Raw genomic sequence first — 104,368 nt, forward strand, 5'->3', positions numbered from 1 at the left:
TCGGACTCGGCAAGACGATCAATATGGGCAGCCATCGCCGGATAATCAATCGCACCCGAATCATCGATCAACGTGACCGACGGGCAATACACACCAGAAAACATTCCAACCCCTTTCAGGTCTAGGCAATAACAGCTACCCATTTTCCATGTTTCACGCACCATTGCGACTTACTTCGAACGATAACAGGAGGAATGTGATTCCATACCAACGCAAAACACTAGAAGACAATAAGTTTCCGTAGGAAACATAGCTGACCGGCGCGCTGATTTTTTGAACACGCCGGCCAGCGATAGCCCCGATACGTTAGGACTAATTTAGATCTTCAACTGTATGTTACAACAGGAAGAGTCCAAGACCCCAAACCAGAACTAGCCCAACGATGGAGATCAGACATGTCATTACCGTCCAGGTCTTGAACATCTCAGGAAGAGTAAATCCGAAGTACTCCTTTACCAACCAAAGGCCCGCATCGTTTACGAAGGAGAAAATAAACGACCCCGCACCAATTGCAAGAACGAGAAGACCTGTTTGGATTGGATCATAGGCGAGTGCTGTGGCAGTCGGCTCCAGAATGCCTGCCGTAGTAATCGCCGAAACCGTTGAAGACCCTGTGGCCACACGCACAAACACCGCAATAACCCAAGCAATCAAGATGATCGAGATATTTGTGTTCTCCACAAACTTAGTGATCATGTCTCCGATGCCGGTATCAATCAGAAGGTTCTTGAAACCGCCACCAGCACCGAGAATAAACACAATTCCAGCGATGGGCCGCAACGATTTTCCAGCTTCATCGTTGAGCTTTTCCCAAGGGTATCTTGTCGTAACGAAAAGCGTGAGAGATGCAAATACTAGAGAAATCAGCAGGGCAATCTCTGGGTTGCCGATGAACTGCAAAATCTGGGCGCCCATTTCCTTGGAATCGTGAAGGTCAGGGCGGACCATCATGATAATTGAAGTGATCAAGAGAAGAATGGCCGGCATAGTGACGCAAAGCAAAGACAGCCCGAAGGAAGGCTTACGACGCCCTTCGTCACCATCCGCTTTATCCCCCATCGCAAAAGTATCCGGTGCGCCGCGCGGCACGATACGCGTTGAGTACTTCGCAAACAGCGGTCCACAGATAATAACGAGAGGAATAGCAAGGACAATGCCCATACCCATCGTGATGCCCATGGAACCATTCTCAAAGGTTTGGAGAGCAGCGGTGGGCCCGGGGTGTGGAGGAACGAGTGCCTGCATTGCGCAAAGACCTGCCAAAGCGGGCATCGCAATCATCATGAGTGGCATCTTAGATTTCCGCGTAACCATGATGATTACCGGAGCCATAATAATTAGTCCAACATCGAAGAATAGAGGCAACCCAATAAGAGACCCAATGAGAGCCATAGTCCAAGGGAGCATCTTACGAGAAGACTTCGAAATCAGAACATCAACCAAAACGCCGGTCGCTCCCGTTACCATCAAAACCGCACCCAGCATTGCACCGATACCAACTAAGATACCGACACTTTTAGTCGTGTCCCCAAAGCCGTCAAGGAAAGCGTGGACCGTGTTCATTAGTCCGAACCCAGAACCAATTCCGGTAATCAGGGCCGCGAGCATAATTGCCAGGAAGGGGTGAACTTTCGCCCAGCTAACCAAAATAATGAGGATGGCAACACCAGTTACAATACTGATGAGAAGCGCCGCCGGGTTAAGGCTTACTTCCGGGATATCTCGAGCGAAAGGTAGTAATCCGTCGGGTATTGAGCTTTGTAACTGACTCACACCTACAAATAAAGCATTCATCTATATTTCCTTTTTCTGACGAGTGCGGCATTCACACTGCCGCACGCGGGTAATCCAAATGGATTAACCAATAGCAAGTAGCGACAGCTATTTATTTAGTCCGCGTGCGGCAGTGGAACTTGTTTTCCCGGGAAAACTAACCTCGGTAGAGGTACTTTTCAGCGGTTTCCTGAGTCATCTCAGCACCGTTGCCGGGAGCCGTTTGCGGCATGTAGTTACCATTCTTAATGACCGTCGGGTGAACAAAGTGCTCATGTTGGTTATCGACATACTCAATCAATCGGTTCTCCATAGTTCCCGAAACAGCAACATAATCAAACATTGCAAAATGCGCCACAGCTTCACATAAGCCGACACCGCCAGCGTGCGGGCAAACAGGCTTATTAAATTTCTTGGCAAGCAGGTATTCAATGACCAGTTCCTGCGGACCAGCGACACGGGTCGCGTCAACCTGCATGATTCCAAACGCGTTCATTTGGAGATACTGCTTGAACATAATCCTGTTCTGCATATGTTCACCAGTCGCTACAGGAATCGGATTAATAGCGCGTGCGATAGTGGCGTGTCCGACCACATCATCCGGCGAAGTCGGCTCTTCCACCCAAGCCAAATCGAAATCATGGAATTCATTAATCCAAGAAATCGCGTCAGGAACGTCCCACACCTGGTTAGCATCAACAGCCAACTTCACGTCAGGACCAATAGCTTCACGAGCCAACCCAAGACGCCGAATATCATCCTCGACGCGGCGCCCCACCTTCAGCTTAATAAGCTTGAAGCCCTTTTCTTGGGTCTCTTCCTTACACAGCGAGACCATCTTTTCATCGGAGTATCCTAGCCAACCCGCGGCAGTGGAATACCCGGGATAGCCATTTTCAAGAAGATTGGCAATTCTTTCTTGCTTACCACGCTGACCATCTTTCAGGAATTCGATAGCCTCTTCAGGGCGAAGCGCATCAGAGAGATAACGGAAGTCGAGGGTTGCAACCAATTCCTCGGGTTCCATCTCGCCCAGCAGGCGCCACAAAGGCTTTCCAGCACGCTTAGCTTTAATATCCCAAAGCGCTGAGAGCAATGCGCCAATGGCCATATGCTCCACACCCTTTTCCGGACCAAGCCACCGCAGCTGGGAGTCGCCTACGAGCAGATCCCACGCGAGCCGCATATTGTCGAGCAGCTCCTCAACATTGCGCCCAACAAGTGTGTGAGACATTGAGTTCATTGCCGCGCAAACAACATCATTTCCACGACCGATGGTGAACACAAACCCGACACCAAAAATTCCATCATCAGCGTCAGTAGAAATTTCTACATACGCTGACGAGTAGTCAGGATCGGGATTCATCGCGTCCGAGCCGGAGAGCGTGTTAGATGTGGGGAATCGAAAATCGTACGTTTTTACGCCGGTAATCTTACTCACGAGTAAACTCCTTTGTTTTAGTTACCCACCGTGGAAGTTCCACGTCATGAACCCTAGTCCCATTTGGGGAACTATCCTAGGACCTTTCGCAGCCTATATTCGCGTCCAGTACGTAAAACTGTGCAAATACGCGGGTTAAGCATTTAGATATGACACACTTCACATTTACGAATTGCAACTTCACCTTAACTGACAGAGAATAATACTTTGACGTTAAAATAGAAAAGGGCTGACTCACTCCGCCCTCAAAGTTTTTGAATCGTAGTTTCGTTCCTCTAGGAACCGTAAGAAAACGCGCACAATCAACAGCCAACCATCTACAATTAAGTTCCATAAAATGGAACTGGTGGTCCGTATTAATCTAGAAGAAGGTTCTTCTCTTGAGTACCAAACAGAGCCCGAGCGCAGCCGATAAAACTCTTATTGTTCTTCAAGCTGCACTGCAACATCCACGTTTTACCGACATCGTTAACGCTACTGGCTTGGCAAAATCTAGTGTGCATCGGCTTCTCCAAACCTTGGTGAAGTACGAGTTCATTGCGGTAAGTGCTGACGGAAACTACTACGCCGGACCGGCCGCTTTGTCGCTCGCCGCCACAGCATTCGAAAGAATCGACATCTCTCAACAGACAAAACCCTATATTCGACAACTTGCACGCGAAGTCGGGTGCCAAGTACACATTGGGGCGAGGAACGGTAAAGACGCCGTTTATGTTGCAATACAAGAAACTGATACCCCGTACCGCATACCATCACGAATCGGGGATCGACTTCCATTCCATTCGACTTCAATCGGTAAGTGTTTCCTCGCCGAGGAAGAGGATGAGGCAATCATTCGTTACGTGGCCGATATGCAACTCCCTAAACATACGCCCCGAACTATTTCGACAACTGCCGAACTGATAAAAGAAATAGACAAAGTTCGCGAGCGCGGATTCGCAATAGACGACGAGGAGAACGTGCCTGGGATTCGGTGCGTTGCCGTCCCCATTAGGAACCATCTTGGACGCGTTAACCACGCATTATCAATCACTACCTTAACGTTGGAGAAAAGTATGGACGAAGTCATTGCCTTGGTTCCCCAAGTCAAGCAAACCGCAGCAAAGATCTCGCGTTCTCTAGGAGCCAAAGAATTCTGAGAACACTCAGCCGGGTAGCTAGGGTTAGCTACCCCAGCTCCATCCGTTCCTCACAGGTGCGGCGCTGCGCCTCGAGTTCCATGAGACGAGCGAAATGCTGCTGATAGGCGGTATCCTCCGGGTTGGTGCGCTGGAGGGCGGAACGCACGTCCTCAATTTGGCGCAGCACGCCCAGCCGAATAAGCGCCAGAGCAATCCCCCACACATAGTGCGGGAGGCGCTGCACATCGGTCTCGGGAAGCGGTTCAGCCGCGAGCTGGGATATCACCCCGGCCAGTTCCGGCCCCCCGGCCGCGATCACCGCCTCCACGTAGGCGGCACTCGCCTGTGGTTCAGCGTGTTCCGCATCCATACCCGCGCCGGTCAACTGCGCGAAACGCTCCGCAAATACCCGGGTTCCCCCCGCCGCGCGAATCGCCGTGTGGATGGCGTGGTGCACCGGATGGGTAAAGGTATGCGGGGGCAGATTATCCATCTCCGCCCGCGCCGCAAAAGCCGGAAGCTGAAGATAAATCTCCAGCGCGGCCCGCTCCACTTTTTCGGTAGGATCACGCAGCTCAGGCACCGGCGGCAAGGTCGCCGCCCGGTGCGCACCGCCATCGGGTGCGCTCCCCTGCTGCGGCGCTCCCTGGTACGACGCCGCCGCATTCCCCGGCTGCACCGCACCGCCAGCATAGTCTGATAATCCGCCGTAGCGGTTTTCCACGCTGTGCAGGCTATCTGCACCGTAGCGGCTATCTGCACCGCGAGCGCTATCGGTGTGTTCACTAGCAGCCTCGAGCACCGCGCGCGCCTGGGCCCGGCCCTGGCGCCCCGCCTCCGCCACCGCTTGCCGCACCACATGCTCATCCATACCGAGCCAGCCGGCCAGATTTCGGGTGTATTCCCCGCGCAGCACCCGATCCCGAATCCCGGCCACAATCGGGGCGCTCACCCGTAGCCCGGCACTGCGCCCTTCCGCGGTGGTGAGCGGAAGATCCTCGATCAGGGAGCGAATCGCAAACTCAAAGAGGGGCCGCCGCCCGGCGATGACATCCCGCAGTGCCTCATCGCCGCGCTGGAGCCGCACATCGCAGGGATCCAGGTTATCCGGCGCTATCGCCACGTAGGTTTGGGTGGCGAACGCCTGATCCTCCCCGAAGGCACGCAGAGCCGCTTTTTGGCCGGCGCTATCGCCGTCGAACGTAAAAATAACTTCCCCGCCGTAGGCCTTCCCGGAGGAAAGCACCACGCCGGCGGCCGGGTTGGCGCCGTCGCCAAGCAAGCGCCGCACAATTTTCACGTGCTCGGCCCCGAAAGCCGTACCGCACGTCGCCACCGCCGTCGTGACCCCTGCCAGGTGCGCGGCCATGACGTCCGTATAGCCCTCCACGATCACCACGGAACGCGAGGCCGCGATCTCTTTCTTCGCGAGGTTGAGGCCGTAAAGCACCTGCGATTTTTTGTAGATGGGTGTTTCGGGGGTATTGAGGTATTTTGGCCCCCGGTCGTCCGCCCCGAGGCGGCGCGCCCCGAAGCCGATGGGTTCACCAGTAATGGAGAAGATTGGCCACATAAGGCGCCCGCGGAAACGGTCGTAAAGCCCGCGGTTGCCGCGCGTGGCCAGGCCCGCCGTTTCGATTTCCCGGTCGGAAAAACCGTGGCTGCGCAGGTGCGTATAGAGAGCGTCCCAGGAGTCGGGAGCGTAACCGCAGTCAAAATGGTCGATGGCCGCCCGCTCAAAGCCGCGTTCAGCTAGCAACGTGCGGGCCGGGGCAGCCTCCGGGCTGTCGAATTGAGCGCGATAGAACTGCACAGCAACCCGGTGGGCATCGATCAGCCGCCGCTTGGAAGGCTCCCCCGGCTTGCGCTCACGCGCGCCCTCATAATGCAGCTCAATCCCGGCGCGGCGCGCCAGCAGCTCCACCGCCTCGACAAAGTCAATACTCTCAGCGCGCTGCACGAAAGCGAAAACGTCTCCGCCTTCCCCGCAGCCAAAGCAGTGCCAGCGCCCCAGATTCGGGCGCACGTGGAACGATGGAGTTTTCTCATCATGGAAGGGACACAGGCCTTTGAGCGAGTCCACTCCACCGGGGCGCAGGGCCACGTACTGAGAGGCGACGTCGTCGATCCGCACCGCGGCGCGCACCCGATCGATGTCTTCCCTTTTGATGAGCCCGGCCATGCCGCCTAGTCTAAGCGAGGCCGCGGCGCCGTGCACGTACGGACCGCGCGCTTCCACAATTCACCTCGCGCGTGACTGCCACCGCACGCCTAGTGGCGCAGCATTCCGCACAGGTGCGCGTGCCACTGCCGTGCGGAAAGATCGGTGAGCGAAGCGACCTGGTCGATCACCAAACGCAGCCGCGCGTCCTTATCGCTACTCGCCCACAGTTCCGCCAGGTGCGGCTCCAATTCGGCCGGATTATCCAGAAGTGCCTCGACGAGGTCAAAAATAATGGCGCGCTGTTCCACGTAATGCGGTTCGTGCTCGCGCGGGGCCATGACATAAGCCACCGCGATCCCTTTCAGGACCGTGATTTCGGCAAAAGTTTCTGGCGGCACGACGACGTTACCGTTGTAGCGCACCAATTTGCCGTGCCCGGACTGCGCCCAGGTGGCCTGGCACACGGCAGAAACAAAACGCCCGATGAGGTCGGAGGTAAGGTCTTTCATGCGGGCAAAGTCACGGTAATTACCCCCGAAGTGCACCGGCCAAGCTTCCTCGCGCAGCAGGCGGTCAAGGGCATCGGAAAGCTCGCCCGCGCTCGGTTCGCCGTACCAGGCGAGGGTATCGGTCACGACTTTCTGGCGTTCGCCCGGATCGGTCAGGCAGGAAGGATCGAAGAACCCGCGGGCGATCGCATCCTCAACATCGTGGACGCTATAGGCGATATCATCAGCCAGATCCATGATTTGAGCTTCGACGCAGCGGTTGTGCCCGTGCGCGCCGTGGATCCACTCGAAAACATCGGCGTCATCACGATAGTAATTGAATTTCGGGGTGCCGCCCGGACCTTCGTTATTACCCCAGGGGTATTTGATCACGGCATCCAGGGTGGCGCGGGTGAGGTTAAGGCCCGCCGGGCGCCCGGTGCGGGTGGTGCGTTTGGGCTCGAGGCGAGTAAGGATACGCAGAGTCTGGGCATTGCCTTCAAAACCGCCGATATCCGCGCCGACTTCCGCGAGGGCCCGCTCCCCGTTATGCCCGAAAGGCGGGTGGCCGAGGTCGTGGCACAGGCACGCAGTTTCCACTATATCCGGATCACACCCGAAATTTTTCGCCAAAGAACGCCCAATTTGAGCAACTTCGAGGGAGTGGGTGAGGCGAGTGCGCACAAAATCATCCGATTCGGGCCCGAGCACCTGGGTTTTCGCGCCGAGGCGGCGCAGCGCCGAGGAATGTAGCACCCGCGCACGGTCACGTTCAAAATCGGTACGCGAACGCGATTTGGGTGGTTCGTGCACCCACCGTTCGCGGTCATCAGGCCCGTAGACTTCGGCCGCCCCAAATAAATCCGTCACAGCTAGAGAGTACCAAGCCTGCGAGCAGTGCGGTGCTGGCGGGTAGAGCGGGCGATTGCGCCGCCGTACCGCGGCTGGCACAGTCACCGCACTGTAGTACGCGCAGTCACCGCACCGCGGCCGGTTTAGCCGCCGGAAATATCGAGTTCGGCTTCGTGGATTCGGGCGGCTTGTTCCGGGGTTAATTCGCGCGAATCAAGCCAGCCTTCGGGCAGATGCGGGCGCTTCTCCCCTCCGGCGCGCCCGCGTTTTCCTTCCGCGGCGGCCGGATAGGGCTGGTCGAGGTCCAGCCCCTGGAGGCGCTCGTGCAGTTCCTCCAGGGTGGAGACCAGGCCGAGCGCATGGCGCGTTTCCCCGCCCACCGCGAAACCCTTGAGGTACCAGGTGATGTGCTTGCGCAGTTCTCGCATCGCCTTATTTTCGCTCCCAAAATGCTCCACCGAGAGGCGGGCGTGGCGCTCAATAATCGCTGCAACTTCCCGCAGGGAGGGGCGGCGCTGCACCGTGGCCCCGTGCATGAGTGCGGCCAAATCGTAGAAAATCCAGGGGCGCCCCTGGCAGCCGCGTCCGACTGCCACCCCGGCGCATCCGGTATGGGCGCGCAGCGCGGCGGCATCTGCGGCGTCGAAAACATCACCGTTACCGAACACGGGCAGATCCGTGGACTCCACCAGCTCGGCAATATAATCCCAATTCGCGTGGCCTGCGTAGTGCTGGGCGGTGGTGCGGGCGTGCAAGGTGAGCCCAGCGACCCCGTAGTCTTCAGAGATACGGGCCACATCCCGGAACGTTTCATGGGCGGCGTCAATCCCCACCCGGAATTTCACCGTGATAGGCACGGCGTGATCGCGCCCGCGGTTCGCGAGGTTAGCTGCTTCGGTGGCCTGGCGCACCAGGTCCTCATACAAATCCAGTTTCCACGGAAGTGCCGAACCCCCACCCTTACGGGTGACTTTCGGGGCCGGACAGCCGAAGTTAATATCGATATGGTCCGCGCGGTTTTCATCAATGAGGAGCCGCACCGCCGCGGCTACCACCTTGGGTTCCACCCCGTAGAGCTGGATGGAACGCACCGGATCGCTCGGATCGGGCTGGATCATGGTCATGGTTTCCGGGGTGCGTTCCAGCAGCGCGCGGGAAGTGATCATTTCGCATACCCACAGTCCGGCCGGGGCGTAGCAGCCGGACGCATGAGATTCCGAGGCCTGCCCCTCCCCCGTGGTCTCGGCCTGGTTCGTATCCGGGCGCACGGCGTGGTTGGTATCCACCCCCGCAGCGTGGCTGGTATCTGGACGCGCGACTTCGGGAACATTTCCCGCGCCCGTTGCGCACCGGATTCCCGCCTCGGCTTCTTCACGGCACAGCTGGCGGAAAGGAGGGTTGGTCACCCCGGCCATTGGCGCGAGCATCACCGGCGTGGCCAAAGTCAGATCACCCAGCCGGATCGCCGGCCATGCGGCGTTATCCCCCATGTGTTTCCCTTCTTCCCGTCCTGCATCATGGATGAGGGTACCGCACAGCCAGGAGCCAGAGTTATTCCGTGAGCTAAACACCCAGCTATATGACCTGCATCACGGTAACCTGAAAGTGTGTCACCACTACCCGTGCACGGCTAGCTTCGGCAAACTCACGTAGCTTCTACATTTTCTACCAGAAAGGCACAGCGCATATGGCTGATAACAGCACCGTCCAAGACGTCCTGGATGCCACCGCTTATGACCGCTCCGAGGCGGAAATCGGGCCGGTGCGTGAAGTGTTCCTCGATGACGCCAGCGGGCAACCCACCTTCGCCCTCATTGGGCGGGGATTATTCAATCTTCGCTCCGCCCTGGTTCCGCTGCGCGGTTCGCGCCTGGTGGAGGGCAAGCTCATCCTCGCGGTTTCTGCAGAAGCGGTGGCCAGCGCTCCGGCCTGGTCAGTGGAGGACGGCCTCACCGAAGACCAACAGCAACGCATTTACGAACATTTCACCCTCACCGATATTGCCGACGGCAACGAGCACGCTATCGATGCTTAGCCACCGGATCTCCAAGGGGAATCCGCTCCTCAACGTTTCTCCCGCTGCTTGGTTGCACCGTGGAGCCACAAACTAGGCGTTCACCCGATCCCGCCCGGGGGCCACGGGGGCGAGAAGCGCGGCTACCGCCGTCGTCAAAGGAATCGCCAGCACCAAGCCAACGGAAGCGGCCAAGGTGCGGGTGATCTCCTCCGCGATCTGCTCCACCTGCATGAGGTCAAGGAAAGACCGCTGGTAAATCGAGGCGAGAATCAGAAGGGGCAGCGAAGCTCCCACGTAGGCGAAAGCCAGCGTATAAACGGTTGAGGCGATATGGTCGCGCCCGATGGCCATCCCGCGGCGTATGAGGCGGCGGCGCGGTGTGCTCGGCGATTCGGCGTGCAGCTCCCAAATGGTAGAAACCTGGGTAATGGTGACGTCATTGAGGGCACCCAGCCCGGCCAGAATAATCCCCGCCAGCAGCAGAGTACGCATATTAATACCGCCCAGGCTCCAGGAGAGCATTGCGGTTTGTTCCCCGCCCGTGCCACTGAGATTCTGGGCGCCCACCGCCCACACCGCGACCGCCGTGGTAATAAGAAGCCCGAGGAAAGTTCCGATAATCGCGGTGGTCGTACGGATCGAAATGCCATGGGCCAGATAAATCGATGCGAACATCATCGCTGACGCCCCGGTCAGCACCACCGCGAAAGCATGACCGCCACCGGCCAGCGCCGGGATAATAAAGAACCCGACCACCAGGAGGGATACCCCTAAGCCCGCGAGCGCCGCCAGGCCCTTCCAGCGTGCCACCGCCACAATGACTAGCACGTAGAGTCCGGCCAGGAGCGCCAGGGGCACCCCGCGCTCAAAATCAACGAAAATATGGGCGGTACCGGAGGTGACCATGGCAGGATTGAAACGGGCCTCAATAACATCCCCCACGGCCAGCCCGGAAGCCACCACCTCCGCCGGAACATGCACGGGAACGGATACGCCCTCCACTTCCATCTCCACCGGCGTTTGGCCTTGCGCATCCGTTTCCCCCACCGAGGTGATCGGCCCGCTCACCATGCTCACACCCGGCGAATTAAGCGGGATAGAGCCCACCGGGGACTCCCCGCGCGGCCACAGCACGACCAGCGCAATCACGGTAAGAAGGGCGAGTGGCACAACAATAGCGGCGAGCAGGCGCCCAACTTTACGGCGCACCCGCGCCGGTACCTCGATATCTGAATGATGATGCACGCCTTCAGGCTACCGGCCCACCGCCGCGCGTGGAAACCGGTGTTTCTTCCCGGGCTTGTTCGCCCGTCATCATTAGACTATCTACATGCATTTCACCACGTTGACTGCCGAAGAGTACGCCTCCGCCACCCGCCACAGCTCGCGACTCTTCCTCGCTCAGCTTCCCGAATACGGCCAGTGGCGCACGGAGCAGGGAGATACCGTTGATTATGTGGGGGTACGCGAGGGCTCCGAGCTGCGCGGCGTCGCCCTTATAACCTACCAGCCGTGGAAAAAGCTTTTCACTCGCGCCATTATTACCAACGGCCCCACCCTGGATTGGGAAGATGCCGAGCTGGTGGATTTCTTTTTCACGGAGCTCAAGGGCTACCTCGCCGCGAAGAAACGGGTGATCGCCTTGCGTATCACGCCTAATGTTCCCGCGGCTTTCTACACGGACACTGACAAAATGGCGGATTCTGCCCTGGGTACGCGGGTAACTGCGCAGCTGAGCGCGGCCGGCTTCCAGCGCGTCGCGGTGGATCCCAATGACCCGGCCGATATTCATTTTATTTATACGAAGGATATTGCTGGAAAGAGCTTCGAGGAAATCGCTGATTCCCTCACAAAAACGATGCGTCGCCAGGTTAAGCACGTGGGGCGCTACGGCGTGGAGGTGCGTACCGGAGGCGTGGAGTTGTGGGAGACTTTCCACCAGCTTTACGAATCCTCGCGCGAGCGCACCGAGATGGCCGAAATCTCGGATTATTCCGCGCACCTGTATACCGCGATGATGGAGAAACTGGGCCCGGAGCGGGCTTTCCTCGCGATTGCCTACGCGCATCCGGCCACCTACCTGGAGGAGATCACCGCGAATATTGCCCGCCTCGATGAGCAGATCGCACAGAATTCCACCGAGCCGCATACTCGCAAAAAGGCGGGAGCGCTCAAGGAGCTCGGTAACCAGCGCGCCTCCCTGGTCAAGCAGGAAACCGAGGCCCGCGATTTAGCGCAGCGTTACGGCACTAGTGTGCCTTTCGCCGGGGTGCTGGCTTTCCGCTGGGGTGACGAACTGGTGCAGCTGCTCCGCGGCTTCAATAAGGATTTCACCACCTATAATCGCGATTACCCGGTGGAATCCACCCTGCTGCGCTGGGCGGCCGCCCACGATATTTCCACCTATAACACTCTCGGGATTTCCGGTATTTTTGACGAGTCCGCACCTGATTACCCGGTGCTTGAGTACAAACGCAAACTCAACGGGAACGTGGAGGAATTTATCGGCACTTTCGCCCTGCCGCTGCGCCCGGAAGCCAGGCTCACGGGAGCGCTGCTCTAGCTTTTCCGGCACGGTGCCGCGGCAGCGGTACGACGACGGGGCTGCGCCACCGGCGCAGCCCGGCTAGTTCCCCGCGCGGACTCATGAACGCCGGCGCAACCGAGCCAGGATCTTCGCCACGGGGCGGAAAAGCACGTCGATTTCTTCCATTTTTGCGAGCTTCATACCGCCCACGTAGATCAGCACCATGACGCTTCCTCCCACGATGAGGGCCAGGAGTGCCTGCGCCGGGGTCATGGGGCTAAAGACGGGGCCCACCAGGCGGGCCGCCCCGTAGCCGGCCGCGGCCGCCAGCCCGGAAATCGCCACGAGTTTGAGATGGAAGGATGTCAGGGTGGCGCCATCGACCCCACCCATGCGCGGGGACAGGTGCCACAACATCACAATGACCGCAAAAATATTGGCGAGGGAGCCCACAATGCCCACCGCCCACACCACGTGCTGGGGCGGCAGCAGCGCGCAGAATACCGTGAGCACGCAGGAGGCGCCCTGGAACGGCAAGCTAATGAGGAAGGCACCGCGGGTGTCCTCAAAAGCGTAGTAAACGCGGTCGAGTACGCTCACCGCACCGATCCCAAAGAGCCCGAGGGCCATAGAAGCCACCACTTTCCCCAGGGTGACCGCCTGCTCCGCGCTCGACGTAATAGCGAAAAGCCGCGAGACGGGAACCGCGAAAACCATGAGGCCGATGGCCGCCAGGAACATGATGGTGGAGACGATGCGCAGGGTGCGGGAAACATCGCGGCGCATGCGATCCCTATCTCCATCCGCGGCCGCCCGCGAGATCCGGGTAAAGACCGCGGTGGCAATAGAAACGACGAAAAGCGAGGTGGGTAGGGAGTAGATAGTGTAGGCGGTGTCGTAGGCGAAATTACCCGCGACGTACTCCGAATTCATGCCCATGCGAATGGCCCGGTCAGAGGCCCCGGCGGCGGCATTGGAAATGAGCGCCGTCGGGATGATCGAGGTGACCATCATGAGGAGCATCCACCAGGAAGCCCGGCCAGCCGCCCCCAACCCGGAATTACGCCACCGGAAATCGAAACGGAAATGGATACCCAGGCGGCGCAGCGGCCAGATAAGGATAAGCGCTTGGGCCACGATCCCCAGGGTGGAAATACCACCGAGCCAGCCCACCCGCGAGGCGGTCCACCGCCCGGCTTCCAGAGCATCCTCCGGGGTGGCCGAACCAAAAATAGCAAGAATGGCGAGCATCCCGAGAACCGCCACCACGTTATTGAGAGCCGGCGCCCACATATAGGGCCCGAAGTTTTCGCGGGCGTTGAGGATCTGCCCGATAACGGTGTACATGCCGTAGAAGAAAATCTGAGGCAGGCACCAGTAGGCCCAGGCCACCGTGAGACGATACCAATCCTCGGACATGGTGGCCGCCATAACTTTCACCACGGCGGGCGCAGCCAGGGTAATAAGCACCGTCACCGCCCCCAGGCCCACAATCGCCACGGTGAGGAGCTTGTTAATAAAAGCGGCGCCTTCTTTCTCCCCCCGTTTGGTGGCCCGCACGATCGCCGGCACCAGCACCGCGTTGACCAGACCGCCCACAATAATCATGTAGATGAGGTTCGGGAGCTTATTGGCAATCCCGAAAGCATTTCCAGCCGGCGAGGTTAGGCCCACCACCGCACCGAGGAGAATCGGGGAACGCACCAGGCCGAGGATGCGCGAGACGAGCGTACCGAAGAACATGATGATGGAGGCCCGCGCGGCACTCGCGCTTTTTGCACCGGAACTAGCGGAGGTATCGGGCTCCGCTAGCTCCGGGCGGGCATCGGCACAATCATCGGCCACAAAATGCCGCCCGGTCGGGCGGCGCGGGGGGAAGAAACGCATGCCTTGAGCTTAGCCTTAGAATCCAGATTCGGTGGGATGCGGGTAGAAGCGCCGCATTTTCTGCACCGCACGAATATCGGAAAGCATCCGGAAAATAGCGCGTTTCAGGTGGCGGTCCTTGCTATAGGCAATCGGATTGACCACCGGGCCACGCCGGCGCACTCGCCGCACCTGCGCAGCCAGCTGCGGATCGCGCACGTAGTTCCGGCCCGCCAGCCACGCGGGAATAATCGCGAAAATACCGGCGCGGTTAACCCGTTGGAGGGGCGCGGTTTCCCCGGCGATATCCGCCACCAGGGCGCGCGCCAGATTCACCCCGCCCACCTTAAGGTAGTAGTGCCCGCGCCCGGCCCGCGGGTTGAGATCCAGCCAGTAGGCCCGGCCGGTGCGCGGATCTATTTTCACGTCCATGGAGAAGAAGCCCCGCAGGCCAACCTCCCGCACGATCCGTTCGGCCCGGTCGGTGAGGAAACCATCCGGATCCGTGAGGATAATCCCAGCATTGCCGATAAGAGAAGGCTCATGCAGTCCCAGTAATACCCGCCCCGAGCCAATCGCGCTGAGGTGCCCGCGTGAATCAATATAGCCATTGACAACCCACTGGGTGGTGTCATCCCCCGGAATAAGCTCTTGGGCGATGAGGTCAATACCAACCTGGCGGCCGGCAAGCATGGCAAATTTCGCGCGGGCTGCGGCGGCGTCGTCGAATACCTCCACCTTTTTCAGACCCGTGGCGTACAGCGAGGTGGGGTTATCCGCGCGCGCGGGTTTCACCACAATGGGGAACGGCAGCGCGGCGAGGGCCGCGTCCCAGGTTTCGGGTCGGGATAAATGGACGACGGCGCGCCGCGGGGCCGCCTCCCCCACCTTTTCGTATACCTGCGCCATCGCCTCTTTCGAATTTGCCAGGTCCACGACCTCCGGGGCGGCGAAAGGGAAGAACCAATTCGACGCCAAACGGTGCCGGTTACGCACAATAACGTCCACACCCTCGTCAACGTTAACGAGGCAGATGAGGGTACGATCCGCGAACTCCGCGGCCAGGGAGTTAAGCAAGGCCACGAATTTTTCTTCGTCCTCCATAATGCGGCGTTCGCAGTACCGCACCGAGAGAATCGAGGAGTTATTAATATGCCCGCGCGGGTATTCGGCAACGACGAGCGAATTCACCCCGTAGGTTTCGTGGAAAAGCCGCGCAAAACTATAGGCTTCCACCTCATTACCGAAGATCACCGGCAGTGCATCCATACGTGTTCTCCCTCCGCGCCCCGCCGCGGGCACGATCATTATGCTAGCAGCGCCGCGCTAAAGTAGAAGCCAGCACTCCGCCCACGTGAAAGGACCGTCATGACCGACACCCCTATCCCCAGCATCGAGGTTCGTTTGCCGATTAAACTCGGCCAGTTCGTGAAATTAGCATCGTTGGCGGCTTCGGGCGCCGAGGCCCGCGAGCTTATCGAAGCGGGCGATATTAGCGTGAACGGTCGGGTAGAAACCCGCCGCGGCAGCGCGCTGGCGGAGGGCGATGTGATTGCCCTCGCCCAGCCGCGCGGCGCGCTGCGCGTACGAGTGACAAGCCTCTAGCAGCCCACCAGTTTCTGGGCCAGGAAGCCCTCCACCTTCTCTAGCGGGATACGGACCTGCTCCATGGTGTCGCGGTCGCGTACCGTGACCGCCTGATCTTCGAGAGTATCGAAGTCCACGGTCACGCAGTACGGGGTGCCAATTTCATCCTGGCGGCGGTAGCGGCGCCCGACCGCTCCTGCGTCGTCGAAATCAACATTCCACGAGGCCCGCAAGCGCGCGGCAAGATCCGCCGCCAAGGGGGTGAGCTTCTCATTGCGCGAGAGCGGGAGCACCGCGGCCTTGACGGGTGCCAGGCGCGGATCCAAGCGCAGCACGGTGCGCTTATCCACCCCGCCCTTGGTATTAGGCGCCTCATCTTCCACGTAAGCATCCACGAGGAAAGCCATAAGCGAACGGGTCAGCCCGGCGGAGGGCTCAATCACGTAAGGAACATAGCGTTCCCCGCTGGCCTGGTCGAAGTAGGACAAATCCTTACCCGAATGCTTCATATGGGTGGTGAGGTCAAAATCGGTACGGTTGGCGATGCCTTCCAGCTCGCCCCAATCCGATCCCTGGAACCCGAATTTGTATTCGATATCCACGGTGCGCTTGGAGTAATGGGAGAGCTTTTCCTGGGGGTGTTCGTACAGGCGCAGGTGCTCCGGGTTAATCCCCAGGTCCTTGTACCAATCTAGGCGCTGGTCAATCCAGTACTGGTGCCATTCTTCATCCTCCCCGGGCTTGACGAAGAACTCCAGTTCCATCTGCTCAAATTCACGGGTGCGGAAAATGAAGTTTCCGGGGGTGATTTCATTGCGGAAAGACTTGCCGATCTGGCCGATGCCGAACGGTGGCTTCTTGCGCGAGGTAGTTTGTACATTCGCGAAATTGACGAAAATACCCTGGGCGGTTTCCGGGCGCAGGTAGTGCAGGCCGGATTCGTCTTCCACCGGGCCGAGGGTGGTTTTCAGCATCATGTTAAAATCGCGCGGCTCGGTCCATTGGCCCTTCACCCCGCAATGCGGGCAGCCCAGCTCCGCGGTGGTAATGGAATCCGGGTCGTCAATATGCTTCTTCGCAGCCTGGGCTTCCTGGAGCTGGTCCATGCGCAGGCGCTTGTGACAGTTGAGGCATTCGATGAGCGGATCGTTGAACACCCCGACGTGCCCGGATGCCACCCACACTTCCCGCGGCAAAATAATGGAGGAGTCAATGCCGACAACGTTATCGCGACTTTGCACCATGTAACGCCACCACTGGCGCTTAATATTTTCTTTCAGCTCGGTTCCCAGCGGGCCGTAATCCCAGGCCGAGCGGGTGCCGCCGTAAATTTCCCCGGCGGGGAACACGAAACCGCGGCGCTTGGCCAAAGAAATAACGTTATCGAGACGGGAGGGAGCAGGCTTAGCCAACGTTGTTCCTTTCTATTGCGCGCATCCGGATGATGCGTGGCCCGTCTAGTCTACCGCCGCGCCCGTTTCCGCGCGGTCCCGGCCGGTGCGGAAAACGAAAAGGAAATATGCGACGACGACGCCCAGCACCACCACTGCGGCTATCCCCCACGGGTTACCGAAAATAGCTGCCCATACCGCTCGCAAGGCGAGCATACCCACCGTGGAGTAGATCGCCGCCCACCCCAGCCAGCCGGGAAGCGCAGCCAAGGTGAAACGCCAGCCGCTCATACGGGTGAGCCCGGCGCCGATGAGGATGACGGTTTGCACGCCGATGGTGAAGAAGCAGAGAGTGACGAGGGGCCAGCCGCGGCGCGCCACCCGTGCCGAGGCCGCGATAACGCGTTCGTCATGCGCCCAGGCCCAGGCGCGGTGGGCGAGGCGATTGCGCGGTTCACGCTGGCGCGCCACCAGGTAAGCGGCATAGCGGCCCAACCAGAAGGTGGCGCTGGAGCGCAAGGAAACCACGAGGAAAAGGAAAAGATAGACGAAGGCAAAGGAACGCCCGGCCAGGAACGCAAAAGAATCCATGCTCAGCGACCCGCGCTTTCTCCGGTGCGGCTCGTTCCCTGCCCACCCCGCCCGGTTGTTTGCCCGGCGCAATCGGAGCAGACCCCAATGAGTTCAAGGGTGTGGTCCACATCCGAGAAACCGTTGGCGGTGGCAATGGAACGCACCCAATCTTCGGCACCTTCGAGTGCGATTTCCACGGTTTTGCCGCAGCGCCGGCACATGAGATGGTGGTGGTGTTCTTCGGTTTCACAATAGCGGTAGAGAGTTTCGGTCCCCTCCTGCATGGTATCGAGAATCCCCTCCTCCGCCATGGCCTGCAAGGTGCGATACACGGTGGCGAGCCCGATGCGCCGGCCCTCCCGAGAAAGCTTTTCGTGGAGCTCCTGGGCAGAAACAAATTCCGGGATCGTTTCCACCATCTTCGAAATGGCGATCCGCTGGGCAGTTACCCGCGGTTTAGACGCGTTCATGAACCCTCCTGTGATTGCGCCGTACCAGCGTAGATACCATTGCCACGGCCGCGTACCCGGCAATGAGAATCACCGCGATCATAGCCCCCGGAGAGGCAGAAACATAGCGGGTAATGACCAATCCGACAAGTGCGGCTCCGCATCCGAGCCCCATGGCCAGGCGCTGGGTATGCGCCAGGGAGGAGCACACCAGCTGGGCGGTGGCCACCGGGACGATCATCATGGCCGACACCAGCAGAATGCCCACCACCCGCATGGACACCGCGACCGTGAGCGCTGCCGTGACCGCGATGAGGATATTAAAGGCCCGCACCGGCAGTCCCGAGGCACGCGCGAAGTCTTCGTCGTTCGTCACGGAGAAAAGCGGGCCGCGCAGCCCGATACCCACCGCGAGGATAACCACGGTGAGGGCCACGGTGTACCACACGTCCTGCCCCGTGACCGTGGTAACTGAGCCGAAGAGGTAGTAGTTGAGGTTCGCCGTCGTGCCACCCGCAAGGGAAATGAGCAGCACCCCGCAGGCAATACCCCCGTAGAACATAATCGCGAGCGCGGTATCCCCCGAGGTGATTCCCGCGGACCGCACCCATTCGATAATGAGGGCGCCGAGCACCGCGATAACGAGGGCACCGGGCACCGCGAAACGTTCGGGTTGGCCGTGCAACCACGTGCCGGTGAGCCAGCCGAGGGCCACCCCGGTGAGAGCCACGTGCCCGATACCGTCGCCCATGAGGGCCATGCCGCGTTGGACGAGGTAGCTGCCCACCACCGGCGCCGCCAACCCCACGAGTACCGCTACCAGCAGGGAACGCATCATGAGGGGCGAGGAAAGAATATCTGCGATCATTGCACCACTCCCCCGTGAACGTAGCCATCTGATACCTGGATATCGCGGTGCACCAGGTGAGCGAGTTCCCCGCGTTCGTGGAGCACCATCACGAGGGTGAGCCCCGCGCCGTGCAGGCGGGTGAGGATATCGGCCAGATCGGCGCGGGCGCGGGCATCGATCCCGGCCAGCGGTTCGTCAAGCACCAGTAGATCGGGGCGGCGCACCAGCGCGCGGGCGATCATGACGCGGTGCTGCTGGCCGCCGGAAAAGACCCGTACCGGATCCTGGGCGCGATCTTCCAGTCCCACCGCCGCGAGGGCGTCATAGGCTGCGGCGCGGGCCGCTTTCCCCTTATCCGCGAAAAGGTGACGCCCGGATAGTAAGCCGGAGCGCACAACTTCCAGCGCGGTGGCGGGCAGGTTCCCGGCGTGCACCATCGACTGGGGCACGTAGCCCACCCGGTGCCAGGGCACCTGGCGCGGGCGCGCGGTATCCGCCCCGAAAATTTGCGCGGTTCCGGTGTGGGCAACGACGCCGAGAAGCCCCTTGACGAGGGTGGATTTACCCGAGCCATTGGGCCCGAAGATCCCCACCGATTCCCCGGCCGCGATCTCCAGGTGGGCCGAATGCACGATCTCGCGCCCGCCCAGGGTAATACACAGGTCGCGGGCAAGGAGGGCCGGGGGAAGCGTAGGCTGCGCCGGGGCCTGGCCCGCAACGGATATCGCGCCCGTGCCGGGTGCCGGGGACGGACTTACTGGCACTGCAATCCCTCACGCAGGTGGGCGAGGTTGGTATCCATAATGCTCAGGTAACCTGCGCCATCCGGATCGGATTCCGCGGTGCTCAGCGAGGAGAGTTGCGCGCCGGTTTCCGCGGCGATGGCCTCGGCGGTTTTCGCGGGGCTATTTACTTCCGCGAAGATGGTGCGGGTCCCGGTTTCCGCCATAATGCGTTTCACTTCGGAAATATCGAGCGGGGAGGGATCCTGATCCGGGTCAATCCCCGAGATTCCCACCTGGACGAGGTTATAACGGTCCGTGAGGTAACCGAAAGCCGCGTGGGAGGACACCACGGTAGTAGTAGCGCACTGGGCGAGACCCGTGGAATAGCGCGAATTGAGATCGGATAGCTCGTTCTTGAGGCGCGCGAAATTTGCCTCGAAATCAGCGCGATGCTCCGGGTCCATGGAGGAAAGCGACGCCGTGATGGCTTCGCCTACGTCCCGCATCCGCACCGGATCAAGCCAAAAATGCGGATCCAGAACGCGCCCGGCTTCGGTAGCTTCATCCCCGTGATTATCGGCTAGACCGCGGTGGTGAACCAGCTTGGCGGCATCGGCCAGATTGACAGCGTTACCACCCCCAATGGTGGAAATCGCCGCATCGAGGGAGGGCTGGAATCCGGCGACGTAGAAGATGACGTCCGTGGCTTCCAGTTCCGCGACCTGCTTCGGGGAGAACTCGTAGTCATGGGGTTCCACATTGGTGGGGGTGGCGGAGGTGACCTCCACGTAATCCCCGCCGATCTGTTCAGCGAGCCACCGGATCGGGGTGAACGATGCCGTCACACCAATGCGCGCGGTATCCGCGCTCGGTGCAGCTGCGGAGCTTGCGGCGCTATCCGCGGGCGAGGTGGAGGATGGCTGGCAGCCGGCCAGCAGCGCGGTGGATCCCAGCAGCGCTGTGCATCCGAGCAGCGCCACCATACGAGTCAAAGTTTTCTTCACCCGGCCAGTCTACCCAACGCGAACTAGACCAAGCAGTTACGCCCGAGGAGCACCTTGAGATCGGAGAAGAAACGCGCTTCGGGTTTAACATAAAATTCTTGGCCCACCTGCACCACCGAGGTGCGGCCGGGGCGCTGGATATGGAGCCGCACCGGGGCACTCCCCGGGTAGAGCTGCAGCAACTCGCTGAGCTGCCCGAGCAGATCGCGGGTGCACATGCGCTCCGCCAGCTGAACGTCCACGGGCGAATCCGGGAGCAGGTCACCGCTGGGAATTTTCATATCCTGTGCGGAGAGCTGAATATTGCCATCACGATCCGAGACGCGCGCGGTAATAATGGCTACCTGATCCGGGGCGAGCAGCCCGGCCACGGTCTGGTAGGTGGCCGGGAAGAAGTTGATCTCCGTACTGCCCGTCATATCCTCCAGAACAATCGTCGCCCACATCTTCCCGTTTTTCTTGGAGATGCGCGGCTGGACAGCTGTCACGAGTCCGGCCAAGGTCACAGTCCGCCCGTCCGTTGCGGCGTCGTCGTCCAAAAGACGCACCACCGTGGTATCGGCCGCGCGATCCAAAATATGTTCCATGCCGGAGAGCGGGTGGTCGGAAACATACAGGCCGAGCATATCGCGCTCGAGGTTGAGCTTTTCGCGTTTATCCCATTCGGGCAGCTCGGGGATATCGACCTCCACCCCGCCGGCGATTTCCGAACCGCCGAACAAATCGAACTGCCCCACCGCTTCATTCTTCTTCAGGGCGACGACGGCATCCACCGCTTCCGCGACTTTGGAGAGCAAGGCGCGGCGGGTATAGCCCATGGAATCGAAAGCCCCGGCGCGCACGAGGCATTCCACGCTGCGCTTATTGAGGACCTCGAGAGGAACCTTATCGAGGAAGTCCTGGAAAGAAGTGAAGGCACCCTTTTCTTCGCGGGCGCTAATAATGCCGTCCACGACTTTCGCGCCCACGTTGCGCACCGCGGACAGCCCAAAGCGGATCTCCTCCCCCACGGCGGAGAAATTCGCCAGGGATTCGTTCACATCGGGGACGAGCACCCGGATGCCCATGCGACGGGCTTCCCCGAGGTAGACCGCCATTTTGTCTTTATTGTCTTTGCGGGAGGTGAGGAGGGCCGCCATGTATTCCACCGGGTAGTGGGCTTTCAGGTAGGCCGTCCAGTAGGAGATCACGCCGTAGCAGGCCGAATGGGACTTATTGAACGCGTAGGACGCGAAGGGCTCCATGGTGCCCCACAGGGTTTTCACCGCGTCCTTGCTAAAGCCCTGGGCCACCATCCCGGCTTCGAAATCGACGTACATCTTATCCATGACGTCTTTTTTCTTCTTACCCATGGCTTTACGCAGTGAATCTGCCTGGCCCATGGTGAAACCGGCCACCGTCCGGGCGATCTGCATGATCTGTTCCTGGTAGACGATCAGGCCGTAGGTGGGGGCCAGAATCGGCTCGAGGATCTCCTCCAGTTCGGGATGGATTGCCTCGATTTTCTGCAGGCCGTTCTTGCGCAGCGCGTAATTGGTATGGGAGTTCATCCCCATGGGGCCGGGGCGGTAGAGCGCGGACACCGCGGAAATGTCCTCGAAGTTGGTGGGTTTCATCTGCTTGAGCAGCGTGCGCATCCCCGAACCATCCAGCTGGAAAATACCGAGGGTATCTGCATGCTGGAGCAGCTCGAAGGTGCGCTCATCATCGAGGGGAACATTATCGATATCGAGCGGCTCTTTATTATTCGCCACGATATTTTCCAGGGCGTCCTCAATCGTGGTGAGATTGGACAGCCCTAGGAAGTCCATTTTGAGGATGCCAAGGTCCTCGCATTCGGGGTATTCGAATTGGGTGATGACCGCACCGTCAGCCGGACGTTTCATCACCGGGATAACATCGGTGAGCGGGACCGAGGACATAAGGATGGCGCAGGCGTGCACACCCCACTGGCGGGTGAGCCCTTCGATGCCTTGGGCCAGGTCGAAAACACGTTTGGCATCCACATCGGTGGAGACCATATCGCGGAATTCCCCGGCTTCCATATAGCGGGAATTCTTTTCATCAAAAACGCCGGAGAGCGGGATGTCTTTGCCCATGACCGAGGGCGGGAGGGCCTTGGTGAGGCGTTCGCCCATCTCGAAGGGGTAACCGAGCACCCGGGAGGCGTCCTTGAGGGCCTGCTTCGTTTTAATGGTGCCGAAGGTGACCACCTGGGAGACTTTGTCATGCCCGTATTTATCTTCAACGTACGCGATGACTTCCCCGCGGCGCCGTTCATCGAAATCCACGTCAATATCAGGCATAGATACGCGTTCCGGGTTGAGGAAACGTTCGAAGAGGAGGCCGTGTTCGATGGGATCCAATTCGGTGATATGCAGCGCGTAGGCCACCATGGAACCGGCCCCGGAGCCACGCCCCGGGCCCACCCGGATGCCATTGCGTTTGGCCCACAGAATGTAATCGGACACCACGAGGAAGTAGCCGGGGAAGCCCATCTGGACGATGACCTCCACCTCGTAATTGGCGCGCTGGCGCACATGATCGGGAATATGCTCCCCATAGCGCGAATGCAAGCCGCGTTCCACTTCTTTAATGAACCAGGAGGTGATGTCCTCCCCTGCGGGAACCGGGAATACCGGCATGTAATTAGCGCCTTCGGCGGCGGTGGTGAAGGAGATATTGCAGCGTTCGGCCACCAGCAGGGTGTTTTCCATGGCTCCGGGTAGGTCCCCGAAGAGACGGTACATTTCTTCGGTGGAACGCAGGTGGTAGCCGTGGCCATCGAATTTGAAACGGTTGGGATCCTGGAGGGTGGAACCGGAGTTAATGCAGAGCATGGCATCCTGGACGGAATGATCCTCCGCGCGCACATAATGCGAATCATTGGTGGCCAGCAGCGGCGCATTGATTTTCTTAGCGAGATCCAGCAGATCATTGCGGGTGCGCCGCTCGATTTCATTATCGTGGTCCATGATTTCCACGAAATAGTTTTCTTTACCGAAGATCTCCTGCATCCGCCCGGCGGCTTCCAGAGCTTCGGCGTGCTGCCCCAGCCGCAGCCGGGTTTGCACCTCCCCGGAGGGGCAACCGGCGGTGCCGATGAGACCTTCGTGCAGCTCCTCGAGAAGCTCGATATCCATGCGGGGCCATTTGCCCATCTGGCCTTCCAGCGAGGCGCGCGAATCAAGCCGGAAAAGGTTATGCATCCCGGTGTTATTGATGGCCAGCAGCGTCATATGGGTATAGGCTCCGCGCGCGGACACATCGTCGCTGCGCTGCGATTCATCCCCCCACAGCACCCGGTTGCTGGAGTAGCGCGAGGTACCCGGAGTCATATATGCTTCCACCCCGATAATCGGCTTGATACCCGCGTCCTTACAGGCCCGGTAAAACTCATAGGCGCCGAAGCAGTAGCCGTGATCGGTAATGGCCAGCGCACTTTGATGTTGGGCAACGGCCTGCGCTACCAACGGCTTGATTTTCGCGGCCCCGTCCAGCAGGGAGTATTCGGTATGGGTGTGGAGGTGAACGAAATCTGAGGGAGCGGTCATGGGGCCTAGTCTATCCAGCGCTCACTATCCGCGCCATTTCCCGGTGCCAGATGCGCGCGTCCAGGAAGGGTTCGCGGGCGGTGAGTTCGTAGCCGAGGGCCCGGTAGAAGCCGATTTTGTCCTCTTGAGCATCGAGGACAATGCGCACCTGCCCGGCGTGTCCGAATTCGCGCAGCGCGATCTGGGCCGCGGCCTCACAGGCGACACGGCCCACGCCCAGCCCGCGGGCGCAGTGGCGTACGCACACCCGCCCCAGGTGTACAACGCCCTCATCGGTTGCGTATACCCGCGCGGTTCCGAGTGCTTCACCCGCTGTGTTTTCGACGACGACGTGGTGGGCGCGTTCGTCTATATCGTCAAGTTCTTCTTCCAGCAGCACGCCCTGCTCCCCGCAAAAGACTTCGATGCGGAGGGCGCGCGCCCGCTCCAGATCTCCCTCGCGGCAACGTAGCTGCGCCGTCGTCATGAAAAAACTCCCGCTCGCATACGTTCGAGCGCGGTGGCGAGATCCGCCGGGTAGGGAGCCTCGAATTCGCGCCAGCTGCCGTCCGGGTGTTCGAAGCCGAGATGGGTGGCGTGCAGCCACTGGCGGGTCAGACCGAGCGTTTCGCTCAGCCCCGGATCGGCCCCGTAGGTGGCATCGCCCACGCAGGGGTGGCCGAGGGCCGACATATGCACCCGAATCTGGTGGGTGCGTCCCGTTTCCAGGTGAACCTGGAGGAGGCTACCTCCGGCCATTGCTTCGAGGGTGTCATAGTGCGTGACGGAATGGCGCCCATCCGCGCGCACCCCCATTTTCCACTGGTGGCGCGGATCGCGCCCGATAGGGGCATCTACGGTACCGGAAAGCGGGTCGGGATGCCCTTGGACGAGGGCATGATAGATTTTTTCGGGAACGCGCTGACGGAACTCATCCTTGAGCAGCACGTAGGCGCGTTCGGATTTGGCCACCACCATACACCCGGAGGTTCCCACATCTAAGCGATGCACAATCCCCTTGCGTTCGGCCGGGCCGTAGGCGGAGAGTTGCACCCCGGCGTTCATAAGAGCGCCCAGGACGTCCGGGCCGGTGAAGTTGAGGGAAGGGTGGGCGGCCAGACCTGCCGGTTTATCCACCACCACGAGATCCCCATCCTCGTAGAGGATAGGGATGGTGACATCTCCCCCGCGCGGGGCAACGGTGCGCGGGGTTGGGATATTGATTTCTAGAATGCTCTGCGCGCGCAGCCGAACTGATTTCGCCACCGGGTTACCGTCCAGGAGCACGTCCCCGGTATCGATCAGGCGCTGTACTTCGGCGCGCGAAAGGCCGGTGAGACGCGCGATAGCGGCATCGATGCGTACGTCGTTGAATTCTTCCGTGACCGGATAGGTCCGCCACATGCTAGTCGCCTCGCTCGGGGCTGCCCGGTGCGGGCACAGAATCTGATGGACGCACCGCATCTGCCGACCGGGAAACTGGAAGTGCTCCGGTATCCGCAGTGGCGCCAGAATCCGCTGATTCCGAAGCTGCGCCGTCGTTCATCAAGAATGCTACAGCGATCATAATCACGGCCCCGGCCACCAGCGCAATATCGGCCACGTTCCCTACGAACCAGTCGAAGTAGGCGATGAAATCGACCACGTGCCCGGCGAAACCGCCCGGTTCGAAGAAGATACGGTCGATGAGGTTACCGGCCGCGCCACCCCACATGAGGGCAAGACCGACACCAATCCACCGGTGACGTACCCGCGCCGCGAGGGCGGGGAAAACCGCAAGCACCACAACCAGCGCGATGACGGTGATAACGCGGGTGGAATTTGCCCCCAGAGAGAATGCTGCACCCGGGTTAAAGACCAGGTTCAGCCCGAGGGCATCCCCCACAATGGCGATACGCTCCGTTTGGCTGAGGTTAGCGATGGCCCACTGCTTCGTGAGTTGGTCGATGGCCACAACGGCCAGCGCCCCCACGAGGATGAGGAACCACGAGGTGCTTCGCCTCACCATACGCACTAGTTACGAGCTTCGGGTTCCTGCGCGCCAGAATCGACGTTGGCGAGCAGCGTCTCGAGGTAGCTGTGCAGGCGCGTGCGGTAATCGCGCTCGAAGTCACGCAGCTCGGAGATCTTACGCTCCACCAAACCGCGTTCCTGCTCCAGCTGGGCCAGGGTGCGGTTGGACTGAGCTTCGGCATCCTCGATGATCTTGGCGCTGCGGGTTTCCGCATCCTGGATCTTCTGAGCTTTCTCAGTTTCACCGCGGGCCACGAGTTCTTCGTAGGTCTGCTGTGCCATCTGGAGCACGGCAGCCGCCTGTTCCCCAACGGTACCGGTGGGCTGAGCGAAGGACGCGGTGGTTGTGGCCTGGTCCGGCGCTGCGGGTTCTTCACCCGAACCGTTCTGGAGTTCGGTCACGCGCGCTTCGGCGACGGTGGCGCGATTCTCCGCTTCCTGGAGCTGCTTCGACAGATCGACGATGGTTTCGTAGATCGCGTCAAGGAATTCGTCGACCTGTACCTCGTCGTAACCGGTCTCCGCGGTTTCCGGGCGCTTAAAGCGGACATCCATGACATCCTGTGCCGTGAGCATTGCCATTTCTCACCTCAAGTAGTGTAACGAAACTGTGTTAAGAGCACGTGACTGTGTTATGAGCACACGGCTCTCGGATAAAGCCTACCTCATCTGGGCGAACTACGAGACAAAGATACGTAAAATTATCCCGTTGAGGATTTGAAGCACGATAAAAACAACGATGAAACCGATGTCAATCGCAATACCTCCGAGCCGCAAGGGCGGGATAATTTTGCGCACCAGATTAAGAATCGGGTCCGTCAGCGCGTAGACAATATTAACGATAACGAGAAGGGCGCCACTGGGGCGCCAATCACGCGCCGCAATGGTTACTAGATCAATAATCACCCGCGCGAGCAGCACCAAAAGATAGATGCTGATGAGGGTGGAAAGGATAATTCCAACTACTGCCATTAGAACGAATCGCGCGACTCCGGGCGCTGGTTTTCCATGCGAACGGTACGCGGGGTCATGAGCAGGACATCTGCGGAAATCTTATTGAGATCCCCGTGCAGCCCGAAGCAGATCCCGGTGGCGAAGTCAACAATGCGATTACGCGCAATATCGTCGGCTTCGGCCAGGTTGATAATGACGGGCAGGCCGTCACGGAACTGTTCCGCGAAGCCCCGCACCTCCGTGAAGGAACGCGGTTTCGCGGTGATGATCCGGGCGATATCCACGGGCTGCTCCACAGCGTGAATTTCGCTGACGGGGCTTTCCGATTCCGCCTCGTAATCATCTTCGTAGTAATCGGCGTCGTCCTGGTAATCCAGGTACTCGTCGTCGTTAAGCGTTGCCTTAGAGACAAAACGCTGGAACATTCCCATAGCAGCCAACCCTTCTCACTGTTCTCGTTTTACGTTAGGCGACACGCCCGGCCTTGTCAGCACGGCGCGCCGCGGGCGCGTTACAGTCCACCGCGAGCACTCCAGCAAAACGGCCGGTGCGCGATGCACGGCGGTAGGAATAAAAATCGGTATCTTCACGGGTGCACTGAGAACTGACGTGGATCTCACGTACCCCGACGGCGCGTAGCTGAGCGCTGAGCCCGGCCGCGATATCAAGGGAGGGAGTGCCCCAGGCGGTGCGCCCGGCAGCTTCGGGAACGCTCGCGGCAACGCTGGCCCGAAGTTCCTCGGGCACTTCATAGCAGCGCCCACAAATGGACGGGCCAAGGTAGGCGATGAGGTGCTCCGGCCCGAGGGCGCGCGCGGCGGCCGGCCCGATACCGGCCTCCAGTCCACGCCGCCCCACGTGCACGGCAGCCCCGGCAGGGCGATCACGCGCCACTAGGAGCAAGGGGAGGCAATCGGCCACCATGACTACCGCAGCAGCACCTCTCGGCACCGGTGCGGTGCCCGAGCTACGCGGAATGTCAATGAGGAGGCCGTCGGTGCCGGGGGCCACGAAGGTACCGGCGGAAGTCAGAACGCCGGCATCTTCAAGGTGGTCCCCGTGCACCTGGTCCATATAGACGGGGCGCTGCCCGATGTGCTCTGCCAGAAGAGCCCGGTTACGCTCCACGTCCGCGGGGTCATCCCCCACGTGGTGGGCCACATTGAGGCCCGCAAAAGGAGCGTGGGATACCCCGCCGGCGCGGGATGTGAATCCCGCCCGGATGCGACCACCGGGCACGGAGATATCCGCTACCCACTCCACCAGAGCGTTACGAGTCATTACTGCCTGAGTTTTCCTATGCCCTATGTTTCCCTAGTTCTCGAGCTTTTCCACGGTTTTTCCTAGTTTCCCGCGGTTTCCCTTAGTTTTCCTCGAAGAGGAAGGAGGGAATATCCAGATCGGAACGTTGAGGTTCCTCCACCCGCGGCGGAATGGCGCGGTGGGTTCCCGGGCGTTGTGCAGCCGGCTGCGCTTCGGGCTGGGCCGCCGGATAAGCCGGGCTGGCCACCGGATGGGCCGGGCTCGCCACGGCTTCGACTTCCGGTCCGGGTTCCACCGGGGCCAGATCTTCGATGGGTTCTACGGCCTCGTGCCCGGCGGGCACGCCATCCATCTGCAAAAGGTGGTCACGTGCCTCGTCGAAGCCCGCGGCAATCACCGTCACGCGCACCTCGTCACCAAGGGACTCATCGATAATCTGGCCAACGATAATATTCGCGTTCGGATCCACCGCTTCCTTGACCATCTTGGAAGCGGAGGCGAGCTCCTTCATACCGAAGTCCGCGCCGGCCAGGAAGGAAATAAGTACGCCGTGCGCCCCGTCAATTGAGGCTTCCAGCAACGGGGACGAGATGGCGCTTTCGGTGGCGCGCACCGCTCTATCTTCCCCGGAGGCCGAACCGATACCCATGAGCGCGGTACCCGCGTCCTTCATAATGGCCTTGACGTCCGCGAAGTCGAGATTAACCAGGCCCGGAATGGTAATAAGATCCGAAATTCCCTTAACGCCCGAGCGCAGCACCTCATCGGCGAGGTGGTAGGCCTCAATAATGGTGAGGTCTTCTTCGGCGATCTCCAGGAGGCGATCATTGGGGATAACAATGAGGGTATCCACCGCTTGGCGCAGTTCCGCGATACCCATGGAGGCATTATTAGCGCGCTGGGCACCTTCAAATTCAAAGGGACGGGTAACGACGCCGACGGTCAGCGCCCCCAGATCCCGAGCCACCTTGGCAACCACGGGGGCGGCACCGGTGCCGGTTCCCCCGCCTTCACCCGCGGTGACAAACACCATATCCGCACCTTCGAGGGCGCTTTGGATAACTTCCACGTTTTCTTCCGCGGCGCGCTTACCCACCGAGGGATCCGCGCCCGCACCCAGGCCCTTGGAAACCTCACGGCCAATATCGAGTTTTGTTTCCGCTTCGGATTTCACCAGGGACTGCCCGTCGGTGTTAACGGCAATAAATTCCACACCGGCAAGTCCGTCTTGAATCATGCGGTCAACAGCGTTGACACCGCCCCCGCCGACCCCGATGACTTTGATATTGGCGGCGTTATTGACTACGGCCATGAGTTTTCCTCCCGAACCTCAAGTAAAACTTGAGGTTTTTCGTTCCTGACTTCGCGGAAAAGATAGTAGGTGAATGACAACGGTGCAATTCCCCGCGCTGGTGTGTTGCGAAGTGATCTGCGCTACGGTGTGGAAATCCGGTCGAACGGTCCGGTAATCGCTCAGAACGGTGCGGAGATTACGTCGAGCGGTGCGGCGGTGGTCTGCATCGGTGCGATAACCGGTTCAGGATTAATGAACGACGACGGCGGTGGGCTCTGACACGTCGTATACCTGGCCAGGAACGCTAATCACGGTGGCCAGTGCTGCCGCTTTCAGATCGGAGCGTTGAGCATCGCCCCAGATCACCTTCTGCCCGGAGTTGAGATCGAGTCCGACCCGCCCGCTATCGCTTACCGATACCCCGGCTACCTGGGCGCGCACATCCTCCTTCAGGCTTGCGAGTACATCGAGGGCGATGCGAATACCCGGACCGTCGTTCCCGTCCTCGGAGCGGGTGGCAGGCCCAGGTGTGAGGCTTACTCGCGGGAGATTTGCTTCCACCTCGGGGAGAACCGGGAAACTCACGCCGTCCCGGTCCATGGCGGAGCATGTTCCTTTGTTCACCAGGCAGGCTACCGGCTCGCGCACGGTGAGGGTGACCTCCAGTCCGTGGAGGTAGCTGCGGCGTAGCTGCGCTTCCTTGATAGGTGGAAATTGCTCGCTTAGATCGGTGGCAAGAGCTTCGGTATCCAGGCGTGGGAGCGGGATTCCCGAGCGTTCGGCGAGGGCGGCGGTGACGTCTTCCGCGGTCACCGCCGCGTTCGCGGGGATACCCGAGACGGTAATATCGCTGACCCGCAAGGCCAGGAGCGGGCTAAAGAAAATCACCCAAGCCAGGGCGGCAAGCGCGGCGAGTACCGCACCAACCACCCCGAGGCGCCGCCAGCGCACCCGGCGTTTCTCAGAAGCTTTTTCTTCGAGGCGCTCGTCCAGGGATACCGTTGTGGTGCTCGCTAGGTCGGCTAGCGGGGCGTCGCCGTCGTCGTATACCACCGGGGCGGTGGCTGCGGTGGGAACGTAGGTGATCTCCGCCCGCGGATTAATATCGCGTGCGGAGCGACGCCGGGATGGTTCTTTCACCGCGCTGTCCCCTCCCCCAGCGCCGCCAGTATTTCGGGCCCCAGAGCGGTCACGTCGCCGGCCCCCATGGTGAGCAGCAGATCCCCCGGCTTCGCGCTTTTCGCGAGCGCCCGGGCAGCCTCGTGTTTATCGGCAATAAAATGCCCAGCTCTTCCCATGCGGGAAGTGATCATATCGCCCTCGATGCCGTCGAAAGGCGTTTCGCGGGCCCCGTATACGGCGGTAACAATGGCGGTATCCGCCAGTTCAAGAGCGGTGGCGAAACGATCCGCGAAATTGCGGGTGCGCGAATACAGGTGCGGTTGGAAGAGGACTCGCACGCTACCCTCACCGGCCTCGGCGCGGGCGGCGCGCAAGGTAGCTTCCACTTCGGTGGGATGGTGGGCGTAATCGTCGAAGAGTCGCACTCCCCCGACCTCGCCGCGCAGCTCAAAACGCCGCCCCGTCCCCGTAAAAGTCTCCAGACCGCGGGCCATATCGGCCAGGCTCACGCCCAGTTCTAGACCTGCGGCGGCCGCTCCGGCCGCGTTGAGTTCGTTATGGGATCCGGGGACCTGGAGGGAAAGCGGCGCGCGGCTTTCCCCGCACCGTAGTGCCCCGTCCTCGAGAGCCACGTGGGCTTCCGCGCCAGGGAGCGGTGCGCCCCGCCCGTAGCTCACCACCCGAATACCTTCGTTTACCGCTTGAGCGCCCAGGCGGGCCGCACCGGCGTCGTCGCCGCAAACAATGAGGAGCCCGCCGGGGACGATGCAGCGCGCGAATTCCGCGAAGGCCTCTTCAAAAGCTTCCCGGCTACCGTAATGGTCGAGATGATCGGGTTCGACGTTGGTGACCAAGGCGATACGGGGCCGGTAGTTGAGGAAGGAAGCATCTGATTCATCAGCTTCGGCAACGAGGACCTTCCCGGTGCCCAGATGCCCTCCGGAGCCGTGCCCGCGTACGCTCCCGCCAATCGCCCAGGACGGTGCCTGGCCAGCTTCCTCCAGTGCCACCGCCAGCATCGCCGACGTGGTGGTTTTTCCGTGCGCGCCGGCCACCGCCACAAAATCGCGATCCCCGCTCGCGAGGGAGAGAGCTTGGGAGCGGTGGATGACGCGGGCACCGAGCTGGCAGGCCCGCGCGAGCTCGGGGTTATCTTCCCGGATGGCGGAGGATACCGCCACGAGGGTGTCGGCGCTCAGGCGCTCCGGTTTCGTTCCGATCCACAGGGTGATGCCGGAATCCGCTAGGCGCTCCGTGGTGGCCGAGGCGCGGGCGTCGGAGCCGGTCACGGTCCAGCCTTCGGCATGCAGCAGATCGGCGATCACACTCATGCCTGCCCCGCCGATGCCGATGAGATGGATATGTGTCACCTGAGAACCTCCTCAATAAGATCAGCGAGCCGGGCTGCGCCGTCGGCCGGGCAGATGGCGCGCGAGGCCTGGGCCATGCGGGTGCGGGTGGATGCGTCGGTGACGATGTCCAGCACGGCACCCACCGAGTCCGCAGTGAACTGGGCATTGGGGATGAGTAGCGCCCCGCCGGCAGCCACAACGTCCGCGGCGTTGCGCGCCTGTTCCCCGTTGCCGATAGGGAGCGGAACGAAAACGGCGGGGATACCCAAAGCGGAAACTTCCGCCACGGTGCCGGCTCCGGCGCGGCACACCACGGTATCGGCCACCGCGTAGGCAAGTTCCATTTCTTCCAGATATTCGAGCACGCGGTAGCTGGGGATGGTAGCGGCGGTGCGCTGGGCCGCGGCGGCTTTGCCCCGCCCGGTGAGGTGAAGTACCTGCACGCCGGCGGCGGCGCAGCGGGAGGCGGCGGCGGTCATCACGTCATTGAGGTGAGCAGCACCCAGGGAGCCCCCGGTAACCACGAGGGTGGGTAACAGCGGGTCTAATCCGAGGCGCGCCGCTGCGGCGGTGCGTGCTGCTGCCCTATCAGCGCTGGCCAGGGCCGCGATGGCGGGGCGTAGCGGCAGCCCGACGGTGCGGGTGATGCCGCACGCGGCGCGCAGCGGTGTGGAGGGGAAGGTGAGGGCGACTGCGGCCGCGCCCCGTGCCCCAAGTTTATTGGCGAGGCCCGGCAGTGCATTCTGTTCGTGCACCACCACCGGGATGCCGGCGCGGCGCGCAGCCGCGTAGACGGGGGTGGAGGCGAAACCTCCAAAACCAACTGCCAGCTCGGCTCCGGCCGCGGTGAGAATACGGCGTGCTTGACGTATCGCCCGCGGGAAAGCCACGGGAAAACGTAGCGCGTCCTTATCGGGACGGCGCGGGAACGGTGCGCGTTCCACGGTGGCGAAATCGAAGCCGCTGGAGGGAACGAGGTCTTTTTCCATGCCGGTGGCGGTGCCGACCACGAGGATACGGTGCCCGCGCCCGGCGAGTTCGTGGGCGGTGGCCAGTAGCGGATTGACGTGCCCGGCGGTTCCCCCGCCGGCGAGCACTAGTGTCACGAAGTCCTCCTGATAACTGCGCGCACCCGGCCCGCGAGTGAGCTGGAGCGCCGGAACGATTCTTTCACGCCCGGGACCGCCAGGGCTGCCGCCACGCAAACTCCCACCGCCATGAGGCAGGAGATCACGGAGGAGCCGCCCTGACTCATGAAGGGAAGCGGCACTCCGAAAACGGGCAGCAGGCCGGTAACAACGAACATATTTGCCACGGCCTGTCCGCATAGCCATAGGGTGGCTCCCCCGGCCACGAAACGGCCGAAACGGTGCGGGTGGTACATGCAAATGGTGAGAAGGGCGTAGCCGATGGTGCCGAGCAGCACGATGACGACGGCACACCCGAAGAAGCCGAGTTCTTCTCCCACCACCGCGAAGATGAAGTCGGTATGTGCTTCGGCGAGGTTCCCGGGCCATTTTTCAATTCCGGTGCCCAGGCCGGATCCGCCCGGCCCCCCGGAGCCGAAAGCCCAGAGCGCGTAATCAGCCTGGGAAGGCGTTTGCCCGGTGGGAAGCGTGAAGAGATTTTGGAAGAAGTCTTGGATGCGGGTGATGCGCGACCGGCTGGAAAAAATAAGCACGACGACGAGGAAGAAACCCAGCGCCCCGCTAATAAGGAAATAACGGCCCGGGAAGCCGGCCATCCAGAACATTCCCACGCCGATGAGAAGGAAAATGAGGGCGGTTCCCATATCGCCACCCACGAGCACCGCGCCGATGGACGCGCCGGTGATGGCAATGGGGCCGCTCCAATCGGAGAGCTGGAAGTGGGCGCCTTGCACCATGCGCCCGAGCACCGCGGCCAGGGCCACCACCATGGCGAGTTTGAGGAATTCGGAGGGCTGGAGCCGGATGGGGCCGAAGGCAATCCAGTTGCGGTTACCGGCAACGGAGGCACCCAACGGGGTGAGCACGAGCCCCTGCAAAAGGATCCCGAAGCCGAGGGCCAGGCCCCACAGGCGCTGGAAAACAGCGAGGGGAATACGCGCGCAGATCACCGCCAGGACGGTGCCGATGGCGGCGTAGGCCATCTGGAGGTAGGCGGAGCGGAACAGGTTGGGGCCGTCTTCGTATTCGGCCCGCACCGCCCCGGGGGTGATGGCGGAAAACACCATGAGGAGCCCGAGGAGAGTGAGAATCGAGGTGGCCACCACGAGGAGGAGGATGGAACGGTGCATGACGTTGCGCACGCGTTCCTCCGGGATACTCGGTGCCTGCGGCTTCTCAGTTCGCTCACGCATGAGGCGCCTCCGTGGAGCTATCCGGCGTACCGTTATCCTGCACCGTCTCCGCTGCCGGGGCACCGTCCCCCGTTACAGCGCTACCTTCCAACGGGGCGGGCAGGGCGCGCACGGCCGCGGCGAAGCGATCACCGCGATCCGCGTAGGAGGTGAATTGGTCCATGGAGGCACTGGCGGGAGCCAGCATGACGGTATCCCCCGCCTGTGCGTAGCGCGAGGCAGCCAGCACCGCGCGCGCCATGGGTTCGGAGGCCGCAGGATCGATATAGGTGACGGGGAGGTTCGATCCGTCCAGGGCCGCGTGCCAGGGTTCTTGGTTCACGCCAATAACGACGACGGCGCGCAGCCTGTCCCGCACCTGTGCCACGAGGGACTCAAAGCGGGCGCCCTTGGGTTGCCCGCCCACGATCCACACGCAGGTGCCTTCGGCCAGCGCGGAGACGGACGCGAGAGCAGCATGGGCATTGGTGGCTTTGGAATCGTCCACGTAGCGCACCCCGGCGCGTTCGCTCACGGTCTCGATGCGGTGGTGGCCCGGGCGCATGTGCTGGAGGCCAGCGCGCACCACCTCCGCGGGAATATCAATGGCCCGAGTGAGGGCCACGGCGGCCAGGGCGTCCCAGATGAGGTGGCGCGGCAGCGCCGCGGTGCTGGGAGCCAGATGGGCGACGTCGTTCAACGAAGCGATCTCCACGGCGCTAGTCCACCGTTGCTTCCCGTAAGCACGGTCCACGATAAGGCCGTCCACGATGCCGATCTGGCCGACAGCGGGAATTCCGGTGGTGATGCCAATGGCACGCGCGCCTTCGCGCACGTCCGCGCTATCGACCATGCTTTGGACGGTGTTATCGCCCACCGGGTAGACCGCGGCGGTGTGCACATGTTCGTAAATGCGGGCTTTCGCGGCGGCGTAGGCGGCGCGACTGCCGTGCCATTCGAGGTGGTCGTCGGCAATATTGAGGCAGATGCTGGCAGCCGGTTCCATGGTGTGGGTGGTGCGCAACTGGAAGGATGAGAGCTCCAGGGCGAAGGCACGCGGGGCATCCGGGCCGGTGGCGCTCACGGCGGTGACTGCGGGATTGCCGACGTTCCCGATGGGTTCGGCCCCTAGGTGTGCGGCACGCAAAATATGCGCCGCCATGGTCACCGTGGTGGTTTTGCCATTGGTGCCGGTGACGGCGAGCCACGGGGCGGCCTGCCCCGCACCGTCATGGGCGCGCAGGCGCCAGGCCAGTTCAATTTCGGACCACAATTCGATACAGTGGTCGGCGGCCGTAGTAAAAAGCGGGCCGATTTCGGGTATGGCGGGTGCGGGGATAATGACGTCGGGCCGCCACGCCAGCACTTTGCGCGCCAGTTCGGCCGGGGTCGGGTCGCTGCCGCCGGTGTCCACTGGGAGCGCGGTGACCGCCCCGAGTTTAGTAATATCGGCGTCCCAGACGCTCACACGCGCCTCGGTGAGCTCGGTCAGCGCCCGCGCGCAGGCCCGCCCTGATTTCCCTAAACCGACGACGGCGATACGGCGCCCTGCCAGTTCCGCCGCACCCGGATGTTGCCACTCACTCATCTTTGCATCAACCACTCAGCGTAAAAAATACCCAGGGCGATAAAACCGCACAGGGCTTGGATTACCCAGAAGCGCACCACAACCGTGACTTCGTTCCACCCTTTGAGTTCGAAATGGTGGTGGATAGGTGCCATGCGGAATACCCGTTTTCGTGTCATTTTGAAAACGCCCACCTGGACTACGTCGGAGATGACTTCCAGGAGGTAAAGCCCGCCGATGAGCACGGCGAGGAATTCGGTGTGGGTGTAGATGGACATTCCCGCGAAAACGCCGCCCAGGGCAAGAGAGCCGGTATCCCCCATGAAGATCTGGGCCGGCGAAGTGTTCCACCAGAGGAATCCGATAAGCGCTCCGACGAGAGCCACCGCAATGATATTGAGATCACGCGGGTCGCGGATGGGGTAGCAACCGGGGGCGGCGTCCACGAGCCCGTAGCAGGGGTGGTTGCTTTGCCACATGGTGATGAGGGTGTAGACGCCGAAAGCGATGATGGAGGCACCGGTGGATAGGCCGTCGAGGCCGTCGGTGAGGTTGACGGCATTGGACCAGGCGGTGATGAGGAAATTCGCCCAGATAATGAAGAGGATAATGCCGACGGCGGTGCCGGCGAAGGCGAGACTCAGGCCGGTATCGCGCACGTGGGAAATGCGCATGGATGCCGGGGTTCGGTTGTTTTCATCCGCGAACATGAGGGAAAGCACCGCGAAGGCGACACCAACAATCCCCAGGCCGGCGATTTTCGCCCAGGGGGTGAGCCCCAGGCTTTGTTTGCGGGAAATCTTGGTGAAATCATCGGCGAAGCCCACGCCCGCCATGCCGATCATGAGTCCGAGGAGGAGGATTCCGGACATTCCCGGGCTGCGCCCAGCCCCGATATTTCCCACCAGGTAACCGATAACAACCGCCGCCACGATAGCCAGGCCTCCCATGGTGGGGGTGCCACGCTTGACGAGGTGCGAGGTGGGGCCGTCCTGGCGGATAAATTGGCCGAATTGCTTGCGCACGAGGAAGCGGATGAGAAGAGGGGTCCCGAATAGGGTGACGAGAAGCGAGACCGCAAAAGCGATAATGAGCGCGAGCACTATTCCCCCTTGAGGCGGGTGGCGATGTGCCACACACCCGAGCCGTGCGAACCTTTGATGAGGAGTGCCCCATCCGCATTGAGCATATCGGAGAGCACCGCCTCGGCTTCTTCCCACGCGCCGACGGCGCGGGCGGTGATACCGGCGTCACGGGCTACCTCCGCGAGCGCCGCCATCTGGGGACCCACCGCGATGAGGAGACTCACTCCGGCGGCTTCGAGGGCCGGGAGGAGGGCGAGGTGTTCTTCCCGAGATGTCGCGCCGAGTTCAAGCATATCGCCGAGAATCGCGGCTTTGCGCCCGTTCCCGAGCTGTCCGAGCGCGGCGATGCCGGCGCGCATAGAATCCGGGTTGGCATTGTAGGAGTCGTCGATGATGAGGGTGGAGCCGCGGCGGAATACATCCATACGGTGGGCGCTGGCAGGCCCGCTGGATAGCCCCGCCACGATGGCGGGCAGGCCGACCCCTGCGGCGGACGCGGCAGCTGCCGCCGCGAGTGCATTCATGACTTGGTGTTCCCCCACGAGCCCGAGGCTGACCCTTGGAGCGGACGGCGCCGACGGTGCCGACGGTGCATACGAGGCGGACGGCGCGGGGCTGGCTGCGCCGTCGTTCATATGAAGAGTGAAGCTTGCCCGACCGTCACTTCCGAGGGTGATGTCGGTTGCCGTCACGTCCGCTGGATGCACGCGCCCGAAAGTGTGTACCCTGCCGCTCGCGACCTTCCCGGCCATGGCAGCAACTCGCGGATCATCGGCGTTGAGGATGGCAATGCCGTCCTCCCGCAGACCTTCCACAAGTTCCGCTTTAGCGCGCGCCACGTTCTCGATGCCCCCAAATTCACCCAGGTGCGCGCGGGCCACCACCAGCACCACGGCAATATCCGGGGGTGCGATAGAGGTGAGGTAGGCGAGGTTGCCGATATGGTCGGCACCCATTTCCGCAACTAGAGTGGCAGTGCTAGCGTCAACACGAAGCACCGTAAGGGGCAAGCCGATTTCGTTATTGAGTGATCCCGGTGGGGCAACCACGTTCCCGCGTTCCCGGCATATCGCGGCAAGAAGATCCTTCGTGGTTGTTTTCCCTACGCTCCCGGTCACCGCGATAACCCGCAAGTCGGGGTTGAGTTGGCGGGCCAGTTCAAGATTGTGCCGGGCCAGGCGTCCGAGCGCCGCGGGGATATCATCGACCACGATAATACGCTCGGCTTCGGCGCCACCGGCCAGGGCCGCTGGGCCGTCCTCGGTGAGGATGAGGCTGGCTCCTGCCGCGCGCGCCTGGCCGCTCAGGGTATTCGCGTCCACGCGCGCGCCTTTCACGGCGGCGAATAGCACACCGGGGGTGATGGCGCGAGTGTCGATAACCGCCCCGGTGACCTCACTATCGCACAGCGGTGCAAGCGCGGTCCCGGCGACAGCGGCGACAACCTCCGCGGAGGACATGGGAATCATTGCGTGTCTTTCTGTTCTTGCGTGTCTTTGTCGAGTACGCCGCGGTGAGCCCGGGCAGCTAGCGCCGCCCGCGCTACCTCGCGGTCGTCCAGCGGAATGTTACGCCCCCCGGCCACCGGTTGATAAGTTTCGTGCCCGCGCCCGGCCAGCAGCACGGTATCCTCCGCTGCCGCATCACGGATGGCGGTGCGCATGGCGGTGGCGCGATCAGCGATCTCCACGATGCGGGCGGGGCTGTGCGCACTGCGGGCCCCGTCCAGGAGCGCGGCGCGAATCGGTGCGGGATCTTCTTCGTGCGGATCGTCGTCCGTGATGTAAACGACGTCGGCCAGTTCGGCCACCGCCCGCCCCATCTCGGGGCGTTTGTCCACATCACGCTCCCCGGCGCTTCCGGTCACCACGATGAGCTGACCGCTGGTGGTGGGGCGCAGAGCATTGATCGCCAGGCGCAGCGCCGCGGTATTATGCGCAAAATCAACGACGACGCGCGGCACCTTGCCCACCACTTCCATGCGGCCGGGAACTTGCGGGGTGAGCCCGGCACCCACCACCGCGCCAACGGCGCCTCGGTCCGCTCCACTTTCCAGCACCATGGCCACGGCGAGCGCGGTATTGGCGATATTGAAATCTCCGGGCAGGCCGGTGCGCACCGTCATCTCCCAGCCCTCGCTGTGGGCCAGCGTGAAAGATGTAACGGGGCCGCGCTCGATATCGCGCACCTGGTATCCGTTCCGGCCATCAAGCTCGGAGAACACCGCGAGGGCCACGGTGGGAACCTCGGTTTCCCCGGCCAGGCGCTTGCCCCAGTCATCATCGACGGTGATAACTGCCCTACGTGAACAGCTCGGCGTAAAGAGGCTGCGTTTGGCTTGATAATAGTTTTCCATGGTGCGGTGGTAGTCGAGATGGTCCCGAGTGAGATTGGTAAATCCTGCCACGCTGAAGACCACGGGGCTGGTACGGTGCTGGGCCAGAGCGTGGGAGGAAACCTCCATGGATACGTCCGTCCCGCCCCGTTCCACCAGGAGGGCGAGCAATGCTTGCAAATCCGCGGGCATGGGTGTGGTCAGATGCGCCGGGGCGCAGAGGTCCGCAATTTTTGTTTCCACGGTTCCTACCAGCCCGGTGGTGCGGTCCAGCGCGGTAAGCAAGCCGTCCAGGAGATACGTCGTCGTCGTTTTACCATTGGTGCCGGTCACGGCGAAACTGCGCAAGCGTTCGGCTGGCTCCCCGTAGATGCGGGCCGCAATGGCACCCAGGTGTGCTGCCGGGTCCTCCACCACGAGGAGAGGAAGCTCCACCCCGGCCTGCGCAATGAGAGCTGCCCCGGTGGTGTCGGTGAGGATGGCGCGTGCGCCCCGTTGCGCCGCCTGGGGGGCAAAGCGTGCCCCGTGGGCGTGAGCACCGGGCAGCGCGGCGAAAAGCGCCCCCTCATGCACCGCGCGCGAATCGGCAGTCACGGAAGTGACTGCGGTGCCGCTAGCGCTGCTCGAGGCTGTATCGTCAGCGTGCACTTCCCCCGAGGGGACGCGCGCTTCCACGCCCGGAATTTCACTGAGCGCCACCGGACGCACCTGCGGAAGGGGGAATTCGTCACTCACTAGTTGCCTACCTCGGATGAAAACCACGGATATTTGAAAAGCGGAACGGTGCTGGGTGGCACGCCCAGGTGCCGCATCGCGAAAGGTGCGAAGTTCGCGAAAACAGGCACCGCGGTGTCACCACCGTATCCGGCCCCGGCCCCGCCGTAGACCGCTATCGCTACCGCGATCTGCGGGTCTTCGGCAGGGATGGCCGCAATAAAGGTACCCACACGGCGGGTGAGGTTTCCGTTGGCGTCCGGAACCTGGGCGGTGCCGGTTTTACCGGCCACGTTGTAGCCTGGAACTTTGCCGCGCCACCCGGTGGATTGGTTATTGGTAACCGCCTGCATCATATTCATCATGGTGCGCGAGGATTCCTCGCTCATGACGCGGTGGCTTTCCCCGGGAACGGTGGGGGTGGTGCGCCCATTGGCATCGGTGGTGGAGTCCACCACGTGGAGCGGGATATAGACTCCCCCGTTGGCGATAGTGGCCCCGATTTGCGCGAGTTGCACGGTGGTAGCCGCCCATCCCTGCCCGAACATGGTGGTGTAGCGATCACGCTGGCCCCACTGCTCCGGCGGGCGCACAATGCCGCCAGATTCGGCTGGCAATTCGATCCCGGTGGGGCTTCCCAACCCGTAGCTGCGCATATAGTCATAGCGCACGTTATCGTCCACCGTGTCGCCAATCTGGACGAGTCCGGTGTTATAGGACTGCGCGAGAATCCCAGCCACCGTCATCCCCTGGGTGGGATGCGGGTCATTATCGGAGATATTTTCACCATTAGGCATGGTGATGGTGTCCGGCACCGTGAACTGGGTGAGCGGAGTGACGGTGCCGGTATCAATGGCCGCGGTGAAGGTGGGGAGCTTACCGGAGGAGCCCGGCTCGACCGGCGCCTGCACGGCACGCGAGCCCCAAGAATCCGGACTCGCTTCCTGGAGACGCGAAGGATCGGGGGCGTGGGAATCGGCGAGGGCGAGCACCCGCCCCGTCCCCACTTCAATAACAACGGCGGCGCCCCAATCCGCGGCATTGGCGTCCACCGAAGCGTCGAGGGATTCCATGAGGGCGTTTTGCAGATCGCGGTCGATGGTGAGTTTCACGCTCGCACCGTTGACCGGATCCACGCGTTCGGTTTTCCCATTCGGTACGACGGCGCCGCCTCCGGCGGTTTGCACCGTCAAGCGCCCATCGGTGCCAGAAAGCGCATCATTGAAGGTGCGCTCAATCCCAGCTTGCCCGGTAGGAACCGGGTTATCTGCGGTTTCCCCGACGTAACCGAGCACGTTTCCGGCCACCGAACCGTTGGGGTATTCGCGTTTCATGAACTGTTCGGGTTCGATTCCCGGAATTCCCAGCGCGTTGATTTCCCGCCATTTTTCGGGGGAAATATCCCGGGCGATATATACAAAGGTGGATTTTTTCTCACCGCCCAGGAGGGTGCCTCCCAGTTCCGCCCGATCTACGCCGAGCAGCGGTGCGAGTACTTTCGCAGCTTCTGCCGCCCCGGTGCCTTCCACGATGAGCTGGTCATTGACATCCAGAACGTAGTCCCCGTTGGCATCGGTTTGGTAGTGCCGATAGGAGCCGATGAGATTCTGGTTGACGCCCACGTTATAGCGTTCCACTGAGGTGGCGAGAACCGCCCCGTTGGCGTCCACAATATCGCCCCGTTTGGCCTGCAGGGTATAGGTACGGGTGCGGAAAGCATCCGCCGAGGCAGCCAGGGCATCGGCACGAATAAATTGCAGGTCGATGAGCCGTACCCCGAGGATCCCCAGCGCGAAGAAGAAGATAATCGCCATGGTGCGCACGCGCCGTACGTGCGGCTGCGCGGACTTCCAGCGGCGGGCTAGTTCCTTCATGCGGCTCTTCCTTCGTGTCACTCCCCCGGAATCGGAGCAAGAATCGTAGCGGACCCCAGGTCCATGTGCTGAACGTCCGTGGCGGGGACGAGGCCGAGGGCCTGCGCGCGTTCCTTCAGGCCTTGCGGAGTGGAGGCCCCCACCACTTCATCCGTGAGGGTGGACTCCACCGATTGCGCGACCGCCAGCTCCTGCTTGACGGAGCGGATTTCGTACGCCGTGCCTACCATACGCGTATTAAGCGCGAAAACTGTGGCAAACGCGCCGAAGAAGAGCGCCAGGCAGATGATCACGGTGCCGAGGAAGCCACGGTGCGCCGCCGGGGTGGGGATAAGCGTGAGTTCGGGACGCCCCGAGATCACGGGGCGGGTACGCGGCGCTGCAACAGCGTGGGGCTGTGCGCTCATAGCTGACCTCCGGGACGGATTTTCTCGGCAGCGCGTAAGCGAACGGACGCGGACCGGGAGTTGCGGGTAATTTCTTCTTCGCTGGCTCGGATCGCTCCTCGGGTGAGGAGCTCCAACCAAGGTTTATGTTCTTCAAGTTCAACGGGCAGTCCCTTGGGTGCCCGAGAGGTGGCCCCGGCGGCAAAAGCCCGTTTCACCAGGCGGTCTTCCAGGGACTGGTACGCTTCGACGACGATGCGCCCACCCACCCGCAAAGCGGCGAGGGCTGCCGGCAAGGCCCGCTCAAGTGTTCCGAGTTCGTCATTCACCGCAATGCGCAGCGCCTGGAAAGTGCGTTTGGCGGGATTTCCCCCGGTGCGCCGCGCCGGGGCGGGGATGGCCGAACGCACGATATCCACCAGTTCGCCCGTGCGGAGCAACGGGGCACTGACGCGCCGTTGCACAACGGTGGTAGCGATACGATGGGCGAATTTTTCTTCCCCGTACTCGCGCAAAATCCGAGTGAGCTCACCTACCGATTCTTCCGCGAGGATATCTGCGGCGGTGCGCCCGACCTGGGCGTTCATACGCATATCAAGCGGAGCATCGTGGGAGTAGGAGAACCCGCGCTCGGTTTCATCCAATTGCAGGGAGGACACTCCCAAGTCCATGAGGATTCCATCCACGGGGCGATTGCCCGCTGCCGCGGCCACGTCGTCGTACGTGGTTTGGACGGGGCGGAACCGCTTCCCGAAACGGGCCAGGCGCTCCCCCGCCAAAGTAATGGCTGCGGGATCGCGGTCAATTCCGATAACGGTGAGGTTCTCGAAACGCTCGAGGAAGGCTTCGGTGTGCCCGCCCATCCCGAGGGTGCAGTCAATGAGGACGGGGGCGGGAACCTGGAAAGCGGGAGCCAGGAGCTCGATGCAGGTGTCCACAAGCACCGGGGCATGCAGCGCGTTCCCGGCGGCGCGCGGCGCGCCCGAGGTACGTGCTGTCTCCATCCTGTGCCCTTCTTATTGCGGCGCCCGCGATAGTGATCCCCCGCGAGCGATCTGAAGCTGGGGAAGTGCCTCAGAGCTCTCGCGAAAGACCGCCACCGCGATCACGCGATTCCTAGAAGAGGCCGGGGATGACCTCTTCTTCCCTATCGGCGAAAGCCGATTCTTGATCCTCTAGGTAGACCGCCCACGCGGCGCTATCCCAGATTTCGACCCGGTTGCCCGTGCCGATAACCGCGAGGTTGCGATCCAGGCCCGCGTACGTGCGCAACATCGCCGGGATGGTGATTCGTCCCTGTTTATCAGGGATGTCATCCACGGCGCCGGAGAGCAGCACGCGGGTATATGACCGCGCCTCTTTGGACGTCAAGGGGGCTTTAGCCAGGGTTTGCTGCAATTCCACAAAATCCGCGAGCGGAAAGACGTAGATGCAATGTTCCTGACCGCGCGTCATCACCAGCCCGCCCTGGAGCTGATCACGAAATTTGGCGGGCAGAATGATTCGACCTTTGTCGTCCAATTTGGGCTCATATGTGCCGAGGAACATCTACCGCACCCCCTCTCGTGGCGCTTGCCTCCACTTTACTCCACTTTACTCCACCAGTTTGCCATGACAAGGGTATGTCGCGCTAGTGATTCTTAGAAAAGCCCGCCATAACAGGGAAAACCGAGTGGAGTGCCGGTGGAGTGCGATGGGGTGTTCAGGGGTGAGGAATGCCCGATTTGTCATGCGAGACGCTCAGCGAAGCAGAACGTTCGGTAGCGCGGGGCGCTCGCACCCAGCTGCGTCGTCGTATCTATAAAAAGAAAACGGTGAGAGGATCGATATCCTCTCACCGTTATGGGTGCCGAGTTTGAGCTACCGGACGAACCGGGCCAGCGCTACCGTAGTTTCTAGTGCTCGCCGCGGCGGCGCTTTTCCCAAATTTCTTGTTGGCGTTGCATAAAGGACGCTACCCCGCGCGGCCCCGATGCACTCGGGGATCCCGCACCTCCGGCAGGCACCGCAACTTTCTCAGTATGTACACCCGAGAGCGCATACCATACCGAGGCAAACATGATGATGACGCCGAGCAAACCAAGCCACCACATCTTCGGTGCAGAAATTCCACCGATCAGAATGGCGATACCCGCGACCAGCCCGAGAATCCCGAGTACGAGATTGCGCACGGACAGTTGCCGACTGATGGCTTCTACTTCCGGCGCAGCGGGCTTCATATTACGTGCGAAGCTGGGATCCTCGTTGGTGAGCTGCGCTTCCAGCTCAGCGAGCATCTTCTTCTCGTAGTCCGATAGGGCCACTGTGCCTCCTTGTTACTGTACTGCCGCCAGTCTACCGTGCCCGGCGCACCAGCGTCACGATATGTTGTGTCACGATACACCGTTTCCGAGCCCTGCGCGCCCACCGGGTACGGCATCGCCGCGCCCCGTCCCACCGTGCCCCGTTCCGGTGCCTCCCGCCCCATCGTCGTGGCCCGTACCACGTGTCTGCAAGAGGCTTGCTGGCCCGAGTGCCCCGGCTCCGAAGCGCGAACGCACCGCATCCATGGCACTCTCGGCCTCCCCGCGGCGCGGATCATCATCGAAAGCAAGCTGTTGGAAACCGCCCTGCTCACTCAGGTTCTCCACCCGCAAACCCAGAAGCCGCAAGCCCGCGGCGGTGACCTCCACCCCGTCCAGCAGCTCGCGGGCACGTTCGTAAATCTCTGCGGCAACCTGGGTGGCTTGCGGCAAAGTTGCCGACCGGGTAATGGTGGTGAAATCTGGGAACCGTACCTTAATCACCACGGTGCGCCCAACCAGGTCTTTTGCACGCAACCGGGTGGCGGTGTCATGGGCCTGGGCAAGCAGAATGCGCTGAAGCTCGCCCCGGTCAGCCAGAGGATCGAAAAAGGTTTCTTCGCGCCCGATGGATTTTTCCTCACGGCTCGGGGTAACGGGGCGCGGGTCGACACCGCTGGCCAGCTGGAAGAGGTGATCCCCGGCCGCGGCGCCGACGAGGCGGCGGAGTTGATCAGGACCGGCTGCGGCGACGTCCCCCACCGTTTCGATCCCGTGTAAACGCAAACGTTCTCCGGTACGCCCGCCCACTCCCCAGAGCGCTCCGGCAGGTAAGTCGTGCAGAAACTCGAGGGTGGCCGCGGCGGGAATGAGGAGCAGCCCGTCTGGTTTGGCGTGTGCGGAGGCAATTTTGGCCACGTGTTTGGTGGCGGCGATCCCCACGGAGGCAGGCACCCCAACCTCGGTGCGGATACGTGCGCGCAGCTGCTGGCCAATATGTACCGGGGAGCCGAAAAGCCGGCGTGCTCCCCCGACATCCAGAAAAGCTTCATCCACGGAGAGCTGCTCCACCAGCGGGGTGACCTCCCGCAAAATCGCCATAATTTTTTCCGATACCGCGCGGTAAAGCTCCAGGCGGGGGGTGAGCATAACGAGATGCGGGCAGCGCCGCCGCGCCTGCCCCACCGGCATCGCGGAATTCACCCCGAAGGCACGAGCCTCGTAGGACGCTGCCGCCACGACGCCCCGTTCCTGGCCACCCACCGCGACGGGGCGCCCGCGCAGCTCCGGGTGGTCGAGGAGCTCCACGGATACGAAAAAGGCATCCATATCAATATGGAGGATGGGAGTGCGGGAATCGTCATCGCCCCAGGAATGGCGGGCGGCGCGTGATCGCGGTGCGCGTGACATAAGCCCTCCGTTTCCTCTCACTCCATTTTCTCGCCCGGTTTCCGTTCGCCAGGTTACGCTCGCGTATCCTCACGCGCGGTTTCGTTTTCCGAGTTCCCCTCGTTACGGTGCGCTCTCCATTAGGCTGGAGCTGTGAGTGTGCCTACCGAACCCGTGCGAACTGATTACGCCCTCGCCGAACTGGATCGGCGCTCGGATCGCCCTTCCCTCGTGACCCTCTACCTGGATGGGGTGGAATCCTCCGCCTTGGATCTTGACGATCCCACGTATCTAGAATTCGAGTATATGCAACAGTTTAGGTGCATTCTCGAAGCCATGTATCCCAAGCTCCAGCCGCTGCGAGTTCTCCACCTGGGGGCAGCCGGATGCGCTTTTCCACGGGCCCTGGATGCCGCTCGGCCCGGCTCACGCCAACTCGCAGCGGAAATTGACGGCAAACTCGCCACCTACGCACGCGAATGGTTCGATCTGCCCCCGTCCCCGCGTTTGCGTATCCGAGTGCAGGACGCGCGCGTCACCCTGGACACCACGGCGGCGCGCTGGGACGTGGTGGTGCGCGATGCTTTTGCTGACCGTGATGTTCCGTCCCATTTACGTACCGGCGACGCCGCTGCGCGAGTCGCCGAAGTTCTGCAACCCGACGGTGTGTATCTCCTCAACTCGGTGGCCTCCACCGGCCTGACCCGCTTCGCGAATGAATCACGGGCCCTCCTCGAGCATTTCGAGTATGTGCTAGCGATTATGGATCCGGCGGTGCTGCGCGGGCGTCGCTTCGGAAATATCGTATTGGCTGCCTCCCAGCGAGAATTCGCTTTCGCGCAGATCGAGCGACTGGTTCGCCGCCTCCCACTGCCCGCGCGCATGGTGGGACGGGCGGATTTACGCCGGCGGGCTCGCGGCGCCATCCTCGAGCGGGATGCCGATATCGGCTACTTACCCGCAGGCGCTCCCCTGCCCGAAGACTAGTCCGCGGCGTGCCGACCGCGCGGGCGCTGAGGCGCCGGGCCCCCGTCTTCCTGGCCGTGGGCATCCGGCTCGCCTGCCGTACGCGGCTCGGCCTCAGTATGTGCTTCGGCGCTGGACCGGTGCCCACCACTGGCATGCTGCCACGCAGCCCGCATATTTTTCAGGCGTTCCGTCAGTTGCGCCTGCTCGTTATCGGCGTGCTCCTTGCGCTTGACCATTGAGGCATCCACTCGGGCGAGGAAACTTTCCGCCGCACGCCCAATTTCATCGGCACTGGGAACGGTGAGGCTGTGCTGCGGGGCCTGGATAAGACCCGGATGCCCTTCCGCGCGATCATATTCGGCTTCCAGGGCAGCTACGATTTCCGCGAGCTGCTCATTATGTTCGGTGAGTTGGGCAAGTTGCTCGGATTCTTCGGCGGCACTGGCTTCCAAGTCTCCCAGCGGCAGGCTCAGCCCGGCCGTTTTCGCGAGCATGGAGAGCGCGCTGGCTGCCCCGGCCGCGTAATGGTGCCCGGCAATATACATGGGCACCCGCACCGTCACAGAGAAGGTCGCCACTCCCATCTGTCCGAGACTGTATTCCAAAAAATCTGAGAAGGACGCCGGATACCACACGTCAGCTTCCAGGGCGGGAGCCACCGGATCGGCATTGCGGGTGCGGATGAGCATATCCGGCTGGCGGGTATGGGGTAGTGCCCCGGCCACCGATCCGGCCCGGTAGAGCCGCTTCACTCCCAGCTGCGCGAAAACCGCCATGAGCTCAGAGTTGAGCCCCTGCCAGCAAAAATCTGGTTCGGTACCGAGCAGAAGTAAGAAAGAGGTGCCCTCGATATCTTTGGCGTGGAACAGCCCGAGCGCCGGGATGGCAATGTCTTCCAGCGCACCGTTGAGATAGTGCACCCGCGGGCGCTGCGCCCGATAATCAACCAGCCCGTCCACATTTATATCAGCCACCGGGCTGAGCTCTAGGGTGTAGAGCTGCGAGGCAATGAGTTCTGAAACCGAACCAATGTCATTGATGGGATCGGTGAGATGAACGACGACGCTTTCACAACGCTCCCCGCTCGCCCAGGAATCTTCCTGTTCCCCCTCACAGGGGTAAACGAAATAATTCACCGTGATCCTCCTCCCTCTCCAGCTCGCTAGCTTCCCCTCCAGCCTAGACTACCGGCCCGGCCGAGCGCGCCGGGCGCCGTCGTACTTCAATAACGGCAATCTCTACAACGAGACGTAACCGAACACGGTTCCGGTATTCGCCACCGGCTGATCACTGTCGTTCCCGTCACCGCACTATAGCGCGCCCCGGCGTTTTCCGTCATAATTGATTGTTACTTTTTTCCAGGACACCGCCCGATTATGTTCGGTCATCAGGAGGAGCCGCTCGTGGTCAACGATCCTCATAGCGCGCGCGAGGACGCAATACGGGAAGAACAGCTTTTCGTGGATACTGCGTACCGTGCCCTTGATCGCCAGCGTGAAGCCTATGCCCAGCGCCTGGCTGCGGTTCGCAGCCAGAGCGGTCAGGAAAGCGCCGGTGAGATGACCGAGCGAGACTCTTTCGCCACCCATTACGAAGATAATCTCACCCGCTTGCGGCGAGTCGAAAACCGGCTGGTTCTCGGCCGGCTCGATACCCGCGAGGGTGAAACGGATCATATCGGGCGGATCGGTTTGAAGGACGAAAGCGGAGAGATCTTGCTCCTGGATTGGCGCGCCCCGCAATCCGAACCGTTTTATCGGGCCACCGCCGCACATCCGGGAAAGGTGCGGCGCCGCCGCCATATTCAGACCCGCCTGCGCACGGTCACCGGAGTGGAAGATGAGCTTCTTGACTCTTCGCGTGCCGCCTCAGATCTCAATCTGACGGGCGAGGGCGCCCTCATGGCGGCGATGAATGCGGCGCGCGACGGAAAAATGAACGATATCGTCGCGACGATTCAGGCCGAACAAGACAGTATTATTCGCGCCGATTCTAATAATGTGCTGGTGGTCCAGGGCGGGCCGGGGACCGGGAAAACAGCGGTGGCCCTCCATCGCGCTGCTTACCTTCTGTATACCCATCGCGAGCGCCTGGCGCGTTCTGGCGTACTCATTGTGGGCCCCTCGCCAGTCTTTTTGCGCTATATCGATCAGGTGTTACCGTCACTGGGAGAATCTGATGTCGTATCGACGACGATTGCCGGGCTGGTGCCCGGGGTAACGGTAAGCGCCGTCGATACTGCCCCCGCCGCGGAGATTAAGGGCCGCCTGGTGTGGCGTACTATCGCCCCGCGCGCGGTGCGCACCCTCCTCGAACGCCCGTTGCGCAAGGCCGTGCGGATGCGCATCAGCGGGGTTGATGTATGCCTAACCCCGCAGGATGTCGAAAACGCGCAACGGCGGGCGCGCCGTACAGGTAAGCGTCATAACGAAGCCCGCGATACTTACGCGAAATACCTCGTAGATGTTTTAGCACGGCAGGTGGCCGAGGGCCAGAACGTGGAGCTCTCGGAAAACCCGTGGATTATTGCGGATGTAGCGGAGAGTATTGACGCGCGCCGGGAAATCAACCTGCGCTGGATGCCTTCCTCCGCGGTGGCACTGCTGGAGCGCTTGCTCACCAAACCGCATCTTCTTGCCGAGGTGGCGCCCGAGCTCAATGCTGCGGAACGAGCCGCGTTGCAGCGTCCGGTCGGGCATGGCATGACCATCGCCGATATTGCCCTCATCGATGAATTCGCTGAAGTTCTCGGATCTTTTGCCACCGATGCGGAACGCCACGCCCGGGCGGCACGCGATGCGGCCGAACACAATCGACTCAGCTATGCCGGAGAAACAATGGAGGCGCTGGGCGTGGGCGGCGGGATCGTGAGTGCAGAGCTGCTAGCCGAACGGATGGGTGGACGCGGGGACGGTACCTCACTAGCCGAGCGTGCCGCCGCGGATCGGACCTGGACCTACGGTCACGTAGTGGTCGATGAAGCCCAGGAGCTCTCCCCCATGCAGTGGGAAATGCTCATTCGGCGTAATCCTTCCCGTTCCATGACGGTGGTCGGTGACCTTGACCAACGCCCGGATGGTTCACCACGAGCCGGCTGGGAGGGGTTGCTGGGCCGCCTAGCTGATCGAGTGCGCGTAGAAGAACTCACGGTGTCCTACCGAACACCGGCCGTTATTTTGGATACCGCCGGGGCGGTGCAGCACGCGGCCGGGGTCATGGTGCGCCCCGTGCGTGCGGCCCGTACCGAGGGTGGCGCCGTGGAGATCGCCGAGCGCTGCGCACCCGGAACTCTTACCACGGGCATTATTAGGGCGACGGCGCAGGTGTGCGAACGCTTGGATGCACGTTACGGGCAGGCCGGTACCCTCGGCGTGATCGTGCCGGAGACTCGAGTAGCTCGGGTGGCGGCCACTATCGCAACAGCTCCGGAACTGGCCGGATGGACTGTAGACGTCACCGGTCGTGATGTCACGGCCCGGATCCAAGTTCTCACGGCAGTGCAGTCCAAGGGCTTGGAATTTGACGCTGTCGTGCTCGTGGAGCCAAGTGAGATTTTGGCCGAAGGACCGGGCAATATTTACGTGGCGATGACGCGCCCCACCCAGCTTCTCCACGTGGTTTCTGAAGGCGCGCTCCCGGCCGGGCTCACCGCGAGCGCCGCCGGTGTTGGTTCCTAAGACCGCGCACCCCTTGCGCTGCGGTTCAGAGGGCCGTGGGCTTCGGGCTGTCACGTCGCGGCTTCGCGTGCCGTGGTTACGCATACCGCAGTTACGCGTACCGCAGTTCGCAATTATTACCACTATGATTGATTAGTCAATGCTATGAGGCCGCTGTTCGGGTGGGTGAAGGAGTACGAATGACCGTGAAACCTTGGCTGGATATTTATCCGGAGTGGGCGCCTTCCGATATCACGGTGGACGAGGAAACTTTAGAAGAGTCGCTCCTGCGCGCGGCCGCACGCTATCCCAATCGGGTGGCCTTAGATTTCCTCGGGGCAACAACGAGTTACCGTGAACTTGTTGAGCGGTCCTGCCGTGTTGCCACTCTCCTGCGCAGTTTGGGAGTGCAGCGCGGGGATACCGTTGCCGTGGCCTTGCCAAATTGCCCCCAACATATGTATGCCCTGTGGGGTGCGATCCTGACGGGCGCAACCGTCGCGGAGATGAATCCGCTAGCTCCGCAACCAGAATTGCGCCGCCAAATTGCGATGGTTGATGCGCGAGTTGTTATCGCATGGGAGAAGACCATTGCCACGTTGGCACCAGATCCCCACGACCCGCGCCACTATTTCGCAGTGGACCTCTCCCGAGATTTACCGCTGACCTCTCGGATGCTTCTCAAGCTTCCGGTGGCGCAGGCTCGCACCCAGCGTGCTCGCTTGCGCGGGTGTGTTCCGGCTCACGTGGCGTCTTTTGATCGGGAGTGGCGGAAAGCGGATCCTATGGATCTCGCTACGTTCCGTAAACCGCAGGCGGATGACGTTGCTCTCTATATGTTTACCGGGGGTACTACCGGCAAGCCGAAAGCTGTGATGCTCACGCACCGGAATTTGGTGTCCAACCGCAAGCAGATCATTGCTTGGGTGCCTTTTGAAGCTGATCATCACGAGGTGATTGCTGGGGTACTGCCCCTCTTCCATGCATTCGGCTTTACCCTCATGATGATGTGCGGCCTTGATCTGGCTGCGACCGCTATTTTCTTGCCGAATTTCGATATTCAGTCCTTGCTGGCTGCCCAGAAGCGGCGCCCCATCACCGTGCTACCCGGGGTAACACCCATGTTCTCCCGTATTCTTGCCGAGGTGGAAAAGCGGGAATCCGCCGGGGAAACTATTGATCTGTCCTCGATTCGTTTCGGGGTGTCCGGCGCGATGGCGCTGCCGGAGGAGGTGGCGCACCGCTGGGAAGAACGCACCGGAGGTTTCCTTATTGAGGGGTACGGGATGACGGAATCGTCTCCGGTGGTTTCTGGATCTCCGATGAGCCAGGATCGGCGCCCCTCCACCCTAGGCGTTCCTTTCCCCGGTACCGAGGTACGCATCGCCAATCCCGATAATTTGGCGGAAGATGCCGAGGATGTGGGGGAAATCTTGGTGCGCGGCCCGCAAGTTTTTGCTGGGTACCTGGGTGAAGCAGAGGAAACCGCGCAGGCGTTGTTCGGAGACTGGCTGCGCACCGGTGACTTGGGGCGCTGGGATGGGCCTTTCATCGTTATGGCAGATCGCGCGAAGGAGATGATTAATTCCTCCGGTTTCAATATTTATCCTTCCGAGGTGGAGGATGTCCTGCGAGAAATGCCAGAGATCCGCGACGTGGCAGTTGTGGGGATCCCCGCCGCGGAACGTGGCGAATCCGTGGTAGCAGCTCTCGTTTTAGAGCCGGGATCCACGGTTGATCTGGCGGCGGTGCGCCGCTGGGCCGAAGGCAAGCTTGCGCATTACGCTATGCCCTCGTCCATTGCTCTTTTTGATGCCCTTCCCACCTCCCAGTTAGGGAAGGTAATGCGCCGCTCGGTGCGCGAACAGCTGGATAATTTCGAACTGACGGCCGGGGTGTGGGTGAAAAAAGCCGGCGCAGTTGCCGGAAGCGCCACTGCGGCGGTAGGTGATATGACCCGTGAAACTTTCGAGCGTGTATTGGCCGGGTTGGAGGCCACCTATAATCTGACCGTCGATCAGATTCAAAGCTGGGCCTCCAGCGTCACGAAATCTGCTACGGAAAGTGGCGGTGCGGTACGCCAGTGGGTGGATAAGACTGCCCCCAGCCAGGAAACGATTGCCACTTTCGTGCGTTCTGCCGGGGCTACTTTAGAATCTTTTGCCACCTGGGTAGTACGGTCCAGCCACGACCTAGTTGCAGGTGCCACGCGATCCATGACACCTGCCGTAGGAGATAACGGAACCGGCCGCAATGACCAGACCAATCCTGAGGGAAGCACCGATGGTGCTACTCGCCCAGACATGGAGAACACCGCCGTATCACGAAATAGGGAAAACCCGGAGAACGCTGAGAGTTAGGCCCCTAGCATTGTGTCTCCGCGTGCGGCATCGTTTTCATAACGACGCCGCATAGCACGCTGACCTCCGGCGGTGCACAGCATTCACGCAGTTTTCCGCGTGTTGCTCCCTCAGGACTGAGGTTTCGAGAAATCCGGCGATTCTGATGCAACCGGAACATCCGGATCCTGGCGGAGATCTGCGATGGCCCGCTCGAAATCGTCAATGGAATCGTAATTTGAGTAGACCGATGCGAAGCGAAGGTACGCAACTAGGTCAAGGGCCTTGAGCGGTTCGAGAATAGCGAGGCCTATATCATGCGCATCAATCTGCGAGCTGCCCGAGGAGCGGACTTTTTCTTCCACCTGGGCGCCGAGCAATGCCAGTTGGTCTTCGGTAACCGGACGCCCCTGGCACGCCTTCCCCACCCCGTTAATAATTTTTTGACGTGAGAAAGGTTCGGTAGCACCCGAACGCTTGACGACCACAAGGCTAGCTGTTTCCAGCGTGGAAAAGCGCCGGTGGCAGTTCGGGCATTCACGACGACGGCGAATGGACAGGCCATCATCAGCGGTACGAGAATCAATCACCCGTGAATCAGGGTTGCGACAAAATGGGCAATGCACATTAATCATTCTAAATGGCTCAGCTATAATGCGCCAACCGCATAACTATGGTAGTCCCATAGGTATCACCCGTACCATCCGGGCGGTCTATGCCCAACCGGTACCTCATGACTAATAACCCGGAATCTCAAGCACCTGGCCGGGAACCAGATCATGAGAAACGAGCCCATTGAGATTGACAATATCCGCCACCCCGGTGGAAATATCCGGAACACCCGGGATGCTGGCGGCAATACTCGCCAAGGTATCCCCGCCTTGCACTGTTACGGTTGCCATTCCTGTTTCCAAGAAAGTGGTCCCTACGATCATGGCAAAACTGGCCAGGAGAAGAGTGACAGCAATGGTCAGCGCTACCCGTACACCCATCCGCACGATTCCATCCAACGAAGCTGAAGCGGCGCGCGAAGGTACCGACGCCTGAGCCGCGACCCGAGTAGCAGATGAGGCTTCCCCTCGAGTAGCTATATGACTAGCGGATCGGGCTGCCGCACCCGCCGCCGATCGCACAACCGACCGTGGCGCAACGACCACCGGGCGGCGCACCGCACCCAGAGCCGGAGTGTTCCAGCGCCGGCGTGCGCCAGCTACCCGTAGCGCGGTGACCGAAGCTCCCCCGCGAACATCCCCGTGGCGAACTTCTTCCCCGCACGGCTTACTGTGCACGGCCGCGGACTGCTCACCCACTACCCGCAGTTTCGGGTGCCGCCGGCTGGTGTGAGCACGGCTAGTTTCCCGCGTTATCTCCTGGTATGCGACACTCATTTTTCACTCCTCGAACATTCGTTCGCCGAACATCTGTATGTTAGACTAGTACGACAGCAAGGGTTTGTCTAGAACGTTCGTTCGATTCCGTGTGGTTCGGTTACGCTCCGAACCCCGCCGTCGTAGAACTATTCAAACCCGCCCTTACGACAAAAAATTCGGCACGAACGCTCGGGAGTGCATATGGATCATCCTCAGCTCACGGCTCGCCAGGCAGAGATACTGGACGTTGTGATTGACGGAATCGTCACCCACCGTGTCCCGCCAACGGTGCGGGAAATTGGTGAAGAAGTGGGTATGTCCTCCCCTTCTTCAGTGAAATACCAACTCGATGCACTTGAGGAAAAGGGCTATATCTCCCGCAATCCGCGCCGGCCGCGCATGATTGAGCTCACAGATGCCGGGCTCGCCCACGCACGCCGCTCCCGCGGTGATTCCGAGTGGGGAAGCGGGCTACTTCCGGTGGGCGAACCGGACCGAACCAGCTTAGAATCTGACCTCCCGGTAGATATTAGTGAAGCAATTAATGTGCCAGTTGTCGGGAAGATCGCGGCTGGCGCTCCGATTCTGGCTGAAGAGCTCATCGAAGATGTCTTCCCGTTACCGCGCCAATTGACGGGAACTGGTGAGCTTTTCACCCTGAAAGTCCAGGGCGAATCGATGATTGATGCCGCGATTTGCGATGGGGATTGGGTGGTGGTGCGCCGCCAACCCACCGCTGAAAACGGGGAAATCGTTGCCGCCATGATCGATGGCGAGGCCACGGTAAAAGTTCTCCAACGCCGCGATGGCCACGTTACGCTACTTCCTTGTAACCCCGCCTACTCCCCCATTCCCGCTGATGATAGCGAAGTACTCGGGCGCGTTGTTATGGTACTGCGCACCCTCTAGCCAACCCCGGTTTCGGGGAGCCACCGGAGCACCACGATTGGCAAACCCCGTACCGAGCGAGGGCGCGTCGTCGTACCATAAGCCCGCTGCCCGCTGCCCACCGCCCACTGCCCACTGCCCACTGCCCAAGCTGGGTTACCATCCAGCTAGGAACGCTACTTGACTTGAGCCGCGAGCCGCCCCAGGGCCGCACGCACCACGGCACCGTCGTCCGTTCCCCACATATGTGGAAGGGAGGCACGCAAGAACCCACCATAACGCGCGGTAACAAGCCGCGGATCTAGAATCGCCACCACACCCCGGTCACCCTCACTGCGGATGAGGCGCCCGGCCCCCTGCGCGAGCAATAGAGCAGCATGCGCCGCGGACACTTCCATGAAGCCGTTATATCCGCGCTCGTGAGCCCGGCGTGAACGCGCTTGCACCAGCGCATCATTGGGGCGCGGGAACGGAATCCGGTCAATGGTCACCAAGCGGCACGTCAAACCGGGAACATCCACACCCTGCCACAGCGAAAGCGTCCCAAAAAGCGAAGCGTGGGGATCCGCGGCGAAATCTTTGACGAGGGTGGGCAGCTGGTCTTCGCCCTGCGCCAAAATAGGTACATCGAGGTGATCGCGAGCGAAAGCCGCAGCCTCGTTTGCGGCCTTCCGGGAAGTGAAAAGGCACAGCGCCCCGCCCTCCGAAGCCTCGATCAATTCGACGAGTTCACGCAGAGTTTCCTCCCCGTACCCCTCCTTCCCCGGAACGGGCAGGTGGCGCGCAATATAGAGAATGCCCTGCTGATGGTAGGTGAATGGCGATCCGACGTCGATTCCCCGCCACGGTCCCTGGCTCGGATAAGAAAAACCGATCTGACGCGCGGCCAGCTCAAAACGCCCACCGATGGCGAGCGTTGCGGAAGTAAGGATCGCGGGGCGGGCCTCGAAAAGCGTATCCGCCAACGGCGCGGACACATCGAGAGGCGCCGCGCACAGACTCGAACGCCCCTCCAGATCGCGGGAAAGCCACACGACCAAAGCGCCGGCTGCCACCTCCTCACTCACCATGGCGCTTACCATATCGACGCAGGTAGAGAGCCGATGACGTACCACGGCTTTCGTCGCGGCATCTGATTCGGTACTGCCGGGCAAAGCTGCGACGTCGTTCTCCACCAGCTGCAATTCACGCAACAACAGCATGAGAGCGTCCTGCAGGGGCGCGGGAAGGCACGTGAGGCGCCCTTCCTCCAGTTCATCCATAATGGCGACGACGCCGTCACGGGCCCGTTCGATCCCCTCGGGCAAGATTTTTTCGCGGCGCAGCAAGCGCGCCAATCCCGAGATTTCGCCATGCGAGAGCGCAAACGTGAGTTGGCTCGTGACACGGTCGGCGAGATCATGAGCCTCGTCTACAACGAAAGCATCCACGTCCGGGAGTACCGGGGTGCCAGAGCTATGCACGCCCAGCATGGCGTGGTTCGTGATAACAATATCCGCCTCGGCGGCTTCGGTGCGCGCCCGCACCGGAAAACACACGTCACGCAGCGGGCACTTCACCCCCACACATTCGGGTTTACTCAAGGACACCTGGCGCCAGGCCCGCTCGGATACCCCGGGGACAAGGTCATCACGGTCCCCGGTTTCAGTTTCCGCGGCCCATTCACGCAAGCGCTTGACTTCTTCACCGGTTGCGCTCGCGCCATATTCTCCTTCGGCGCGGCTGACAAGCGCATCATCTTCGGGATAACCGCCGTGGACCTTGCGCAAACACACGTAGTTATTCCAGCCTTTGAGCAGGGCAATATGCGGTTCATGACCGGTTACCGCGCTGACGGCCCGCGCCACACGCGGCGCGTCCTGCCCCACGATTTGGCGCTGCAAAGCAAGGGTCGCGGTGGAGACGGCAGCACGCTGACCGGTCCGCACCGACCATTCCATGAGCGGCACCAGGTAACCAATAGATTTCCCAGTGCCTGTCCCGGCTTGAATCAGCACGTGGGAGGAGTCCTCCAGAGCGGTAGCGGTCTCCTCGACCATACGATTCTGCCCCTCGCGGACCGCTCCCCCGAGATCCGCGACCACCAGCTCGAGGATCTCGGTCAGTTCTTTCCTCATGCCCGCATCCTGCTGGACACCTCTGTTTGGACACCCCAGCGGGTGTCGATCTGCCCAGCAATATTGGCGCGCACCCGGGCGTGGATACGAGTGCCGGTTGGCAGATACTCGAGCTCGTCCAAAAGTTCGCCCTCTTCCAGAATCCGCGAGACGATATCTCCACGCTCGAAAGGAATAATGGCATCAATTTCAATATTGGGGTGGGGCAGTTCTTCTTCGATGCGCGCAAGCAACTCATCGATACCCACCCCGCTATGGGAAGAAACCGCAATAGCGGACGGGTAGCGTGAACGCAATGCGGTCAGATCTACCGGATCAGCAATATCGGCTTTGGAGAGCACAATAATCTCCGGGATATCACGGGCACCGGGCACATCCGCGAGCACGTCATGTACGGCGGTGACCTGGGCGACCGGATCCGCATTGGAGGCATCGACCACGTGGAGGAGGACATCCGCCCCGTCCACTTCCTCAAGGGTGGAGCGGAAAGCTTCGACCAACTGGGTGGGAAGATTACGCACAAATCCCACCGTATCTGAAAGCGTAAATTCGCGCCCTTCCGGGGTAATAGCTTTACGTACAGTCGGGTCAAGAGTGGCGAAGAGGGCATTTTCCACCAGAACATTCGCCCCGGTAAGCCGGTTGAGCAGCGAGGATTTCCCGGCGTTCGTGTAACCAACCACCACCACGGAGGGGATACCGGTACGGCGCCGTTCGGCACGCCGAGTGGAGCGGGCCGGTGCCATCTTTTTGATATCACGCCGGAGTTTTGCCATGCGTTGCCGGATGCGGCGTCGATCTAATTCCAGCTGAGTTTCACCTGGGCCGCGCGATCCGATTCCTGCACCACCGGCCACCTGCCCACCGGCCTGGCGTGACATCGATTCACCCCAACCGCGCAACCGCGGGAGGAGATATTCCAGCTGTGCGAGCTCGACCTGAGCTTTACCTTCCTTCGATTGGGCATGCCGCGCAAAAATGTCAAGGATGAGCGCGGTACGATCAATAACCTTAACGTTGACGATATCTTCGAGGGCACGCCGCTGAGAAGGCGCCAGCTCAGTATCAACAATGACGGTATCAGCTTCTTGAACCTCCACCATCGCGGCGAGTTCTCGGGCTTTTCCCGCCCCGAGGTAGGTAGCACGGTCGGGAAGCGCACGGCGCTGGATAACCCCGGCGAGTACCGTTGAGCCGGCCGTATCAGCTAGTGCCGCGAGTTCACGGAGGGATTCTTCGGCCCGGGGACGGTCATCAGCGAAAACTCCCACAAGGATGACTCGTTCCAGGCGAACCTGACGATATTCGACATCGATGCCTTGTTCGCGTTCGATACCGCGGGCTAGGCCTTCCACTTCCTGAAAGCCGATGTGGTCGCGGTGGATACTGTCCGTACTCGCTTGCCATACGGTATCAGCTTGGAGCACCGTGCCGCGGCGGGTAGAGATATCAACATCACCGACGTGGTGCTCGTGTTCATGTACTTCGTTGCTAATGGCCACGTTCTCCTTCGTATGGACTCTCATTTTCTCACGTTGTGCCGAAGTTTCCTACCGGTAACCTGGCACATATGCGTGTTCTGCGGCGCTTCTTGCGATTTTCTTCCTCTCCGCGGCTCGTTTAAGCTGGTGTTATGACTTCGCACTACTTTTCAGAGCATCCGGATACCGCGAGTAACATCCGCACCATGGAGGTAACGATCCGGGGGCGGGACTATTCCGTTAAGGTCGACGACGGCGTCTTTTCCGGCAACGGCCTCGATAAAGGAACCGCGGTACTCTTACGAAAAGTGCCCGAACCGGAGCTAGAACCAGGTGAAATCGCGGTGGACCTCGGGTGCGGCTGGGGGCCGATCACCTTGGCTTTGGCCGCTGAGACTCCTCGCGTTATCGGGGTGGATGTGAATGAGCGGGCTCGTGAATTGACCCGTGTCAACCTTGAAGCCAATGGCTTGCGTGGCGACGTACTTAGCCCCGACGAGGCCCTGGAGTGTTTGGGAGAGAAATCAATTCGGTTGCTCTGGTCGAATCCTCCTATTCGGATCGGGAAAACTGCCTTGCATGAGTTGCTTGCTACCTGGCTGGATCGCCTGGCTTCAGATGGCGAAGCCTACCTGGTTGTGCAGAAGAATTTGGGTGCGGATTCCCTTGCTGCCTGGATAGCGGGCGAGGGCTATCTGTGCGAGAAGATTGGATCCTCCAAGGGATTCCGGGTTCTGCATGTCCGCCGGTAGTTATGTACGTTGGCCACTAGTTGCGAAGAAGGCACCCCGGTAGTGACAAGGGCACTCCTTGCATTCCTCAGGCAAGATCCTCGAGGATTCTGGAGGCAAGCTGGACCGGGGTATCCGCATCGGCTTCCAGCCACGTTATACGCGGATCGGCGCGGAACCACGAGCGTTGCCTACGCGCAAGCTTCCGGGTGGCGATACGAATTTCTTCCGTCCCTTCGGCGAGGCTGAGGTTGCCGTCCAGGATTGCCATGGCCTGAGGATATCCGGTGGCCCGCGATGCGGTCGGGGCTTCCCGCAAGCCGCGGCGCAACAAGCCCGCTGTTTCTTCGAGGAGTCCTTCCCTCATCATCTCATCCACACGCGCGTTGATCGCGGCGTGAAGACCATTTATTTCGCGATGGATCGCGAAGATATGTACATCCTCATAGTGAGAGGTGTGGCGCGGAAAACGTGGGGTATAGGGTTTACCCGTTAGTCGAATAACTTCCAGAGCTCGAATAACCCGGCGTTCATTACGAGTATCGATGGTGGCATACGCCTCCGGATCACGTTCCTCCAGCTCCCGCAAGAGCCGAGGGTAATTACTGCGGGCTTCTTCCGTAATCACAGCACGTAGCGCGGGATCGGTACCGGGAAACTGCAATTCATCAAGAAGCGCAGATACGTAAAGCCCAGAGCCTCCCACCACCAAGGGGATTTTCCCCGCCGCGGTGATAGTCGCTAGATCCTGCCGAGCGTGCTTTTGGTAGGCCGCAACCGAAGCTTCTTCCGCGATATCCAGCTCATCGATTTGATGATGGTGAATTCCACGCCGCTGCGCGAGTGGAAGCTTAGCGGTACCGATATCCAAGCCGCGATACAGCTGCATAGCATCGGCGGAGATGATCTCCACCTTGGCCGACCCGCCCAAAAATTCTGCGAGTTCCAGCGATACGGATGTTTTTCCGCTTGCGGTGGGCCCCACGACTGCAATAATCACTCTGCCACCGTACCTTCGGCCGCGTAATCGTACCCGTCATCACCCGTTTCTTCCGCGGTGCCTTCGTCTAGGAGAAGCGCCCGGGCTTGACGCAGCGCCTGTGCGCATTGCTCGGCTGTGAAGCCACGCCGAGCGAGCATGGCGTACGTACGCTGGGCTAGCGTTTCCGGTTTCCCGGAGGCGCTACGCAACTTCTTCACGGCTAGCTGCACCGCGGAATCAAGTTCAGCATCGGGACTAATTTCCGCGAGCGTTTCTTCGATGAGATCCGCGGCTACGCCTTTGCGGCGCAACTCAGCTGCAATAGCACGCCGGGAAGCATTTTTATCACGCCGGCGAACCGCAGTGAGGACACGTGCAAACTTGGCATCGTCAATATAGCCGGCAACTTCAAATTCGTGGAGTACCCGTTCAGCTACTACCTCCGGTACCTGGCGGGTGTGGAGCGCCTGGCTGAGCTGATAACGGGAACGATCCATCATGCCGAGCTGGCGATAGACAATATCCCGGGCCCGGTGTAATTGTTCTTCTTCACTCAAGGACTCGAGATCACGCCCCTTCCGAACGCCACGCTGTGAGCGGGCGCCGCGACGCGCGTAGCTAGCAGCGCGCGATCGACCATCGCCTGTATCGGTATCCGAGTAGTGTGCCATCGCGATCACCTACTTAGAAACCAACCGTTTCCGCGGCTTTCTCGGTACTTTTCGCCGATGCGCCTTGCTTAGCGCCGCCAGATCCCGGAGTAGTGCCATCAGCTCCGGTTTTAGCTTCGGCTTCGCGAGTATTAGCTTCTTCCGGGTCCTCGCGCAGGCCGGCCTTGCGGAGAATTTTATCCTCAATTTCATCACGCAAATCCGGATTATCCATAAGGAATTGGCGGGCTTTTTCTTTGCCTTGACCCAATTGATCACTCTCATACGTGAACCAGGCGCCGGCTTTGCGAATAATATTCAACTCCACACCGACATCGAGAAGGCTTCCCTCCCGGGAAATTCCCTCACCGTAGATGAGGTCAAATTCTGCCTGCTTGAAAGGAGGAGCCATCTTGTTCTTGACGATCTTGACGCGGCAACGATTCCCCACCGGCTCGCTACCGTTTTTAAGAGTTTCAATGCGCCGCACGTCCATGCGAACGGAAGCATAGAACTTGAGCGCTTTTCCGCCGGTGGTGGTTTCCGGGTTACCGAACATCACGCCGATTTTTTCACGCAGCTGGTTAATGAAGATGGCGGTGGTTCCCGAGGCAGAGAGTGCACCGGTCATTTTCCGCAGCGCTTGGCTCATGAGGCGTGCCTGCAAGCCGACGTGGGAATCACCCATATCGCCTTCGATTTCCGCCTTGGGAACAAGGGCTGCCACGGAATCGATGACGATGATGTCAATCGCGCCGGAGCGGATGAGCATGTCGGCAATTTCCAAGCCCTGTTCTCCGGTATCCGGCTGGGAGACAATCAGCGAATCCGTATCAACGCCCAGAGCCCGCGCATAGATCGGATCAAGTGCGTGTTCTGCGTCGATAAACGCAGCGATGCCACCATTGCGCTGCGCACTGGCAACAGCATGGAGAGCAACCGTGGTTTTACCCGAAGATTCCGGGCCGTAAATTTCTACCACGCGCCCGCGCGGCAATCCGCCAATACCGAGGGCGATATCCAGAGCGATAGATCCGGTAGGAATGACTTCCACCCGGGGACGGACATGGTCCCCCAGCCGCATAACGGATCCCTTACCGAATTGCTTATCAATTTGCGCCAGAGCGGTATCAATTGCCTGTTTGCGATCATCCGCCATGGGGCGCCCAATCGTTTTGGTGCGGGCACTAGCTTTAGCTGCGGCCATATCCCATCCTTACTCACGTTTCCTACAGATCAGGCCTAGACGAGACACTCCCTCTCCGAGAGGCTCGAGATCACTGTATATCCGGCCTACGACATACTTAGACGCTGCGAAACTCTTGTGGATAACGCTGACGCCTGAGGATCTGTGGATCATTCTAGTACGAACGGTTGTTCGGTACCGCATTGAACAGGTGTGTCACCCACTGCATTCACACCTAGCTCGCGAATGCTTCACGCACATGCTTCTCTAGAAGGGGACGTGTGGGAGTAATCCCCGGCGTTCTTCACCCGTGTTACTCGCACCGCTACTCGTGGGCCGCGAAATCTTCCGGGCTGAGCCGATGGAGGTAGTGGTAGTAATCGGGGAATCCCATCGTATCGCACACGGCATCCCAGATGCGTTGCGGATCTTCCCCAGCTTCAAGGGCTTGGGCTGGGCTCCGATCTCCCAGTGCGGAAAGAACGAGATCTTGGGCTGCACTTCTCCCGCGCCCATGCGGGAAAGCACGATCAATATTGAGCCAGAATTCTGATTCACGCACAGGTACTTTGCATTCCTTTGTTGGTGTGGGGCCGTGGGTAGTGCGCCTGGTGAGAAGCGCTCAACACAGCATAACGGCGCGTATCAAGGGAAAACCAAAGCTATGAAACTAGCTCCGAGGGCCCCGCTTCGCGAGCGGTGCGCCACCTTGACCGCGCCGTTTGCGACGTGGTGTACAGGGATTACTTTGTAGTGGAAAATTCCCCACGCATGAGTTCTGCCGGGCTTTCCGGCACGCGCAGGTGAGCCGGGATGCGACCTTCAACCAGGTCAATCCGATCGGCAACCAAGCGCAGCACGTGACTCATGGGTACGTTAAGCGCCCGGCAAATCGAAGCGAGGAGTTCCGAAGAAGCTTCCTTCTGACCACGTTCAACTTCGGAGAGATATCCGAGAGATACACGTGCATCGGAGGAAACTTCCCGCAGGGTACGCCCTTGCCGTTGCCGGTAAGCCCGCAAAACCTCGCCAATCTCTTCGCGAAGGAGAGCGGGTTGGCGCTGTTCAGGACGCACTACGAAATCATTCTTCCGGGTTACGCCGGTACGGGTATCAATTGTCATCACTAACCTCAACGCCTACTTCCTGTTTTTATTCCCCACAGAGCGAAACATCTTCATCGCCTCCGGTGCCAGGCTCGTGGCACGAGGCCATCAAAAGGTTCCACAAATATTAAGCCAGGTGAATCTGAAGATTTACTGGGAGCGAACAGGAGTTAGTCAGGACACAGCTGACTCGGCGCCCTGATCGGTTGCGCCGTCGTGCAAAAACGCGTCAAGAAGTTCGACGGCGCCGCGCACCGCCCCGCTCCGTACGTCGCTACGCCCCCCGGCAATATGAAGTTCGCGCGCCACCTGCGCGCCTCCACGTGCGCTCACCGCGATCCACACAGTTCCCGCAGGGTGTCCATCATGCGGACCGGGCCCGGCCACCCCGGTGGTGGCCATGCCGATATCAGCTCCGGTGACGGCGCATACGCCCTGCGCCATCTGGAGCGCCACGTCCCGATCCACCGGCCCGTGACTGGCCAAACGCTCGCTGGATACTCCGAGAATGCTGGCTTTGAGGTCGGTCGCGTAGCTGACCACTCCCCCACGCAGCACCGCGGAAACCCCGGGAACGGTGACGAATTGCGCGGTGAGAAGCCCGCCGGTTAAAGATTCCGCGCAGGCGAGGCTGAGGCCACGCTTGCGTAAATCTGCCACGCAAGATTCGGTGAGTGTGGCCAAGCACGAGGCGTCATCTTGCTGCGCCGTCATCATGAGCGCGCACCCTGGCCACCGCCGCGCGCGATACGCACCGCATCACCGACATATCCGATCGCGGACCACACCGAAAGTACGAGGGCAACCCCGAGGGTTATCCATCCGAGCCACTGGAAAATATCTCCGCCCGGGTGCCCGAGCCACGCGATCCACGGCAGCATGAGGATACCGGCGCCGATGGACTGGGCAAACATCTTGAGTTTGCCGATCCATCCAGCTGCCATGACCTGTTTCGTCACCACGAGCATCCGCACCAAAGTAATGAAAATTTCACGGGCGATCATGAGGATGGTGACCCACCACCACAGCCGGTCATGAAGAGACAGCATAATGAGAGCTGCCGCTATAAGGCCCTTATCAGCGATCGAATCGGCAAGTTTCCCAAAGTTGGTGATAAGCCCACGCGAACGCGCTAGCTGCCCATCGAGGCGGTCAGTGAAAGCCGCAACGGCGAAAACTACCCACGCCCAAAAGCTACGAGTAGCGGTGGGCTCCCAGAATACCCAGATAAAAACTGGGATGAGGATAATACGGGCGACCGTCAAAGCATTAGCGATATTGAGGAGGGGCGGCTCGCTCGCCTCCGGAGCGTTCGTGTGAGACATGTCCCTACTTTACCGCCCCGTGAGCTGCCAGGCGTCCTCCCCGGATTCCCCGGCGGGGTCATCATCGTCGTACCAGGTGGGTGCGGTGTCCTCCGGGTCGTGTGCCAGTGGATCTTCGGCGTAGCGGTTCGTGGGCACGGTGCCGACTCCGGCGCCGTTCGCCCCGTTTGCGCCGTACGCGTCATGAGCGACATTCCCGCCGTCCGCACCGAACCCCGTTGCTGCGCCACTCGCTCCGGCAGGTGCGCCCGTTCCCGGCACACCGGCGCCAGCTCCGGACCCGCCATCACCTGTTTCGTCCTCGTAAATAGAGTCGCGTTCTCCGCGCAGCATGGCGAGAGCATCTTCCACCAGTTCCGGTGCCACCAGCACGTCGCGGGCCTTGGAGCCTTCGGAGGGCCCCACGATCTCGTATTGTTCGAGCAGGTCCATCATCCGCCCCGCCTTGGCGAAGCCAATGCGCAATTTGCGTTGCAGCATAGACGTAGATCCGAATTGGGTGGTGATCACGATTTCCGCGGCCTGGAGCAGAATATCAAGGTCTTCACCTATTTCTTCGCGCTGTTTCTTCTCGCGCCCGGCGGCCTCCACCGTTTCTTTGAAGTCTTCGCGATACTGGGGGCGCAGCTGCGTTTTCACATGCTCGACAACGCGCTCAATTTCCGCCTCGTCCACCCAGGCACCCTGGAGACGAATCGGCTGGGCACCTCCCGGCATGAAGAGAGCATCACCTTGCCCGATAAGCTTCTCCGCCCCACCTTGATCGAGGATGGTACGCGAATCAGCTAGCGACGAAGTCATAAAGGCTAGGCGGGAAGGAATATTCGCTTTAATAAGACCGGTGACCACATCCACGGAGGGACGCTGGGTGGCGAGCACCAGGTGAATGCCAGCGGCACGTGCCAGCTGGGTAATGCGCTGGATGGAGGATTCTACGTCGCGTGGGGCCACCATCATCATGTCAGCCAATTCGTCCACCACGACCAGCAGGTAGGGGTAGGGCTGGAGGGTACGGTGCGGATCATGCGCCTTAACGGTACCCGCCCGTATCGCCTCGTTGAAATCGGTGATGTTCTTGAAGCGGTAGGACTGCATATCGTCGTAGCGCGCATCCATCTCCTTGACCACCCATTCCAGCGCCTCGGCGGCCTTCTTCGGATTGGTGATAATCGGGGTGATGAGATGGGGAATGCCCGCGTAAATCGTCAGCTCCACACGCTTGGGATCCACGAGGATCATCCGCACTTCGTCCGGGGTGCAGCGCATAAGTACCGAAGTAATCATCGAGTTGATGAACGACGACTTACCCGCGCCGGTAGCGCCCGCCACCAGCAGGTGCGGCATTTTCGCCAAGTTGGTCACCACGAACTGCCCGCGCACGTTCTTCCCCACCGCCACGGTAAGGGGATGGTGGTCACGGCGCGCCACGTCGGATGCCAAAACGTCGCCTAGCTGCACCACTTCGCGGTCCGCATTGGGGATTTCGATACCGATCGCGGATTTACCGGGAATGGGGGAAAGAATACGCACATCGGCGCTCGCCACTGCGTAGGCGATATTTTTCGAGAGCTGGGTGATGCGCTCTACCTTGACACCCGGCCCCAGCTCCACTTCGTACTGGGTGACCGTCGGTCCGCGCGAAAAGCCTACTACCTGCGCATCCACCCCGAAATCAGTGAAGACTTGGGTAAGCGCAGCAACAACACGATCATTGGCTTCGGTGCGTTCGGGATGCACCGCCCCGCGTTTGAGCAGATCCGGGGAGGGAAGCTCATACAAAATACTCGGATCGAGGGCCAGTTGCTGAGTGCGGGTGAACGGTGCACCGGTATCGGGTGCGGGAAGATCAGGCACCGTAGCCTCCGCATCCTGGGTCTCAGCCACGCCGCCGGTTTTCTTGGTGCGCACCGTTTTTTTCGGCGACGGCGCCGCCCGGCCCGCAGCCCCGCTACCCGCCGTAGCCTGCGGCAGCACCGTGGTGGCGCCCTGGGCTTGCGCACCGTTCCCACCGTCTGCCCAGTCGGCCCCCGCCGCCCCGTCCGCACCATTTCCGCCGTTGCTGCCTGCGGGATCGGTAGCTGCGCCGTCGTTCTCAGAAGGAGTGCCGGAAAGTGCCGCGTCCAAGTAGCTACGCGCAGATTTCTTACCGCGCCGGGACGTGCGCCCGGCGCTCGGGAGCCGGGTGGTGTTCTCCGCCGCGTCAATGTCGTGGGGCGAATCGTAAGGCACCGACGCGGAGTGCCCGCGGTTGGCGATCTCATCCCCCGCTTCGGCACGGTGCTGCGCGCGCCGGTCCCGAATAGTCGCGGCGATATCCGCCATCGAAACGTCGGCGATATAGAACCCGGCCCACAGGATAATAATGACGAGGATGGGAACGGCTCCCCACGGGGAGAAAAGCATCTCGAGGACGCCCCCGCTGAGCCACCCGATCAGGCCGCCGGCGTTTTCTACGTCCGCGAAGTAGTCGGCTGGGCTACGCGGCTGTTTTACCACATGAATAATGCCGGCCAGGCACACCACGATAATCAACACGCCCAGCAGTACCCGCCGGTGTTCATTCCCGCGCGCCGGGACCACCAGCCTGATAGCGAGGGCCAAGAAGACGGCGGGAAGAAGAACGGAGAGCAGCCCGAAGATACCGGCGGTGGCGTGGTGAATAACCCCGCCAAGCACTCCGGAAATATTGAACCATTCGCGCAGTGCCACAATTACCGCGAGACCGAGGAACGTCGCCACGAGGGCGTTGCGCACGTTACCCGTCAGCTGCCGCCCCTCCGCCCGCTCCGTGGCAGCCCCGTTTGCGGGCGTGGCGGAGCGTCGGGACGGGCGGCGCGCGGGCGCCGTCGTCTCTTTCTCGGTTTTTTTGACACGTCGCTGAAACTTCACATCAAAAGCCTAGCCTTTGTGCAAAAAGTTGCCCCTCCCGGCGCGCCGCGTGCGAGGGGGACTACACTTCTACGACGGTCGGAATAATCATGGGCGAACGGCGCAGTTTGCGGGAAACCCAGCGCCCCACCACACGCCGCATGGCCTGCTGCATCCCGTAGCTATCCGAACCCTTCGCCACGGCTTCTTCCAGGGCACGCGTGACTTCCGGAGTAATGCTGTCAAAGACAGTTTCATCTTCAGCCATAGCGCGCGCCTGGAGGTGCGGGCCGGTAACGATACGCCGCGCATTGGTATCCACCACCGCGAAAATAGCAATAAAGCCTTCGTTGGAGAGAATCTGACGGTCCTTGAGTTCAGATTCGGTAATATCTCCGACCGAGGAGCCGTCTACATAAATATTCTGGAAAGGCACCGAGCCGACAAGGCGAACTTCGCCGTCGATCATATCGATAACCGAACCGTTTTCCGCCAGGATCACATTATCGGCAGGAACCCCGGTTTTCACCGCGACGCCAGCGTTCGCGACCTGGTGGCGCACCTCCCCGTGAATGGGCATGGCGTAGGCCGGCTGCAATATGTTGTAGCAGTAGAGCAATTCTCCCTGGGCAGCGTGCCCGGATACGTGCACCCGCGCATTGCCCTGGTGGATCACATTCGCGCCGAGCTTGATGAGCCCGTTAATCACCCGGAACACCGAATTTTCGTTTCCGGGAATGAGTGAGGAGGCCAGCAGCACCGTATCCCCGGGATTAATCGCCACCTTGGGATGGGAACGATTCGCAATGCGGGAAAGCACCGCCATGGGTTCACCCTGCGAGCCGGTCGACATGTAGATGCGGCGGTTTTCGGGCAGATCCTTCATATTCTTGAGATCGAGGACGGTGCCTTCTGGCACGTCCAAATACCCCAGGTCTTCGGCGATCTTCATATTGCGCACCATGGAGCGGCCCACGAAGGCGACCTTACGACCGTTATGAGCCGCGGCGTTGAGGACCTGCTGGACCCGGTGCACGTGCGAGGCAAAAGAGGCAACGACGATCTGCCCGGTGGCCCCACCGACCACCGAATCGATCACCGGCTGAATTTCCGACTCGGAATGCACAAAACCGGGGATTTCCGCGTTGGTGGAATCGCACATGAACAGGTCCACGCCTTCATCCCCGGCCGCAGCGAAAGCACGCAGGTCGGTGAGGCGCCCGTCCAGCGGGAGCTGGTCCATCTTGAAATCACCCGTGATGAGAATATTGCCCTCCGGGGTGCGGATGAACAGGGCCAGCGCATCCGGAATGGAATGGTTGACGGCAATGAACTCAAATTCCATGCCCGCGATGCTCATAGAATCCCCTTCGGCCACCACGGTGACATTCGGGGTGATGTGGTGCTCCTGGAGTTTCGCCTCCACGAAAGCAATGGTCAATTGGGAGCCGATCACCGGGATATCCGGGCGCATTTTCAGCAGGTAGGGCACCGCCCCGATATGGTCCTCATGCCCGTGGGTGAGCACGATGGCAGAAATATCCTCGAGGCGGTCTTCCAGGTAGTCAAGATTGGGGAGAATAAGATCAACACCGGGCTGGGCTTCTTCGGGGAACAGCACGCCACAATCAGCAACCACCAGTTTTCCCTGGTATTCAAGAACATTGCAATTGCGGCCAACTTCACCGAGCCCACCTAGGGGAACAATACGAACGGCGTTCCGCAGCGGTGGTACAGATTTCTTCACTTCATCACTCACCCCTGTATTCTCTCACGAAGCGGGGCGCTTCCATAGGTGCTTCGTGCCCGGGTGTAAAACTGGCGGCTAGGTACCCGTGAAGCCGCGGGCACCGCGTGCGTCACCGGGGCACACCGCGCCCGCACCAGCAGGGTTAGCTAGCTGGGGAGAAGCCCCTCGGCGCGCAGCGTTTCCGCCAATGCGGCGATTTGCGCCGCAGATGCCCCTACCAAGGGCAGACGCAGAGTAGCCGAGGGGATAATCCCGAGAAGTTTGAGTGCTTCTTTCGCCATAACGGCCCCCTGCCCGCTTCCCATAATCGCGGAAATAATTTGGCGTTGGGCGGCGGCTTCCCGGCGAGCGGCCGGCAGATCTCCGGCGTCGATCTGTTCCACCAGCGCCCGCAAGCGTGCTGCAATAACATGCCCGGCCACCGAAATCACCCCGGAGGCCCCGTGCGCGAGCCAGGCGAAATTGAGGGCATCGTCGCCCGAGTAATATTCCAAGCCGGTACGTGCCATTTTGACGAAACCTGCCGCCACGTCCCCGGTCGCATCTTTGACGGCGCGGATGCGAGGGTGCTCAGCCAGGCGCAGCAGCGTATCCAAGTCGAGCCGTACCCCCGTACGCCCCGGGATATCGTAAACCATCACGGGCAGATCCGTGGCTTCTGTCACGTTCACAATATGTTGGTAGACGCCTTCTTGGGAGGGCCGGTTGTAATACGGGGCGACGACGAGCAGCCCCTGCGCCCCACTTTTCTCGGCGCCGCGGGCAATGCGCACTGCGTGAGCGGTGTCATTGGAACCGGCACCGGCGATCACCATGGCGCGGTTACCCACCGCCGCGCACACTTCCCGCACCAGGACGTCTTTTTCCGGCTGGTGCGTGGTGGGAGATTCTCCGGTGGTGCCAGATAGGAGCAGGGAATCACAGCCCTGATCCACGAGGGTGGTGGCCAGCGCCACCGCGGCATCAACATCCAAGGATCCGTCGGCGTGGAAAGGTGTCACCATAGCGACGCTAACGGATCCGAAACTACGTGAAGGCAAAGTGTGCTCGTCCATGGGCTCAGCCTATCGTTCCCAGCTCATGTACCGCTCTAATCCCACCTGCACGCCCGGATGCTGGTCAATGCCGCGGATGGCCAAAAGCACCCCGGGCATAAAAGACTCACGGGTGAACGAGTCTTGGCGCAAAGTGAGCTGTTCCCCCGGATTTCCCAGCAGCACAGTTTCGTGGGCATTCAGGCCCCGGAGGCGGACCGCGTGCACCGGGATGCCGGCAATTTTCTCCCCGCGGGCGGGTGCAGGCCCGACGGTGGCATCGGGAGCCGGGGCGCATCCGGCTGCAGCCCGGGCCGCCGCGATTTTCTCCGCGGTGGCGCGCGCCGTTCCCGAGGGAGCATCAACTTTATCGGGATGGTGCATTTCCACCACTTCGACGGATTCGAAATACGGGGCGGCCATTTCCGCGAACATCATGGTGAGCACGGCACTCAACCCAAAATTCGGGGCAATAAGCACATGGCGCCCCGTCTCCTTGGCCACCGTCTCAATGCGCGCAATCTTTTCCGGGGTCCATCCCGTGGCCCCGACGACGGCATGACAGCCATTGGTCAGCAAAGCCCGCACGGTATCTTCCGTCGCGTCGGGAACGGTGAAATCAACTCCCACGGTGGCACCCGCCAGGGTCTGGGCGTTGATGGGATCGTCCTTGGTGATCCGGGCGGTCAAGTTCATATCGGGAGCATCGGTAACGGCGGTGCACACGGTGCTGCCCATCCGTCCCGCCGCGCCGATCACAGCTACGTTGATAGTCATACCGTCCATGCTACGTGGCCTGGATAGACTAGGTGCTATGAGTTTTGGATATGAGCACAGCTCGGAACGTTACGATGCCCACGGTGGGCGCGACTACCGGGGAGGCCGGGGCCCGCGCGGAGGCCGGGATCGCCAATTTGACCGTCGGGATAGGCGAGGCGGGGGGCCGCGGGAACGGCGTGAATTTGTGCGGGTCGAGGGAGACGACGTCGATCTTATCGATCGCCTGCACGAACTGGACGGACGTAACTACCCGGCCTACAAGTCCGTTATCGGTGATTATGACTACGGCATGTACACAGTCCATATTGATCGGGTGCAATCCGATCCTTACGCCCCACCGTCTTCGCTACGGGTGACGGCAGATCCGGCGAAGGTGGGGATTCCCGCTGACCTTCTCACCACCCCGGAACAGCGCCTGGCTGTTGCTGATTTCCTGGCCCGTACTTTTGCGGAACGCTCCCGTCATTCCCGCGATATTTCCATCGCGAAAGTGGGGCAAGAGATTTTGGAGCGTTCGAGCGCGACTGTTTTCGCCAACCACGTGGAACTACGTTTCCAATGTCATTTCCCGGCTCAGGGGCGCACCATCCTCGGGCACGCCATGGCGCAAACCGCAGATGAGTACCTTCCCGAGATTATCGAAGCCACGCTCAATTTCTCCTCCGAAGGGGAAGAATTCGCTGCTCACCGGGCCGCATTACGCAGGCACGTGGAAGCCTATGAGGATTATCTCGCTCTCCAGGCAGTTGTTCGGGAGCGCGGCTGGATTGGTTTTATTAACGACGGCGCGGTGCTGGTGCGCCGCTCAGGCATTTCCGATCTGCCGTTGACAGACGCCATCGCCTTCTCCAGCCCCGAGAGCTTACGTGAAAGCGTGCATCTTCCCCATGCCGGTGAGGTGACCGGCATGCCGATTATCCCGGGTATTACGGTGATCGTCGGCGGGGGCTACCACGGTAAATCCACGCTGCTTTCCGCTCTCGAGCGCAGCGTCTATCCACATATCCCCGGGGACGGCCGCGAGCTGGTGGCTCTGGATCCCAGCGCGATGAAGGTGCGTGCTGCCGATGGGCGCTGGGTGACCGGCGTGGATGTCTCCGCTTTCATCAATTCCCTGCCCGATGGCACCGACACCACCGATTTTTCTACCGAAAACGCCTCAGGTTCCACGTCGCAGGCCGCCGCTATTTCCGAGTCCATCGAAGCAGGTTCGCGGGTCTTGCTTATTGATGAGGACACCTCGGCTACTAATCTCATGATTCGTGATGAGCGGATGCGCGAGCTAGTTCCTGCCACTCAGGAACCTATTACACCTTTTGTGGATCGGGTAGCTGGTATGGCGCGTGCCGGTATCTCCACCATCATGGTTATGGGTGGCTCGGGCGATTATTTGGATGCCGCGGATCGGGTGCTCCTCATGGATCACTATGTGTGCCACGATGTCACGGAGCAGGCCCGCGCGGTGGCGGCAGCGCACCCGCGGGAACGCAATGATATTGCTGAGTTTACGCACCCGGCACCGCGCTATCCGCTCCCGCTCAAAGCCCACGGGGTGAAGGCGAAAACGAAATCGCGCGGGGTGGATCTTATTTCGCTAGACCGCGCGGATATTGATGTCAGTGATGTGCCCCAGATTGTGGATCCGGGCCAGACCGCCGCGATTGCCTGGGCAATTCGCTCCCTGACCGACCCCACCCGTGCCCTGTGCCTGCGCGGCAGATACACCGTTCCGGAAGGTATTGCTCGCCTGGAGGAGACCATTGCCACGCACGGTCTGGATGCCCTGGGGGCCGGCGAAAAACCGGCCTTCCTGACCCGGCCACGCGCGGTGGATATCGCCGCGGCGCTTAACCGTTACCGCACCCTCAAGGTGGTGCACGCACCAGTAGACGATCCCACCGCGGACGGAGCGGAGAATGCAGAGAACGCTCAAGGTCCCGTTGCCGCGGAGGCCGCGCCGTCGGTGGAAAGCGCCCCGTCCGCGCCTAGCCCGGAGGACGCCGAATAGCGAAAAACCGGCTAGCGAACCAGCGGAGCGTCCGCTAGTTCTCCGGTCCGACCGTTACACACGAGCGCTGGCCTGCCGCAATGCGGCGGGCCAGCTCGTTTATATCGGCGGCGCGCACGGCGCGGGCCCGGCGCAGGTGTTCCTCATGCGAAATGAGGCTGCCGCGCACCAGCTCGGAGGTACCGAGCCGGGTCATAGCGGTGCCCACCCGTTCGGCGTCGAACACAATATCGGCGCGCAGGCGTCGGAAAGCAGATTCCGTTTCTTCTTCGCTCACACCGTCGCGGGCGAGGCGATCCAATTCGGTCATCATGAGCTCGCGCACGGTACCCACATTATGCGGGGCACACCCGGCCGCCAGGCAGAACATCCCGCCTTCGCGGTAACTGATCGGGAAGGAATAGGTCGAGTAGGCCAGGGCGCGCCGCTCGCGGATTTCTTGGAAGAGCCGCGAGGACGTTCCTCCACCCAGAATCGCGTTGAGGGCGAGCAAGGTGGGCAGCTCCTCACTGGTCAAGCTCAACCCCGGCATTCCTACAATGACCGCCGCCTGCTCCACTTCTTTCGGAATATGCAGGTCGTGTGCCGCCTGGTAGGTAATGGGTGGGGCGATACGGCGCGGGTGCGCATCGCGCTCCGTGCTCAAATCCCAGCCCCCGTCACTCAGCGCGCGCACCGACAGCTCGCATAGTCTGTCGTGGTCGACGGCGCCCGCGGCAACCACCACCACTTCATCAGGATGGTAGACCCCGTGGTAGTGCTCGAGAAGCGCCTCGTGCTGCAAAGCCCGCACCGTCTGCGCCGTTCCCCCGACGGGGCGCGCCAGCGGGTGATCCCCGAAGACCAGCTGCGGGATTTTTTCCATGGCGGTATCGGTGGCATCGTCGGCGTACATGGCGAGTTCTTCGAGGATAACGCCGCGTTCCACCGCAAAATCTTCGGCGCTGAGGGTCGCGCCGGTGAGCATATCGGCGAGGATATCGATGGCCTGGGGCAGGTCCTCGTCAAAGATATGGCCGTGGTAGTGGGTGTATTGCTTCGAGGTGGCCGCGTTGAATCCCCCGCCCAGGTAATCCGTTTCTCGTGAAATATCGAGGGAGCTGCGCCGCTTCGTACCCTTGAACAGCAAATGTTCGAGGAAATGGGTGGATCCTTGAGTCTCCGCCACTTCGTCGCGAGACCCGGCCCCCACCCACATGCTGATGTAGGTGGAGTGAATATGGGGCAGGCGGTAGCTGAGGACACGGAGCCCACCGGGGAGGACGGTGCGGCGTAGGAGTGCGCCGTCGTCGTCAATATTAAGACTGGCGCCCGCGTTAAGCGGAAGGGGCAGTTCGCTATACAACATGGGAATACTTTCCTGGAGTTACGCAAACTCCCCGAACGTCCGGAAACATTCGGGGAGTTCACTCTACCTAGCGCCCGTAGGCGCGGGTTTTAGTCTTCGTCCGTGTGAACGGTGCGACGACGCCGCCGCGAGCCGCGACTTCCACGCGAACCGCGGCTCGAGCTGGAGTCAGCATCGGAGTCATCTGCCGAAGGAGCGCTGGGCGCCGAGGACTCGCTGCGCCGGCGTGAACGGGAACGTGCCCGGTTCTGCCGCGGGGCGCTCTCCTCCGCTTCGCCGTGATCACCGTTATCGCCCTGATCGGAGCTTTCCGCTTCGGCGTTCGCTTCGCCTTCCGGAACCACCGCTTCCAGGGAGATCTTGCCGCGGTCATCGATTTCACCGATTTCGACCTCAACCTTGTCGCCCACGTTGAGGACATCTTCCACGTTTTCCACGCGCTTGCCACCCACGAGGCGGCGAATCTGGGAGATGTGGAGGAGGCCGTCGCGGCCCGGGGTGAGGGAGATGAACGCACCGAAGGTGGTGGTCTTAACCACGGTACCCACGTAGCGTTCGCCCACTTCGGGAAGCTGCGGGTTGGCAATGGAATTGACGGTGTCACGGGCAGCTTCCGCGGAAACACCGTCGGAGGCGCCGATGAAGACGGTGCCGTCGTCTTCGATGGTGATTTCCGCGCCGGTATCTTCCTGGATCTGGTTGATCATCTTGCCCTTGGGGCCGATGACTTCACCGATCTTATCTACCGGGATCTTCACGGTGAGGATACGGGGGGCGGTGGGAGCCATCTCATCGGGGCCATCAATGGCCTGGTTCATGAGATCGAGGATGGCCAGGCGGGCGTCACGGGCTTGGGACAGCGCCGCGGAAAGGACTTCCGCAGGGATGCCATCCAGCTTGGTGTCCAGTTGCAGCGCGGTCACGTAGTCACGAGTACCGGCCACCTTGAAGTCCATATCGCCCAGGGCGTCTTCCGCACCGAGAATATCGGTCAGGGTCACGTACTTGGTTTCCCCGTCGATCTGGGCGGAGATGAGCCCCATGGCAATGCCGGCAACCGGGGCCTTGAGCGGCACACCCGCGTTGAGCAGGGACATGGTCGAGGCACACACCGAACCCATGGAGGAGGAGCCATTCGAGCCCATCGTCTCAGAAACTTGGCGGATGGCGTAGGGGAATTCTTCCCGGCTGGGCAGCTGGGATTCCAGTGCCATTTCTGCCAGGTGTCCGTGCCCGATTTCGCGGCGCTTGGGGCTGCCCACGCGCCCGGTTTCCCCGGTGCAATAAGGAGGGAAGTTGTAGTGGTGGATGTAACGCTTGTGGGTAATCGGGGAAAGATTATCCAGCGGCTGTTCCATCTTGAGCATATTGAGGGTGGTCACCCCGAGGATCTGCGTTTCACCACGCTGGAAGATCGCCGAGCCGTGCACGCGCGGCAGCACGCCGGCCTGCGCGGAAATCGAACGAATATCGGTGGGGCGGCGCCCGTCCATACGCACGTTTTCGGTGAGGACGTGGCGGCGCATGACTTCCTTGAAGTGGTCATTGACCGCGGCGGCGAGCCCGGGGCCGTCTTCTTCCAGATTGAACTGGGCATCGGCGGGCACCGTCAGTTCGGAAACGATCTGATCGGTGAGGTCATTGAGAGCGGTATCACGCTCCACCTTGTCCACAATTCCGAGGATGGTGTTGAAACGATCCCCGAGAGCGTTCCCGACGGCCTCAAATTGGGCATCGGTGTAATTCGGGAAGAAGGGGTAGTCCGCGGTGGGCTTCCCGCATTCGTTGATGAGGCTGAGCTGCGCTTCGCAGAGGGTGCGAATAACGCCCTTGGCGGCTTCCAGGCCCTGGGTAATAACTTCTTCGGTGGGGGCAATGCCACCGGCGGCCACGTTCGCTTCCGTTTGTTCGGGAGCTTGGGCCTCCACCATGGTGATGGCGACGTCGTCCCCAACAATGCGCCCGGCAATATCCATGGAGAAGGTGGCGCGCGCCATTTCCGACCAGCGCGGGAAGGCGATCCACTGCCCGTCCACGAGGGACACGCGGGTGCCGCCGACCGGCCCGGCGAAAGGCAGATCCGTCAGCGAGGTGGACAGGGAGGCGGCGTTGATCGCGAGAACGTCGTAGGCATCATCCGGGTGGATGGAGAGCACGGTTTCCACGATCTGCACTTCGTTACGCATGCCCTTGGTGAAGAGCGGGCGCAGCGGGCGGTCGATGAGGCGGGCGGCCAGAATGGCGTCCGTACCGGGCCGGCCTTCGCGGCGGAAGAACGAGCCGGGAATTTTACCGGCCGCGTAGGAGCGTTCTTCCACGTCCACCGTCAGCGGGAAGAAATCGAAGTGTTCCTTCGGGCTTTTCGAGGCGGTGGTGGCGGAGAAAACGGTGGTTTCCCCGTCCAGGTAGGCCAGGGCAGCGCCGTTGGCCTGTTGGGCCAGCAGCCCGGTTTCAAAACGAATGGTACGTGTTCCAAAGGAACCGTTATCAACAACGGCTTCCACACTATGAATATTGGGACCCTCCACGGGACCTCCTTTTATTTCGGCCGCGAGGCGGCCATCAGTGGTAATTCACGAAAACGGGCCCTAGCGTTCCCGCCTTCGTCAACCATCACCGAAGACCACGTTCGCGGTACTCCACATATTGGGGTGCGCAGGCGCGCCACACCCTGTCTATCGTAGTGCCCGAGCAAGCAGCTGAGCACCGCGCGCGGTTCACTTGCGGCGATGCTGAGCAGCTTCTCACGCCTGCGGGCATACGGAAAGCGGCCCGGGATGAAACCCGAGCCGCTTTAAGTACTTATCGACGCAAGCCGAGACGTGCGATCAGCGACCGGTACCGCTCGATATCTTCCTCAGCGAGGTAGCTGAGAAGGCGGCGGCGCTGGCCGATAAGAAGCATAAGACCACGACGCGAATGGTGGTCGTGAATGTGCGAGCGGAAGTGCTCCGTCAGCTGCGAAATACGAGCCGAGAGCAGAGCCACCTGCACTTCGGGGGAACCGGTATCGCCCTCGTGCGTGGCGTATTCGGCAATGATCTTCTGCTTTTCTTCAGGCTTGAGGGCCATGCGATTCTCCTTAGTTTCCGTTGCACGGAGCTCCGGGGCATGTTCTCCCAGGCATGACGCTACCGTGGCCGATGTAAACGGCCTGAAAATTCTAGCACACGGCGACGACGCCCCGCACTGGCGTATCCGCCAGTGCGGGTGTGGCCTTCCCCGCTTTCTCTTGGCCGGTAGATGGCAGGTAGCTAGGAGCGATCGACGAAACCGCTGATCACCATATTGACAAGGGAGACCACAATCCCGCCGAAGAGCGCGGCCCAGAAGCTGCCCACAACCAGGTGCACCGCCAAGCCTTGGGAGGCCCAGGCGGTGAGCGAGATCATCGCCGCGTTGACCACGAGGGAGAAGAGCCCGAGGGTGAGGATATAGAGCGGGAAGGAAAGGAATTTCAGGATCGGGCGGATAACCGCGTTAAGGATGGCAAGAATGAGGCCGGCCACCACGAACCATCCAATGAGACGGAGGGTATCGGGGGCCTCCCCCACCATTGCCAGACCGGGGATCAAGAGCGTGGCCACCCACAGCGCAAGAGCATTGATGGCGACGCGAAGAGCGAATGTACTCATGCACCTACCCTAGCGAATGCTGCACGCCGTTTCCCGACCGTGCTGATGATGCGGCCGGTCATGAGGCCTGCACTGACCCGGGTGGGACACGTCCGGCAGGCGGAACACCCAGTCGGTCTGCGGTTTCTAAAACGTCCAGGTCGATCCTTGCCAGCAATTCATCAACCGAACCGAATGTGAGCATGGGGCGGATGCGGGAGACGAAATCGATACTGATGGGTTCTCCGTAGAGGTTGAGATCGCTACGCCCGAGTACGTGGGCTTCCACGGTGCGTTCCCGACCATCGAATTGAGGATTGGTGCCCACCGAGATGGCTGCCGGCAGGTATTCTTCGGCGGTACCACCTGGAATATGGCGCACCAGCCACCCGGCGTACACGCCATCCGCGGGAACTTCGCCCAAATCATCCCCGCTGAGATTGGCGGTGGGGAACCCCAATTCACGCCCGCGCCGTGCCCCGTGTACCACGGTGCCGTGAATACGGTGCGGGCGCCCCAGGATCTGCGCTGCGCTAGCGACATCACCGGTAGCAAGCGCGGCGCGCACCCGGGTAGAGGACCACCGTTCCCCCGCGGCGTCACAGCGGTCTCCTACGATTTCCACACCGAAACCCAGCTCGGTACCGAGGCGGCGCAGCACCGCCTCATCCCCGGTATTCCCCGCCCCGAAACGGGCATCGTGCCCAACCACCACGAAGCTGGCCCGGAGTTGGCCCACAAGCTGATCCCGCACAAATTCCGCGGCGGTGGCGCGGGCGTAGGCCGCGTCGTAATGCTGGAGATAGAGCGCATCCACTCCCAGCGTTTCAATGCGGTTAATACGATCTTGCAGGCTCATAACGAGGCGAATATGCGCCTCGGGGCGGTGGACGGTGGCCGGATGGGGATCAAACGTGAGAACAATAACGGGCCAACCGAGTTCCCGGCCAATATCAACCGCGCGGGTGAGAACGGCGCGGTGCCCACGGTGGACGCCGTCGTATACCCCGAAGGTCACCACGCTCCGGTCAAAATCCGGCGAAATATCTAAGGGAGATGTCCAAATCTGCACGTTCTCCAGGGTAGCTTATCCCCACCGTATCCCACGTGCGCAAAAACCAAAATTTTTTGCGCACGCGGGCTTGACATTTTTCCGTCATGGCGCAGGGCCGTTCTTGCCCCGTATACCCCAAAATCCCGGTGATTTTCCAGATAAACTGGTACGCGAAGAAAGCGTGCGCAGCGTCGGGCAGCCAGGTTACGGTGCCCCGGGCCTGCGCGCAGAACAGCTGTGGCGATGGGAGGCACCAATGGCACGATTTGTGAGCGCCGGTGAAGCGCTTGTGGACATTATTATCCGTGAGGGAGAGACCGGACCGGGCACTGAGGTCGTGGGCGGTTCACTTCTTAATGTGGCATCCGGTGTCTCCCGACTCGGCCAACACGTGGAGCTCGCTACCTGGTTCGGACGTGATGAGCGCGGGGAACGAATCGCTTCGCAGGCAGCCGCCATGGGTGTGGAGATTGTCCCCGGGTCCGACGGCGCCAGTCGCACCACCACCGCGAGCGCTTTCCTCGACGCGGAGGGCCGGGCACGTTATGAGTTCGACGTCGAATCGGACCTCCCCGAGATTCCGGACCCGGATACGGTGGGGCACCTGCACTGTGGTTCGTACTCTGCGGTGGTGGGTGCCTCGAGCAAGAAGATTTTGCGCGCCGTCAAGCGCCAGGCCCTCACCGGCACCGTTTCTTATGATCCGAATGCCCGCCCGGATCTGATGGGTTCTCCCGAAAAGGTGCGGGAGAGCATTGAGGAACTGGTGGCACTGTGCGATGTGGTCAAGGCGTCTGATGAGGACCTCGAATGGCTCTACCCCGGTGAGCCGGTGGAGCGGATTATGCGCCGGTGGGTTACCTCCGGGCCTGGCATGGTGGTGGTCACCCGCGGGCCGTGGGGTGCTTATGTCAAGCTAGCCGGGGAGCGCGATATGCTCGTCGTCGATCCGCTCAATGTGGAGCTGGGAGACACCGTGGGTGCCGGCGATTCTTTTATGGCCGGGATGCTGGCCGGGCTTATGGAGGCTGGGCTTCTCGGGTCGGTGGAAGCCAAGCAGCGGCTGCGCGCCGCCCATTTCTCCGACGTGCGCCCCGCACTGCACCAGGCGGTTATTACGGCGGGGCTGACCGTCAGCCACGACGGTGCCTACTCCCCCACTCCCGCGGAGGTGGACACCGTCCGTACCGGCGATCCGGCGCTACGTTAAAAATAAGCGTTAAAAATGCACCCCTACTCAGTAGATACGAGTACGGGTAGCAATCGAAAACGGTGGCGCCTACCGCAGGAAAGTATCCTGAACGGCAGGCGCCACCGTTATCCGCCCGACTGTTAAATCACAGTCGTTTAATAGTTATTTGGCGGTTATTCTACGGTCACTTTGCAGCGTTGATCCAGCTGAGGGGCAACTTCGTGAAGTACAGCCCCTGCATCTCACGTTCCCAGAGCAAACCCAGGTCACCATCCGGCATAATCGCCATGCACTGGTAAACATAATGCGCCGGATTGAAGGTACGTGAGGCGATCCAGCTTCGGCCCCCGTCTTCCGACAGGCGCAGCACGCCCCGCCCTCGGTAGGGGCGCAGCTGAGCAGCGTTCGCAAAGACCACCCGCTCGGGGCAATCTGCGGTCGGCCACATCACAGCATTGGGCTGGCAGAAGATCTCGGGGATAGCGTCGATGAAATAGACGTCACCCCAGGTTTCCCCGCCGTCCTCACTGATGCTTGCCGCGATCTTCCCACTCGGATGCTGGTTGCGCATGAGCATGAGCACGGATCCATCAGCTCTTTCAATGAGAGTGGACTCGTGCGTTGCGGCTTTTTCGGTATCCAGCGTACGGCCCTCGATCTGGCGACCTTCGAAGATACGGCCATCATTGGGGGATTTTCCACGCTTCCAAGTTTCCCCGCCATCGTCCGAATAGACGACCGCAGCGGAGAAGTACGTGGTGTGCACACCGTTGAAGTAAATCGGCATCACGAGCCGCCCGCGGTGTTTCTTACCTTCTAACTGGATTCCATTTCCCGGGGAGGTACCGCAGAAGGACATCCACTCTTCTTTCACCTCGTGGCTGAGGTTACGGGGCGCCGACCACGTGGCGCCGTCGTCGTCGGAATAAATCATCTGGAGGTAGCAGGTGCGCTTCGTCAGCAAGGTCTGGTGCGGGTCTTCGCCGTCGGCAAGGAAAACGTTTCCTCCCGGCGTCTCCGCACCGTCACGTAGCACCGTCACGTCGCCGCGGCTGGAAATACGGTAGGGCGCCGCCTGACCTTCGACGTCGATAACGCTGCCGTCGGGGAGCCAGGTAAAGCTCGCCCCGTTTCCATCGTGGAGGATGAAATTCCCGTCCTTATCGAGGCCGATTCCGGCTTCCGCGTTTGGCTGCCCCATCCCGCCGGGAAAATGATCGATGAGCACAATGAGGCGTCCGGTATTTTTATCCTGAACCACGCAGGAATCAATCACGGAAGCACCGCTCGCCCCGTGTCCCGGATAGGTCAGCACCGTCTGGAGGTCTTCCCAGGTTTCTCCGCTATCGAAGGAACGCCGGATCGTGAAGTTAATAGAATTCGGCGAATCATTAGCAATCGTTTCGCGTTGATCAGCACCCGCGACGACGACGCCCGATTGCAAGGTGATAAGCGAGGGGATCCGGTAACTTACCGAGTTGTGAAATCCGGCATCGAAAAGACACTGAGTTTCCAGCGGCGGAACAGAAGAAAGCTTCTTAATCTGCGCATCGTTGAGGATCGTGGAATACACGGCGGCATTACGCACCTCGCCGAAGAGGCGCGAGCCAGCTGTGTCCTGCCCGATGACTATCTCATCGCAAGCCGAAACCGCATCAAAGAAGGCTTGACCTGGCAGGTGGGCCTCCATGAAGCCATCCACGTAAATCTGAACGGCGCCGTGCCCCACGCGCAGCACAACATCGTGCCACCTGCCCTCATCCCAGTGGCCTTCGGCGAGGAAGGTGCGCCATTCGCCCCGCTGACCGAGCACCCGATATTCGATACCGCGTTCGGTCACCGATACATTCAGTTGCTCAACACCGTTACCGGCCGCCGCGAGCATCGTTCCGTGCTGCCCCGGCCCGCGCACCCGGTAGCGCAAAAACACGCTGCCCGAGCGTAGCTCCGCCACATCTGCCACGTCATAGTCGGACAGGTGGGAGGCAGCGAACTCAATCAGGGGTTCGGGGGCCGCACTGAGGGCCAGAATATCGCCACTGCTCAGAACATGGTCATAGCTTTCTAGTCCGCGAATATCGGTTCCCGCGGCGCACACGCTCTCGAGGGAGCTTGATCCCGGCACCGCTGCCGGAGAAAGATCCGCGGTTGTGGAGAAGCACTGGTATCCATCCAGGTAGATTTTCGAACCGGCGGAGCTGGAGGTAATTGCCACGGTATGCCAGGTGCGGTCACTCACCGTTGCGGTATCCTCCATATCCAGGGCAAATTCCATCGTCTCATTTGATCCGGCCAGGAATAAGCTCCCCGCCTTGATTGAGAGCACCCAACCCTTTTCTGCTCCGCGAACAGCGACGAGATCGCCATCCATCCCGGCGCGGAACTGGAACATCCAGCTCACACCAACCGTCGCCTTATCCATGTTGTTTCCTTCCTTTCGCATCATTGCGGCACTGCCGTGTACCTGGTGCGCGTTGATTATTTTCATTTCGTTATGTGGCGTTATTTGATGAGTTGGGCAGGGTAATCGAGCAGCCAGGCCCGCGGAACTTCCGTGTAGTAGAGGCCCTGCCATTCACGTTCCCACAGCAACCCGATATTCCCGTTGGGTAGCTCCACCATGGCCTGGTAGACGTACCGCCCTGCCTGGAAGGTTCGCGAATTCTTCCAAGTCCGGCCACCATCATTGGAGTAGCGCAGCACGCCTTGGCCGCGGAAGGGCAAGCGGGCCGAAGCATTAGCGAAGAGCACCTCGTTTGTATGCCCAGCCAGGTTCTTCGCTGCCGGCAAGCTGAAAATATCGGGGGTGTTCTTATCAAATTCGGGAGCGCTCCATGTTGCCCCGCCGTCCGTGGAACGCGCCACCGCGATACGCCCGCCCGGATTGGAATTTCGCATATACATAGTCAGTTCGTTCTCACCGGTTTGCACCACGGCGGATTCATGTAGGGAGGCCCTCCCCTGGCGCACCGTCTGGGAGTTGATCGCCTCGCCGTTGAAGACCCGCGCATCATTCGGGGAAGTGGAGCGCTGCCAGGTGGCGCCGTCGTCGTCAGAATAAACAACCGCACTGGAATACACCGTTGCTACCGCGTTCGAATAGTAGATCGGAACAACTAAGCGCCCATCGTGTTCGCCGCCGTGGATCTGCATAGCCGATCCGGGGCTGGTGCCAATGAATTTCATCCAGTCTTCTTTGACCTGGTTGTTGAGGTGCCGCGGTGCGCTCCAGGTGACGCCGTCATCTTCCGAGTGCATTTCCACCAGGTACGCGGTGGGCTGCATGTATAAACCGTTAGGGACCTTGTGCGAAAGCGGATCGTACACATTATTGATGCGTTCACCCTTGAGGGTGACGGTGCCATCCTCCGCCACCGCGTAATCAGTGGGTCCGCCCTGAGCATCCGTGACTGCGCCGTTCTTGAGGGCAAAAGTGATACCGGCGGCGCTGTTCAACGCGAGGGAACCATCCGGGTTCATTCCGGTTCCCACATGATTATTCGGTTGGCCCACCCCGCCCGGATAAAGATCGACAAGCAGCGTGATCCTTCCGGTTTTTTCGTTTTGCACCATCGAAGAATCGATAACCGAGGCCGCTTGCTTCCCGCTTCCGGGAAGATTCACCAGCGTGCGCAGCGGCGACCAGGTTTTCCCGTTATCCGTTGAGCGGCGCAGCACGAGGTTAATATCATTCGGGCTGTCATAAGCATTGGGCACGCGCTGATCGGCGGTAGCGAGCAACGTTCCCTGGCGCGTGCGCAATAACGCGGGAATCCGGTAGCTTGCCGCACCCTCATACCCGCTATCGAAAAGGGCGAATTCCCCGGGATTGCTATACCCGCTCAGAGTCTTGACTTCAGCATCGTTGAGAGCTCCGTCAAAGACGCGCAGGCGGGCATGTTCCAGCACCACCTTGTTGATCGTATTTAAAGAATGTGCGGGGAGATTCTTGCGTCCGATGAGTGTTCCGTTGGCGTAAACCTTACTTGCGTCACCATCAACGACGACGGCGACACTTGTCTGCGAGGACTGGGTCCACGTACCCGGAATCGAAATCCGCCCTCCCCCTTGGGCCAGGCTGAGAGCATCATCGTGCACCGAAAGTTCCTGAACGGAGGTGTCGCCACGGCGCAGGGCTGCGCTTGCGCTCGTCTGCGGGTCAATATCGTAAAAGTAGGTGATTTTTCCTTTACCCGCGGCAGTTCGCACCGCTTCCGGCACCTCCGCGCGGGAATCGGCCACCGTCAGGATCGGTTCAGGTGCGGGGGAAAGCTGCGCCACATCGGAGGGCGTCACGGGAGTGTCGAAGACCTGAACCCGGCTCACCGTTCCCGCGAATCCCCACTGTTTCCCGTGGGAGTCATAGTTCGCCCCGAGACGCAGCGAATCCAGGCCGTCCACATCATCGAAGAAACTCGCTGACGTGGTGGAGAACACCTGCTGTCCGTCCAGGTAGAGGGCGGTATTCTCCCCCGTCACGTTCACAACTGCCGTATGTTCACGCCCATCATTGACCGGGCCGGCATCTTCAGCATCGGCTTTAGCCAACCACCCTTTCCCAGATTCAGGCTCATTGCGGACTTCCCAGTAGAGATGCCCGTGCCTCAGAGCGAGGGTGAGATTCGTGGAATCCTCCGCAGAATTCGATGCACTGAGGAGAGCCGCCGAACCAGAATCCTGGGTTGTGGAGAACGTTACCACCACCACACCCTCAGTGAGATTTTTCACTTTTCTAATATTTGCGCCGAGATCCTGGCCGGGACCGCCCTCAGCTTGTTCATAACGATTGTCAATATCAATAACGGCGCCAGAAACCGCCCCCTCAGTGTCAGCCAAGGCATCCGGAACTATGGCGGCGAGCCCACCCGCAACAACGAGGGCGCCGGCAACACCGAGGCTCTGAATTTTTTCTCGTATACGGACCATAAGGTCTCCTTCTCCCTCCACCACGTCATGGCGGGAATCCCGCAATATAGCGGGTTTATCGTATTTATTTTCCCCTTGGCAAAGAGAACGCAAACGCGGGGACGCTGTGACTGATTCACCAATTGTCAGACAGGTTAGCAATGTCATTTCACTTTGCACAAGCATGGCAGTGAGTCATTTCTTAACCATCGCTTGCGCAGCTCAAAGCATGAGCGTAGTTTATTCCCGTTGTCAGACAATTGAAGTTCAGCAACTATTTTTCAATGAGGAAATACCTAGGAAGGGCATCGATATGAGTGAGCCTCATTCCCAAACAACATCCCGACCAAAGCGCTGGTATCAGTATCTTTCGCGTGAGGATTGGAAAGCTTTTTTCGCCGCTTGGCTGGGCGTACTTCTGGATGGCTACGATTTCGTGCTCATCGCTTTTGCTCTTCCCGCCATCAAAGAAACATTTGACCTTACCCTGGTCCAAAGCGCTTCGCTCATTTCCGCGGCCTTTATTAGCCGGTGGCTCGGCGGCTTGGTTCTCGGCGCTATTGGCGACCGTTACGGCCGCAAGCCCGCAATGATCCTCTCTATCTTCATGTTTGCTTTCGGATCCATTGCGTGTGCGCTCGCCCCGAATTTCTGGATTCTCTTTGTTTTGCGCCTCATTATCGGCTTTGCCATGGCCGGTGAATACTCAGCATCAGCTGCCTATGTCATCGAATCCTGGCCGCGCCATATGCGTAATAAAGCTTCCGGATTCCTCCTGTCCGGCTATGCGTTCGGGGTTATTGCTGCGGCTCAGGTCGATAAATACTTCGTCACCTGGGTGGATTCTATCCATCCCGGCTGGGGCTGGCGCGCCCTCTTCCTCACGGGCGTGGTGCCCATCGCCATCGCGATTTACATGCGCAAAACCCTCCCCGAAGCGAACGACTGGGAAGAAGCAAAGAACAAGGGACACGTTGAAAAGAACGATATGCTCTCCGTTCTCTTCGGTGGCAAGCTCAAGTTCGTCAATTACGCCGCGGTGATTATTGCCTCCGTTGCGCTGCTTCTTATCTTCACCCAAAGCGTTTCCGGCGGTGTCGTCATCACCGCGCTGGGACTCGTCTGCGCGGTAATTTTCATTTACTTCATTATCCAGTTCGACCCGAACCGCTGGGTTATTGGCATCACCATTATGGTGACGATTTTTGCTTCCTTCATGTACACCTGGCCGATTCAGGGTCTGCTGCCGACCTACCTCCAGGGTGTGGGTATGGATCAGCAACTGGTTGCGAATGTGGTGTCCTTCGCTGGGCTCGGTAATGCATGCGGCTACATCATCGCGGGCTTCGCCGGTGACCGCTTCGGAATGCGACGCTGGTACGTTATTTCACTGCTACTTTCCCAAGCAATTGTCTTCCCGCTCTTCATGCAGGGTGGCGAATACGTGGTGCTGGTCGCAGCCTTGCTCTTCTTCCAGCAGATGTTCGGACAGGGTATTTCCGGTCTGCTCCCCAAGTGGGTATCCAGCTACTTCCCGGTGGACAAGCGCGCTGCCGGCCTTGGTTTTAGCTACAACGTCGGTGCTCTAGGCGGCGCGGTTGGCCCGGTTCTCGGCGCCGCGGTTGCGGCCAAGGTGTCCCTCGGTATGGCGCTCGCTATTCTTTCCGTCGGTTTCGCCGCCATCGTCATGATCTCTATTGGCGCCAATATTCCGCGCCGCCTGCAAGAATTGGTTAATGCCGATGCCGTTCGTCCCGAGGACGGCGACGACGAAATTATTTTGGAAGGAAAATAAATGACACTCCCCTTCGTTGTTGGGGCATATGCTTCGCTCCCCGAACCTGCCTCGCAGCCCGACTACTATCACCTGCTGGCGGAGCAGGAATGGATCTCCGGAATCGAGATTCCTTTCCCCGGAGTCCTGGCCAGCGATGCCAAGGCTATTGCGGATGTGATCGCCCCGCACTGGACACTTAACACAATTACCGCGATTCCCGGCACCATGCAGAACGTCGGCAAAAACCCGGCTTTCGGACTGGCCTCCCCCGACGAGGAGGGCCGCGCGGCCGCTCTCACTTTCACCCGCGAGATTCGCGACGCCGTTGCTTCCCTCTCTCAACTCAGCGGCCGCACCGTCATCACGAAGGTGCAGCTCCATTCGGCCCCCACAAAGCAGGCCGACGGCGCAGCTTTCCGCGCCTCCCTTGCCGAGCTATCGAAGTGGGATTGGTCCGGGGCAGTTCCGGTGATTGAGCATTGTGACCGCTATATTGAAGGTCAAGCTCCGGAAAAGGGCTTCCTTGCTCTCGAGGAAGAAATCGCCATCTGCCAAGAGCTGGGCCTGGGTATCCACATTAACTGGGGCCGCTCCGCACTCGAGGAACGTAGCGCGGATACTGCTTTCGCGCATATCGAGGCGTGCGGACAGGCTGGGGTACTTGCCGGTCTTATGTTCTCCGGAGCGGGCCCGGCAGAAACCCAGTACGGCTACTCCTGGATTGATGGGCATCTCCCCTCGCAGACCGATGAACCGACATCGATTATGACAGCGGGAGAAATCACCCGGTGTGCCAATGCCGCTCGCGAGGGCGGGGCGCAGTATCTGGGTGCCAAGATCTGCGTGCCGGCCAATGCTTCGCTGCCCGAGCGGGTGGCCATGCTCGAGCATATCCACCGTGCCGCGGTAGCGAACTAACCGCACATTATCGCTAGCACGTGCATCACCCCGCGCCGTCACCCAAGAGGTGCCGGCGCGGGGATTTTTATGCACCCGTGTGTCTACGTATCTCTGTATTTATGCGCCGGACGGGAAGACGGTGGCTGGCCGGAAGGTATCCCCGTGCCGGCGTGCCACCGCAACAAGCTCATCGTCGTGCAGCAGGGCGACGGTGCCAGCTTCACTTCCCACACCGGGTGCTTGTCCCGGTACCGTTCCTGCGGCGGGATCCACTGCTCTCCCCCGTGACTCAAGGAACTGGCCGTGGCGCACGGATTCGGCTTCGGCTGCCGCGATCTGCACCGTCGGGAGTGCGCGAGCCGCCACCTGCGCCAGTGGGATAACGGGGGGCTGCACCCCGCCCTGCACCAGTTGCGCCACTTCCGCTACGCTCACCGCCTCGGCTTGCCGGAAGCCACCCACGCGGGTGCGCCGCAGCGCGCTCATGAGGGCTGCGCTTCCCAACGCTATCCCGGTATCGCGGGCAAGGGCGCGCACGTAGGTACCCGAGGAGCAACTCACCTCCACATCAACATCCGCAACCGGCACAGTTCCCGCTTGAGTCTCTACCGGCGCCTGGCGCCAACGGAGCTCCCCGCTACGCTCCAGCCGAGCAATATGAACCGGCACCGCATCGAGCACCACCTCCAGGCCAGCTCGAGCCAGGTCATAGGCCCGCTTGCCGGCGATCTTCTTGGCCGAATACGCCGAGGGCACCTGCGAAATATCACCCTGGAGGGAGGAGAGGGCAGCGTCGAGCTGCGCCGTCGTACCGGAAAAACCTGGAGCGAACGTGACGGTACCGGTGCAATCCTCGGTATCAGAGCCGATACCGAGCGTGAACGTAGCCCGGTAATCCTTATCGGCCCCGCTCAGGTAGGTGAGGAGGCGGGTACCGGCGCCGATACCCACCACGAGCACCCCCGTGGCCATCGGGTCGAGCGTACCGGCGTGCCCCACTTTACGGGTGCCACATAGACGGCGCAGCGCGGCAACCACGTCGTGCGAGGTAACCCCAGAGGGTTTATCAACAACCAGGACGCCGCTCGGCGCCGGATGCTGCGCGCGGGGCAGATCAGGCCAGGGATTCTGGCGCATCGGTTTCATGGGATGCCTCGGAGCCTGACGGTGCGGCGGCGCCGTCGCCTTCCGTGACCTCACGGGGCTTGCGGTAAGGATCTGCCTCCCCCGCGTATTCCTTCCCCTCCGCGTTGCGCGCCAGTTCGGCGTCACGGTGCAGGGCCGCGGCCAGCACGTCCTCAAAAGTGCGGGCTCCTTCGGGTAGTTCGTCGGCCACGAATTCCAGGGTCGGGGTAAGCCGCAAGCCGAGCTGACGCCCCACTTCCGAGCGCAACGCGCCCTTGGCCGCTTCCAGTCCGCGGGCGGCATCTTTCACCTGGTGCTCGTGCCCGATCGCGGTGAAGAATACGGTGGCGTGCTGGAGGTCGCCGGTCACGCGGGTATCGGTAATGGTCACCATATTCAAGCGCGGGTCTTTCATGCGGGTGTTAATGGTTTGCGCCACGATCTGCTGGATACGTTTCGCCACCCGTTCCGCACGGGGATTAGCCATCTTCATCTCCTTTATTGCTGGTGGATATGCTGCGGCCCGCCAGCGCCAGTGGCGAGCCGGCGGGCCGCAACGTTCCTCAGGACAGTCCCCTAGCTGCGGGCCTTCTCCTGCATCTCAAAGGTTTCAATAATGTCGCCTTCGTGAATATCGCGGTAGCCGAGCGTAATGCCGCATTCGTAGCCTTCGCGTACTTCGGTAACATCGTCCTTTTCGCGACGCAGCGAGACAATTTCGAGTTCGGGCTGAATCACGACACCGTCACGCACCAACCGTGCCTTCGCCCCGCGCTTGATCGCGCCGGTGCGGACAATGGAGCCGGCAATGGTGCCGGCCTTGCCCGAGCGGAAGAGCTGGCGCACTTCGGCGCTGCCCAGCTGAACTTCCTCGAGAACGGGCTTAAGCATGCCCTTGAGAGCCGCTTCTACTTCCTCGATGGCCTGGTAGATGACCGAGTAGAACTTCATCTCCACGCCTTCGCGTTCGGCCAGATCCGCTACGCGTTCCGCCGGGCGCACATTGAAGCCGATAATGACGGCGTTATCAACGGTTGCGAGATTGACGTCGTTCTGGGTGATGGCACCCACGCCACGGTGGATGATCTGCAGCGCCACTTCGTCATCGACCTCAATATCGAGGAGCGAGGATTCCAGCGCTTCCACCGCGCCGGAGGAATCGCCCTTGATAATAAGGTTGAGCGTTTCGACGCTGCCTTCCTTGAGGACATCCCCGAGGTTCTCCAGCGAGACACGCTTGCGACGCCGTGCCAGAGAAGCCGCCCGCTGGGCAGATTCGCGCTGTTCGGCAATTTGGCGTGCGGTTCGTTCGTCGTCCGCCACGAGGAAGGCATCCCCGGCGGAGGGCACCGCGTCCAAGCCGAGCACCTGGACCGGCATGGAAGGCCCGGCTTCCTTGACCGGATTGCCGCTGGCATCGAACATGGCGCGCACGCGCCCGTGGGCAATACCCACCACGATGGGATCGGAGATCCGCAGCGTACCGGTTTGCACCAGTGCGGTAATCACCGAACCGCGGCCCTGATCGAGCTTCGCTTCGATGGCAACACCGCGCGCGGCGCGATCCGGATTGGCCTTGAGTTCCAGTTCGGCATCGGCCACGTAAAGGATGGCTTCGAGGAGATCGTCGATGCCGATACGCTGCTTGGCCGATACGTCGAGGAACATGGTGTCCCCACCGTATTCTTCGGCGATGAGGCCGTATTCGGTTAGCTGGCTGCGCACCTTCTGCGGGTTGGCGCCTTCCACGTCGATCTTGTTGACCGCGACGATGATCTTCACACCCGCGGATTGCGCGTGGTTGATAGCTTCCACCGTCTGGGGCATCACACCGTCGTCCGCGGCGACCACGAGGATCGCGATGTCGGTAATATCCGCACCGCGGGCGCGCATCTGGGTGAAGGCTTCGTGACCGGGGGTATCAATGAACGTGATCGCCCGGGTTTCGCCTTCGTATTCGATATCGGTCTGGAAAGCACCGATGGCCTGGGTAATACCGCCCGATTCGGTACCTTCCACCCGCGAGTGGCGGAACGCATCGAGGAGCTTGGTTTTACCGTGGTCCACGTGGCCCATAACGGTAACAACCGGGGGACGCGGCTTGAGGTTCTCTTCGTCTTCCAGGAGCTCTTCTTCTTCGAGGTTAATATCGAAGCTCTCCAGGATTTCACGATCCTCATCCTCAGCGGAGAGAACTTCCACCTCGTAGCCGAGTTCGGCGCCCAGCAGCTTGAAGGTATCTTCGTCCAGCGACTGGTTCATCGTGGCCATTTCGCCCATGCGGAAGAGCACGGTGATGAGGGCCGCCGAGGACGCACCGATACGTTCGGCGAAGTCCGCCAGCGAAGCACCCTGGCGCAGGCGCACCACGGTGGAGCCATCCCCGCGGGGAACCTGGACGCCGGAAAGCATCGGCGAGGACTGTGCCTCGTATTCTTCGCGCCGGGTCCGCTTGGACTTGCGGCCTCCGCCACCTCCGCGGCGCCCGAAAGCACCGGCGGTGGAACCGCCGCGCGAGCGCCCGCCACTGCGGGTGAAACCGCCGGTGGGCCGACCCTGACCGCCGCGGTTCTGACCGCCACCTGCCGGGCCGCGCCCGCGGCCACCGCCGCGACCGCCCCGCCCGGAGGAGGGAGCACCGGCCATCTGGTTGGGCATCATCGCCGGCGAGGGACGCGAACCTCCGTGCCCGCGCCCGCCACCGGAACGCTGCCCGCCGCCACCGTGGTTGTTCTGATGCGCGCCCTGATGCGCACCGGGGCGGGAAGTTCCCGCATTCTTGCGCCCGCCACCGGGACGGGGCATACCCTGCGAAGTGGCATACGGATTATTGCCGGGCCGCGGGCCGCGCCCGCCACCGGGACGGGGCATACCCTGCGAAGTGGCGTAGGGGTTGTTCCCGGGGCGCGGGGTGCGCTGATCAGCTTCGGCACGCGCCGCCTTGGCGGATTTCACCGCGCCGCGCGGGGTAGGAATATTGGAGCGGCCGGAGTGCCCAGTTTCCTGGGGCTTTGCGCCGCCGTGCGAGGCATCGGCACCGTGGGCAGAACCCGCTTCCCCGGACTTTCCGGACGGTGCAGACGCACCGGGCTTGGGAGCCGGTTTCGGCGCGGCTTGCTGCGGGCCGGGCTTACCGGGCTTCGGGGCCGCACTGCCATGAGCGCCAGCTGCGGAGCCGGGCTTAGGCACACCGGCGCTAGCGCCGGTTCCGGTAACGGTTCCGTCAGCGCCCGCCACCGCGGCAGGGGTGGGCGCCGCGGCGTTATCCGCATGCTGCTTGGCCGGGGCCGGCTTCGGGCCGGGCTTGGGTGCGCCGGTGCCAGTACGGGCAGCACCGGAGTTCGCGGCAGCCTTCGCCTGTGCCGTCACATCGACAATCGAGGCCGAACCGGCGGGCATATCCACCGCATCGGGCGCCACGGGATGCTTACGGACGGGCTTGCGCGGTGCCGGCTTAGCGCTCCCCTTGGATTCAACCAATTCGGGGTGCGCTTCAAAGTATTCACGTGCTTTACGCACAACAGGTGCCTCAATGGTGGACGAGGCAGATTTGACGAATTCGCCATTCTCCTTGAGTGTGGCCAGCAGCTTCTTGCTGGTCACCCCCAGTTCTTTGGCGAGTTCATGGACGCGGACTTTTGCCACAGTTCTCCTTCGTTGGGCCCGGCAAAAGTGCGCACGGACCCGCTAAATCCGGTTGTTCATCGTTGGGTACTCATCGGGTGCCCATCAGCTTCCAACCCGCTTTCTTGGTCTCGGGTTTTCGCTCCGCTCACGCGAGCGAACTGATTACTTCTGTTACGGCATGCGGAGAAAGAACGACGGCGCAGCGAAAGGCATACGCAAGTTGTCCCGTCCGCATTCCCCTGGCTAGACAGTCAGGGCGGGCGTGCACCCACGCTCCCCGGCCGGGCAGCCGCTGTTCTTTATCCACAACAACTCCCGCATCGGTTAGCGCTAAGCGCACCAGTTCCTCCCGGGCGGCACGCTGACGGCACCCCACGCACATGCGCGGATTTTTCGCCATCATCCCACCGCCTCGAAATTCACACCCTATCTATTTTAGCGGCAAGATGCTACTAACGCACGTCATCATGCGACTGTGCCGCGTGATCTTCCCCGTGTTCAGCTCCGCCGAGGGCTTCGCCACCGGAAATTTCCACAGCGGGAGTTTCTTGCACATCGGATTCTTTACGAATATCGATGGACCACCCGGTGAGCTTGGCAGCCAGGCGCACATTCTGCGCTTCTTTACCGATAGCGAGGGATGCCTGCCCATCGGGAACAATGGCGCGGGCCTGGCGCTTCTCCACGGAGATGATATCCACCCGGGTTACCTTCGCGGGGGACAGTGACGCGGCGATAAATACCGCCGGATCATCGTTGTAATCAACGATGTCAATTTTCTCCCCACCCAGCTCCGTGGTGACCGCACGCACGCGCTGACCGTTATGGCCAATACATGCGCCCTTGGCATTAACCTCCGGATCTTCCGCGTACACGGCAAGCTTGGAGCGGTGCCCCGCTTCGCGCGCGAGCGCCACGAGTTCCACCGTCCCGCTGGCAATTTCAGGCACTTCCAGTTCGAAGAGACGGCGCACAAAATCCGGGTGGGTACGCGAGAGCCGAATGGAGGCGCCTCGACTGGTGACCACTACGTCCAAGACCAGGGCGCGGATGCGATCCCCCCTGTTGAGATGCTCGGTAGGAACCTGTTCCTCCGCTCGCAAAATAGCTTCGTGGTCCCCCACTTCCACGAGGAGATCGCGGGAGAAGCTATCGCGCCCGGCCCGGCCTTGCACAACGCCGGAAATAATGTCACCCTGCTTATTTTTGAAGGAGCCGAGCACGCGATTCGCTTCGGCTTCCTTGAGGCGCTGGGCGATCACGGATTTCGCCGTCGCCGTCGCAATGCGCCCAAAATCGTGCGGGGTGTCATCGAATTCACCGACGACATTACCTTCTTCGTCAATTTCCGGGGCCCACACCACGATTTTGCCGGTGCGCCGATCCATATCGACCCGGGCCCCGCGAATCGCACCGGGCACCCGCGCATAGGCATGCAACAGGGCATCTTCAATTGCTTCGACGAGTACATCGGAGCTCAGGCCAAGTTCACTCTCCAGGGCCCGCAGCTCGTTCATGTGAATTTGAATATCCACGATTTCTCCTACTCTTCCTCGCCGTCGCGATGGAATTCAATATCAACGCGGGCCCGTTCCACCCGGCCAATGGGTAAGCGCCGTTCCGCTCCCCCGTTATCCGATGCGAGGACCAGGGTATCGCCCTCAACGGCGCGCAACCGGCTCACGATCTCATCTTCACCGGAGGGTGTCAGACGCAGCAGGCGCCCCACTGCGCGGGAAAAGTGGCGCGGTTCCACGAGCGGGCGGGTGGCACCGGGGGTGGACACTTCAAGGTTATAGGCACCCTGGACGAGATCAACATCATCCAAACGCGCGGAAATAAGACGCGAAACGTCGGTCAGTTGATCTGAGCCAACACCACCGGGGCCGCTGGGGAGATCGACCGTGACGTGAACGACGGCGCGCCCACCGGCACGGCCCACCGTTACGCCTTCCAGGTAGAGCCCGCATTGGGAAACAAGAGGTTCAATCGCGGCGATGATTTCGCCGGTCCGCTGTGCCTGACTGGATTTACGGGGCCCGGTAGAGCGGCGGTCCCGCCGCGCGGGAGGACGCGAACTCTTGGAATGACTCATGGGCTAATCCTACAGTTTCCGCGGAGCGCCGTGGTACACGGGCGTGCCAGGCGGTGCCTACGTCGCAGGTATCGATGCCCGCGCCGACGGTGCAAGTAGCTCTGCCGGTGCCGATGGTGGCACGGTGCGCAGCGCACCGTCATCAGCGCGCGCACCGTCTCCCAGGCCGGTGGAGGTGGCACAATATAAGCGGTTTTATTCTCGTCAAGAAAGCGGAGAAGCATGGCAGCTGCACCCCGGAGCGGAGCGCCCACTCATCGGCGCACCTCTCAGCCGGTTCGAACCACTGTGCAGCTGGTGGGCACCGCCGCGCTTACGATCCTCATCATTGGCGCCATTCTTATTGCGATGGGAGCACGGTGGGAACATGGCGATCCCTCCCCCGCACCCATGACGACAACGCAAGAACTGCGCCAAAGTCTTGCCGTGGCATCCCAGCGGTGCTCGGCAGCCGCCACCGATCTGGCCGCTGAAACGGGCGGCTACGCCGCGCAGGTATACCAGGATGTTGCCGAGCACGCGAGCATATGGGAGAACCAGCTTGGTGGGGTATGGCAGGCGTGGCCGAGCGGAGCCCCGGCCGGGCATACAAATTCTCCCGAGCCTTCTCCCCTGGCTCCCGATGCTGCTGAATTACTCGCGGAATTATCCAAGATTAGCTCCGCTGCGGTAACGGCCGCGGATGCGCTACTGCCCGAAGCGGAAACTCCGGCGAAAGGCGCGACCGCGAGTACGGCGGATGGCGCAACAGGCGGCGCAGCGAAAGGCGTCGTCGCTCGCGAAGAGATATCTGAGGAAGTAGCCGGCGAGCGCGCACTCTATTTCGCTATTGCGCTGCGGGCAACGTGGGATGCTCAGGTAGTGGCGGAGGCTACCGGGTTACCCGCCCCGGATCCCTTTGGTGCCGCGGCTGCGGGCGGCCCTAGGTATGACGTCGCCCAGCTGGCATCGGCGGGCGGCGACGCGAAGCTTCTCGCTGCCGCGAATACGGCCCGCCAGTGGTACGAAGTTGATGCGGCACGCCGGGGTATGGAGGGACATGCCGAGCGCATGGAACGCATCGCGCGCATTGCTGATCTGGAAGAAGCCCTACTTCGCGCCGGCACCCCGGATACCCGCGCCGCCAGCATTCCCCTCCCGGCTGTTGCAGAGGACGAGCTCGCATCCGCCGCGTACGCCACTTTGATCGGTGCACTATGGCAAAGCGGAGCGCCGGCCACGGAGGCTCTCAATTTTGCGCTTGCTTTGGATGGTGGTGGCGGCGGGACCGCTGCGGGCGGTGTTACAGGCGCCAGCGGTGCCACGGGCCCGAGTCTCGGTAGTGCCGCACTCCCCGGGCTTTCACCGCACACGGCAGGCTAATTACGTTATCCCCGTAATAATCAATAACTAATACGGCACATTATTTGTATGTGGACAAACAGCGATTCTCCCAGAGATGAGTCAAAGCCGTCCGGCTTCAATGACCCGTTGCCGCGTTCAGATGAAGACTCTGCCATTGAGCGGCGTATGCGGCGCATTTTAGACCTGCTTGCCGATTATGTTCTGTGGATTTTCTTGTTGCTCGCTTTCCACGTCAATAATTCACGGGCATTACTCGAGAAAAAAGTGGGTTACGGCGAGGCGCTCGCCTACCAATGGCCGCGTTTGTTAGGCGCCTGCGCCGTTTTCACGGTTTTATTCGTTATCGTCAAGAAATACCGCAAGCCCGGCAGTAAACCACCACGTTTCGGGTTCAACCTTGAGACCGTCGCGGATATGGGAACTCTCCTGGCTTTCTGCTTCGCGGTGGGGGTCCTGGGTGCCTTTTAGCTGAACATAGCCCGGATACCTGCCAGTTCCGGCCCGCCCCCGGGCACACAAAATGCGCTTCCAGGACATACATATTTATGTAGCTGGAAGCGCATTTTGTGGTTATACATTTTCAGATCCGAGCACGATGTGCCTAGGATTGAAAACCGTTACTCGCCCGCTTGGGCAGCAGCTAGGATCTCCTGTACGCGCGAGGCAGCATCCGCCACCGCCACGTCTTCGGATTCCCCGGTGGCGCGGGTGCGTACTTCCACCGTTCCATTGGCCAGACCCCGGCCAACCACCACCGCGTAGGGCATGCCCAGGAGCTCGTAATCAGCGAATTTCACTCCGGCGCTCACCTTACGGCGGTCATCGAAGAGGACTTCGATACCCGCGGCGGTCAACTGCGTGGCTAAGTCCTCCGCGGCAGAGAAGACGGCGTCGTCCTTACCAGTGGCAAGGATATGCACCTGCGCGGGCGCGACACCCACCGGCCAGACCAGGCCCTTCTCATCGTGGTACTGCTCGGCAATAGCAGCAAGGACACGGGACACACCCACCCCGTAAGAGCCCATGGTGACCACGCGAGTTTTACCGTTTTCGTCGAGCACCGTCAGACCGAGAGCCTCGGCGTATTTGCGTCCCAGCTGGAAAATATGGCCAATTTCGATACCACGCGCGATATCGAGCGGGCCCGAGCCGTCCGGGGCCTCGTCACCGGCGCGTACTTCCGCTGCCTCGATGGTGCCATCAGCCTCAAAATCGCGCCCGTAAACCAGGTTGAAGACATGCTTATCCACCGCGTTGCCGCCGGCGATCCAGCGCGAGCCCCGAGCTACGTGGGGATCAAGGAGGAGGCGCGCCACCGGCACCGTTGCGCCGTCGCCAGCACCGTCAGCTCCGTCGCCGGAATTATCAGCAACAGCACCACCGCGAGCCTGCGGGCCAACCGCGCCGGGACCGGTATAACCCGGCACAATTCCCGGATACTTCTCCATATCCTCAGGAGCAGCAAGCTCCACCTCTGCCGGCGCCAAGCTAGCTTCCACCCGCTTCATATCAACTTCGCGGTCTCCGGGAAGGGCGATGACCACCACTTCCTTCTCCCCATCGGGATGGGTAAGGGTCACAATAACCGATTTGAGGGTATCTGCGGCATTCCACGGGCGGTCCGAACGCGGATGCACCTGATTTGCCATCTCAACCAGGTCAGCGATGGTTTTCGCCCCGGGAGTGTCTACCAGCTCCGGTGCAGGAACGTCGGAGAAGTCCTGCTCGGGAAGCTGCGGCGTCGTAACCGCTTCGGTATTCGCGGCGTAACCACCCGCGGACCGGACAAAAGTGTCCTCCCCAATAGCGGTGGGGAATAAGAACTCTTCCGAACGCGAGCCGCCCATTGCCCCGGACATCGCGGAAACAATGGCGTAAGGCAGGCCCAAGCGCTCGAAAATACGCTGGTAGGCCGCGCGCATCGTATTGTAGGAAACGTCCAGACCTGCCTCGTCCATATCGAAGGAATAGGCATCTTTCATGACGAATTCACGCCCGCGAATCACGCCGGCGCGCGGGCGGGCCTCATCGCGGTACTTCGTTTGGATCTGGTAGAGCGTGAGGGGCAGATCCTTGTAGGAAGAATAAAGATCCTTGACGAGAAGCGTGAACATTTCTTCGTGCGTGGGGGCAAGCAACATGTCGTTACCCTTGCGATCCGCCAGCTTGAAGAGAGTGGGGCCGTATTCGCTCCAGCGGTTCGTTGCCTCGTAAGGTTCGCGCGGGAGCAGGGCCGGGAAAAGTACTTCCTGAGCCCCGGACGCATCCATTTCTTCCCGGACAACCCGCTCCACTTTCCGCAGCACCCGCAAGCCGAGCGGCAACCAGGTGTAAATACCTGGAGCCACGCGCCGCACATACCCGCCGCGGACTAGGAGTTTATGACTGGCGACCTCGGCGTCGGCCGGGTCTTCGCGCAAGGTGCGCACAAAAAGACTAGACATTCTCAGCACGCCCGCCATTCTACCCGCTCATGATGCAGGACGGCGCGGCACCGGTGGTGGATGGGGCAACGGCGCAAACGGGGCACGGCTCACTCGGCACCGGAGCGGATGGCGGGAACGGTACCCGAACGGAGCGACAGCGCCAAACGGAGCGGCAACATGGCGCCAGAGGGTACACGCAGCGCCCTGAAACTAAAGGAGGATCGTTGCCCATTCCCCCGCGCGGCTGAAACCAACATGCTGGTAAAGCCTAACCGCGGCGGTATTGTAATCATTGACGTAGAGAGAGACGGTGGGCGCATAGCGGGCGCGCACCTGGTCAACGACGCTGGCCATCGCCCGGGTTGCTATCCCGCGGCCCCGTAGATCAGGGGCGGTCCATACGCCTTGGATCTGCGCCACTCCCCCGGCCAAGGCACCGATATCAGCCTTGAATTCCACTCGTGGGGCTCCGGTGGCGGGATCTATTCCCATACGCACGAAAGTGTGACCGGAGCGGATAAGATCACGGACTCGCCGCCCGTAGCTCGGCCCATAAACAGTCGGGTCGTATCCGACTTCCTCGGTGAACATAGCTACTGCCGCGGGAAAAACAGCACCGAATTCCCAGGGCTCGGCCGGCCGCACCTGCGGATCGGGCGCCACCGGGGAAGCGTGGGTCAGGGAGAGGGAATATTGGCGTGCCCGAACCTCACGAGCGGGACTCCAGGAGCGCTCCAGGTGCTCCCACAGTCCGAGAACCTGATCGGCTGGCCCAAGGATGGAGCAGGCCACCCGATGCCGGGAAAGAATATCGTCACCTAGTTCGCGCAGGCCCGCCGGGGAAAATCCCAAAGGGATAATATTGCCGCCATCCCAGGCTAGAGCTTCAATATCGCGACGGTGCATCGCCGCCAACGCCGAGGATGTCCCCACGCCCATGCGTTCCACATTGACGCGGGCGAGCACGGAATTGACCGGGTCGCGAGCTAAAAATTCCAGGGCGCGGGATTTATCCGCACCCGTGAGACGGCGCAACGAGGATGCAGCTCGATGCGGCCAAATGGAGCGTTTCATCGCGGTGTATTTACTCCGCTACTCCACCGCAAGCAAGACGCTGACAGCCCGCTCGAGGAACACGTCAACGACGGCTTCGTCATAAGCGTTTTTTCCGCGCGATTCCGGGAAAATAGCATCACGCACCACTTCTGAGGTGACGGTTTCTTCACCATCGAAATACCGGGCAAGACGGTCGAGAAGCTCATCAACATCCGATTTGCGGTATCCCCAACCTTCAGCGTCAGCAAAACGCTGCCCAGCCGGGCGTAGCAGGCGCGGATAAAGGCTTTTAGCGTCCTGGTAAGCGAGGTTGAGCCATGCCTGTTCCCCGCGCGCCCCGATAGTATTCGCACGCTTGAGGTGAATAAAGGCAGCTTCGAGGCGGTCGAGCGCGGCATCCACCCGAGCCGGATCATATCCGCCACGCTGGCGGGAAAAACCGGCGCGCCGCACATCCGTTTCGTCCATATCGCCAGTTCCTCGCGAATATGCGTCTTTTGCACGGGCGAGGAAATCATCGACCTGCTCGGTATTGTATCCGCGCGTGAGCGGACCCACTCGTTTAAACGTGCTCACAACTCACCTCACTTGTCTATGCCAGCACCACGGTGCCGACCTGCCGGCCTTCCCTCTTAATGTGCCGCACTCATTTTGCCATATGCGCCCGCCACACGCCGCTCTCGCTCACAGCGCAGCCGTGCACCGCACCGAGCTAGTATCAGAACACCCCTTGCGCCGCCGCGAAGAAGAGGTAGCAGAACGGCGCCCACAACAGGATGGAATCAATGCGATCAAGCATGCCGCCGTGCCCGGGGAAAATTGCGCCCATATCTTTAACGCAGAGCCAGCGTTTGAGGCGTGACTCAAGCAGGTCACCGGCGGTGCAGCACACCACCGCTGCCATCCCGATACCGCAGGCCCACCATACGCTGTGCCCGAGGGCCCCCGTGGCGAGCAGCAAGGCCACCATCAGGCAGGCGAGGATTGATCCGGCCAGCCCTTCCCAGGTTTTCTTCGGGGAGATTCGCGGGGCGAGCGGATGACGCCCAAAAAGCACCCCGGCAGCCCAGCCCCCGGTGTCATTGGCAACGGGCAGGAGGATGAGCGCTGCGACCATCCACGCCGGGGAATCCAGCTGGCACAGTGCCACCGCAAAACTCCCCAGCACGCTAATCCACAGGGAGACGAAAACCGCGCAGGCGGCGTCGCTCACCTGCGCACGCCCCCGGTCGCGCAACCCCAACCACAGGGCGCAGGCCACCACCGTCGCCCCGAAAGCCAGCATGGCGGCGCCGAGTCCGCGCCACCAGGCCAGCGCCAGGATCGCGATATTCCCGGCCATCAGCATCGTGAGCGGCAGTCGGATCTGACGCGCGAGGAACGCACCCGCGGCCTCCCATACGGCAAAGCTAAGCGCCATCACCACGAGCACCACAAAAAGCTCAATACGCCAGAGGACACTGAGGGCCACCAGCGCCAGTAGGATGAGCGCGGTGGGGACGGCGGCTTTGAGGTTACGGCCGGCCCGCGAGGAGGTGGGGCGCGGCGGTTGCGGGGGACGCGGAGCGAGCAGGCTCCGCAACGAGGTGCGCGACATTAGATTTCGAGCAGGTCCTTTTCCTTGCCTTCGAGGAGCTTATCGATCTGCTCCACGAAGCTCTTCGTCAGCTTTTCCAGCTCGTCTTCAGCGCGCTTGACTTCATCTTCCCCAGCCTCGCCATCTTTTTGGATAGCTTCGAGGGTGTCCTTCGCCTTCCGACGCACGGCCCGGATGGACACGCGCCCATCTTCAGCGCGCGTGCGAGCCAACTTGACGTAATCCTTTCGGCGTTCCTCGGTTAGAGCCGGGAGGTTCACGCGCAGCACATTGCCGTCATCGGAGGGATTGACACCCAGGTCCGATTCGCGCAGCGCCTTGTCGATCCCTTGCTTGGCACCCGGATCGAAAGGCGTGATCATAACGGTGCGCGGTTCGGGAATGGTGATGGTAGCCAGCTGCTGGAGCGGCGTAAGCGTTCCGTAGTAATCCACCAGAATCGGGTTAAACATCCCGGCGCTGGCCCGCCCGGAGCGGATATGCGAAAATTCTTCGCTGGTTGCTTCAATAGTTTTGCCCATCTTTTCGCGGGCTTCGCGCAAAGCTTCTTCAATCATCTTTTTTCCTTCGCAGTTTCGTTCACGGCGCGTAGCTACGTGGTACGACGACGCAGCTACCACGCGCCCGATGTGACATATCTTACCGGCTTAGCGGGGCTACGCGCCCTGGGCGGAGACCACCGTTCCAATATTCTCACCGCGCAGCGCTGCGGTGACGTTACCCGGCTCGGTCATACCGAAAACCCGCATCGGCAGGGAGTTATTCCGTGCCAGAGCAAAGGCTGCACCGTCGGCCACCTGGAGATTATGGGAAAGCACCGTATCGTAGCTGATGGCGGTGAGCTTTTCCGCTTCCGGATGGGTGCGCGGATCTGCGGTATAGACTCCGTCCACCCCGTTCTTGCCCATAAGAAGCTCATCGCAGCGCAGCTCCAGGGCACGCTGGGCGGAAACCGTGTCGGTGGAGAAGTAGGGCATGCCGGCTCCGGCACCGAAAATAACCACCCGTCCCTTCTGGAGGTGACGGATGGCGCGCAAGGGAATATAGGGTTCGGCAATCTGCGTCATCTGAATTGCGGTTTGCACGCGACACTGGGTTCCGGCCTGCTCGATAAAATCCTGGAGCGCGATCGCGTTCATAACGGTACCGAGCATCCCCATATAGTCCGCCCGGGCACGATCCATTCCAGATTGCTGCAATTCAGCTCCGCGGAAGAAGTTTCCTCCACCAACAACAATGGCTACTTCGATTCCGGAAGCCGCCGCTTCGGCAATTTCCCCGGCGACACGTTGAAGCACCGCGGCATCGACCCCGACACTACCCGCCCCGAAAGTTTCTCCCGATAATTTAAGAAGAACTCGGCGGACCCCATCCGAGCTCGCGTCATGTTCCAGTAGCGTCACCATTGCCTCCCGTCGCTCAGTTCATCGGGCTTAACCATACCAGCGCGCACTGGGGCATAATATCCGGGTGTCTAATGAAAATACTTCTTCTGATGCCGCCACATGGGCGGCGTCACTGCGCGCCCTCACGCCGGGCGTGCTGCTTGCCGCTCTCATCGCGGTAGCATCCTGGGGCCTGAGTAAACTGATGCCCCTGCTTTCCGCCATGCTCTTCGCTATCGTATTGGGCATGCTGGTGCGCAACCTGGGACTTATTCCTCGTTCAGCAAACCGCGGTCTCGCTTTCACCTCCAAACGGGTACTGCGCACCGGGGTGGTACTCCTGGGGCTGCGTCTGTCCATCCCCGCAATTTTGGGCTTGGGCTGGGGTACCCTCATCACGATCGTCACCTGCGTGACCGCAACGATGCTCATTTCTGTGCCCCTGAGCAAACTCCTGCGGGTGCCCCACGCTTCGGCTATTCTCACCGCCGTGGGTACCTCCATCTGCGGGGCCTCCGCGGTGGCGGGAACTTCCGCCGTGGTGCGGGTGCGTAACGAAGATGAACGCGATACCGCCGCGGCAACCGCTATTGCCTGCGTGACGCTTTTCGGTACCCTCACCCTGGTGGCACTCCCCTGGCTCGCCCACCTGCTGGACTTGAGTGCCAACCAGGCGGCTGTATGGATGGGCGCCACCATTCACGAAGTCGGCCAGGTGGTGGCCGCCGCCAATATTTACGGTGGGGTTGCCGATACCGCTACTGCCGCCAAGCTTGGGCGCGTGGTGTGCCTGGCCGCGGTGATCGCCGTGGTGGGGCTACTGGAGCGCGCCGCTAAGCAACGCGAGGCCCGCGCCGCGGGGCTGGACGGTGCGGCACTCGATACTCACGGCCATACGCGGAGCTCCGCACCTCTCATCCCGTTATTCGTACTCGGCTTCCTGATCGCGGTGGGGATCGCCTCCGTGCTGGAAAACCAGGCTTGGGCGGCCAGCGCCTTGCAGATTCTTGGTAACGACGTCGCCAACTGGCTCCTCATCGCCGCCATGGGCGCCATGGGCGCCGGCGTTCATCTCAAAACGATTATGCATACGGGGGCACGCACCGTCCTCTTCGGTTTCCTTCTCACTCTGGTGATTGTGGGGATCGGACTGGCGTGCGTGGCCGTTTTTGTGGTGTAGCAACGGCGTAAGATGCACGAAGCGGGGGCTTAGATGGAAGCCCCCGCTTCGTGTATGTCCATATGCGGGCACGTTAGCCGGTGTGATGTCCCGCGTCATAGGTCCGCCTGTGACGCGGGATTTTTCGTGTTTTCGGGCGGGATGTCCCACGTGATATGTCCGGGTATGTCCCGCGTCATGTGTCCGTTTTTC

The 104,368-nt window shown here is 61.1% G+C and carries 88 protein-coding genes; 16 read left to right on the forward strand and 72 right to left on the reverse strand.

Features of this window, described 5'->3' with window-relative positions:
- Positions 1 to 336 precede the first annotated feature (336 nt).
- Both PWJ82_RS00630 and PWJ82_RS00635 read right to left on the reverse strand, forming a co-directional pair.
- Positions 337 to 1,794, reverse strand: a complete 1,458-nt coding sequence (locus PWJ82_RS00630; protein WP_274734862.1) for a GntP family permease — start codon at positions 1,792 to 1,794, stop codon at positions 337 to 339.
- A 136-nt stretch (positions 1,795 to 1,930) separates the two neighbouring features.
- Entirely contained in the window at positions 1,931 to 3,214 is a 1,284-nt protein-coding gene (locus tag PWJ82_RS00635) for an enolase C-terminal domain-like protein (protein ID WP_274734863.1), read from the reverse strand.
- A gap of 380 nt (positions 3,215 to 3,594) precedes the next feature.
- Here PWJ82_RS00635 and PWJ82_RS00640 point away from each other — a divergent pair, with 380 nt between their 5' ends.
- Positions 3,595 to 4,353 (forward strand): IclR family transcriptional regulator, encoded by a 759-nt coding sequence (locus PWJ82_RS00640; protein ID WP_274734865.1) that lies wholly within the window; start codon positions 3,595 to 3,597, stop codon positions 4,351 to 4,353.
- A gap of 28 nt (positions 4,354 to 4,381) precedes the next feature.
- Here PWJ82_RS00640 and dnaG read toward each other — a convergent pair whose 3' ends face one another.
- The 3 genes from dnaG to dusB form a co-directional block, all read right to left on the reverse strand.
- Positions 4,382 to 6,517: a DNA primase gene (gene dnaG, locus PWJ82_RS00645; protein WP_274734866.1), complete on the reverse strand. Its 2,136-nt coding sequence runs from the start codon at positions 6,515 to 6,517 to the stop codon at positions 4,382 to 4,384.
- Between the two features lie 89 nt (positions 6,518 to 6,606).
- Positions 6,607 to 7,857, reverse strand: coding sequence for a deoxyguanosinetriphosphate triphosphohydrolase (locus tag PWJ82_RS00650; protein ID WP_274733228.1), 1,251 nt, complete (start codon positions 7,855 to 7,857; stop codon positions 6,607 to 6,609).
- Positions 7,858 to 7,982: 125 nt separating this feature from the next.
- Positions 7,983 to 9,329, reverse strand: coding sequence for a tRNA dihydrouridine synthase DusB (gene dusB / locus PWJ82_RS00655; RefSeq protein WP_274733227.1), 1,347 nt, complete (start codon positions 9,327 to 9,329; stop codon positions 7,983 to 7,985).
- 197 nt (positions 9,330 to 9,526) lie between these two features.
- Between dusB and PWJ82_RS00660 the strand changes: the two genes are divergently transcribed.
- Complete coding sequence (locus PWJ82_RS00660; RefSeq protein ID WP_126134600.1) at positions 9,527 to 9,874, forward strand: PRC-barrel domain-containing protein; 348 nt, start codon at positions 9,527 to 9,529, stop codon at positions 9,872 to 9,874.
- 72 nt (positions 9,875 to 9,946) lie between these two features.
- Here the strand turns inward: PWJ82_RS00660 and PWJ82_RS00665 are convergent, their stop codons facing one another.
- Positions 9,947 to 11,101: a YibE/F family protein gene (locus PWJ82_RS00665; protein ID WP_274733226.1), complete on the reverse strand. Its 1,155-nt coding sequence runs from the start codon at positions 11,099 to 11,101 to the stop codon at positions 9,947 to 9,949.
- An 85-nt stretch (positions 11,102 to 11,186) separates the two neighbouring features.
- Here PWJ82_RS00665 and PWJ82_RS00670 point away from each other — a divergent pair, with 85 nt between their 5' ends.
- Complete coding sequence (locus PWJ82_RS00670) at positions 11,187 to 12,419, forward strand: lipid II:glycine glycyltransferase FemX (RefSeq protein ID WP_274734868.1); 1,233 nt, start codon at positions 11,187 to 11,189, stop codon at positions 12,417 to 12,419.
- A gap of 81 nt (positions 12,420 to 12,500) precedes the next feature.
- Here PWJ82_RS00670 and murJ read toward each other — a convergent pair whose 3' ends face one another.
- Positions 12,501 to 14,270 (reverse strand): murein biosynthesis integral membrane protein MurJ, encoded by a 1,770-nt coding sequence (gene murJ / locus PWJ82_RS00675; RefSeq protein WP_274734869.1) that lies wholly within the window; start codon positions 14,268 to 14,270, stop codon positions 12,501 to 12,503.
- A gap of 15 nt (positions 14,271 to 14,285) precedes the next feature.
- On the reverse strand, positions 14,286 to 15,518 hold the full coding sequence (locus tag PWJ82_RS00680) for an ATP-grasp domain-containing protein (RefSeq protein WP_126134603.1): 1,233 nt from the start codon (positions 15,516 to 15,518) through the stop codon (positions 14,286 to 14,288).
- A gap of 99 nt (positions 15,519 to 15,617) precedes the next feature.
- Here PWJ82_RS00680 and PWJ82_RS00685 point away from each other — a divergent pair, with 99 nt between their 5' ends.
- Positions 15,618 to 15,854, forward strand: a complete 237-nt coding sequence (locus PWJ82_RS00685; RefSeq protein WP_274734871.1) for an RNA-binding S4 domain-containing protein — start codon at positions 15,618 to 15,620, stop codon at positions 15,852 to 15,854.
- Here the strand turns inward: PWJ82_RS00685 and PWJ82_RS00690 are convergent.
- The 29 genes from PWJ82_RS00690 to PWJ82_RS00830 all read right to left on the reverse strand — a co-directional run bounded on the left by PWJ82_RS00690 (position 15,851) and on the right by PWJ82_RS00830 (position 46,332).
- Entirely contained in the window at positions 15,851 to 17,248 is a 1,398-nt protein-coding gene (locus tag PWJ82_RS00690; RefSeq protein WP_126134605.1) for a glycine--tRNA ligase, read from the reverse strand. The two genes, PWJ82_RS00685 and PWJ82_RS00690, sit on opposite strands and share 4 nt — an antisense overlap.
- A gap of 45 nt (positions 17,249 to 17,293) precedes the next feature.
- Positions 17,294 to 17,818, reverse strand: coding sequence for a VTT domain-containing protein (locus PWJ82_RS00695; protein WP_126134606.1), 525 nt, complete (start codon positions 17,816 to 17,818; stop codon positions 17,294 to 17,296).
- 2 nt (positions 17,819 to 17,820) lie between these two features.
- Entirely contained in the window at positions 17,821 to 18,270 is a 450-nt protein-coding gene (locus PWJ82_RS00700; RefSeq protein WP_126134607.1) for a Fur family transcriptional regulator, read from the reverse strand.
- Positions 18,257 to 19,117, reverse strand: a complete 861-nt coding sequence (locus PWJ82_RS00705; protein WP_274734872.1) for a metal ABC transporter permease — start codon at positions 19,115 to 19,117, stop codon at positions 18,257 to 18,259. The genes PWJ82_RS00700 and PWJ82_RS00705 overlap by 14 nt, the downstream gene beginning before the upstream one ends.
- Positions 19,114 to 19,863, reverse strand: a complete 750-nt coding sequence (locus PWJ82_RS00710) for a metal ABC transporter ATP-binding protein (RefSeq protein ID WP_274733218.1) — start codon at positions 19,861 to 19,863, stop codon at positions 19,114 to 19,116. The genes PWJ82_RS00705 and PWJ82_RS00710 overlap by 4 nt, the downstream gene beginning before the upstream one ends.
- The gene (locus PWJ82_RS00715; RefSeq protein WP_274733217.1) at positions 19,854 to 20,828 is read right to left on the reverse strand and encodes a metal ABC transporter substrate-binding protein; all 975 of its coding nucleotides are present in this window, start codon (positions 20,826 to 20,828) and stop codon (positions 19,854 to 19,856) included. Before PWJ82_RS00715 ends, PWJ82_RS00710 begins: the two co-directional genes overlap by 10 nt.
- A 23-nt stretch (positions 20,829 to 20,851) precedes the next feature.
- The gene (gene dnaE, locus PWJ82_RS00720) at positions 20,852 to 24,382 is read right to left on the reverse strand and encodes a DNA polymerase III subunit alpha (RefSeq protein ID WP_274734873.1); all 3,531 of its coding nucleotides are present in this window, start codon (positions 24,380 to 24,382) and stop codon (positions 20,852 to 20,854) included.
- A 10-nt stretch (positions 24,383 to 24,392) separates the two neighbouring features.
- A complete protein-coding gene (locus tag PWJ82_RS00725) occupies positions 24,393 to 24,848 on the reverse strand; it encodes a GNAT family N-acetyltransferase (protein ID WP_126134611.1) in 456 nt (151 codons plus the stop codon).
- A complete protein-coding gene (locus tag PWJ82_RS00730; RefSeq protein ID WP_274734874.1) occupies positions 24,845 to 25,765 on the reverse strand; it encodes an RluA family pseudouridine synthase in 921 nt (306 codons plus the stop codon). The genes PWJ82_RS00725 and PWJ82_RS00730 overlap by 4 nt, the downstream gene beginning before the upstream one ends.
- Before the next feature lies 1 nt (position 25,766).
- The gene (locus PWJ82_RS00735; protein ID WP_274733212.1) at positions 25,767 to 26,369 is read right to left on the reverse strand and encodes a signal peptidase II; all 603 of its coding nucleotides are present in this window, start codon (positions 26,367 to 26,369) and stop codon (positions 25,767 to 25,769) included.
- A gap of 5 nt (positions 26,370 to 26,374) precedes the next feature.
- Positions 26,375 to 26,956 carry a DivIVA domain-containing protein gene (locus tag PWJ82_RS00740; RefSeq protein ID WP_016442554.1) on the reverse strand — a complete coding sequence of 194 codons (582 nt, stop codon included), beginning with the start codon at positions 26,954 to 26,956 and terminating at the stop codon, positions 26,375 to 26,377.
- Positions 26,957 to 27,052: 96 nt separating this feature from the next.
- Entirely contained in the window at positions 27,053 to 27,346 is a 294-nt protein-coding gene (locus PWJ82_RS00745) for a YggT family protein (RefSeq protein ID WP_126134614.1), read from the reverse strand.
- Positions 27,346 to 27,753: a cell division protein SepF gene (locus PWJ82_RS00750; protein WP_274733209.1), complete on the reverse strand. Its 408-nt coding sequence runs from the start codon at positions 27,751 to 27,753 to the stop codon at positions 27,346 to 27,348. The genes PWJ82_RS00745 and PWJ82_RS00750 overlap by 1 nt, the downstream gene beginning before the upstream one ends.
- A gap of 40 nt (positions 27,754 to 27,793) precedes the next feature.
- Positions 27,794 to 28,609, reverse strand: a complete 816-nt coding sequence (locus PWJ82_RS00755; protein ID WP_274733208.1) for a polyphenol oxidase family protein — start codon at positions 28,607 to 28,609, stop codon at positions 27,794 to 27,796.
- A gap of 82 nt (positions 28,610 to 28,691) precedes the next feature.
- Positions 28,692 to 29,903 (reverse strand): cell division protein FtsZ, encoded by a 1,212-nt coding sequence (ftsZ, locus tag PWJ82_RS00760; protein WP_274734875.1) that lies wholly within the window; start codon positions 29,901 to 29,903, stop codon positions 28,692 to 28,694.
- Between the two features lie 231 nt (positions 29,904 to 30,134).
- On the reverse strand, positions 30,135 to 31,025 hold the full coding sequence (locus PWJ82_RS00765; RefSeq protein ID WP_274734876.1) for a cell division protein FtsQ/DivIB: 891 nt from the start codon (positions 31,023 to 31,025) through the stop codon (positions 30,135 to 30,137).
- A complete protein-coding gene (murC, locus tag PWJ82_RS00770; RefSeq protein ID WP_274734877.1) occupies positions 31,022 to 32,377 on the reverse strand; it encodes a UDP-N-acetylmuramate--L-alanine ligase in 1,356 nt (451 codons plus the stop codon). Before murC ends, PWJ82_RS00765 begins: the two co-directional genes overlap by 4 nt.
- Positions 32,374 to 33,465: an undecaprenyldiphospho-muramoylpentapeptide beta-N-acetylglucosaminyltransferase gene (murG, locus tag PWJ82_RS00775; protein WP_274734878.1), complete on the reverse strand. Its 1,092-nt coding sequence runs from the start codon at positions 33,463 to 33,465 to the stop codon at positions 32,374 to 32,376. The genes murC and murG overlap by 4 nt, the downstream gene beginning before the upstream one ends.
- The gene (locus PWJ82_RS00780) at positions 33,462 to 34,700 is read right to left on the reverse strand and encodes an FtsW/RodA/SpoVE family cell cycle protein (RefSeq protein WP_274734879.1); all 1,239 of its coding nucleotides are present in this window, start codon (positions 34,698 to 34,700) and stop codon (positions 33,462 to 33,464) included. The genes murG and PWJ82_RS00780 overlap by 4 nt, the downstream gene beginning before the upstream one ends.
- Positions 34,693 to 36,267: a UDP-N-acetylmuramoyl-L-alanine--D-glutamate ligase gene (gene murD / locus PWJ82_RS00785; RefSeq protein ID WP_274734881.1), complete on the reverse strand. Its 1,575-nt coding sequence runs from the start codon at positions 36,265 to 36,267 to the stop codon at positions 34,693 to 34,695. The genes PWJ82_RS00780 and murD overlap by 8 nt, the downstream gene beginning before the upstream one ends.
- Positions 36,264 to 37,349: a phospho-N-acetylmuramoyl-pentapeptide-transferase gene (gene mraY, locus PWJ82_RS00790; protein ID WP_016442544.1), complete on the reverse strand. Its 1,086-nt coding sequence runs from the start codon at positions 37,347 to 37,349 to the stop codon at positions 36,264 to 36,266. The genes murD and mraY overlap by 4 nt, the downstream gene beginning before the upstream one ends.
- Positions 37,349 to 38,791 (reverse strand): UDP-N-acetylmuramoyl-tripeptide--D-alanyl-D-alanine ligase, encoded by a 1,443-nt coding sequence (locus PWJ82_RS00795; RefSeq protein ID WP_274734883.1) that lies wholly within the window; start codon positions 38,789 to 38,791, stop codon positions 37,349 to 37,351. Before PWJ82_RS00795 ends, mraY begins: the two co-directional genes overlap by 1 nt.
- 5 nt (positions 38,792 to 38,796) lie before the next feature.
- Entirely contained in the window at positions 38,797 to 40,401 is a 1,605-nt protein-coding gene (locus tag PWJ82_RS00800; RefSeq protein WP_274734884.1) for a UDP-N-acetylmuramoyl-L-alanyl-D-glutamate--2,6-diaminopimelate ligase, read from the reverse strand.
- A complete protein-coding gene (locus PWJ82_RS00805; RefSeq protein WP_274734886.1) occupies positions 40,401 to 42,254 on the reverse strand; it encodes a peptidoglycan D,D-transpeptidase FtsI family protein in 1,854 nt (617 codons plus the stop codon). Before PWJ82_RS00805 ends, PWJ82_RS00800 begins: the two co-directional genes overlap by 1 nt.
- Positions 42,255 to 42,271: 17 nt before the next feature.
- Positions 42,272 to 42,661, reverse strand: coding sequence for a hypothetical protein (locus tag PWJ82_RS00810; RefSeq protein WP_016442540.1), 390 nt, complete (start codon positions 42,659 to 42,661; stop codon positions 42,272 to 42,274).
- Positions 42,658 to 43,644, reverse strand: a complete 987-nt coding sequence (gene rsmH, locus PWJ82_RS00815) for a 16S rRNA (cytosine(1402)-N(4))-methyltransferase RsmH (RefSeq protein WP_274734887.1) — start codon at positions 43,642 to 43,644, stop codon at positions 42,658 to 42,660. Before rsmH ends, PWJ82_RS00810 begins: the two co-directional genes overlap by 4 nt.
- 112 nt (positions 43,645 to 43,756) lie before the next feature.
- Positions 43,757 to 44,188 (reverse strand): division/cell wall cluster transcriptional repressor MraZ, encoded by a 432-nt coding sequence (mraZ, locus tag PWJ82_RS00820; RefSeq protein ID WP_274734889.1) that lies wholly within the window; start codon positions 44,186 to 44,188, stop codon positions 43,757 to 43,759.
- A 347-nt stretch (positions 44,189 to 44,535) separates the two neighbouring features.
- On the reverse strand, positions 44,536 to 44,943 hold the full coding sequence (locus PWJ82_RS00825) for a DUF3040 domain-containing protein (protein WP_274734890.1): 408 nt from the start codon (positions 44,941 to 44,943) through the stop codon (positions 44,536 to 44,538).
- A 69-nt stretch (positions 44,944 to 45,012) separates the two neighbouring features.
- Positions 45,013 to 46,332: a DNA polymerase IV gene (locus PWJ82_RS00830; RefSeq protein ID WP_274734892.1), complete on the reverse strand. Its 1,320-nt coding sequence runs from the start codon at positions 46,330 to 46,332 to the stop codon at positions 45,013 to 45,015.
- Between the two features lie 132 nt (positions 46,333 to 46,464).
- Here PWJ82_RS00830 and PWJ82_RS00835 point away from each other — a divergent pair, with 132 nt between their 5' ends.
- Entirely contained in the window at positions 46,465 to 47,298 is an 834-nt protein-coding gene (locus PWJ82_RS00835; protein ID WP_231366666.1) for a spermidine synthase, read from the forward strand.
- On the opposite strand, the gene PWJ82_RS00840 is transcribed toward PWJ82_RS00835, so the two are convergent.
- Complete coding sequence (locus PWJ82_RS00840) at positions 47,295 to 48,416, reverse strand: PAC2 family protein (RefSeq protein WP_274734893.1); 1,122 nt, start codon at positions 48,414 to 48,416, stop codon at positions 47,295 to 47,297. The two genes, PWJ82_RS00835 and PWJ82_RS00840, sit on opposite strands and share 4 nt — an antisense overlap.
- Positions 48,417 to 48,683: 267 nt before the next feature.
- On the opposite strand from PWJ82_RS00840, the gene PWJ82_RS00845 reads away from it, so the two are divergent.
- Complete coding sequence (locus PWJ82_RS00845) at positions 48,684 to 50,957, forward strand: HelD family protein (RefSeq protein WP_274734894.1); 2,274 nt, start codon at positions 48,684 to 48,686, stop codon at positions 50,955 to 50,957.
- A gap of 179 nt (positions 50,958 to 51,136) precedes the next feature.
- A complete protein-coding gene (locus tag PWJ82_RS00850) occupies positions 51,137 to 53,296 on the forward strand; it encodes an AMP-binding protein (RefSeq protein ID WP_274733181.1) in 2,160 nt (719 codons plus the stop codon).
- Between the two features lie 110 nt (positions 53,297 to 53,406).
- Here the strand turns inward: PWJ82_RS00850 and nrdR are convergent, their stop codons facing one another.
- Together nrdR and PWJ82_RS00860 are read right to left on the reverse strand one after the other, a co-directional pair.
- Entirely contained in the window at positions 53,407 to 53,910 is a 504-nt protein-coding gene (gene nrdR, locus PWJ82_RS00855; RefSeq protein ID WP_016442531.1) for a transcriptional regulator NrdR, read from the reverse strand.
- 102 nt (positions 53,911 to 54,012) lie between these two features.
- Positions 54,013 to 54,663 (reverse strand): LysM peptidoglycan-binding domain-containing protein, encoded by a 651-nt coding sequence (locus tag PWJ82_RS00860; protein WP_016442530.1) that lies wholly within the window; start codon positions 54,661 to 54,663, stop codon positions 54,013 to 54,015.
- Positions 54,664 to 54,846: 183 nt separating this feature from the next.
- Here PWJ82_RS00860 and lexA point away from each other — a divergent pair, with 183 nt between their 5' ends.
- A complete protein-coding gene (gene lexA, locus PWJ82_RS00865; protein WP_016442529.1) occupies positions 54,847 to 55,554 on the forward strand; it encodes a transcriptional repressor LexA in 708 nt (235 codons plus the stop codon).
- A 155-nt stretch (positions 55,555 to 55,709) separates the two neighbouring features.
- On the opposite strand, the gene PWJ82_RS00870 is transcribed toward lexA, so the two are convergent.
- Positions 55,710 to 57,650: an ATP-dependent DNA helicase gene (locus tag PWJ82_RS00870; RefSeq protein ID WP_274733177.1), complete on the reverse strand. Its 1,941-nt coding sequence runs from the start codon at positions 57,648 to 57,650 to the stop codon at positions 55,710 to 55,712.
- The gene (gene hflX, locus PWJ82_RS00875; RefSeq protein WP_274733175.1) at positions 57,647 to 59,176 is read right to left on the reverse strand and encodes a GTPase HflX; all 1,530 of its coding nucleotides are present in this window, start codon (positions 59,174 to 59,176) and stop codon (positions 57,647 to 57,649) included. The genes PWJ82_RS00870 and hflX overlap by 4 nt, the downstream gene beginning before the upstream one ends.
- Positions 59,177 to 59,283: 107 nt before the next feature.
- Here hflX and PWJ82_RS00880 point away from each other — a divergent pair, with 107 nt between their 5' ends.
- Positions 59,284 to 59,883, forward strand: coding sequence for a class I SAM-dependent methyltransferase (locus PWJ82_RS00880; RefSeq protein WP_274733173.1), 600 nt, complete (start codon positions 59,284 to 59,286; stop codon positions 59,881 to 59,883).
- A gap of 67 nt (positions 59,884 to 59,950) precedes the next feature.
- Here the strand turns inward: PWJ82_RS00880 and miaA are convergent, their stop codons facing one another.
- The 11 genes from miaA to dapB form a co-directional block, all read right to left on the reverse strand.
- Positions 59,951 to 60,862: a tRNA (adenosine(37)-N6)-dimethylallyltransferase MiaA gene (gene miaA / locus PWJ82_RS00885; RefSeq protein WP_274733172.1), complete on the reverse strand. Its 912-nt coding sequence runs from the start codon at positions 60,860 to 60,862 to the stop codon at positions 59,951 to 59,953.
- On the reverse strand, positions 60,859 to 61,401 hold the full coding sequence (locus PWJ82_RS00890) for a regulatory protein RecX (RefSeq protein WP_274733171.1): 543 nt from the start codon (positions 61,399 to 61,401) through the stop codon (positions 60,859 to 60,861). Before PWJ82_RS00890 ends, miaA begins: the two co-directional genes overlap by 4 nt.
- A 127-nt stretch (positions 61,402 to 61,528) precedes the next feature.
- Positions 61,529 to 62,701, reverse strand: coding sequence for a recombinase RecA (recA, locus tag PWJ82_RS00895; RefSeq protein ID WP_274733170.1), 1,173 nt, complete (start codon positions 62,699 to 62,701; stop codon positions 61,529 to 61,531).
- A 304-nt stretch (positions 62,702 to 63,005) separates the two neighbouring features.
- Positions 63,006 to 63,242, reverse strand: coding sequence for a DUF3046 domain-containing protein (locus PWJ82_RS00900; RefSeq protein WP_039898314.1), 237 nt, complete (start codon positions 63,240 to 63,242; stop codon positions 63,006 to 63,008).
- 181 nt (positions 63,243 to 63,423) lie between these two features.
- Positions 63,424 to 63,804 carry a helix-turn-helix domain-containing protein gene (locus PWJ82_RS00905; RefSeq protein WP_016442521.1) on the reverse strand — a complete coding sequence of 127 codons (381 nt, stop codon included), beginning with the start codon at positions 63,802 to 63,804 and terminating at the stop codon, positions 63,424 to 63,426.
- 156 nt (positions 63,805 to 63,960) lie between these two features.
- Complete coding sequence (locus PWJ82_RS00910; RefSeq protein ID WP_016442520.1) at positions 63,961 to 64,503, reverse strand: CinA family protein; 543 nt, start codon at positions 64,501 to 64,503, stop codon at positions 63,961 to 63,963.
- On the reverse strand, positions 64,500 to 65,111 hold the full coding sequence (gene pgsA / locus PWJ82_RS00915) for a CDP-diacylglycerol--glycerol-3-phosphate 3-phosphatidyltransferase (protein ID WP_016442519.1): 612 nt from the start codon (positions 65,109 to 65,111) through the stop codon (positions 64,500 to 64,502). Before pgsA ends, PWJ82_RS00910 begins: the two co-directional genes overlap by 4 nt.
- Positions 65,112 to 65,120: 9 nt before the next feature.
- On the reverse strand, positions 65,121 to 68,000 hold the full coding sequence (locus PWJ82_RS00920; RefSeq protein ID WP_274733166.1) for an FtsK/SpoIIIE family DNA translocase: 2,880 nt from the start codon (positions 67,998 to 68,000) through the stop codon (positions 65,121 to 65,123).
- Between the two features lie 61 nt (positions 68,001 to 68,061).
- The gene (locus tag PWJ82_RS00925) at positions 68,062 to 69,738 is read right to left on the reverse strand and encodes a ribonuclease J (RefSeq protein WP_274733165.1); all 1,677 of its coding nucleotides are present in this window, start codon (positions 69,736 to 69,738) and stop codon (positions 68,062 to 68,064) included.
- Positions 69,739 to 69,875: 137 nt separating this feature from the next.
- A complete protein-coding gene (dapA, locus tag PWJ82_RS00930; protein WP_274733164.1) occupies positions 69,876 to 70,784 on the reverse strand; it encodes a 4-hydroxy-tetrahydrodipicolinate synthase in 909 nt (302 codons plus the stop codon).
- Positions 70,785 to 70,793: 9 nt separating this feature from the next.
- On the reverse strand, positions 70,794 to 71,540 hold the full coding sequence (gene dapB, locus PWJ82_RS00935; protein ID WP_274733163.1) for a 4-hydroxy-tetrahydrodipicolinate reductase: 747 nt from the start codon (positions 71,538 to 71,540) through the stop codon (positions 70,794 to 70,796).
- Between the two features lie 37 nt (positions 71,541 to 71,577).
- Between dapB and PWJ82_RS00940 the strand changes: the two genes are divergently transcribed.
- On the forward strand, positions 71,578 to 73,551 hold the full coding sequence (locus PWJ82_RS00940; RefSeq protein WP_274733161.1) for an ABC-ATPase domain-containing protein: 1,974 nt from the start codon (positions 71,578 to 71,580) through the stop codon (positions 73,549 to 73,551).
- Positions 73,552 to 73,585: 34 nt separating this feature from the next.
- Here the strand turns inward: PWJ82_RS00940 and PWJ82_RS00945 are convergent, their stop codons facing one another.
- From PWJ82_RS00945 to PWJ82_RS00965, 5 genes are all read right to left on the reverse strand, one after another.
- A complete protein-coding gene (locus PWJ82_RS00945) occupies positions 73,586 to 74,899 on the reverse strand; it encodes a M16 family metallopeptidase (RefSeq protein WP_274733159.1) in 1,314 nt (437 codons plus the stop codon).
- Between the two features lie 89 nt (positions 74,900 to 74,988).
- On the reverse strand, positions 74,989 to 77,427 hold the full coding sequence (locus PWJ82_RS00950; RefSeq protein ID WP_274733157.1) for a polyribonucleotide nucleotidyltransferase: 2,439 nt from the start codon (positions 77,425 to 77,427) through the stop codon (positions 74,989 to 74,991).
- A gap of 274 nt (positions 77,428 to 77,701) precedes the next feature.
- Positions 77,702 to 77,971: a 30S ribosomal protein S15 gene (gene rpsO / locus PWJ82_RS00955; RefSeq protein WP_016442511.1), complete on the reverse strand. Its 270-nt coding sequence runs from the start codon at positions 77,969 to 77,971 to the stop codon at positions 77,702 to 77,704.
- A gap of 182 nt (positions 77,972 to 78,153) precedes the next feature.
- Positions 78,154 to 78,534 (reverse strand): phage holin family protein, encoded by a 381-nt coding sequence (locus PWJ82_RS00960; RefSeq protein WP_274734895.1) that lies wholly within the window; start codon positions 78,532 to 78,534, stop codon positions 78,154 to 78,156.
- 58 nt (positions 78,535 to 78,592) lie between these two features.
- Positions 78,593 to 79,585: a bifunctional riboflavin kinase/FAD synthetase gene (locus PWJ82_RS00965; RefSeq protein ID WP_274734896.1), complete on the reverse strand. Its 993-nt coding sequence runs from the start codon at positions 79,583 to 79,585 to the stop codon at positions 78,593 to 78,595.
- Between the two features lie 238 nt (positions 79,586 to 79,823).
- Between PWJ82_RS00965 and PWJ82_RS00970 the strand changes: the two genes are divergently transcribed.
- A complete protein-coding gene (locus PWJ82_RS00970) occupies positions 79,824 to 80,777 on the forward strand; it encodes a carbohydrate kinase family protein (RefSeq protein WP_016442508.1) in 954 nt (317 codons plus the stop codon).
- Between the two features lie 166 nt (positions 80,778 to 80,943).
- Here PWJ82_RS00970 and PWJ82_RS00975 read toward each other — a convergent pair whose 3' ends face one another.
- Together PWJ82_RS00975 and PWJ82_RS00980 are read right to left on the reverse strand one after the other, a co-directional pair.
- Positions 80,944 to 83,181, reverse strand: coding sequence for a sialidase family protein (locus PWJ82_RS00975; protein ID WP_274734897.1), 2,238 nt, complete (start codon positions 83,179 to 83,181; stop codon positions 80,944 to 80,946).
- Positions 83,182 to 83,261: 80 nt separating this feature from the next.
- Entirely contained in the window at positions 83,262 to 85,685 is a 2,424-nt protein-coding gene (locus PWJ82_RS00980; protein WP_274734898.1) for a sialidase family protein, read from the reverse strand.
- A gap of 292 nt (positions 85,686 to 85,977) precedes the next feature.
- Here PWJ82_RS00980 and PWJ82_RS00985 point away from each other — a divergent pair, with 292 nt between their 5' ends.
- Together PWJ82_RS00985 and PWJ82_RS00990 are read left to right on the forward strand one after the other, a co-directional pair.
- Entirely contained in the window at positions 85,978 to 87,459 is a 1,482-nt protein-coding gene (locus PWJ82_RS00985) for an MFS transporter (RefSeq protein ID WP_274734899.1), read from the forward strand.
- Positions 87,460 to 88,359 (forward strand): DUF4862 family protein, encoded by a 900-nt coding sequence (locus PWJ82_RS00990; RefSeq protein WP_016442504.1) that lies wholly within the window; start codon positions 87,460 to 87,462, stop codon positions 88,357 to 88,359. It abuts the gene before it with no gap.
- Positions 88,360 to 88,458: 99 nt separating this feature from the next.
- On the opposite strand, the gene truB is transcribed toward PWJ82_RS00990, so the two are convergent.
- The 6 genes from truB to rimP all read right to left on the reverse strand — a co-directional run bounded on the left by truB (position 88,459) and on the right by rimP (position 95,188).
- Complete coding sequence (gene truB / locus PWJ82_RS00995; protein WP_274734900.1) at positions 88,459 to 89,478, reverse strand: tRNA pseudouridine(55) synthase TruB; 1,020 nt, start codon at positions 89,476 to 89,478, stop codon at positions 88,459 to 88,461.
- Positions 89,456 to 89,953: a 30S ribosome-binding factor RbfA gene (gene rbfA, locus PWJ82_RS01000; RefSeq protein WP_274734901.1), complete on the reverse strand. Its 498-nt coding sequence runs from the start codon at positions 89,951 to 89,953 to the stop codon at positions 89,456 to 89,458. Before rbfA ends, truB begins: the two co-directional genes overlap by 23 nt.
- An 89-nt stretch (positions 89,954 to 90,042) precedes the next feature.
- Positions 90,043 to 93,111 carry a translation initiation factor IF-2 gene (gene infB, locus PWJ82_RS01005; RefSeq protein ID WP_274734903.1) on the reverse strand — a complete coding sequence of 1,023 codons (3,069 nt, stop codon included), beginning with the start codon at positions 93,109 to 93,111 and terminating at the stop codon, positions 90,043 to 90,045.
- Between the two features lie 127 nt (positions 93,112 to 93,238).
- Complete coding sequence (locus PWJ82_RS09540; protein WP_425536584.1) at positions 93,239 to 93,496, reverse strand: YlxR family protein; 258 nt, start codon at positions 93,494 to 93,496, stop codon at positions 93,239 to 93,241.
- A gap of 49 nt (positions 93,497 to 93,545) precedes the next feature.
- Positions 93,546 to 94,622: a transcription termination factor NusA gene (gene nusA, locus PWJ82_RS01010; protein WP_081637310.1), complete on the reverse strand. Its 1,077-nt coding sequence runs from the start codon at positions 94,620 to 94,622 to the stop codon at positions 93,546 to 93,548.
- Positions 94,623 to 94,636: 14 nt separating this feature from the next.
- Positions 94,637 to 95,188 carry a ribosome maturation factor RimP gene (rimP, locus tag PWJ82_RS01015; RefSeq protein ID WP_274734904.1) on the reverse strand — a complete coding sequence of 184 codons (552 nt, stop codon included), beginning with the start codon at positions 95,186 to 95,188 and terminating at the stop codon, positions 94,637 to 94,639.
- 222 nt (positions 95,189 to 95,410) lie between these two features.
- Between rimP and PWJ82_RS01020 the strand changes: the two genes are divergently transcribed.
- Both PWJ82_RS01020 and PWJ82_RS01025 read left to right on the forward strand, forming a co-directional pair.
- Complete coding sequence (locus PWJ82_RS01020) at positions 95,411 to 96,550, forward strand: hypothetical protein (RefSeq protein WP_274734905.1); 1,140 nt, start codon at positions 95,411 to 95,413, stop codon at positions 96,548 to 96,550.
- A 147-nt stretch (positions 96,551 to 96,697) separates the two neighbouring features.
- A complete protein-coding gene (locus tag PWJ82_RS01025) occupies positions 96,698 to 97,000 on the forward strand; it encodes a hypothetical protein (protein ID WP_274734906.1) in 303 nt (100 codons plus the stop codon).
- A 149-nt stretch (positions 97,001 to 97,149) separates the two neighbouring features.
- Here PWJ82_RS01025 and PWJ82_RS01030 read toward each other — a convergent pair whose 3' ends face one another.
- From PWJ82_RS01030 to pyrH, 6 genes are all read right to left on the reverse strand, one after another.
- The gene (locus PWJ82_RS01030; protein WP_274733231.1) at positions 97,150 to 98,976 is read right to left on the reverse strand and encodes a proline--tRNA ligase; all 1,827 of its coding nucleotides are present in this window, start codon (positions 98,974 to 98,976) and stop codon (positions 97,150 to 97,152) included.
- 192 nt (positions 98,977 to 99,168) lie between these two features.
- Entirely contained in the window at positions 99,169 to 100,032 is an 864-nt protein-coding gene (locus tag PWJ82_RS01035; protein ID WP_274733141.1) for a GNAT family N-acetyltransferase, read from the reverse strand.
- 18 nt (positions 100,033 to 100,050) lie between these two features.
- The gene (locus PWJ82_RS01040; RefSeq protein WP_126134663.1) at positions 100,051 to 100,590 is read right to left on the reverse strand and encodes a DivIVA domain-containing protein; all 540 of its coding nucleotides are present in this window, start codon (positions 100,588 to 100,590) and stop codon (positions 100,051 to 100,053) included.
- Between the two features lie 142 nt (positions 100,591 to 100,732).
- Positions 100,733 to 101,611, reverse strand: a complete 879-nt coding sequence (locus PWJ82_RS01045; protein ID WP_274733138.1) for a phosphatidate cytidylyltransferase — start codon at positions 101,609 to 101,611, stop codon at positions 100,733 to 100,735.
- Positions 101,611 to 102,168 (reverse strand): ribosome recycling factor, encoded by a 558-nt coding sequence (gene frr, locus PWJ82_RS01050; protein WP_026428541.1) that lies wholly within the window; start codon positions 102,166 to 102,168, stop codon positions 101,611 to 101,613. The genes PWJ82_RS01045 and frr overlap by 1 nt, the downstream gene beginning before the upstream one ends.
- A 99-nt stretch (positions 102,169 to 102,267) precedes the next feature.
- Complete coding sequence (gene pyrH, locus PWJ82_RS01055; RefSeq protein WP_126134665.1) at positions 102,268 to 103,017, reverse strand: UMP kinase; 750 nt, start codon at positions 103,015 to 103,017, stop codon at positions 102,268 to 102,270.
- Positions 103,018 to 103,081: 64 nt separating this feature from the next.
- Between pyrH and PWJ82_RS01060 the strand changes: the two genes are divergently transcribed.
- Positions 103,082 to 104,176, forward strand: coding sequence for a YeiH family protein (locus PWJ82_RS01060; protein ID WP_274734909.1), 1,095 nt, complete (start codon positions 103,082 to 103,084; stop codon positions 104,174 to 104,176).
- Positions 104,177 to 104,368: the final 192 nt, after the last annotated feature.

This window comes from Actinotignum schaalii (assembly GCF_028864145.1).
GTDB classification, from domain to species: domain Bacteria; phylum Actinomycetota; class Actinomycetes; order Actinomycetales; family Actinomycetaceae; genus Actinotignum; species Actinotignum schaalii_B.

Excerpts from the sequence above, each read along its gene's own strand:
- PWJ82_RS00660 (WP_126134600.1), top strand. The coding sequence starts at position 9,527 with ATGGCTGATAACAGCACCGTCCAAGACGTCCTGGATGCCACCGCTTAT.
- PWJ82_RS00750 (WP_274733209.1), bottom strand. The coding sequence starts at position 27,753 with ATGTTCCAGCGTTTTGTCTCTAAGGCAACGCTTAACGACGACGAGTAC.
- PWJ82_RS01020 (WP_274734905.1), top strand. The coding sequence starts at position 95,411 with ATGGCAGCTGCACCCCGGAGCGGAGCGCCCACTCATCGGCGCACCTCT.
- PWJ82_RS00910 (WP_016442520.1), bottom strand. The coding sequence starts at position 64,503 with ATGATGACGGCGCAGCAAGATGACGCCTCGTGCTTGGCCACACTCACC.
- hflX (WP_274733175.1), bottom strand. The coding sequence starts at position 59,176 with ATGAGAGTCCATACGAAGGAGAACGTGGCCATTAGCAACGAAGTACAT.
- lexA (WP_016442529.1), top strand. The coding sequence starts at position 54,847 with ATGGATCATCCTCAGCTCACGGCTCGCCAGGCAGAGATACTGGACGTT.
- PWJ82_RS00940 (WP_274733161.1), top strand. The coding sequence starts at position 71,578 with ATGAGTTTTGGATATGAGCACAGCTCGGAACGTTACGATGCCCACGGT.
- PWJ82_RS00850 (WP_274733181.1), top strand. The coding sequence starts at position 51,137 with ATGACCGTGAAACCTTGGCTGGATATTTATCCGGAGTGGGCGCCTTCC.
- truB (WP_274734900.1), bottom strand. The coding sequence starts at position 89,478 with ATGCGCCAGAATCCCTGGCCTGATCTGCCCCGCGCGCAGCATCCGGCG.
- PWJ82_RS09540 (WP_425536584.1), bottom strand. The coding sequence starts at position 93,496 with ATGATGGCGAAAAATCCGCGCATGTGCGTGGGGTGCCGTCAGCGTGCC.
- PWJ82_RS00745 (WP_126134614.1), bottom strand. The coding sequence starts at position 27,346 with ATGGCAGTAGTTGGAATTATCCTTTCCACCCTCATCAGCATCTATCTT.
- pgsA (WP_016442519.1), bottom strand. The coding sequence starts at position 65,111 with ATGTCTCACACGAACGCTCCGGAGGCGAGCGAGCCGCCCCTCCTCAAT.
- PWJ82_RS00725 (WP_126134611.1), bottom strand. The coding sequence starts at position 24,848 with ATGACGACGGCGCAGCTACGTTGCCGCGAGGGAGATCTGGAGCGGGCG.
- PWJ82_RS00860 (WP_016442530.1), bottom strand. The coding sequence starts at position 54,663 with ATGAGTGTCGCATACCAGGAGATAACGCGGGAAACTAGCCGTGCTCAC.
- dnaE (WP_274734873.1), bottom strand. The coding sequence starts at position 24,382 with ATGACCGCTCCCTCAGATTTCGTTCACCTCCACACCCATACCGAATAC.
- rsmH (WP_274734887.1), bottom strand. The coding sequence starts at position 43,644 with ATGGAGACAGCACGTACCTCGGGCGCGCCGCGCGCCGCCGGGAACGCG.
- PWJ82_RS01045 (WP_274733138.1), bottom strand. The coding sequence starts at position 101,611 with ATGTCGCGCACCTCGTTGCGGAGCCTGCTCGCTCCGCGTCCCCCGCAA.
- dapB (WP_274733163.1), bottom strand. The coding sequence starts at position 71,540 with ATGACTATCAACGTAGCTGTGATCGGCGCGGCGGGACGGATGGGCAGC.
- frr (WP_026428541.1), bottom strand. The coding sequence starts at position 102,168 with ATGATTGAAGAAGCTTTGCGCGAAGCCCGCGAAAAGATGGGCAAAACT.
- PWJ82_RS01035 (WP_274733141.1), bottom strand. The coding sequence starts at position 100,032 with ATGAAACGCTCCATTTGGCCGCATCGAGCTGCATCCTCGTTGCGCCGT.
- nrdR (WP_016442531.1), bottom strand. The coding sequence starts at position 53,910 with ATGATTAATGTGCATTGCCCATTTTGTCGCAACCCTGATTCACGGGTG.
- rpsO (WP_016442511.1), bottom strand. The coding sequence starts at position 77,971 with ATGGCCCTCAAGCCTGAAGAAAAGCAGAAGATCATTGCCGAATACGCC.
- PWJ82_RS00755 (WP_274733208.1), bottom strand. The coding sequence starts at position 28,609 with ATGACTCGTAACGCTCTGGTGGAGTGGGTAGCGGATATCTCCGTGCCC.
- PWJ82_RS00795 (WP_274734883.1), bottom strand. The coding sequence starts at position 38,791 with ATGTCCTCCGCGGAGGTTGTCGCCGCTGTCGCCGGGACCGCGCTTGCA.
- murJ (WP_274734869.1), bottom strand. The coding sequence starts at position 14,270 with ATGCGTTTCTTCCCCCCGCGCCGCCCGACCGGGCGGCATTTTGTGGCC.
- rimP (WP_274734904.1), bottom strand. The coding sequence starts at position 95,188 with ATGAGTCATTCCAAGAGTTCGCGTCCTCCCGCGCGGCGGGACCGCCGC.
- PWJ82_RS00700 (WP_126134607.1), bottom strand. The coding sequence starts at position 18,270 with ATGAACGCGTCTAAACCGCGGGTAACTGCCCAGCGGATCGCCATTTCG.
- PWJ82_RS00685 (WP_274734871.1), top strand. The coding sequence starts at position 15,618 with ATGACCGACACCCCTATCCCCAGCATCGAGGTTCGTTTGCCGATTAAA.
- PWJ82_RS00705 (WP_274734872.1), bottom strand. The coding sequence starts at position 19,117 with ATGATCGCAGATATTCTTTCCTCGCCCCTCATGATGCGTTCCCTGCTG.
- dusB (WP_274733227.1), bottom strand. The coding sequence starts at position 9,329 with ATGGGGGATAACGCCGCATGGCCGGCGATCCGGCTGGGTGATCTGACT.
- PWJ82_RS00730 (WP_274734874.1), bottom strand. The coding sequence starts at position 25,765 with ATGTGGCGGACCTATCCGGTCACGGAAGAATTCAACGACGTACGCATC.
- PWJ82_RS00740 (WP_016442554.1), bottom strand. The coding sequence starts at position 26,956 with ATGGCAATGCTCACGGCACAGGATGTCATGGATGTCCGCTTTAAGCGC.
- rbfA (WP_274734901.1), bottom strand. The coding sequence starts at position 89,953 with ATGGCTAATCCCCGTGCGGAACGGGTGGCGAAACGTATCCAGCAGATC.
- dapA (WP_274733164.1), bottom strand. The coding sequence starts at position 70,784 with ATGGACGAGCACACTTTGCCTTCACGTAGTTTCGGATCCGTTAGCGTC.
- PWJ82_RS00780 (WP_274734879.1), bottom strand. The coding sequence starts at position 34,700 with ATGCGTGAGCGAACTGAGAAGCCGCAGGCACCGAGTATCCCGGAGGAA.
- mraZ (WP_274734889.1), bottom strand. The coding sequence starts at position 44,188 with ATGTTCCTCGGCACATATGAGCCCAAATTGGACGACAAAGGTCGAATC.
- PWJ82_RS00680 (WP_126134603.1), bottom strand. The coding sequence starts at position 15,518 with ATGGATGCACTGCCGGTGATCTTCGGTAATGAGGTGGAAGCCTATAGT.
- PWJ82_RS00810 (WP_016442540.1), bottom strand. The coding sequence starts at position 42,661 with ATGAGCGCACAGCCCCACGCTGTTGCAGCGCCGCGTACCCGCCCCGTG.
- PWJ82_RS00980 (WP_274734898.1), bottom strand. The coding sequence starts at position 85,685 with ATGGTCCGTATACGAGAAAAAATTCAGAGCCTCGGTGTTGCCGGCGCC.
- PWJ82_RS00880 (WP_274733173.1), top strand. The coding sequence starts at position 59,284 with ATGACTTCGCACTACTTTTCAGAGCATCCGGATACCGCGAGTAACATC.
- murD (WP_274734881.1), bottom strand. The coding sequence starts at position 36,267 with ATGAGTGAGTGGCAACATCCGGGTGCGGCGGAACTGGCAGGGCGCCGT.
- dnaG (WP_274734866.1), bottom strand. The coding sequence starts at position 6,517 with ATGGCCGGGCTCATCAAAAGGGAAGACATCGATCGGGTGCGCGCCGCG.
- PWJ82_RS00985 (WP_274734899.1), top strand. The coding sequence starts at position 85,978 with ATGAGTGAGCCTCATTCCCAAACAACATCCCGACCAAAGCGCTGGTAT.
- PWJ82_RS00870 (WP_274733177.1), bottom strand. The coding sequence starts at position 57,650 with ATGAGGAAAGAACTGACCGAGATCCTCGAGCTGGTGGTCGCGGATCTC.
- PWJ82_RS00830 (WP_274734892.1), bottom strand. The coding sequence starts at position 46,332 with ATGTCACGCGCACCGCGATCACGCGCCGCCCGCCATTCCTGGGGCGAT.
- PWJ82_RS00990 (WP_016442504.1), top strand. The coding sequence starts at position 87,460 with ATGACACTCCCCTTCGTTGTTGGGGCATATGCTTCGCTCCCCGAACCT.
- PWJ82_RS01030 (WP_274733231.1), bottom strand. The coding sequence starts at position 98,976 with ATGTCTAGTCTTTTTGTGCGCACCTTGCGCGAAGACCCGGCCGACGCC.
- pyrH (WP_126134665.1), bottom strand. The coding sequence starts at position 103,017 with ATGGTGACGCTACTGGAACATGACGCGAGCTCGGATGGGGTCCGCCGA.
- PWJ82_RS00970 (WP_016442508.1), top strand. The coding sequence starts at position 79,824 with ATGGCACGATTTGTGAGCGCCGGTGAAGCGCTTGTGGACATTATTATC.
- PWJ82_RS00670 (WP_274734868.1), top strand. The coding sequence starts at position 11,187 with ATGCATTTCACCACGTTGACTGCCGAAGAGTACGCCTCCGCCACCCGC.
- PWJ82_RS00630 (WP_274734862.1), bottom strand. The coding sequence starts at position 1,794 with ATGAATGCTTTATTTGTAGGTGTGAGTCAGTTACAAAGCTCAATACCC.
- PWJ82_RS01025 (WP_274734906.1), top strand. The coding sequence starts at position 96,698 with ATGCGGCGCATTTTAGACCTGCTTGCCGATTATGTTCTGTGGATTTTC.
- recA (WP_274733170.1), bottom strand. The coding sequence starts at position 62,701 with ATGGCCGCAGCTAAAGCTAGTGCCCGCACCAAAACGATTGGGCGCCCC.
- PWJ82_RS00960 (WP_274734895.1), bottom strand. The coding sequence starts at position 78,534 with ATGAGTACATTCGCTCTTCGCGTCGCCATCAATGCTCTTGCGCTGTGG.
- ftsZ (WP_274734875.1), bottom strand. The coding sequence starts at position 29,903 with ATGGCCGTAGTCAATAACGCCGCCAATATCAAAGTCATCGGGGTCGGC.
- PWJ82_RS00975 (WP_274734897.1), bottom strand. The coding sequence starts at position 83,181 with ATGGATAAGGCGACGGTTGGTGTGAGCTGGATGTTCCAGTTCCGCGCC.
- PWJ82_RS00805 (WP_274734886.1), bottom strand. The coding sequence starts at position 42,254 with ATGAAGGAACTAGCCCGCCGCTGGAAGTCCGCGCAGCCGCACGTACGG.
- PWJ82_RS00945 (WP_274733159.1), bottom strand. The coding sequence starts at position 74,899 with ATGTTGTATAGCGAACTGCCCCTTCCGCTTAACGCGGGCGCCAGTCTT.
- PWJ82_RS00905 (WP_016442521.1), bottom strand. The coding sequence starts at position 63,804 with ATGACAATTGATACCCGTACCGGCGTAACCCGGAAGAATGATTTCGTA.
- PWJ82_RS00735 (WP_274733212.1), bottom strand. The coding sequence starts at position 26,369 with ATGGTGAGGCGAAGCACCTCGTGGTTCCTCATCCTCGTGGGGGCGCTG.
- PWJ82_RS00695 (WP_126134606.1), bottom strand. The coding sequence starts at position 17,818 with ATGGATTCTTTTGCGTTCCTGGCCGGGCGTTCCTTTGCCTTCGTCTAT.